The organism is Phenylobacterium sp. GW823-FHT02A09, from assembly GCF_058797775.1.
In genome coordinates this window covers 834357-926109 of sequence record NZ_JBXAJZ010000001.1, presented here as the reverse complement: position 1 = coordinate 926109, position 91753 = coordinate 834357, and the positions used below count along the sequence as shown (strand labels likewise).

General features: G+C 69.2%; 88 protein-coding genes (1 of these 88 running past the window's edge). 56 read left to right on the top strand and 32 right to left on the bottom strand.

All coding sequences use genetic code 11. The features are described from left to right. Positions 1-47: 47 nt before the first annotated feature. Positions 48-2351, bottom strand: a complete 2304-nt coding sequence (locus AC1Q87_RS04635; RefSeq protein WP_492607800.1) for a TonB-dependent receptor plug domain-containing protein — start codon at positions 2349-2351, stop codon at positions 48-50. A gap of 347 nt (positions 2352-2698) precedes the next feature. On the opposite strand from AC1Q87_RS04635, the gene AC1Q87_RS04630 reads away from it, so the two are divergent. The 6 genes from AC1Q87_RS04630 (at position 2699) to AC1Q87_RS04605 (ending at position 8644) form a co-directional block, all read left to right on the top strand. Next, on the top strand, positions 2699-3328 hold the full coding sequence (locus tag AC1Q87_RS04630; RefSeq protein WP_492607799.1) for a DUF4129 domain-containing protein: 630 nt from the start codon (positions 2699-2701) through the stop codon (positions 3326-3328). Further along, entirely contained in the window at positions 3325-4542 is a 1218-nt protein-coding gene (locus tag AC1Q87_RS04625; protein WP_492607798.1) for a DUF4350 domain-containing protein, read from the top strand. The genes AC1Q87_RS04630 and AC1Q87_RS04625 overlap by 4 nt, the downstream gene beginning before the upstream one ends. Then, positions 4529-5485 carry an AAA family ATPase gene (locus tag AC1Q87_RS04620; RefSeq protein ID WP_492607797.1) on the top strand — a complete coding sequence of 319 codons (957 nt, stop codon included), beginning with the start codon at positions 4529-4531 and terminating at the stop codon, positions 5483-5485. Before AC1Q87_RS04625 ends, AC1Q87_RS04620 begins: the two co-directional genes overlap by 14 nt. Before the next feature lie 68 nt (positions 5486-5553). Then, the gene (locus AC1Q87_RS04615) at positions 5554-6792 is read left to right on the top strand and encodes a DUF58 domain-containing protein (protein WP_492607796.1); all 1239 of its coding nucleotides are present in this window, start codon (positions 5554-5556) and stop codon (positions 6790-6792) included. Next, positions 6789-7784 carry a stage II sporulation protein M gene (locus AC1Q87_RS04610; RefSeq protein WP_492607795.1) on the top strand — a complete coding sequence of 332 codons (996 nt, stop codon included), beginning with the start codon at positions 6789-6791 and terminating at the stop codon, positions 7782-7784. Before AC1Q87_RS04615 ends, AC1Q87_RS04610 begins: the two co-directional genes overlap by 4 nt. Beyond that, the gene (locus AC1Q87_RS04605; protein ID WP_492607794.1) at positions 7781-8644 is read left to right on the top strand and encodes an RDD family protein; all 864 of its coding nucleotides are present in this window, start codon (positions 7781-7783) and stop codon (positions 8642-8644) included. The genes AC1Q87_RS04610 and AC1Q87_RS04605 overlap by 4 nt, the downstream gene beginning before the upstream one ends. Before the next feature lie 4 nt (positions 8645-8648). On the opposite strand, the gene AC1Q87_RS04600 is transcribed toward AC1Q87_RS04605, so the two are convergent. The 5 genes from AC1Q87_RS04600 to AC1Q87_RS04580 form a co-directional block, all read right to left on the bottom strand. After that, entirely contained in the window at positions 8649-9440 is a 792-nt protein-coding gene (locus tag AC1Q87_RS04600; RefSeq protein WP_492607793.1) for a DUF7847 domain-containing protein, read from the bottom strand. A 142-nt stretch (positions 9441-9582) separates the two neighbouring features. Further along, positions 9583-10167 (bottom strand): 50S ribosomal protein L9, encoded by a 585-nt coding sequence (gene rplI / locus AC1Q87_RS04595; RefSeq protein WP_492607792.1) that lies wholly within the window; start codon positions 10165-10167, stop codon positions 9583-9585. 13 nt (positions 10168-10180) lie between these two features. Beyond that, positions 10181-10453: a 30S ribosomal protein S18 gene (gene rpsR, locus AC1Q87_RS04590; protein WP_293402063.1), complete on the bottom strand. Its 273-nt coding sequence runs from the start codon at positions 10451-10453 to the stop codon at positions 10181-10183. A 17-nt stretch (positions 10454-10470) separates the two neighbouring features. Beyond that, on the bottom strand, positions 10471-10833 hold the full coding sequence (gene rpsF, locus AC1Q87_RS04585) for a 30S ribosomal protein S6 (protein WP_056019515.1): 363 nt from the start codon (positions 10831-10833) through the stop codon (positions 10471-10473). A 195-nt stretch (positions 10834-11028) separates the two neighbouring features. After that, positions 11029-11574 (bottom strand): peroxiredoxin, encoded by a 546-nt coding sequence (locus tag AC1Q87_RS04580; RefSeq protein ID WP_492607791.1) that lies wholly within the window; start codon positions 11572-11574, stop codon positions 11029-11031. A 201-nt stretch (positions 11575-11775) separates the two neighbouring features. Here AC1Q87_RS04580 and cpaB point away from each other — a divergent pair, with 201 nt between their 5' ends. From cpaB to AC1Q87_RS04545, 7 genes are read left to right on the top strand one after another with little or no spacing between them, the layout of a single operon-like run. Then, complete coding sequence (cpaB, locus tag AC1Q87_RS04575) at positions 11776-12645, top strand: Flp pilus assembly protein CpaB (protein WP_492607790.1); 870 nt, start codon at positions 11776-11778, stop codon at positions 12643-12645. A 23-nt stretch (positions 12646-12668) separates the two neighbouring features. Then, on the top strand, positions 12669-13982 hold the full coding sequence (locus tag AC1Q87_RS04570) for a type II and III secretion system protein family protein (RefSeq protein WP_492607789.1): 1314 nt from the start codon (positions 12669-12671) through the stop codon (positions 13980-13982). A 23-nt stretch (positions 13983-14005) separates the two neighbouring features. Next, complete coding sequence (locus AC1Q87_RS04565; protein WP_492607788.1) at positions 14006-15193, top strand: CpaE/TadZ family protein; 1188 nt, start codon at positions 14006-14008, stop codon at positions 15191-15193. Further along, a complete protein-coding gene (locus AC1Q87_RS04560) occupies positions 15193-16560 on the top strand; it encodes a TadA family conjugal transfer-associated ATPase (protein ID WP_492607787.1) in 1368 nt (455 codons plus the stop codon). Before AC1Q87_RS04565 ends, AC1Q87_RS04560 begins: the two co-directional genes overlap by 1 nt. Next, positions 16560-17522: a type II secretion system F family protein gene (locus tag AC1Q87_RS04555; RefSeq protein ID WP_492607786.1), complete on the top strand. Its 963-nt coding sequence runs from the start codon at positions 16560-16562 to the stop codon at positions 17520-17522. The genes AC1Q87_RS04560 and AC1Q87_RS04555 overlap by 1 nt, the downstream gene beginning before the upstream one ends. Positions 17523-17524: 2 nt before the next feature. Continuing rightward, the gene (locus AC1Q87_RS04550; protein ID WP_492607785.1) at positions 17525-18481 is read left to right on the top strand and encodes a type II secretion system F family protein; all 957 of its coding nucleotides are present in this window, start codon (positions 17525-17527) and stop codon (positions 18479-18481) included. Positions 18482-18540: 59 nt separating this feature from the next. Further along, the gene (locus AC1Q87_RS04545; protein ID WP_492607784.1) at positions 18541-19512 is read left to right on the top strand and encodes a phosphoribosylaminoimidazolesuccinocarboxamide synthase; all 972 of its coding nucleotides are present in this window, start codon (positions 18541-18543) and stop codon (positions 19510-19512) included. A 3-nt stretch (positions 19513-19515) separates the two neighbouring features. On the opposite strand, the gene AC1Q87_RS04540 is transcribed toward AC1Q87_RS04545, so the two are convergent. Genes AC1Q87_RS04540 through AC1Q87_RS04530 form a run of 3 tightly spaced genes read right to left on the bottom strand, consistent with a single transcriptional unit; the run spans position 19516 to position 22045 of the window. After that, positions 19516-20652 (bottom strand): DUF3667 domain-containing protein, encoded by a 1137-nt coding sequence (locus AC1Q87_RS04540; protein WP_492607783.1) that lies wholly within the window; start codon positions 20650-20652, stop codon positions 19516-19518. 54 nt (positions 20653-20706) lie between these two features. After that, entirely contained in the window at positions 20707-21309 is a 603-nt protein-coding gene (locus AC1Q87_RS04535; RefSeq protein ID WP_492607782.1) for a 2-hydroxychromene-2-carboxylate isomerase, read from the bottom strand. Between the two features lie 10 nt (positions 21310-21319). Continuing rightward, entirely contained in the window at positions 21320-22045 is a 726-nt protein-coding gene (locus tag AC1Q87_RS04530; RefSeq protein WP_492607781.1) for an SDR family NAD(P)-dependent oxidoreductase, read from the bottom strand. A gap of 80 nt (positions 22046-22125) precedes the next feature. Between AC1Q87_RS04530 and AC1Q87_RS04525 the strand changes: the two genes are divergently transcribed. Beyond that, a complete protein-coding gene (locus AC1Q87_RS04525) occupies positions 22126-22593 on the top strand; it encodes a winged helix-turn-helix transcriptional regulator (RefSeq protein ID WP_492607780.1) in 468 nt (155 codons plus the stop codon). Here the strand turns inward: AC1Q87_RS04525 and AC1Q87_RS04520 are convergent. Next, entirely contained in the window at positions 22571-24634 is a 2064-nt protein-coding gene (locus AC1Q87_RS04520; RefSeq protein ID WP_492607779.1) for a prolyl oligopeptidase family serine peptidase, read from the bottom strand. The two genes, AC1Q87_RS04525 and AC1Q87_RS04520, sit on opposite strands and share 23 nt — an antisense overlap. Before the next feature lie 347 nt (positions 24635-24981). Between AC1Q87_RS04520 and AC1Q87_RS04515 the strand changes: the two genes are divergently transcribed. Genes AC1Q87_RS04515 through AC1Q87_RS04500 form a run of 4 tightly spaced genes read left to right on the top strand, consistent with a single transcriptional unit; the run spans position 24982 to position 29990 of the window. Then, on the top strand, positions 24982-25656 hold the full coding sequence (locus AC1Q87_RS04515; RefSeq protein ID WP_492607778.1) for a thioesterase family protein: 675 nt from the start codon (positions 24982-24984) through the stop codon (positions 25654-25656). A gap of 35 nt (positions 25657-25691) precedes the next feature. Next, positions 25692-26372: an ABC transporter ATP-binding protein gene (locus tag AC1Q87_RS04510; RefSeq protein ID WP_492607777.1), complete on the top strand. Its 681-nt coding sequence runs from the start codon at positions 25692-25694 to the stop codon at positions 26370-26372. Next, entirely contained in the window at positions 26350-28917 is a 2568-nt protein-coding gene (locus tag AC1Q87_RS04505) for an FtsX-like permease family protein (protein ID WP_492607776.1), read from the top strand. The genes AC1Q87_RS04510 and AC1Q87_RS04505 overlap by 23 nt, the downstream gene beginning before the upstream one ends. Next, positions 28917-29990, top strand: a complete 1074-nt coding sequence (locus AC1Q87_RS04500; protein WP_492607775.1) for a lipocalin-like domain-containing protein — start codon at positions 28917-28919, stop codon at positions 29988-29990. Before AC1Q87_RS04505 ends, AC1Q87_RS04500 begins: the two co-directional genes overlap by 1 nt. On the opposite strand, the gene AC1Q87_RS04495 is transcribed toward AC1Q87_RS04500, so the two are convergent. Continuing rightward, on the bottom strand, positions 29987-31066 hold the full coding sequence (locus tag AC1Q87_RS04495) for a zinc-binding dehydrogenase (protein WP_492607774.1): 1080 nt from the start codon (positions 31064-31066) through the stop codon (positions 29987-29989). The genes AC1Q87_RS04500 and AC1Q87_RS04495 overlap by 4 nt on opposite strands. Positions 31067-31159: 93 nt before the next feature. On the opposite strand from AC1Q87_RS04495, the gene fabD reads away from it, so the two are divergent. The 6 genes from fabD (at position 31160) to AC1Q87_RS04465 (ending at position 36962) form a co-directional block, all read left to right on the top strand. Beyond that, a complete protein-coding gene (gene fabD / locus AC1Q87_RS04490) occupies positions 31160-32104 on the top strand; it encodes an ACP S-malonyltransferase (RefSeq protein ID WP_492607773.1) in 945 nt (314 codons plus the stop codon). A gap of 1 nt (position 32105) precedes the next feature. Beyond that, on the top strand, positions 32106-32846 hold the full coding sequence (gene fabG, locus AC1Q87_RS04485; protein WP_492607772.1) for a 3-oxoacyl-[acyl-carrier-protein] reductase: 741 nt from the start codon (positions 32106-32108) through the stop codon (positions 32844-32846). 141 nt (positions 32847-32987) lie between these two features. Beyond that, positions 32988-33227 (top strand): acyl carrier protein, encoded by a 240-nt coding sequence (locus tag AC1Q87_RS04480; RefSeq protein ID WP_056019455.1) that lies wholly within the window; start codon positions 32988-32990, stop codon positions 33225-33227. Between the two features lie 84 nt (positions 33228-33311). After that, on the top strand, positions 33312-34595 hold the full coding sequence (gene fabF, locus AC1Q87_RS04475) for a beta-ketoacyl-ACP synthase II (protein WP_492607771.1): 1284 nt from the start codon (positions 33312-33314) through the stop codon (positions 34593-34595). Then, entirely contained in the window at positions 34592-35704 is a 1113-nt protein-coding gene (mltG, locus tag AC1Q87_RS04470; RefSeq protein WP_492607770.1) for an endolytic transglycosylase MltG, read from the top strand. Before fabF ends, mltG begins: the two co-directional genes overlap by 4 nt. Positions 35705-35915: 211 nt before the next feature. Further along, a complete protein-coding gene (locus tag AC1Q87_RS04465; protein ID WP_492607769.1) occupies positions 35916-36962 on the top strand; it encodes a DUF2853 family protein in 1047 nt (348 codons plus the stop codon). Between the two features lie 26 nt (positions 36963-36988). Here AC1Q87_RS04465 and AC1Q87_RS04460 read toward each other — a convergent pair whose 3' ends face one another. Next, the gene (locus AC1Q87_RS04460) at positions 36989-37402 is read right to left on the bottom strand and encodes a hypothetical protein (RefSeq protein ID WP_492607768.1); all 414 of its coding nucleotides are present in this window, start codon (positions 37400-37402) and stop codon (positions 36989-36991) included. Positions 37403-37559: 157 nt separating this feature from the next. Between AC1Q87_RS04460 and AC1Q87_RS04455 the strand changes: the two genes are divergently transcribed. The 3 genes from AC1Q87_RS04455 to AC1Q87_RS04445 all read left to right on the top strand — a co-directional run bounded on the left by AC1Q87_RS04455 (position 37560) and on the right by AC1Q87_RS04445 (position 39678). Further along, a complete protein-coding gene (locus tag AC1Q87_RS04455) occupies positions 37560-38441 on the top strand; it encodes a YicC/YloC family endoribonuclease (protein WP_492607767.1) in 882 nt (293 codons plus the stop codon). A 102-nt stretch (positions 38442-38543) separates the two neighbouring features. Beyond that, on the top strand, positions 38544-39200 hold the full coding sequence (gene gmk, locus AC1Q87_RS04450; protein WP_492607766.1) for a guanylate kinase: 657 nt from the start codon (positions 38544-38546) through the stop codon (positions 39198-39200). A 202-nt stretch (positions 39201-39402) separates the two neighbouring features. After that, positions 39403-39678 (top strand): hypothetical protein, encoded by a 276-nt coding sequence (locus tag AC1Q87_RS04445; protein ID WP_492607765.1) that lies wholly within the window; start codon positions 39403-39405, stop codon positions 39676-39678. Here AC1Q87_RS04445 and AC1Q87_RS04440 read toward each other — a convergent pair. From AC1Q87_RS04440 to pncB, 4 genes are all read right to left on the bottom strand, one after another. Then, entirely contained in the window at positions 39663-39884 is a 222-nt protein-coding gene (locus AC1Q87_RS04440; RefSeq protein ID WP_492607764.1) for a helix-turn-helix transcriptional regulator, read from the bottom strand. The genes AC1Q87_RS04445 and AC1Q87_RS04440 overlap by 16 nt on opposite strands. Then, a complete protein-coding gene (locus AC1Q87_RS04435) occupies positions 39884-40267 on the bottom strand; it encodes a hypothetical protein (RefSeq protein ID WP_492607763.1) in 384 nt (127 codons plus the stop codon). The genes AC1Q87_RS04440 and AC1Q87_RS04435 overlap by 1 nt, the downstream gene beginning before the upstream one ends. Positions 40268-40385: 118 nt before the next feature. After that, the gene (locus AC1Q87_RS04430) at positions 40386-40721 is read right to left on the bottom strand and encodes a hypothetical protein (RefSeq protein ID WP_436061544.1); all 336 of its coding nucleotides are present in this window, start codon (positions 40719-40721) and stop codon (positions 40386-40388) included. A gap of 325 nt (positions 40722-41046) precedes the next feature. Next, complete coding sequence (pncB, locus tag AC1Q87_RS04425) at positions 41047-42351, bottom strand: nicotinate phosphoribosyltransferase (protein WP_492607762.1); 1305 nt, start codon at positions 42349-42351, stop codon at positions 41047-41049. A gap of 48 nt (positions 42352-42399) precedes the next feature. Here pncB and AC1Q87_RS04420 point away from each other — a divergent pair, with 48 nt between their 5' ends. From AC1Q87_RS04420 to AC1Q87_RS04390, 7 genes are all read left to right on the top strand, one after another. Then, positions 42400-42837: an SRPBCC family protein gene (locus tag AC1Q87_RS04420; RefSeq protein WP_492607761.1), complete on the top strand. Its 438-nt coding sequence runs from the start codon at positions 42400-42402 to the stop codon at positions 42835-42837. Between the two features lie 43 nt (positions 42838-42880). Further along, positions 42881-43255, top strand: coding sequence for a YbaN family protein (locus AC1Q87_RS04415; protein ID WP_492607760.1), 375 nt, complete (start codon positions 42881-42883; stop codon positions 43253-43255). A gap of 48 nt (positions 43256-43303) precedes the next feature. Then, the gene (locus AC1Q87_RS04410) at positions 43304-43486 is read left to right on the top strand and encodes a DUF3606 domain-containing protein (RefSeq protein ID WP_293402135.1); all 183 of its coding nucleotides are present in this window, start codon (positions 43304-43306) and stop codon (positions 43484-43486) included. Positions 43487-43492: 6 nt separating this feature from the next. Continuing rightward, positions 43493-44260: a sulfite exporter TauE/SafE family protein gene (locus AC1Q87_RS04405; protein ID WP_492608268.1), complete on the top strand. Its 768-nt coding sequence runs from the start codon at positions 43493-43495 to the stop codon at positions 44258-44260. Between the two features lie 60 nt (positions 44261-44320). After that, a complete protein-coding gene (locus AC1Q87_RS04400; protein ID WP_492607759.1) occupies positions 44321-44794 on the top strand; it encodes a hypothetical protein in 474 nt (157 codons plus the stop codon). Between the two features lie 310 nt (positions 44795-45104). Next, positions 45105-46025: a hypothetical protein gene (locus AC1Q87_RS04395; protein WP_492607758.1), complete on the top strand. Its 921-nt coding sequence runs from the start codon at positions 45105-45107 to the stop codon at positions 46023-46025. Positions 46026-46043: 18 nt separating this feature from the next. Further along, positions 46044-46832 (top strand): SDR family oxidoreductase, encoded by a 789-nt coding sequence (locus AC1Q87_RS04390; protein ID WP_492607757.1) that lies wholly within the window; start codon positions 46044-46046, stop codon positions 46830-46832. Here the strand turns inward: AC1Q87_RS04390 and rsmA are convergent. Continuing rightward, positions 46829-47656 carry a 16S rRNA (adenine(1518)-N(6)/adenine(1519)-N(6))-dimethyltransferase RsmA gene (gene rsmA / locus AC1Q87_RS04385; RefSeq protein ID WP_492608267.1) on the bottom strand — a complete coding sequence of 276 codons (828 nt, stop codon included), beginning with the start codon at positions 47654-47656 and terminating at the stop codon, positions 46829-46831. The two genes, AC1Q87_RS04390 and rsmA, sit on opposite strands and share 4 nt — an antisense overlap. Before the next feature lie 44 nt (positions 47657-47700). Then, complete coding sequence (locus AC1Q87_RS04380; protein ID WP_492607756.1) at positions 47701-48510, bottom strand: hypothetical protein; 810 nt, start codon at positions 48508-48510, stop codon at positions 47701-47703. Positions 48511-48616: 106 nt separating this feature from the next. Between AC1Q87_RS04380 and fliK the strand changes: the two genes are divergently transcribed. From fliK to mtnN, 3 genes are read left to right on the top strand one after another with little or no spacing between them, the layout of a single operon-like run. Then, complete coding sequence (gene fliK, locus AC1Q87_RS04375) at positions 48617-49654, top strand: flagellar hook-length control protein FliK (RefSeq protein ID WP_492607755.1); 1038 nt, start codon at positions 48617-48619, stop codon at positions 49652-49654. After that, on the top strand, positions 49651-49923 hold the full coding sequence (locus AC1Q87_RS04370; RefSeq protein ID WP_492607754.1) for an EscU/YscU/HrcU family type III secretion system export apparatus switch protein: 273 nt from the start codon (positions 49651-49653) through the stop codon (positions 49921-49923). Before fliK ends, AC1Q87_RS04370 begins: the two co-directional genes overlap by 4 nt. 20 nt (positions 49924-49943) lie before the next feature. Further along, positions 49944-50660: a 5'-methylthioadenosine/S-adenosylhomocysteine nucleosidase gene (gene mtnN / locus AC1Q87_RS04365; protein ID WP_492607753.1), complete on the top strand. Its 717-nt coding sequence runs from the start codon at positions 49944-49946 to the stop codon at positions 50658-50660. Here the strand turns inward: mtnN and greA are convergent. The 8 genes from greA to lptF all read right to left on the bottom strand — a co-directional run bounded on the left by greA (position 50657) and on the right by lptF (position 60800). Continuing rightward, complete coding sequence (greA, locus tag AC1Q87_RS04360) at positions 50657-51136, bottom strand: transcription elongation factor GreA (protein ID WP_492607752.1); 480 nt, start codon at positions 51134-51136, stop codon at positions 50657-50659. The two genes, mtnN and greA, sit on opposite strands and share 4 nt — an antisense overlap. Positions 51137-51148: 12 nt before the next feature. Beyond that, positions 51149-51763, bottom strand: coding sequence for a class I SAM-dependent methyltransferase (locus AC1Q87_RS04355; RefSeq protein ID WP_492607751.1), 615 nt, complete (start codon positions 51761-51763; stop codon positions 51149-51151). Further along, positions 51763-53583, bottom strand: a complete 1821-nt coding sequence (locus AC1Q87_RS04350; protein WP_492607750.1) for a DUF885 domain-containing protein — start codon at positions 53581-53583, stop codon at positions 51763-51765. Before AC1Q87_RS04350 ends, AC1Q87_RS04355 begins: the two co-directional genes overlap by 1 nt. A gap of 98 nt (positions 53584-53681) precedes the next feature. Further along, positions 53682-54698 (bottom strand): 4-hydroxythreonine-4-phosphate dehydrogenase PdxA, encoded by a 1017-nt coding sequence (gene pdxA / locus AC1Q87_RS04345; protein ID WP_492607749.1) that lies wholly within the window; start codon positions 54696-54698, stop codon positions 53682-53684. Then, a complete protein-coding gene (locus tag AC1Q87_RS04340) occupies positions 54695-56050 on the bottom strand; it encodes a peptidylprolyl isomerase (protein WP_492607748.1) in 1356 nt (451 codons plus the stop codon). The genes pdxA and AC1Q87_RS04340 overlap by 4 nt, the downstream gene beginning before the upstream one ends. 58 nt (positions 56051-56108) lie before the next feature. Then, positions 56109-58418: an LPS-assembly protein LptD gene (locus AC1Q87_RS04335; protein WP_492607747.1), complete on the bottom strand. Its 2310-nt coding sequence runs from the start codon at positions 58416-58418 to the stop codon at positions 56109-56111. 136 nt (positions 58419-58554) lie between these two features. Then, the gene (locus AC1Q87_RS04330; RefSeq protein WP_492607746.1) at positions 58555-59658 is read right to left on the bottom strand and encodes an LptF/LptG family permease; all 1104 of its coding nucleotides are present in this window, start codon (positions 59656-59658) and stop codon (positions 58555-58557) included. Continuing rightward, on the bottom strand, positions 59655-60800 hold the full coding sequence (lptF, locus tag AC1Q87_RS04325; protein ID WP_492607745.1) for an LPS export ABC transporter permease LptF: 1146 nt from the start codon (positions 60798-60800) through the stop codon (positions 59655-59657). Before lptF ends, AC1Q87_RS04330 begins: the two co-directional genes overlap by 4 nt. A 154-nt stretch (positions 60801-60954) precedes the next feature. Between lptF and AC1Q87_RS04320 the strand changes: the two genes are divergently transcribed. The 14 genes from AC1Q87_RS04320 to AC1Q87_RS04255 all read left to right on the top strand — a co-directional run bounded on the left by AC1Q87_RS04320 (position 60955) and on the right by AC1Q87_RS04255 (position 75667). Next, entirely contained in the window at positions 60955-62430 is a 1476-nt protein-coding gene (locus AC1Q87_RS04320; RefSeq protein ID WP_492607744.1) for a leucyl aminopeptidase, read from the top strand. Positions 62431-62566: 136 nt separating this feature from the next. Continuing rightward, entirely contained in the window at positions 62567-63271 is a 705-nt protein-coding gene (locus AC1Q87_RS04315; RefSeq protein WP_492607743.1) for a hypothetical protein, read from the top strand. Then, positions 63268-63726, top strand: coding sequence for a DNA polymerase III subunit chi (locus AC1Q87_RS04310; RefSeq protein ID WP_492607742.1), 459 nt, complete (start codon positions 63268-63270; stop codon positions 63724-63726). Before AC1Q87_RS04315 ends, AC1Q87_RS04310 begins: the two co-directional genes overlap by 4 nt. Further along, a complete protein-coding gene (locus AC1Q87_RS04305; protein ID WP_492607741.1) occupies positions 63723-64046 on the top strand; it encodes a peptidase inhibitor I78 in 324 nt (107 codons plus the stop codon). Before AC1Q87_RS04310 ends, AC1Q87_RS04305 begins: the two co-directional genes overlap by 4 nt. A gap of 12 nt (positions 64047-64058) precedes the next feature. Continuing rightward, positions 64059-64634: a molybdenum cofactor guanylyltransferase gene (gene mobA, locus AC1Q87_RS04300; protein WP_492607740.1), complete on the top strand. Its 576-nt coding sequence runs from the start codon at positions 64059-64061 to the stop codon at positions 64632-64634. An 88-nt stretch (positions 64635-64722) separates the two neighbouring features. Beyond that, a complete protein-coding gene (locus tag AC1Q87_RS04295; protein WP_492607739.1) occupies positions 64723-65301 on the top strand; it encodes an ANTAR domain-containing response regulator in 579 nt (192 codons plus the stop codon). Beyond that, on the top strand, positions 65298-66290 hold the full coding sequence (locus AC1Q87_RS04290) for a CmpA/NrtA family ABC transporter substrate-binding protein (RefSeq protein WP_492607738.1): 993 nt from the start codon (positions 65298-65300) through the stop codon (positions 66288-66290). Before AC1Q87_RS04295 ends, AC1Q87_RS04290 begins: the two co-directional genes overlap by 4 nt. Before the next feature lie 223 nt (positions 66291-66513). After that, the gene (locus AC1Q87_RS04285; protein WP_492607737.1) at positions 66514-67731 is read left to right on the top strand and encodes a nitrate/nitrite transporter; all 1218 of its coding nucleotides are present in this window, start codon (positions 66514-66516) and stop codon (positions 67729-67731) included. Positions 67732-67757: 26 nt separating this feature from the next. After that, a complete protein-coding gene (gene nirB / locus AC1Q87_RS04280) occupies positions 67758-70214 on the top strand; it encodes a nitrite reductase large subunit NirB (RefSeq protein WP_492607736.1) in 2457 nt (818 codons plus the stop codon). After that, positions 70211-70549: a nitrite reductase small subunit NirD gene (gene nirD / locus AC1Q87_RS04275; protein ID WP_492607735.1), complete on the top strand. Its 339-nt coding sequence runs from the start codon at positions 70211-70213 to the stop codon at positions 70547-70549. Before nirB ends, nirD begins: the two co-directional genes overlap by 4 nt. A gap of 4 nt (positions 70550-70553) precedes the next feature. After that, the gene (locus tag AC1Q87_RS04270) at positions 70554-73214 is read left to right on the top strand and encodes a nitrate reductase (protein ID WP_492607734.1); all 2661 of its coding nucleotides are present in this window, start codon (positions 70554-70556) and stop codon (positions 73212-73214) included. Beyond that, the gene (gene cobA, locus AC1Q87_RS04265) at positions 73204-73965 is read left to right on the top strand and encodes a uroporphyrinogen-III C-methyltransferase (RefSeq protein WP_492607733.1); all 762 of its coding nucleotides are present in this window, start codon (positions 73204-73206) and stop codon (positions 73963-73965) included. The genes AC1Q87_RS04270 and cobA overlap by 11 nt, the downstream gene beginning before the upstream one ends. Before the next feature lie 68 nt (positions 73966-74033). After that, entirely contained in the window at positions 74034-75002 is a 969-nt protein-coding gene (corA, locus tag AC1Q87_RS04260) for a magnesium/cobalt transporter CorA (RefSeq protein WP_492607732.1), read from the top strand. A gap of 2 nt (positions 75003-75004) precedes the next feature. Continuing rightward, positions 75005-75667, top strand: a complete 663-nt coding sequence (locus AC1Q87_RS04255) for an alpha/beta hydrolase family protein (RefSeq protein ID WP_492607731.1) — start codon at positions 75005-75007, stop codon at positions 75665-75667. Here the strand turns inward: AC1Q87_RS04255 and AC1Q87_RS04250 are convergent. From AC1Q87_RS04250 to AC1Q87_RS04230, 5 genes are all read right to left on the bottom strand, one after another. Continuing rightward, complete coding sequence (locus AC1Q87_RS04250) at positions 75664-77529, bottom strand: sulfatase family protein (protein WP_492607730.1); 1866 nt, start codon at positions 77527-77529, stop codon at positions 75664-75666. The two genes, AC1Q87_RS04255 and AC1Q87_RS04250, sit on opposite strands and share 4 nt — an antisense overlap. 30 nt (positions 77530-77559) lie before the next feature. Further along, complete coding sequence (locus AC1Q87_RS04245; protein ID WP_492607729.1) at positions 77560-80658, bottom strand: efflux RND transporter permease subunit; 3099 nt, start codon at positions 80656-80658, stop codon at positions 77560-77562. Then, entirely contained in the window at positions 80655-83723 is a 3069-nt protein-coding gene (locus AC1Q87_RS04240) for an efflux RND transporter permease subunit (protein ID WP_492607728.1), read from the bottom strand. Before AC1Q87_RS04240 ends, AC1Q87_RS04245 begins: the two co-directional genes overlap by 4 nt. After that, on the bottom strand, positions 83720-84883 hold the full coding sequence (locus tag AC1Q87_RS04235; RefSeq protein ID WP_492607727.1) for an efflux RND transporter periplasmic adaptor subunit: 1164 nt from the start codon (positions 84881-84883) through the stop codon (positions 83720-83722). Before AC1Q87_RS04235 ends, AC1Q87_RS04240 begins: the two co-directional genes overlap by 4 nt. Positions 84884-84948: 65 nt before the next feature. Beyond that, entirely contained in the window at positions 84949-85596 is a 648-nt protein-coding gene (locus tag AC1Q87_RS04230; RefSeq protein ID WP_492607726.1) for a hypothetical protein, read from the bottom strand. A 125-nt stretch (positions 85597-85721) separates the two neighbouring features. On the opposite strand from AC1Q87_RS04230, the gene AC1Q87_RS04225 reads away from it, so the two are divergent. After that, on the top strand, positions 85722-87815 hold the full coding sequence (locus AC1Q87_RS04225; protein WP_492607725.1) for a TonB-dependent siderophore receptor: 2094 nt from the start codon (positions 85722-85724) through the stop codon (positions 87813-87815). Between the two features lie 100 nt (positions 87816-87915). Further along, on the top strand, positions 87916-88233 hold the full coding sequence (locus AC1Q87_RS04220; RefSeq protein WP_492607724.1) for a GIY-YIG nuclease family protein: 318 nt from the start codon (positions 87916-87918) through the stop codon (positions 88231-88233). 4 nt (positions 88234-88237) lie between these two features. On the opposite strand, the gene AC1Q87_RS04215 is transcribed toward AC1Q87_RS04220, so the two are convergent. Beyond that, positions 88238-89518, bottom strand: coding sequence for an aminotransferase class III-fold pyridoxal phosphate-dependent enzyme (locus tag AC1Q87_RS04215; protein WP_492607723.1), 1281 nt, complete (start codon positions 89516-89518; stop codon positions 88238-88240). Positions 89519-89592: 74 nt separating this feature from the next. Here AC1Q87_RS04215 and AC1Q87_RS04210 point away from each other — a divergent pair, with 74 nt between their 5' ends. The 3 genes in view from AC1Q87_RS04210 to AC1Q87_RS04200 are tightly spaced (each overlapping or abutting the next) and all read left to right on the top strand, a layout consistent with a single transcriptional unit that may run on beyond the window. Beyond that, positions 89593-90537 (top strand): carbohydrate kinase family protein, encoded by a 945-nt coding sequence (locus AC1Q87_RS04210; protein ID WP_492607722.1) that lies wholly within the window; start codon positions 89593-89595, stop codon positions 90535-90537. Beyond that, the gene (locus tag AC1Q87_RS04205) at positions 90537-91190 is read left to right on the top strand and encodes a class II aldolase/adducin family protein (RefSeq protein ID WP_492607721.1); all 654 of its coding nucleotides are present in this window, start codon (positions 90537-90539) and stop codon (positions 91188-91190) included. Before AC1Q87_RS04210 ends, AC1Q87_RS04205 begins: the two co-directional genes overlap by 1 nt. Then, a protein-coding gene (locus tag AC1Q87_RS04200; protein ID WP_492607720.1) for an MFS transporter crosses the window boundary here: on the top strand, positions 91187-91753 show its start. The gene runs 612 nt beyond the window's last position; the window shows 567 of its 1179 coding nt (coding positions 1-567); the start codon lies at positions 91187-91189; the stop codon falls past the right edge of the window. The genes AC1Q87_RS04205 and AC1Q87_RS04200 overlap by 4 nt, the downstream gene beginning before the upstream one ends.

Here is a 91753-nt window from a genome sequence, read left to right as displayed (position 1 = left end):
GGGGCGGACCCCCCCCCCCCCGCGTCAGTTTCGGACGTAAGCCTAGCTTACCACTTGTAGGCCAGGCGGCCGTAGACGAAGCGGCCGTTGAACCCGAACGGCGAGAACGACGAGAACGGCGCGGCCGAGGTCGTGTTCTGGTTCGGCGTGATCTGACGCGGATAGACGTCGAACACGTTGTCCGCGCCGACCGAGGCGGTCAGGCCGATCGGGAAGGTGTAGCGCGCTTCCAGGTCGACCAGACCGCGCGAGCCGGTGTGGTTGTCGCCGCTGCCGTCCAGCGCCGCGCCGGGCGACAGGACGTCGCCGTAGATCGTGGTGCGCACGGTGGCGCCCCAGGCCTCACGGTTCCAGTCGCCCTGCAGCGCCAGCTTGTGCTTGGGCGTGCCGTCTTCGAAGCGCAGCGTCGCCTGGCGGGCGAACAGCGAGGTCGGGGTCGGCAGCACCGAGGTCTTGGTCACCGGGGTCTTGGTGACATCGACGTCGTTGTAGTTGGCGGCCGCCGTCAGGTCGAAGGTCCCGGCCTGTTCGTCGACGATGCGATAGCGCGCCACCACGTCCACCCCGACGGTTTCGGTGTCGACGCCGTTGATGAAGAAGCGGGCGGCGGTCGCGCCGAGCGGCGAGAGCAGGTCATAGATGACGCGGGCGTTGGTGCCCGGCGCGGCGGTCGGGCTGCCGGTCAGCGTCTCCGAGAGAACGATGCGGTCCTTCACGTCGATCTTGTAGCCGTCGACGGTCAGTTCGAACGCCCCGCGGCGGAAGACGAAGCCCAAAGCGTAGTTGTCGGAGCTTTCGGCCTTCAGCGGCTCGGCGCCCAGAGCCCGGGCGACCGGGCTGGTGGCCGGGTAGGTGCCGGTCTCGTAGGGGACGTTGTCGATGTAGAGGATCGACGTCGAGGTGAAGTACTGCTGCTGGAGCGCGGGAGCGCGGAAGCCCGTCGAGACGGCGCCGCGGATGGCGAACTCCGGCGTGAACTCGTAGCGGGCCGCGAGCTTGCCGGTCGTGGTGTCGCCGAAGTCGGAATAGTCCTCGTAGCGGACGGCCGCCGACAGGGTCAGCTGCTCGGTGACCTTGCCTTCCAGATCGACATAGACCCCGACGTTGTCGCGATCGACGTCCACTTCGTTCGACGGGGTGAAGCCGGTGAAGCCGCGCGAACCGAAGGTTACGCCGGTGACCGAGCCGCGGGCGTAGGAGGCGACTTCGCCCTGGTTGACCTTGTAGGTCTCCTTGCGGGCCTCGAGACCGAAGGCGACGTTCAGCGGGCCGGCGAGGCCGACGTCGAATTCGCGGCTGAAGTCAGCGCCGAAGACCAGCTGGTCATAGGTCAGGCCGCCGGCCTGGAACGAGGTCGGCGAGGTCGGGCCGTAAGACGGGTTGATGGTGTTCTGGATGCCGAAGTCGATGTCGTTCTTGCCGTAGACGATGTTGAAGTCGGCGTTGAAGCCGCCGATCTGGCCGCGGACGCCGAGGCCGGCGCTGTTATCCTCGGTGTCGGTCGTCAGATAGGGCAGGTAGCCGTTCGGATAGACCGACAGGATGTTCTGCTGGGTGTCGGTCGGCAGCCGGTAGGTCGCGGCGCTGGAGGCGTCGCGGTGCTGATAGCCGTACCAACCGTAGAGGTCCCAGACGTCGTTCAGCGACTTGCCGGCGTTGGCGTAGAACGAGATGTCATCGACATCGGCGTCGCCGAACCGCGAGGTGATGCGGTTGGGGGTGACACGCTTGTCGATGTCGCTGCGGTTGGTGTTCTCGCGCGAGCGGTATTCGGCCGAGAGCGTCAGGAAGCCGTCGCCGAGGAAGCTCAGGCCTTGCCAGCCGGACACCGTGGTGGTGGCGCCGTCGCTGATGTCGTCGCTGCGGCCGTAGTAGCCGTCGAACTTCGTCAGGTACGAGCCGTAGGTCACCGACAGGCCGCCGCCGCTGGCGGCTTCGCGCAGGCGCATGTTGATCACGCCGGCGATGGCGTCCGAGCCGTACTGGGCCGAGGCGCCGTCACGCAGCACTTCGATACGGTCGATGGCGGTGGACGGGATGGCGTTGAGGTCTACGGCGGCCGAGCCGCGGCCGACCGAGCCGTTGGTGTTGACGAGCGCGGTGGCGTGGCGGCGCGTGCCGTTGACCAGCACCAGAGTCTGGTCCGGGCCCTGGCCGCGCAGCGTCGCCGGGCGGATGGCGTCGGTGCCGTCGGTGTTGGACGGGCGCGGGAAGGTGATGGACGGGACCGCGGTCGCGAGCGCGGTCGCCAACTCGGTCGTGCCGCGCTGCTGCAGCGCATCGGCGCTGATCACATCCACGGGAGCGAGGGTCTCAAGCCGCGAGCGGCCTTCGGTTCGGGTGCCGGTCACAACCAGCTCTTCGACTTCGCCGGCGCCCGTTTGGGCGTATGCGACACCAGAAAACAGACTCGCGGCGGAGGTCGCCGCAAGCAGCAGTACGCGATACTTCATTGATATCCCCAGTTTATTTTTCCCGCCGTTTGGGCGGTCGGATTATGGCCCTAGCGAAATGGTAGGAATTGCGGGGGACTTCCGAAAGGACATAATTGCAACGCTTTCCGGAAAACTCTGGGTAGCAACAGGCGCTCGGCGCCTGGCGGGCCGCTTGATCCACGCCCAAGCTTGGAGTCGACGGCGTCCGATCCTGGCCCTACACATCAAGGATCGGTTGTTCCGGGGTGGCGATGCAACGAGGCGTGGATGCAAGCGCCCCTGTCGGCAAGGCGGGCGATCCGCTTGCGGCGGCGCATGCGGAACTGTCGCGCGATCGCGGCTTCCAGTTCGATCGCGCCGACTTCCAGCCGCCCAAGGTCCCAGAGTGGTTCAAATGGATCGCCGAGGCGTTCCAGGCGATCGCGCCGTTGCTGAAGTGGGTGTTCTGGATCGGCGTGGCGATCATCGCCGCCCTGGTGCTCTACGCGCTGGTGCGCGAGGTGCTGCGTCTGAGGATGCCGAGCGCCAAACCCAAGACCCAGGCGGCCGAGGCGGTTCCCGAATGGCGGCCGGACGCGGCGGCGGCCCGCGACCTGCTGGCGGCGGCCGACGCGCTGGCGGCCGAAGGACGTTATTCCGAAGCGGCGCACCTGATCCTGCTGCGCAGCGTCGCCGACATTGAGAGCCGCCGCCCCCGGTCCGTCCGGCCGGCCCTGACCACGCGCGAGATCGCCGGACTTTCGGCGCTGCCGCCGTCCGCGCGGCCGGCCTTCGCCCAGATCGGCCGGGTGGTCGAGCGCAGCCTGTTCGGCGGCGCGCCCGTGGAGGCGGCCGACTACGCCGCGTGCCGACGCGACTACGAGGCCTTCGCGCTGCCGGCGGGGTGGGCATGACCGGCGATCGCAGCCGGGCGTTCTCGCCCATGGTGATGCTGGTGCTCGTGCTGGTCGGCTGCGTGTCGCTGGCCGGGCTTGGCCTGTTGGCGGCCTACGAGCCGGAGCTGCGCTCGGGCGACAACGGGCAGGGACATGCGTTGTCGCGCTCGGCGGTCGGATTTGCAGCGGTCGCGCGGCTGCTGGAGGCGTCGGGAACTCCGGTCGTGATGCGGCGAGGGGCGCTGTCGGCGACGGCTGCGGAAGGGCTGCTGGTGCTGACCCCCAGCGCTGGGACGAGCGGCAGCCGGGTCAGCGACATCGAACACCTTGGCCCGACCTTGGTGGTGCTGCCCAAGTGGGTGACGATTCCGCATCCGGTCCGCAGGGCGTGGGTGCGGGTGGCCGCGCCGATTGGCGTCGACATGTCGCTGAAGGTGCTGCCGGCGGGTTGGCGCAGCGGGCTGACAGTGCAGCAACGGCCAGGAACCGCAGCCGTGCGTTTGAGCCGGCCGGACGGTCGAGCGGTCGGCGTGCAGCCGGCGATCGAGAACCTTAGGACGTTGTCCGGCCCCGGCTGGATTCCGGTCGTGGTGGATGAGGCCGGGCGCGGTGTGCTGGTGATGAACCAGAAGACCGGCGTCTACGTGCTCGCCGACCCCGATTTCCTGGACACCGCGGGCATGAAGAAGCTGGAGGGCGCGCGCGCGGCCATCGCCATGCTCTCGGTGATCCGCGCCGAGGGCACGCCGGTCGTGTTCGATCTGACGCTGCATGGCTTCGAGCGCTCGCTCAATCCGCTGCGCCTGATGCTGGAGCCGCCGCTGCTGGGGGCGACGCTCTGCCTGCTGGCGGCGCTGGTCCTGGTCGGCGTCCAGGCGGCCGTACGGTTCGGGCCGGCGCGAGGCCAGGCCCGCGCCGTGGCCCTGGGCAAGCGCGCCTTGGCGGACAACACCGCCGGCCTGATCCGGATGGCGCGCCGCGAGCATCGCATGGCCGCCCCCTATGGCGAGCTGGTGCGCGCCGAGGCGGCCCGCGCCGTCGGGGCGCCGCGAGGGCTGGAGGGCGACGAGCTCGACGGCGTGCTCGATCGGCTCGGGGCGGCGGGCGGCTCGACCTACCGGATTTCGACCCTGATCGAACGCGCCCGCGCGGCGCGCACCAAGGGAGACCTGATGGAGGTCGCCCGGGACCTATTTCGTTGGAGACAGGAGATGACGCGTGAACGTCGCTGAGGTGAGGGCGCTGGCCGACGGTATTCGCGGCGAGATCGCCAAGGCCGTCATCGGCCAGGATGCGGCGGTCGATCTGCTGCTGACCGCATTGTTCGCGGGCGGCCACGTGCTTCTGGAAGGTCCGCCCGGCACGGCCAAGACGTTGCTGGCGCAGACCTTCGCCGCCAGCCTGGGTCTCGACTACGGCCGCATCCAGTTCACGCCGGACCTGATGCCGGGCGACATCATCGGCGCCAACCTGTTCAACTTCCAGACCAGCACCTTCACCCTGACGCGCGGGCCGGTGTTCTGCGAGTTGCTGCTGGCGGACGAGATCAACCGGACCCCGCCGAAGACGCAAGCGGCGCTACTCGAGGCGATGCAGGAGCGGCGGATCACGATCGATGGCCAGTCGCACGAGTTGAGCCCGCGGTTCACGGTCGTTGCGACCCAGAACCCGATCGAGCAGCAGGGCACCTATCCGCTGCCGGAGGCCCAGCTCGACCGCTTCCTGTTCAAGCATGTGCTGGACTATCCCGAGCGCCATGACGAATTGGCGATCGTGCTGGGGCACGGCTCGCGGGCGGGGCTGCCGAGCCCCGACGAACTGGGCGTGCAGAGGGTGCTCGATCGCGCCGGCGTCGACGCCGCAGTCGATGCGGTGGCCCAGGTGCGGCTGACGGACGAGGTGGCGGCCTATATCGTCGACCTGATCCGGGCGACCCGCGAATCCGCCGACATCGAGACCGGCGCTTCGCCTCGGGCCGGCGCCATGCTGGCGCTGGCGTCGCGGGCGCGCGCGGCGCTGGACGGACGCGACTACGTCATTCCCGACGACGTGAAGACCTTGGCTCAGCCGGCGCTGCGCCACCGGGTGATCCTGTCGCCGGCCGCCGAGATCGAAGGGCGACGGGTGGATCAGGTGCTAGCCGCGCTGATCGATCAGGTGGCGGCCCCGCGGTGATCTATCCCACGCGACGCGCTGCGCTGGCCGTCGCGGCCGGAGCGCCCCTCGCGCTGATCGCGGGGAGCGTGGCCGAGCCACTGTGGGTCGTGGGCGCGGTTTGGGCGGCGGGCCTGCTGTTGCTAATGGCGCTCGACGCGATGCTGGGCGCGGCGCGCGACCGCCTGACGCTGGATCCAGTCCCGGGGTTGAGCCCGGCGGTGGCGCGGCCGGACGCGGCGCGGTTCGTCGCGCGGTTCGACGGCGCCGCCCCGCGAACCGTCGAGGCGGCGCTGGCGGCGGGCGAGCGGCTGGGCCTGGAAGCCCGTACCGCGCTCGCCGAAATCCGCGACGGCGTTGCGGAGATCGTCGTGGCCTTCACCCCGCAGCGGCGCGGACTGGTGAAGCTGGAGTCTCTGTGGCTTCGCTGGCGTGGGCCTTTGGGCCTGGTCTGGAAGCAGAAGACCTTCGAACTCGACCACAACCTGGCGGTCACGACCGACCTGCAGTGGGTGCGCGACGAGGCCGTGCGGCTGTTCGCGCGCAACGCGCTGTTCGGGGCCAAGGCGCAGATCGAGATCGGCGAGGGATCGGAGTTCCACGCCCTGCGCGACTTCCAGCCGGGCATGGACCGCCGCGCTGTTGATTGGAAGCAGTCGGCCCGGCACGCTGCGCTGCTGGCCAAGGAGTTCCGGACCGAACGCAACCACAATGTCGTCATGGCGATGGATTGCGGCCGGGCGATGAGCGAGCCGGTGGACGGCGCGCCGCGGATCGATCGGGCAATCAACGGGGCGCTGCTGCTGGCCCATGCCTGCCTGCGATCGGGCGACCGGGCGGGGCTGTTCGCCTTCGATTCAGCGCCGCGGCTATCGACCGGCGCCGTCGGCGGACCGAATGCGTTCATGGTCCTGCAGCAGATGGCCGGACGCATCGACTACTCCACCGAGGAGACCAACTATGCGCTGGGCCTCTCGGTGCTGGCGGGGGAACTGCAGCGGCGCTCGCTGGTCGTGGTGTTCACCGACTTCACCGACCAAACGGCCGCGCAGCTGATGATCGAGTCGGTCGGGCGGCTGGTCGGCCGACACCTGATCATGTTCGTGGTGCTGAGAGACGAGGAACTCGAAGGCATGGTCGCCGCCGAACCGAAGGCGCCGGAGGACGTGTCCCGCGCCGTCTTCGCCGCCAGCCTGCTGCGCGAGCGCGATCTGGTGATCTCGCGACTGCGGCGGCTGGGCGTGCATATCGTCGAGACGCCGGCCGACCGGATCGGGCCCGAGGTGATCAACGCCTACCTGGATCTCAAGCGGAGGGACCTGCTGTGAGCGCCGCCCTCAAGAGCCAGCGGTTCCGCGAGGAGCGGGAAGCCGACTGGAACCGGCTCGAGCGGCTGATGGACCGCGTCGAGAAGCGGTCGGCGGCGAGCCTGACCGACGATGAGCTGCTGGCGATCCCGGTGCTCTACCGCTCGACGCTCTCGGCACTCAGCGTGGCGCGCGAGACCTCGCTTGACCGCGGCCTGATCGACTATCTCGAAGTGCTTTCGGCGCGCGCCTACTTCTTCGTCTACGGCTCGCGCTCGACCCTGCTGGAGCGGCTGGGCGGGTTCTTCCGAAAGGACTGGCCGGCGGCCGTGCGCGGCGTGTGGCGCGAAACCCTTGTCGCTGCGCTGCTGACGGCGCTGGGCGCGGTCGCCGCCGCCCTGCTGATCGCGCACGACGCCCAGTGGTATCACGTGTTCGTCCCCGAAGGCCTGGCCGGCGGCCGGGACCCGGCCGCGTCCACCGAGGCCCTGCGCGAGATGCTCTATGACGGCGGAGGCTCAGGCGACGGCCTGTCGGTGTTCGCCACCTTCCTGTTCACCCACAACGCCCAGGTGGCGCTGCTGGCCTTCGCGCTCGGCTTCGCGTTCTGCGTCCCGAGCCTGACGCTGCTGATCTACAACGGCGCGACGCTGGGGGCCTTCCTGTCGCTCTATTTCAGCCGCGGGCTGGGCTTCGAGCTGGGCGGCTGGCTGTTGATCCACGGCGTCACCGAGCTGTTCGCCGTGATGCTGGCCGGCGCGGCCGGGATCCGGGTCGGTTGGAGCCTGGCGTTCCCCGGCGCGCTGTCGCGCCTGGACGCGCTGGCCGCAGCGGGGCGAACCGCCGGCGCGGTGATGGCCGGCGTCGTGGTCATGCTGTTCTTCGCCGGCCTGCTGGAGGGCTTCGGCCGGCAGCTGATCAATCACGACCTGATCCGCTACTCGGTGGCGCTCGGGACGGCGCTGCTGTGGGGCGCGTACTTCTATGGTCCGCGTCGGGAGAGCGTCTCGTGAGCGATGCGCCCGACAAGGTCACGCGAGCCTTCGTGACGCCGGAAGGCGTCGATCTGCGGCTGCAGATCGGCGACGGCGGGCAACGGGCGGCGGCCTTCTTCATCGATGTCCTGATCATCCTGGCCGCGCTGATCGGCCTGACCATCCTGGCCATCGCGACCGGCGTCACCAGCGGCGGGCAGGCCGGCATGGAAATCGCCGCCATCATCTGGCTGCTGATCGCTTTTCTGTTGCGCAATTTCTACTTCACCGCATTCGAGCTGAGCGCCGCGGCGGCGACGCCGGGCAAGCGATTACTGGGCCTGCGCGTCGCCGCGCGCGACGGCGGGCGGTTGCGGGCCGAGGCGGTGCTGGTCCGCAACGCCATGCGCGAGCTGGAAGTGTTCATGCCGCTGTCGGTGATCATGGTCCGCGCCCAGGAGGGCGGCGGGCAGGCATGGATGTACTTGCTGGGCGTTGTGTGGGTCGGGATTTTCGCCCTGTTTCCGCTGTTCAATCGCGACCGGTTACGGATCGGCGACCTGGTGGGCGGGACCTGGGTCGTGCGCACGCCGCGTCAGCGCCTGGCGCGCGACATGGCGGTCGAGGGTTCGGAACGGCTTGCGCGCTACCCGTTCACGCCGGCGCAGCTCGATGCCTACGGCGAGAAGGAACTGCATGTGCTGGAGGAGGTGATCCGCCGTCGGGACCGGCGCACCGTACGCGCGGTGGCGGAACGGATCACGACCAAGATCGGCTGGACCGCATCGCCCGATCAGGACGACTACGACTTCCTCAGCGCCTACTACGCCGCGCTGCGGGGACGGCTGGAGGGCCGGATGCTGATGGGACGGCGGCGGCGCGACAAGCACGCCGCCTGACAGATCAGTCGAACACGGCCGCCAGCTGAGCGGCGCCGACGCCTTCCTTGATCATCCGCAGCTCGTAGTAGATCGAGGAGATCCCCGCGGACGTGACGACGCCGGAGATCGCCCCGACCAGGGCGTTGCTGATGGTGGAGGAAATCGACATCGCACTGAGGTCGCCGCCGCCGATCATGCTCAAGGCGACCAGCACCCCGCCGATCACGGCCGAGATCACGAAATAGGCGACGAAGTAGACCACCAGCAGCCCGAAGATCGGCCACCGGTGGCCCCGGGTCAGGTCGCGGCTTCGGCCCAGCGCGCCGAACACGCCGGGACGCTCCATGACGTAGGCCGGCGTCGCTATGATCCAGATGACGCCCAGAATGATCGCCGGCACGACGAGCAGCAGGAACGCGATGCCGTACGCGAACATCATCACGATACAGAGGCCGATCAGCGGCAACAGGACGCCGTAGGTCTTGCCGAGTTCGCGAAAGGCCGACGGCTTGTCGCCGTTCAGCGTTCCCACCGCGACCCGGATCGTGGACGCCTGGAGAAGAACCGAACCGATCATCAGGGTGACCACGCCGATCGCCAGCAGCGCCGAGGCGAGGCCGATGTCGGCGCCTTCTCCGGTTCCGTCCATGCCAGTCATGAGGATCTGACCCCAGCCCATCAGCGCGGCGGGCAGGCCAGCCAGCAGCAGGGCGAGGATCGACAGCTCACGCAGGTTGGCGCTGACGACACGGAAAGTGTTCGAGACCACCCGTCCAAAGTCGAAATTTGCGCTGGTCGCTTGCGCTGCGGTCATGCTGAGCCCCCGTCGATCGTGGCCGAGCAGAACATCATGGCGCGTGCCGGGTTGGAACTACAATCTTGAGTGCAGTTCAAAAGAAAACGGCGCGGATCCGAAGATCCGCGCCGCTCCTGAAGTCTTGGGACTGCGTCCGGCGTTAATGGTCGCCGTAGTCGCCGTCCTGTTGGCCAGCGCCGCCTTCCAGCATGTCCTGGGCGGCTTGCTCATCGGCCGCGCGATCTTCCTCGAACTGCGAGGCGATCACGTTTTCACCGCGGGCTTGGCGCTCGGCCTCGTCCTGGCTGCGGGCGATGTTGATGTTGACGCTGACGGTCACTTCCGCGTGCAGGCGAACCTTCACGGGGTGGACGCCGAGGGTCTTGATCGGCTTGTCGAGAACGACCATCGAGCGGTCGATCTTGCCGCCTTCGGCGTTGACCATGTCGGCCACGTCGCGACCGGTGACCGAACCATAGAGCTGACCGGTTTCGCCAGCCTGACGGATCAGGATGTACGAGGTGCCGTCCAGGGCTTCGCCAGACTTGCCGGCGGCGTCCTTGGCCTTTTGGTTGCGGACTTCGATCTCGGCGCGCTGGGCGTCGAAGATCTTCAGGTTCGCGGCGGTCGCGCGCAGGGCCTTCTGACGGGGCAGAAGGTAGTTGCGGGCGTAACCGTCTTTGACGGTGACCACGTCGCCCAGGCCGCCACGGCCTTCGACGCGTTCGAGCAGAACAACTTTCATGTGTCGGTCCCCCTTACTTCACGACGTAGGGCAGGAGGGCGAGGAAGCGAGCGCGCTTGATGGCGCGAGCCAGTTCGCGTTGCTTCTTGGCCGACACCGCGGTGATGCGCGAAGGCACGATCTTGCCGCGCTCGGAGACGTAGCGCTGCAGCAGCTTCACGTCCTTGTAGTCGATCTTCGGCGCGTTGGCGCCCGAGAACGGGCACACCTTGCGGCGGCGGAAGAACGGACGGCGAGCGCCGCCAGCGGCGGGGGCAGCCGGAGCCGCGGAGGTTTCGTCAGTCATGGTGATCCCTCCCTTTCTTAGCTTTGGAATTCTTCACGGCGCGGTTCGCGTTCGCGATCGCGGCGAGCCAGAACCGGGGAGAGCTCGAGATCGAGTTCCTCGACGCGGACGGTCAGGGTGCGCAGAACGTCTTCGTTCAGGCCCAGCTGACGCTCCATCTCCTTCACCGCCGCCGGAGGGGCGTCGATGGCGAGCAGGGAGTAGTGCCCCTTGCGGTTCTTCTTGATGCGGTAGGTCAGGTTGCGCAGACCCCAGTACTCGATCTTCGCGACGGACCCGCCGCCTTCTTCGATCAGAGTCTTGATTTGGTCGTTGAGGGCTTCAGCCTGTTGCGGCGAGATATCCTGCCGCGAAATAACAACGTGCTCGTAGAGCGCCATGTTTTCCTTTTCCCATTTGGAAGGCGGCGCGCCCGACACCGGGTAAGTGTCGGAAACGATGGCTCTTGTGGCGCGGCGATCGGGAGTTTCCCGATCCTTTCGCGTTCCGGCCCAAGACCGCCTTCCGTGAAGAGGCGGGCTAGTACGGGAAAAGCGGTTGCAGGGCAAGGCTTTTCCCGTGCGTCGCGCGCGGGTCTACTTCGGATGCTTGGCCCGCCATTCCTTCACTGCGGTGAGGGTCTCGGTGACGTGGTCGTTGGCCTTCATGTCCGAGTAGGCGTGGATTACTTGGCCGGAGGGGGAGATCACGTACGACGTGCGGTTCGACCAGCCGGGCTTTACGGCCAGGGCCGCGTCGTAGGTGCCGGCGATCTTGGCGCCCGGGTCGGCGGCGACCGGGAACTTGCCCGAGCACTTTTCGGTGTCGGCCGAGAACGAGGCCAGCTTGTCGAGGTTGCCGCCGGTGACGCCGATCACCGTCGCGCCCTGGGCCTTGAACTGGTCGATCGATTCCGCGAACAGCCGCGCCTCGAGGTTGCAGCCTGCCGTCTCGGCGGCCGGGAAGAAATACAGCACCACCGGGCCGCTCTTGCGGGCCTGGGCCATCGAGAAGGTTATCGGCTTGCCGGCCTGATAGCCCTGGGCGGTGAAGTCCGGGGCTTTGGAGCCCTCCTTGAGCGCCGCGAAGGCGGGGGTGGCGGCGAGCGCCGCGATGGCGGCGGCGAGGGCGAGACGGCGCATGTGGGATCCTCCGGAATCCCTTGCACTATAGGCGCCCGGTGCTGGCTTGTCTGCGCGCGGAAATAAGGCCTGGACGTCATCGAGCGTCGGTCGATTCAAGCTTGGCCTTAGTTGATGCGGCGTTGACCTTCTTTGTTACGGTTATCGCAACAGCGGACGCCCTTAACTCATTGATGTTGCGTAGCATCCAGGGGTGGGGCGATGCGTGTTGGGACTATGGTGAGCTTGGGCGCCTCGGCTGCGCTTGGGCTGGGGGCGTTGTTCGTGGCCAAGGTGGCCCTGCCGGCGCATGGCAATGTCGCCGCCGCCGCTGCGCCTGCCCCCGTCGTCAGCGGCGTTCCGGTCGTGGTCGCGGCCAAGGATATCAAGTACGGCGAGCGCCTGGACGCCAGCCATCTCAAGCTCGTGCAGATCCCGCGTGACGCCGCGCCGGCGGGGGCCTTCGCCACCGTCGATCAGGTGCTGGCCCAGGACCACGGGGGCGCGCCGGTAGCGCTGTCGCCGATCCTGGCGCGCGAGCCGCTTCTGCCGACCAAGCTTAGCGGCCCGGGCGCGCGTCCCTCCGTCGCCGCCGAGATCGGGGCCGGCATGCGCGCCTACACAATCGGGGTTTCCGATGTTTCCGGCGTCGGCGGCCACGCGCTGCCGGGCGACCGCGTCGATGTGGTGCTGATGCGCAATCTGTCGGACGACGACAGCCAAAAGATGCTGCAGGCCGAGGTCGTGATCCAGAACGTGCGGGTGCTGGGCGTCGACCTGAACGCCGATCCGACCTCGAACAAGCCCGAGGCGCCAAGCACCGCGACCCTGGAGGTCAGCGTCCGCGACGCCCAGAAGCTGGCGGTCGCCGCCGACCTCGGCTCCCTCTCGCTGGCGCTGCGCGCGCTGGGTCAGGCCGAGGTCGAACCGGCCGCGCCGGTCGGCGCGCGGGAAGTCGTCGGCGGTGCCCCGCGCGCGACCCCGGCCGCCGCCGCGCGCCCCTGGCGGGCGCCGCAATCCGGCGCGGCCCCAAGCCGCTCTCTGATCACCGTTGTCGAGGGGGAGGGCGGGGCCAAGCACCCCGGCGAGTGACCCCCATGAAGAGCGTCAATCCGATGTCGCGTACGATCCTGGCTGTCCTGGCCTGTACCCTCGGCTTCGGCCAGGCGCCGGCCCAGGCCGAAACCTTCGTGAGCGAAGCCGTGCGCAGCCGCACGATCAACGTTCCGAAGAACAAGTCGCTGTCATTTCGGCTGGACGGTCCAGCCTCGAAGATCGTGGTCGCCCAACCCGACACTGCGCAGATCGTGGCCACCACGGACCGCAGCTTCTATGTGCGCGGCAAGGCGTTGGGCGCCACGAACCTGCTGATTTACGGCCAGGGCGGCGCGCTGCAGGAGGTCGTCGACGTGCGCGTCGGCTACGACGCCGAGGCGCTGCAGGCCGATCTGGCGGCCGCGATCCCCGGCGAGGTCATCAAGGTTCGGAACCTGGGCGAGGGGCTGCTGCTGACCGGCGAGGTCTCGACGACCGCCGTCGCCGCCAAGGCCAAGACCCTGGCCGACAAGTTCGCGCCGGAAAACGTCACCAGCGCCCTGACCGTCCGCGCCTCGCAGCAGGTGATCCTGGAGGTCCGGGTGCTGGAGGCCGGGCGCTCGGACCTGAAGGACGTCGGGTTCAACCTCACGGCCACCGACGGGATCAACTTCGCGCTGGCCAGCGGTTCGGGCCTGATCGGCCCGAGCACGCCCCAGGGCGCGCTGCAGGTCCGTGGCTCGATCGGCTCGGTCGACATCGACCTGATGCTGCAGGCCTTGGAGGAAAAGGGCGTGGTCCGCACGCTGGCCCGTCCGAACCTGGTCGCGCTGTCGGGCCAGAAGGCCAGCTTCCTGGCCGGGGGCGAATTCCCGTTCCCGGTGCCGAACGGCCGAGACACGGTGACGATCGAATTCCGCCAGTTCGGGGTGAAGCTCGACTTCGAGCCGGTCGTCCAGGACAACGGGCTGATCCGGCTGCTGGTGGCGCCGGAGGTCAGCGCCCTGGATAACAGCGCCAACCTGCGCCTGAACGGCATGGAAGTACCCTCGCTCACCGTGCGGCGCGCGGCCACGACGGTGGAGCTGAAGTCGGGCGAGAGCTTCGCGGTCGCGGGCCTGTTCCAGCAGGACTACAGCAACGCCGTCCGCCAACTGCCGGGCATCGGGCAGGTGCCGGTGATCGGCGCGCTGTTCCGCTCGGCGCGCTGGAAGCGCCACGAATCCGAGCTGGTCATCATCATCACGCCGCGCCTGGCCACCGCCGACGATCTGACCGGCGAGACCCGGATCATGGCCGGCCGCGAGAGTAATCCCATCGACCTGATCCTGTTGGGCATGTCGCTGGACAAGCCGCTGTCGGCGCCGGTCGGCACCGGCCCGGCCGGACAGTAACGCGTGAGTTCGAGGTCGCAGTCATGACCCACTGGAGCCTTCTGGGCCGACGTGTCCTGGCGGTGGGGCCGAGCCTCGCCCCGCTGGCCCGCGGCCCGCTGTTCGGCGCGGCGTTGGAGATGGCCGGGCTCGAGCGGCTGGCCGAGGCCCGCAGCACGTCGGTCGATCTTGCGTTGGTCGATGTCGACAGCCTGGAGCCGCAGGCCCTGACCGCCACGCTGGAGGCGCTGGCCGCCTCAGGCCAGGCCCCGCCGGTGCTGCTGGTCGGCGCGAGATTGCCGGCCGGCCTCGTGCGGGTGGCGATGCGGCTGCCGCAGTCGGACGTGCTGGAGCCGCCGTACAGCGACGACCAGGTGCGCGAGGCGGTGTTCGGGCTCCTGGACGCGGCCGGGGCGCAGGCGCCGGCGAGCGCGGACAGCGCCTCGCGCTGCTGGTCGGTCGTGGGCGCGGTCGGCGGGGCCGGGGCGACCACCCTGGCGATCGAGTTCGCCGCGCTGCTGGCGGCGCGCGCCAATCGTGACCACGCCGTGTGCCTGATCGACCTGCATCTCGCCGACGGGGCCGCGGCCGCGTATCTCGGCGCGACGGCGGCCATGGGGCTGGCCGAGTTCGGACCCGCGGCCGAGCGGATGGACGCGGCGCTGCTCGCGGCGTTCACGACCCCGATCGCCAAGGGCCTGGACCTGCTGGCCTGTCCGCGTGATCCGCTGGCCTTCGAGCAGATCTCCAAGGAAGCCGTGTTGCGGATCTTGGAGATCGCCTGCGAGGCCTATGAGTTCGTGATCATCGACATGCCGCGGCATCGGCGGCCCTGGACGCTGGAAGTGCTGGCCGGGTCCGACGAGGTGTTCGTGGTGTCGGAGCTGACGGTGCCGGCGCTGCTGGCGGCCCGCGCCCTGGCCGGCGAGATCGAGGCCGGCCTGCCGGTCGGGGTCCGTACCCGGGTCGTGCTCAACCGCCTGGCCAGTCGAATGTTCGGCCCCGCGCCCTCGGTCGCCGAGGCCGAGCGGGCGCTCGAGCGCAAGGCCGAAGCCGGCATCAGCTCGGATTGGGAGGCGGCCGCCGCCTCGGTCAACCTGGGCGGTCCGATCTCCCAGCACCGGCCGAAGTCGAAGATCGTGCGCGACGTCTCGGCCGTCGTCGACCGGCTGCTGGGCGTGCAGACACCGGCGGCCCGGCGCAGCGGCTGGCGTTCGCGGAGGGCCGCCTGATGGGACGTTTCACGCTTGCGCCTAGGCCCGCACAGCCCGCCCCCGAGGTTCGACCGGTGGAGCCGGGTCCGCCGCCGCCGGCCCCCGCGCCGACCGATCACCTTCTGGACATAAAGCTGAAGCTGCATGCGCGGCTGATCGAGGAGCTCGACCTCTCGAAGCTGGAGAGCCTGGCCGAAGGCGAGCTGCGGCGGCAGGTCATGGTGCTGGTGGCCGACTTCGCGCGCGCCGAGCGCCTGGTGCTGAACACGAGCGAGCTGGAGGAGCTGGGCGCCTCGGTCCACGACGAGATGGTGGGCCTTGGTCCGATCGAGCCGCTGCTCAAGGACGACAGCATCAACGACATCCTGATCAACGGCCCGTTCCAGGTCTATGTCGAGCGACGAGGGGAGCTGGAGCCGACCCCGGTCCGATTCCGCGACAACGACCACCTGCTGCGGATCGTCAATCGGATCGTGGCGGGGGTCGGACGGCGGATCGACGAGAGCCAGCCGATGGTCGACGCGCGCCTGCCAGACGGCAGCCGGGTCAACGCGGCCATCGCCCCGATCGCCATCGACGGCGCCTGCGTCTCGATCCGGAAGTTCTCGAAGAAGCCCTATACGCTGGAGAAGCTGGTCGAGGTCGGCGCGATGCCGGCCTGCGTCGCCGAGTTCCTGCACGGGGCGATCAAGGCGCGGGTCTCGACAGTGATCTCGGGCGGCACCGGCTCGGGCAAGACGACGCTGCTCAACGCGCTGTCCTCGGCGATCAGCCACAAGGAGCGTTTGATCACCATCGAGGACGCGGCCGAACTGCAGTTGCAGCAACCGCACGTCGTGCGCATGGAGACCCGGCCCCCGAACATCGAGGGCAAGGGCGAAATCCGCCAGCGCGAGCTGGTCAAGAACGCCCTGCGGATGCGCCCCGACCGGGTGATCCTGGGCGAGGTCCGGGGCGAGGAAGCCTTCGACATGCTTCAGGCCATGAACACCGGCCACGAAGGCTCGATGGCCACGATTCACGCCAACACCCCGCGCGATGCGATCACCCGTCTGGAGCAGATGGTGGCGATGTCGGGGATGAAGCTGTCGCCGGAGGCCGTCCGCGGCCAGATCGCCTCGGCGGTCGGGATGATCATCCAGATCATGCGGATGTCCGACGGCAAGCGGAAGATGATGAGCGTCAGCGAGATCGTCGGCATGGAGGGCCAGGTGGTCCAGATGCAGGAGATCTTCGCCTTCCACCGCAGCCACACGACCGCTGACGGCGTGGTGCACGGCGAGTTCCGCGCCTCGGGCCTGCGGCCGCGCTGCCTGGACGAGATGATGCGCCGGGGCATCGCCTACGACACCGCCTATTTCGATCCGAACCGGGTGCTTGGCTGATGTCGTTCGACGCGACCTCGGTCTACCTGGTCCTGGTGTTCGCGGCGGTGTTCGCAGCCGTGCAGGCCGCCGTCGGGCTGCTGCGCACCGCCAAGGTCAAGCAACAGGTCAACCGCCGACTGCTGGTCGCCGAGCGGACGGGCGGCTCCATCGCCGAACTGGTGGTCGAACTACGCAAGCAGCGGGGGCTGAACGCCGCCGGGGACGCGCGCGGCGGCTGGGCCTGGCTCAGCGAGCTGATCGTCCGCTCCGGCGTGCCCTATGACGGGCGGCGCTGGTTGGCGATCGTGGCGGGGCTGGCGCTGGCCGGCGCGGTTCTCGCCTTCGCGGTGACACGGCAACTGCTGGCGGTCCCGCTGGGCGCTGTGCTGTTCGGCGTCGTCGGTCCCATCGGCTTCCTGAAAATGAAGGCCGGTCGCCGGGCGGTGGCGCTGGGTCAGCAGTTGCCGCAGGCGTTGGAGATCATCGTCCGCAGCCTGGAGGCCGGCCACCCAGTGCCGACGGCCGTGGCCCTGGTCGGGCGCGAGATGCCGGATCCGATCGGCTCGGAGTTCGGCATGGCCGCCGACGAGATCGCCTATGGCGCGACGCTGGAACAGGCGGTCAACCGCATGTCGGTGCGATGCCAGCATCCGGACGTGGATCTGTTCGCCGCGACCGTCCGGTTGCAGGAAAAGGCCGGCGGAAACCTGACGGGACTGCTGAAGCTCAACGCCGCCACCGTTCGCGACCGGCTGCGCATGCGCCTGAAGATCAAGGCGGCGACCGCGGAGGGCCGCGCCTCGGCGCTGATCCTGACCGCCGCGCCGTTCCTGGCGGCCGGCGCGATCATCCTGCTGTCGCCGGACTTCTACGGCGACGTCATGCACGTGCCGATGGTGCGGATCGGGCTGGTCGTCATCGGCGTCTGGATGCTCATCGGCAATCTCGTCATGCGCAAGATGATCGACATGCGGATCTGACCATGGACCTCGCGCAGATCCAGAACCTGATGACCCTGGCGGCGTTCGCGCTGCTGGCTGTCGCGGCGCTCGGCGGGGCCGCGGTGATGGCCGGCGAGATGCGGCTTCGGGCGCAGCGCCGCGTTCGTTTCCAATCGCCAGGCGCGGCGACGTCCGCGGCGGGCGCCCACTCGCTGGGGCAGGCCCCGTTGGTCGGACGGCTGGCCGACGGCGTGCGGCGGCTCGGCCAGCAGGCGGCGATCCGCGATCCTTCGCAGATATCCGAGCTGCGCATGAGGCTGACCCGCGCCGGCTTTTTCAGCCGCGATGCGGCGATCTACTATCTCGGCGCACGGGCGGCGGCGCTCGCGGCGGCGACCCTGGCCGTGGTCACCGTGCTGCCGTTCGCGCTGAAGGGCGGCGGCGTCGCTGCGGTGGCGGTCGCCTGCCTGTTCGCCGGCGCAGCCCTGCTGGGCCCCGACCAGGTGCTGAAGGCGCGCCAAAAGAACCGCGAGCTGGAATACGCCGACGGCTTTCCCGATCTGCTGGACCTGCTGGTGGCCTCGGTCGAGGCCGGGCTCAGTCTGGATGCGGCGGTGTCGCGCGTCGCCGACGAGCTGGTGCGCCGCTATCCGCGCCTGACCATCCATCTGCGGATGCTGACCCTGGAGCTGCGAGCGGGCAAGGCGCGCAAGGACGCCTGGTCCTCCTTCGCCGACCGGCTCGGCATCGACGACGCCCGCGCCCTGGCCACCATGCTGCGGCAGGCCGAGGAGATGGGCACCAGTCTGGGTGAGACCTTGTCGGTGTTCTCGCTCGACATGCGCGCCAAGCGCATGCTGCGGGCCGAGGAGAAGGCGCTGGCGCTGCCGGTCAAGCTGACCGTGCCGCTGATCCTTTTCATCTTTCCGTGCCTGATCGGGGTGCTCATGCTGCCGGCGATCGCGCGGATCATCCAGACGATGGGCGGGGGCCAGTAGCGTTCCGGGCGCGCGATAGGCTAGAGAGCTGCTTCAAGTTTCCGGCGCGGATACCCCCCATGGACAAGACGGCCCTGGCTCGCAACGCTCACCGCGTTCTGCGCGACGCGATCATTCCCGAGCTGCCCAAGCCCTACTACGGCAAGGTGCGCGACAATTACGATCTGCCGGACGGCCGGCGGATCATCATCGCCAGCGACCGGATCAGCGCCTTCGACCGGATCCTGGCGACGATCCCGTTCAAGGGCCAGGTGCTGACCCAGACCGCGCGGTTCTGGTTCGAGAAGACCGCGGACATCTGCCCAAATCACGTGCTGGCCTATCCCGATCCGAACGTGGTCGTGGGCCGTCGGCTGGACATCCTGCCGGTCGAGATCGTCGTGCGCGACTACCTGGCGGGCACGACCGGCACCTCGATCCTGACGCTCTACAAGAAGGGCGAGCGCGAGATGTACGGCCACCGCCTGCCGGACGGCATGGCCGACAATCAGAAGCTGCCGCATCCGATCATCACCCCGACCTCGAAGGCGTTCGACGGCGGCCACGACGAGCCGCTGACCCCGGCGCAGATCGTCGAGCAGGGCCTGCTGACCGCCGAGCAGTGGGAGACGCTGTCGAATTACGCCCTGGCCCTTTTCGCCCGCGGGCAAGAGATCGCCGCCGAGCGCGGGCTGATCCTGGTCGACACCAAGTACGAGTTCGGCGTCGACGCCGACGGCCAGATCATTCTGGCCGACGAGATCCACACGCCGGATTCGAGCCGCTACTGGTTCGCCGAGAGCTATCCGCAGCGCTTCGCCGCCGGACAGCGGCCCGACAGCTTCGACAAGGACTTCGTCCGCGCCTGGGTGGCCGAGCGTTGCGACCCCTACAAGGATGAGATTCCGGAGATCCCGGCGCAGATGCTGGTGGATACGGCGGCCGTCTACATCCAGGCCTTCGAGACCATCACCGGCCAGACGTTCGTGATCGACGAGACCGACGAACCGGTTCTGGAACGGGTCCGTCGCAATCTCTCGCAGTTCTTCTAGCCGCTAGCCGGCGACCCCGAGCATCACGACGGCCGCCAGGAACAGCGCCAGGGCAAGGCTGCAGAACAGCAGCAGCATGCCGGTGCGCCAGAGCGCGGAGAAGGTCGACAGGCCATAGGCGCCCTTCACCTGGGCGAACATGTGCACAGGAGCGATCGCCGTGGCCGCGAGCGCGGCGATGACGGCGATCGCGCCGCCGAAGCGCATGAGCCCCGCCGTCAGCATGATCAGCATCGCCATGAAGGTCAGCGAATAGAGCACGAAGACCCCGTGGTCGTAGAGCGTAAAGCCGCGCTTCCAGAGGAACAGCAGGGCGACGAACGGGATCGATATGGGGATCAGCAGGAACGAGAATTTGTAGAAGGTCTGCTGCAGCTTGTAGAGCGTGAGCTCCGGGTTCTGCAGCTTTTTCAGAAGCTTCTTGTCCAGCGCCTTGTCGCCGGTGTTGACCTTGAGGTCGCCGTTGGCGACGGCGTCCCGCAGGTTGTCGGCCACGTTGGCGCCCATCACCGCGACGTTGGGGGCAGTGGGAGACTCCGCCATCGCCGCGTCGGCGGCCTTTTCGGCCTCGCGCGCGGCCGCCAATCGCGCTGTCAGTTCCGCACGCTTGGCGACCGAGGCCGGATCATCGCCCTTCGGCGCGTTCTCCAGCGCCACCTCGGCCTGCACGACCTCGTTGGTGGCCATCATGTAGGTCGTGCCGGTCGAGGCCGGGCCGCTGGCGGCGTCGCGCACGGCGGTCTCGGCCGCCTGGATCTGCGTGTTCACCGGCATGAAGCTCAGGATCATGAACATCACGAAGACGGTGAACAGGTACATGGCCAGCGGCGAGACATAGCGCGTCCGCTTGCCGAGCACCCATTCGCGGGTCAGCCGCCCGGGGTTGGCGACCAGCAACGGCAGGGTGCGCCAGATGCGGCTGTCGAAGTGCATGACCCCGTGCAGGATCTCTTCGCCCAGGTGCAGCAGCGTGCGGTGCGTATGGGCCGGCTGGCCGCAGTTGGCGCAGAAACGGCCGGTGACCTCGGCCCCGCAGTCGTCGCAGTGATGGCTGTGCTCGCCGGCCTTGCCCGTCGGCCTCTCGACCGCCGCGGCCATCATGGCGCCCGTGACGGCGCCGCCCGTCGAATCCACATCCATGGCCGGCTCCTGCTCCCCTGAAGGGGAGTGGTAGACCGGTTTGAGCCGACGGCGCTAGGCCGCCAGTTCTTCCTCGATCTGTCCAAGCCGCTCCTTGCCGAAGAACATCTCGTCGCCGACGAAGAAGCTGGGGATTCCGAAGGCGCCCCGGGCGGCCGCGCGCTCGGTATTGGCCAGGAGTTCGGCCTTCACCTCCGGGTCCTGCGTCGCTTCCAGGATCGCCTTGGCGTCGAGGCCCGCCTCGGTCAGCGTTGAGGCGACCACCTGCGGGTCGTCCATCTTCAGGCCGCGTTCCCACATCCCCGCCATGACGGCGTCGAGATAGACCTGTTCGACGCCCTGCCGGCGCGCCGCGACAAGGCCGCGCATGATCAGCAGCGTGTTGACCGGAAAGTGCGGATTGAACTGGTAGCGATCGAGCTTGTGCTTGGCGACGAAGCGCTTGGTCTCAAGCGCCTCGTAGGCCAGCTTGCCCTGGATCCCGCCGAAGGCGGTCATCGGCGCCTGGTTGCCGGTGATCTTGAAGAGGCCGCCCAGCAGGCAAGGCGTCAGCACGACCTGAGCGCCGGTCCGCGCGGCGATGTCCTGCAGCACCGTATAGGCCAGGTAGGCGTTGGGGCTGCCGAAGTCGAAGATGAACTCGACGGTCTTGCTCATGGGGCGTTCCTCACCAGGTCTCGGTCCAGGGGCGCAGATCCAGTTCGTGCGTCCAGGCCGAGCGTTGTTGTTTGTGCAGCCAGACATAGTTGCTGGCGATCTCGTCGGGCTTGAGGATGCTGTCGCCCTCCAGCCGCGCTTCCAGATCCGGGATGTTGGCGCGCGAGAAGACCCCGTCGATCGAGCCGTCGACGACCACGTGCGCGACGTGAATGCCCTGCGGGCCGAGTTCGCGGGCGGCCGACTGCGCCAGGGCTCGCAGACCGTGCTTGGCGGCGGCGAAGGCCGAGAAGCCCTGACGTCCGCGCAGCGAAGCCGACGCGCCGGTGAACAGGATCGTCCCGCGGCCGCGCGGGATCATCACACGGGCCGCCTCGCGTCCGGTCAGGAAGCCGGCGAAGCAGGCCATTTCCCAGACCTTGTGGAACACGCGGCTGGTTGTGTCGGTCAGACTGAAGCGGACGTTCGCGCCGATGTTGAACACGACCACTTCCAGCGGTCCGACCTCGGCCTCGATCTTGTCGACGAGGGCGACCATCTCTTCTTCGGAACGGGCGTCGACGCCGTAGGCGCGGGCCTTGCCGCCGCCGTCGCGGATCGACTGAGCCAGTTCCTCGAGCTGCTCGAGGTTGCGGGCCCGGCGGGTGATGCAGACCTCCATCCCCTCGGCCGCGAAGGCGCGTGCTATCGCTCCGCCGACGCCGTCGCCGGCGCCGACCACCAGACAGGCCGCCATGGCTCGTCTCCATCAAGTTTATTTTCTGGACGGACCATGGTATCGAATCTGGACTTGGTCAATGGCGGATGGAGCCGGCGATGAAATGGGATGATCTGAACCGGGAACCGTGCTCGCTGGCGCGGTCGGTGGCGGTGATCGGCGACCGCTGGACGCTGCTGATCCTGCGGGACTGTTTTCTCGGCGTGCGGCGGTTCGAGGCGCTTCAGGAGCGCCTGGGTATTTCACGCACGATCATCGCCGACCGGCTGAAAGTGCTGACCGACGAGGGCGTGCTGGAGAAGGTCGCCTACCAGGACCGTCCGGTCCGCCACGAGTACCGGCTGACCGACAAGGGCTTGGACCTCTATCCGGTCATCCTGGCCGTCGTCAGTTGGGGCGACCGGCACTACGACGACGGGCGCGGCCCGCCGATCCTGCGACGGCACAAGGCCTGCGGCTGCGACTTCCAGCCGGTGATGACCTGCTCGGCGTGCGGCGACGAGGTGAACGCCCGGGGGGTCGAGGCCCGACCGGGCGCTGGCTTCAGTCCATCAGCTGCTGGCTGAGATAGGTATACTCGAGCGCCTGACGCTTGGCGGTCTCGTTGAGGTTGGCGGCGGCGGCGTGACCGCCGTCGATGTTCTCGTAGTAGAGGTAGTCGTAGCCGAGCTCCTTGAGCCTGGCCGCGGCCTTGCGCGCGTGGGCCGGGTGGACGCGGTCGTCCTTGGTCGAGGTCTCCAGGAACACCCGCGGATAGGGTTGGCCCTTGGCCAGCTTCTGGTAGGGCGAATAGGTGTCGATCACCTTGCGCTCTTCCGGATTGGCCGGGTCGCCGTACTCGCCGACCCACGAGGCGCCCGCCCCGATGTGGGTGTAGCCGATCATGTCGAACAACGGCACCTGGATGACCACGGCCTTGTAGAGCTCAGGCCGCTGGGTCAGCGCCACGCCCATCAGCAGGCCGCCGTTCGAACCGCCCATGATGCCGAGCTTGGCCGGGCTGGTGACCTTGCGGGCGATCAGGTCCTCGGAGACGGCGAAGAAGTCGTCATAGACCCGTTGGCGGTTCAGCTTCAGGCCGGCCTCGTGCCAGCGCGGGCCGAACTCGCCGCCGCCGCGGATGTTGGCGATCGCATAGGCGCCGCCGCGTTCCAGCCACAGCTTGCCGACCGTCGCCGCGTAGCCGGGGGTCTGCGAGACCTGGAACCCGCCATAGGCGTAGAGCAGCGTCGGCGTCGAGCCATCGAACTTCATGCCCTTCGAGCGCACGAGGAAGTACGGCACCTTGGTCCCGTCCTTGGAGACGGCCCAGTGCTGCTCCACGACCTGCTGCGACGCGTCGAACCGCGCGGGCAGGGTGCGCAAGGTTTCGCGCGACCCGTTGGCGGCGTCGGCCAGCATCTGCGTCGACGGGGTCAGGAAGCCGGCGACCTGCAGAATCAGTTGATCGTCGTGATCCGACGCCGAGGCGACGCCCACCGAGATGTCGGCGGGGAGATCGAGCTTGGTCGACGTCCAGCCCTTGGCGTCGTGGCGGAAGCTGAGCACGCCGCCTTTGACGTTGTCGTACAGCGCCACGACCAGCCGATTGCGGGTGGTCGCCACCTGTTCGACGGACTGGCTGTCGGTCGGGCGCAGAACAATCACCGCCTTCGGGCTGTCCGCGCTGGACTTCAACTGGGCGAGGTCCAGGGCCATCAGGTCGCCCGACTTGCCGGACTGGGCCGCCCAGTCCTCTTCGAGGGTGAGCAGCACCTGGCCGTCGAGCAGTCCCTGGATCGATGAGCGGAGGGGCAGCGGCAGTTTCCTCGCGCCGGTCTCGGCGATCAGGTGATGCTCGGCGTTGAAGGTGTCGAGCGGCCGGTGCGCGATCAGCGCCTGCAGCTTGCCGTCGGCGTCGCGCAGGGCGATCGGGCTGACGCCATAGCCGCCGTCGTCGGCCTTGCCGCGGAACACCTCGCGGGCGTCGGCCAGCGCCTGGCCGCGCTTCAGCAGCTTGATCACATAGGGATAGCCGGAGGTCGTGACCTCGCCCTTGGTCCATTCGGTGGCGACGGCCAGGGTGTCGGCGTCGACCCAGGTCACGCGGTGCTTGCCCTCGGGCAGCAAGAAGCCGCCTTTCACGAACTGGCCGGTCTGGATGTCGAACTCGCGGACCTCGACCGCATCCTTGCCGCCGTCGGACAGCGACATCAGGCACAGGCGGTCGTCCGGCGGCAGGCAGTCGGCGCCCTTGTAGACCCAGTTTTTGCCCTCGGATTTGGCCAGGGCGTCGATGTCCAGAATCGTTCGCCACTCCGGCTTGCCGGTCCGGTAGCTCTCGAGCGTGGTCGAGCGCAGCAGGCCGCGGACGTGATCGGCGTCTTGCCAGAAGTTGCGCAGCGTCCCGTCGCCGGCGAAGCCGACGGGGGTGATCCGGTCCTTGGCCGTGGCGATGGCCAAGGCGTCGGCATAGAGCTTGGCGTAGCGCGGATCGTTCTGCAGTTGCGGCAGCGAGCGGTCGTTCTCGGCCTTGGCGAAGGCCATGGCGCGGGCGCCCTCGATCTCCTCCATGTAGACGTACGGATCGTTGGGGTCGGGCAGGGCGGCGGCGGGAACAGCGGTCATGCCGCTCAACATGGCGCCGACCGCCAATTTTCCAAGGAACTGGAAACGCATCTGGAAGCTGCCTCTCGGAGTGATCTTGCCAAGGTCGAGCTTAGGGCAGTCGGTTTGCGGCGCGCAAATGGGTGACGACGAAATGAAATGCGTCGCATCGCCACCGGGTGGGGAAAGGCCTTCCGATTTCGCCGAAAACTAGGCTGGGCCATGGGAATCCGTCATGGTCCCGCGCCATGACGAACGAACCCTTTTTCAAACGGGACGGTCAATATTTCGTCCCAACCCCCGCCGGCCGCGGTCCCTGGAATCCCAACTCTCTCCACGGACGGGTCATCATTGGTCTGCTCGGCTTCGTGCTCGAACAGAAGCACGGCGATGCGGATTTCATCCCCGCTCGCCTGACCGTCGACATGTACAAGCTGCCGGGCTTCGACCCGATCGAGGTCACCACCAAGGTGGTGCGCGAGAGCGGCCGGATCCGGGTCATCGACGCGGAGTTCATCTCCGGCGGCGTCAGCATGGCGCGCGCCACCTGCCAGTTCCTCAAGCGGACCGAGAACTCGGAAGGCAATGTCTGGAAGCCGGGCAACTGGAGCGTCCCGTCGCCGCTGGACATTCCCGAACCGGAGAACCGCGGCGGCATGGGCGGCATGTGGGCCTCGCGGCCGATCAGCGGCGGCTTCGCCACCGCCGAGCAGCGCCGCACCTGGATGAGCGAAGTGCGCGACATCGTCGAGGGCGAGCCGCTGACTCCATTCCAGCGCGTCGCGGTGGCCTGCGACTTCGTGAGCCCGCTGACCCATGTCGGCGACCAGGGCCTGGGCTACATCAATTCGGACGTGACGCTCTATCTGCACAAGCTGCCGGACACCGAATGGGTCGGCTTCGAGAGCGTCTATCATGGCGCCGACGACGGCGTGGCAGTGGGTGACGCCCGCGTCTACGACGAGAGCGGCCCGATCGGGGTGGCCTCCTGCACGGCCCTGGCCCAGCGTCGCCTCGCGCCGCCGCCGCCCAAACCGTCCTAGCTTCGAAGGGCGCGGTTCAGGCTAGGATGACGCCGATGACCGCGCCCGTTCTGCAGATCTCGAACCTCACCAAGTCGGTCCCCGGCGGGCGGGTCCTGTTCGCCGGACTGGACCTGCGGCTGGCGGCCGGCGAGTTCGTCGCGATCATGGGCGAATCCGGGGTCGGCAAGTCGACCCTGCTGAACCTGATCGCAGGTCTCGACCAAGCTGACGCCGGAACCATCGCCATCGACGGCGTCGATCTGGCCGGTCTCGACGACGATGCCCGCACGTTGCTGCGTCGGGACCGGGTGGGCTTTGTCTTCCAGGCCTTCCACATCCTGCCGCACCTCACGCTCGGCCAGAACGTCGCCCTGCCTCTGGCGCTGCAGGGCCGGCGCAGCGAGCCCGCCCTGGAACGCGCCGACCAGATGCTGTCGGCGGTCGGCCTGACGGGCCGCGGCGGCGACTACCCGCACCAGCTCTCCGGCGGCGAAATGCAGCGCGTGGCGATCGCCCGCGCCGTGATCCACGAGCCCGCATTGCTGCTGGCCGACGAGCCGACCGGCAATCTCGATCCGGAGACGGCCAACCGAGTCCTGCAGGTGTTCGCCGAAGAGGTCCGGCGTTCCGGCGCCGCCGTCGTGCTGGTCACGCACTCGGAGGTCGCGGCCGCCGCCGCAGATCGAACGCTCATCCTGGGACGAGACGGCCTTGTCGAACGCCCGCGCGCCTGATCAGCGCGGCCTGGCCGCGCGCTGGATGATCCTGGGCGAGTGGCGTGCCCATCCGATGCGGGTGATCACCGCCGCCGCGGCCATCGCCGTCGGGGTGGCGCTCGGCCTAGCCGTGCATCTGGTCAACGCTTCGGCCCTCAGCGAGTTTTCCAAGGCGGTGAGCGCCGTGAACGGCGAGGCCGAACTGCAGGTCCGCTCGACCACGACGCGCGGTTTTGCTGAGGGCCTCTATCCCAAGCTGGCGCGGATGGAGGGCGTCGCCGCCGTCAGCCCCGTCGTCGAACTGGAGGCCGCGACTGACCGGTCAGGGGAGACGCTTACGGTCTTGGGGCTCGACGTCCTGCGCGCCGCCTACGTGACCCCCAGCCTGATCGGCCGTCCCCTGGCCGCCGAGGGCGACGAGGCGAGGGGCCCGACGATGGAAGCAGCGTTCGACGAGACCGCCGTGTTCCTCTCTCCCGCCGCGCTGGAAGGCCGGGCAGTCGGCCAGGAGATCGAATTGAGCGCCGGCGGTCGGCGGGCCGCGTTCCGGATCGCCGGCGTGCTGCCCGGGGCCGGCGACGAGCGCCGACTGGCCGTGCTCGACATCGCCGCCGCGCAATGGCGGCTTGCAACGCTCGGCCGGCTGCAACGCCTGGACCTCAAGCTCTCGAAGGGGGCCGATGTGGCCCGCGTGGCCGACCGACTGCGCGCGGCGCTGCCGAGCGACGCTCAGCTTGTCAGCCAAGAAAGCGAGGCGCGCCGCAGCGACAGCCTCAGCCGGGCCTATCGGGTCAATCTCGACATGCTGGCGCTCATGGCGCTGCTGACCGGGGGCTTCCTGGTTTATTCGGCGCAGTCGCTCTCCGTCGCTCGGCGGCGGCCGCAGTTCGCGCTGCTGCGGGTGCTGGGCGTTCGCAGGCGGACGTTGCTGGCGCAGGTGATGGCCGAGGGCGTCGGGGTCGGGCTGGCCGGCGGCCTTGTCGGGATCGGGCTTGGCTTCGCCCTCGCCGACGGGGCGCTGACGCTCCTCGGCGGTGATCTGGGCGGCGGCTATTTCGGGGCAGCCAAGCCGCAGTTGGCGCTGACCCCAGGGCCTGCCCTGCTGTTCCTGGGGCTTGGCCTGGCGACGGCGGTCGTCGGGAGCTTGGCGCCGGCGCGCGAGGCCGCTCGCGCCCAGCCGGCCGTGGCGCTGAAGAACGCCGGCGACGCCGTCGACCCGCGGGCGACGCCGCCGATCTGGCCTGCGGCCTTGCTGCTGGCCCTGGGCGCGGCGGCGGCCTTCGGGCCCGCGATCGCAGGCGTGCCGTTGCTCGGCTATGCCGCAATGGCGCTGTTGCTGGCGGGCGGCGTGGCCGCGATGCCGCGGCTGGCGCGTGTGCTGCTGTCGGGGCTCCAGCGACGGTCATTCACCAGCATCGCCCCGGACCTGGCGGTGAAGCGGTTGTGGGGCGCGCCCTCTCAGGCCGCGGTGGCGCTCTGCGGTGTCGTCGCCAGCACCAGCCTGATGGTGGCGATGGCGGTGATGGTCTCCAGCTTCCGCGGCTCGGTCGAAGACTGGCTGGCCCAGGTGCTGCCGGCCGACCTCTACCTGCGGATCGAGGCGGCGGGGACCGGCGGCGGTTTCGATCCCGAGGAGCAGGCGAGGCTCGCCGCGACGCCCGGCGTGGCGCGGATCGCGTTCATGCGGACGACGACCCTGCGGATGAGCGCCGACGCTCCGCCGCTGGCCCTGGTCGCCCGGCCGGAGGGCGGGCTGGACGCCGGCGCGCCGCCGATGATCGGGCGGACCGCGGACGCCCCGGCCGGAGCGATCCCGGTCTTCGTCTCGGAGCCCGCCGCGTGGCTCTATGGCTGGAAGGTGGGCCAGCGCATCGATCTGCCGATCGGCGGCGCGCCGGCGAAGGGCTTCTTCGTCACCGGGATCTGGCGCGACTACGCCCGCCAGCATGGGGCCGTGACCTTGGAGAGCCACGACTACACGGCCCTGACCGGAGATCGCACGCGCAGCGAGGCGTCGGTGACTCTGGCGCCGGGCGCGGACCGCAAGGCGGTCGCCGCGGCTCTGGAGGCCAATGCGCCGGAGCGGCTGGCGGGCCGCGTCACCGTGGCTGAACCGCGGGCGCTCCGGGAGATGGCGCTGCGGCTGTTCGATCGCAGCTTCGCGGTGACCTACGGCCTGGAGGCGATCGCTATCGTCGTCGGGCTCGCGGGCGTAGCCGCGACGATCTCCGCCCAGACCCTGGCGCGGACCAAGGAGTTCGGAATGCTGCGGCATCTGGGCGTCACGCGGCGGCAGATCGTGGCGATGCTGGCGACCGAAGGCGCATTGCTGGGCGCCGTAGGCGGCCTGGCGGGGATCGGCCTGGGGCTGATCATGAGCCAGGTGCTGATCCATGTGGTGAACCCGCAGTCGTTCCACTGGACGATGGAGACAAAGCTCCCCTGGGCGCTGCTGGCCAGCGTCGGCGTGGCGCTGGTGGCCTCGGCGGCTGGCACGGCGTTGCTGGCCGGTCGACGGGCCGTGTCGGCGGACGCCGTCCGCGCCGTGCGGGAGGACTGGTGATGCGCCGTTTGATGCTGGCGCTGCTGGCGCTGCTGGCCGTCTGGGCGGCCCCGGCGATCGCTCAGGCGCCAGGCTATGCGGTCGTGCGGCCCGGGGCGGCGCTGCGCTTCCCGGCAGATCATGGTGCCCATCCCAGCTTCCGGACCGAGTGGTGGTACGTGACCGGCTGGTTGAAGACCGCGGACGGCAAGGACCTCGGCTTCCAGGTGACGTTCTTCCGCTCGCGCCCGCCGGTGATGGGCGACAACCCCAGCGCCTTTGCGCCGCGGCAGATCCTGTTCGCCCACGCCGCGATTTCGGATCCATCGCTGGGCAAGCTGATCCATGGACAGCGCATCGCCCGCGCCGGATTTGGGCTGGCGGAGGCGGCGGTCGGCGACGCCGACCTGGTCATCGACGACTGGCGTTTGCGACGCGAGGCCGATGGGCGTTTCACCACCAAGGCGGCGGGAGAAGGTTTCGACCTGGATCTGACCTTTACCCCGACCCAACCGGTGCTCCTGCAAGGCGAGGGCGGCTTCAGCCGCAAGGGACCGTTGGCGACCCAGGCCAGCTACTACTACAGCCTGCCGCAGCTGAAGGTCGTCGGAACGGTTCATCGGGGCGGCAAGGCCGTCCAGGTGACAGGAACGACGTGGCTGGACCGCGAGTGGTCCTCGACCCTGCTCGATCCGGCGGCGGTCGGCTGGGACTGGGTCGGTCTGAACCTGGACGATGGCGGGGCGCTGATGGCCTTCCAGGTGCGCGATGCGTCCGGCAAGGCGCTGTGGGCGGGCGGCTCGCTGCGCGACCCGGATGGACGCACGGTTCGGTTCTCGCCTTCGCAGGTGCGCTTCACAGCGCAGCGCAACTGGCGCTCGCCGCGCACCGGGGCAGTCTATCCCATCGAACGGACCGTGACGGTGCAGACGCCGCTCGGCGAGCGACGCTGGACGCTGAAACCGCTGTTCGACGATCAGGAACTCGACAGCCGCGCCTCGGGCGGCCCCGTCTACTGGGAAGGGGCCGTGCGTAGCGAGGGCGGGCGCGGCTATCTGGAGCTGACAGGTTACGCCAGGCCCATGAAGCTCTAGGGCTGGACGAGGATTTTCACGTGCGCCTCGGGGTCGCCGAGGTCCCTGAACGCCTGGGCGACGCCGTCCAGGCCGACGGTCCCGGTCACGACATTGCTGACGTCGATGCGGCCCTCGGCGATGTCGTGCAGGGTCGCGGCGAACTCCTCGGGCGTGTAGCCGAACACGAAGGTCAGCTCGATCTCCTTGGTGATGGCGATCGCCGGCTCGATGCGGTCGGTCTCCATGCAGACCCCGGCGACGACGATCTGCGATCCGGCCGGCGAGGCCTCGATCAGGCTCTGAACGACGCCGGGGGAGCCGACGCACTCGAACACCACGGGACGTCCGAAGCTGCCGCCCATCATGCGGACCATGTTCTGGGCGGCGCGCGCCGTCGGCACGCCGAAGCCTTCCCAGCGGGCGTGCGGGCTCTCGACCGCCGGGTCGATGACCACGTCGGCGCCCAGCATCTCGGCTGCGGCGCGGCGACGTGGCGAGAAGTCGGCGGCGATGACCGGTCCATGGCCGCGCGCCTTCAAGCCGGCGATGACCGCCAGGCCGACAGGGCCGCAGCCGACGACGAGGGCGACGCTGTTCGGATCGAGCCGCGCCTTGGCCACGGCGTGGGCCCCGACCGCGAACGGCTCGGTCAGCGCGGCCTTGTCGGTCGGCAGGCCGTTCGGAACGGGCAGCAACAGGGCCTCGGAGAGGATCATGCGCTCGGAAAAGCCGCCGGGCAGGTTGTTCGAGAAGCCGAGCATCTCGACGCCGCCGACCGGGGTGAGCGTGGCGGGAATCGACACCACCCGCGTGCCAGCCTTTAGCGCGCCGGTCGTGCCGGGGCCGTGGTCAAGAATCTCGGCGCAGAATTCGTGACCGAACACGGTGTCGGCGGTGGGATCGAAGCCGTTGGTCAAGCCGCCGTTGGCGCGGCTGGTCAGGTCGATCATGTGCTCCATGTGATGCAGGGCATGCAGATCCGAACCGCAGATTCCGCAGGCGAGGGTGCGCACCAGCACCTGGCCCTGATCGGGCTTCAGCTCGGCGATCTCATCACAGACCAGTTGCTTGTTCCGCCGGATCACCGCGCGCATGACATCCTCCCGTTCTCGATCGCCGCCTTGCCGGGGCTTGGCTTCTCCACTAACCCTCCCGGCTCGGAATCGTAAGTGCGTGGGAGACGCGCCATGAGCCTCGCCTTCATTTTTCCTGGCCAGGGCAGCCAAGCTGTCGGGATGGGCGCGGACCTCGCCGAGGCCTTCGCCTCCGCCCGCGAGGTCTTCCAGGAAGTCGACGACGCCCTGGGCCAGAAGCTGTTCGCGCTGATGCGTGAGGGCCCGGAAGGCGACCTGACTCTGACCGAGAACGCTCAGCCGGCTCTGATGGCCGTGTCGCTGGCCGTGACCCGGACCCTGGAGAAGGAATTCGGAGTCGGCATCGAAAAGGCCGCCTTCGTGGCGGGGCACTCGCTCGGTGAATACTCCGCGCTCGCCGCCGCCGGCGCGATCACTCTGGCTGACACCGCGCGTTTGCTGAAGCTGCGCGGCCAGGCGATGCAGCGGGCCGTCCCGGTCGGCGCCGGCGCGATGGCGTCGCTGATCGGACCGAAGACCGACGTGGCGCTGGCCGAAGCCGCCGCCGAAGCCGGTTCGAAGGTCGGCGTCTGCGTCGTCGCCAACGATAACAACAACGGCAACGTGGTGATCTCGGGCGACAAGGCCGCGGTCGACGTGGCGATCGAGAAGGCCAAGGAGCTGGGCGCGCGGGCGATTCCGCTGAACGTCTCGGCCCCCTTCCATTGCCCGCTGATGCAGCCGGCCGCCGACGAGATGGCCCAGGCCCTGGCCAGCGCCACGATCATCGCGCCGCGCGCCCCGGTCGTCGCCAACGTCACCGCGCGTCCGACGCTGGATCCCGAGGAGATCAGCCGCCTGCTGGTGGAGCAAGTCACCGGCCGCGTGCGTTGGCGCGAGAGCATGATCTGGCTGGCCGGCGAGGGTGGGGTGACCCGCTTCGCCGAGGCCGGCGCCGGCAAGGTGCTGTCGGGCATGGCCAAGCGCATCGCGCCGGACGCCGAGGCGACGCCGCTGAACACGCCCGCCGACCTCGAAGCTTTCGCGAAGGGACTCTGAGATGTTCGACCTGACGGGAAAGACCGCCCTGGTCACTGGTGCGACCGGCGGCATCGGCGGCGAGATCGCCAAGGCGCTCCACGCCGCGGGCGCGACCGTGGTGCTGTCCGGCACGCGTGAGGCGGTGCTGCAGGATCTGGCTCAACAGCTGGGCGGCCGCACCTTTGCGGTGCCGGCGAACCTGTCAGATGCGGAGTCGGTCGACAGCCTGCTGTCGCGCGCCGAAGAGGCCGCTGGCGCAGGGGTCGACATCCTGGTCGCCAACGCCGGAATCACCCGCGACGGCCTGCTGATGCGAATGAAGGACGAGGACTGGGAAGCGGTCCTCAAGGTCAACCTGGAGAGCTACTTCCGGCTCAGCCGTTCGGCCATGCGCGGCATGATGAAACGGCGCCATGGCCGAATCATCGGCATCACCTCGGTCGTGGGGGTGATGGGCAATCCGGGGCAGTCGAACTACGCCGCCTCCAAGGCCGGCATGATCGGGTTCTCCAAGGCGCTGGCCCAGGAGGTCGCGTCCCGTGGGATCACGGTGAATTGCGTGGCGCCCGGTTTCATCGAAAGCCCGATGACCGACGCCCTGAACGAGCAGCAGAAGGCCCAAATCATGGGCACGATCCCTGCCGGACGGCTAGGTTCGGGCTCCGAAGTGGCCGCCGCCTGCGTCTACCTCGCCAGCGAAGAAGCCGCCTACATGACCGGTCAAACCCTGCATGTGAACGGCGGCATGGCCATGATCTGAGCCCGCTGGCGTGGCCGTGGCGAACATGCTACGTCGCCGCGCGAACCGGCGAGGCGAAGGTCTCTACCCAGATATCCGCAACGGTTGACATCCCGTCGGCCGTCGCGGATGGATTTAGCGAAACACAAGGGACTTAAGCGAATGTCCGACATCCTCGAGCGCGTGCGTAAGATCGTCATCGAACATCTGGACGCCGACCCCGAGAAGGTCACCGAAAAGGCGAGCTTCATCGACGACCTGGGCGCTGACAGCCTCGACAACGTCGAGCTGGTCATGGCCTTCGAAGAAGAGTTCGACATCGAGATCCCGGATGACGCCGCCGAGCACATCCAGACCGTCGGCGATGCGGTGAAGTTCATCGGTGAGCGCCTGGGCGCCTAAGGCGAACCCCACGGAATTCATTGAATATTCGGCCGCCGCGAAGCTCTTCGGAGTTCGCGGCGGTCTGCGTTTGGAGGCCCGCTCATGCGTCGTGTCGTCGTCACCGGCATTGGTTTGCTGACCCCCCTCGGCCAAGGCGCCGAGCTCACCTGGAAAGCCATTCTTGAAGGCAAGTCCGGGGCGGGGCGCATCACCACCTTCGATCCCACCGACTATGCCTGTCAGGTCGCCTGCGAAGTGCCGCGGGTCGATGGACGCGGCGGCGGCGGCGAAGGCGTCCCCGGATCGTTCAACCCGGACGACACCTTGGCGCCGAAGGATCAGCGTCGAGTCGACGACTTCATTCTCTATGCGATCGCCGCGGCGGACGAGGCCGTGAAGGATTCGGGCTGGGCTCCGGAATCCGAGGAAGACAAGGAACGCACCGGCGTCATCATCGGCTCCGGCATCGGCGGTCTCGCCACCATCGAGAAGACCAGCGTCGAGCTGTTCGAGAAGGGCCCGCGTCGCGTCAGCCCGTTCTTCATCCCTTCGGCTTTGATCAACCTGGCGTCGGGCCAGGTCTCGATCCGTCACGGCTTCAAGGGCCCGAACCACTCGGTCGTCACCGCCTGCGCCACCGGCGCCCACGCGATCGGCGATGCAGCGCGTCTGATCAAGTACGGCGACGCCGACGTGATGATCGCGGGCGGGGCCGAAGCGGCCATCTGCCCGGTGGGCGTCGCGGGCTTCATCGCCTGCCGCGCCATGTCGACCGGCTTCAACGATGAACCGCAAAAGGCCAGCCGCCCCTACGACAAGGCCCGCGACGGCTTTGTGATGGGCGAGGGCGCCGGCGTGCTGGTGCTGGAAGAATACGAACACGCCAAGGCCCGCGGCGCGAAGATCTACGCCGAAGTGGCCGGCTACGGCCTGGCGGGCGACGCCTATCACATCACCGCCCCGGCCGAGGACGGCGATGGCGGCTTCCGCGCCATGCGCGCGGCGATCAAGGACGCCGGCATCGACGTCGCCGACATCGACTACGTGAACGCCCACGGCACCTCGACGCCGCTCGGCGACGAGATCGAGCTGGGCGCCGTCACCAGGTTGCTGGGCAACGCGGCGAAGAACCTGACCATGTCGTCGACCAAGTCGGCGACCGGTCACCTTCTCGGCGCGGCCGGCGCCATCGAGTCGGCGTTCACCGTGCTGGCGATCCGCGACCAGATCGCCCCGCCCACGATCAATCTCGACAATCCGTCGGTGGAGACCGAGATCGATCTGGTGCCGAACAAGGCCAAGCCGATGAAGATCGACGTGGCGCTGTCCAACAGCTTCGGGTTCGGCGGCACCAACGCTTCCGTGGTGTTCAAGAAGGTCTCGTGAGCCGCAAGCCGCGCAAGTCGGCCGCCCGCGGGCGGCGCAAGCCATCGGGGGCCTTGCCGCCTGCGCGCAAGTTCAGGATCATCCTGGGCAGCGCTGCGGCGACGCTGGGCGTCGTCGCCGCCCTGGTCCTGGCCTGGGTCCTCTGGTCCTACCAGGGGCCAGGACCGGCCACTGACGGCGGTGAGACCCGCGTGGTCATGTTGCGCAAGGGCGCCGGCCTGACCGAGATCGCCTCGACCCTGGAGCGGTCCGGGGCGATCCGTTCAAAGGCGGTGTTCGCCGCCGCAGCCCAGTTCACCGGCGCGGCCAAGGCGCTGAAAGCCGGCGAGTACGAGTTCAAGAGCCGCGCCTCGCTGGCCTCGATCCTGCGCGACATTCGCGACGGCAAGATCGTCATCCACCAGGTGACCATTCCCGAGGGCATGACCTCGGAAGCCGCGGTCGCCACCCTGATGGGACGCCCGGACCTGAGCGGCGTCGTCGCTGCTCCGCCGGAAGGCTCGATCCTGCCCGAGACCTACCAGTACGAACGCGGCGAGGATCGCTCGGCCGTGCTGAAGCGGATGATGGACGCCCGCGACGAGCTTCTGGCCCTGCTGTGGGAAAAGCGCCAACCGGGCCTGCCGATCAAGACGCCGGAGGAGGCGGTGACGCTCGCCTCCATCGTCGAGAAGGAGACCGGCATTGCGAGCGAGCGGCCCGAAGTTGCGGCGGTGTTCATCAACCGACTGCGCAAGGGCATGCGGCTGGAGAGCGACCCGACGATCATCTACGGCCTGAATGGCGGAAAGCCGTTGGGCCGCGGGCTGCGCGCCTCGGAGATGGCCCAGCCGAACCCCTTCAACACCTATCAGATCGACGGCCTGCCGCCGACGCCGATCGCCAATCCGGGCCGTGCGGCTCTGGCGGCGGTGCTCGACCCGTCGGCGAGCGATCACCTGTTCTTCGTCGCCGACGGCACCGGCGGCCACGTCTTCGCGACCACCTACGAAGAACATCTGAAGAATGTCGCCAAGTGGCGGGCGGTCGAAAAGCAGCGCGCTGCGGCCACGCTTCAGGAAAAGGCCGGCGCCCTTCAGGAGAAGGCTGCGGAGCAGGCCGGCCGCTAGCCGGGCCGGCAGAATCCCGCGGCTGCGGGCGCTGGCTTGGCCGCAAGACGCGCCAAGCGGCGCCGCAGTTTCCTAAGGTAAATCCCCCGGCCCACTCCGCAAACGGCCCTAGCGCCCGCATCGCGCCATGGTCCTATCGGTGAGGGGTCGATCCTGGACGCGATCCCTCGCGCCCCCGTTCGACGCCCGTCAAACGAACGGAGGACAGGCCATGGCGGAAGACTGGGCCATCGACGTCAGGAAGTACGTTCCTAACGCCGATTCCAAGGTGATCGACGCGATTGTCCGGTACTGCGGGATCGCCCTGCACAACCGCGACTCGTCGTTGGTTTCCTTCACAGAACCCGAGGAATTGCGCCGGGTTCGCGAGAATTACCTGAAGAAGAAGCTCGGCCTGACGCACAGCGACGCCGATCTGGACAGCGCAATCGCTGGCGTCGGCGACCGGATGAATGCGGACAGGACCAAGAACCGGGTGACGGTCTACTACCTGCTGGCCGAGCATTTTCGGAAGCTGTCGGTGTTCGGCGGCACGGATGTGGCGGGCGGTATAGGCAAGGCGGCGATGGCCGCCGGCGTCGTCGGAGCCGGCGCAGCGGCCGCATCGGTGGCGAGCGCGGCGACCGACGCCTCGGCGACTGTGGCCGACTTCGGCGATCGCGTTCACCGCGTCGAGGATCGGCCGCCGCCGGCCGCGCCGGTCTATGCGCGGAGCGCTGCGGCCGCGCCGGCGCGTCGCTCGGGCATGGGGGCGTTGCTGCCCTGGCTGCTGGGGCTGGCGGCCCTGGCCCTGCTGGCCTGGTTCTTCCTGGGACGCCAGGCGACGACGCCGACCGCGCCTGTCGCTGAGGTGAGGCCTGCGGCTCCGGCCGTGGCTCCGCCGGCCCAAGTCGTGGCGCCTGTTCCGGTCACGCCCGCGCCGGCCCCGGCCGCGATCGTCGGACTCCCGGCCAACGTGCACTTCGCCCTCGGTTCGGCGGCGATCGGGCCCGATGATGGGCGGCTGATCGAGGAAGCTGCTGCGGCGATCAAGCAGGACAATCTGCGGGTCGGCATCACCGGCTACACCGACCGCACCGGCAATCTGCCGCTGAACGAACGTCTGGCTCAGCAACGGGCCGAGGCGGTTCGCGACCGGCTGGTCGCCTCTGGCGTGCCGGCGTCGAGCATCGAGATGGTGGCCCCCGCCGCGGTTGAAAACGGGCCGGCCGCGACGCCTGACGTCGACGCCCGCCGCGTCGAGATCGTCCGCCGCTAAGGACGAGCGCGCATCTGCGGCCCGCGCTAATCGCGCGGGTCGCGGCGTGCGCGGAACACTGGAAGCACGGCGGCGTAGAGCAGCAGGATGAGGGTGGTCCAGGCCGCGATGCGATCGTTGGGCTGGGTCAGTTCCGCCGCGAAGAAGCGGCGGAAGAAGGTGAGCTCGATCACCGCCAGGACGAACAGCATCAGCACCGCGCCGACGCCGACGGCCAGCCGCTGGGAAAGAGCTGGGGGGATGGCGAAAGTCCGCACCGCGAAGCCGGCCCACGGCAACAGGGCGAAGGCGACGATCAAGGCTCCGGCGATGACCCCGAACACGGGCTCGACCCCCACGAGATCCACTAGGTCGCGCACCAGCCGCGCCACCCCCAGCGCGGTGAACAAGGCGCAGAAATAGATCGCTGCGGCGCCGGCGATGCGTCGGACCACGTCCATGGCGGCCTCCGTCCAGTCCCACCTGCAACTTGACGCTGAAGCGGCCGGTGAGTCGACCTTGGATGTCGAAAGGCCGGCGCAGCCTGTGGGTTTCGGTTGGCCTCGGCGTCCGCGCCCCGTGTAGACTGCCGGTGATTGTGCAGCTTCGAGGATCTCCATGCCGCTTTCTGGGATGACGGGCTTCGGCCGGGCCGAGGGCGCGGCGGGCGATTGGACTTGGGCGGTCGAGGCGCGCTCGGTGAACGGGCGCAATCTGGAGGTCCGGTTCCGCGGTCCGCCGGGGTTCGACCAGTTGGACAAGGCTGCGCGTGACGGAGCCCAGGCGCGGTTCGCGCGCGGCCAGCTGAACGTCGGCGTTCAGGCCAAGCGCTCGGACAGCGCGTTCGAGGTCCGGATCAACGACGAGGTGCTGGCCCGCTATCTGGCGATGGGCGAGGGGCTGATCGCCGCCGGCAAGGCCGGACCGCCGAGCCTCGATGGACTTCTGGCGCTGCGCGGGGTGATCGAGGCGGCTGAGGGCGACGATGATCCGGAGGCTCAGGCCGCGCTGCAGGCGGCGATCGCGCTGTCGATCGGCGCGGCGCTGGAGGCGCTGGCCGGGTCACGCCGCGAAGAAGGCCTGGCGCTGACCGCGGTGCTGATCGGGCTGGTCGACAAGATCGAGGCCTTGGTCGGCGAGGCCAAGGGCCTGGCGGAAGGACAGCCCGTGGCGATCAGGGACCGGTTCGCCCGGCGCATGGCCGAACTGGTGGGCGAGGCGGCTGGCGAGGACAAGATCGTCACCGAGGCCGCGGCCATGGCGGTGAAGGCCGACGTGCGCGAGGAACTGGACCGGCTGGGCGCGCACGTCGAGGCGGCCCGGGCCCATATCGCCGCCGAAGGGCCGCAGGGGCGACGGTTGGACTTCCTGACCCAGGAGTTCATGCGCGAAGCCAATACCTTGTGCTCGAAGTCGGCGCTGGGCGCGCTGACCACGGTCGGCTTGGAACTGAAGGCCACGATCGAACAGTTCCGAGAGCAGGTGCAGAACGTCGAGTAGGCCCTAATGGCCGCGCAACGCGCGCCATGCCGCGCATTGAGACCCTTCCGCTGAAAGGCCGCTATCTGTTAAGCGGCGCTCTGAACGTGCGAAGAGTGACGAATGACTGACGGACACGACCATCCCAGGCCCTGGGAAACCACCCGCCGCGGGATGCTGCTGCTGGTGTCCTCGCCGTCCGGCGCGGGCAAGACGTCGCTGTCGCGGCGGCTGGTGGCGGACCATAGCGACCTGATGCTGTCGATCTCGTGCACCACCCGCGCACCGCGACCGGGCGAGGAGGAGGGGCGTGAGTACTACTTCGTCGACCGCCCGACCTTCGATGCGATGATCGAGCGCGGCGAGTTCCTCGAGTGGGCCGACGTGCACGACAATCGCTACGGCACGCCCAAGGCCCCCGTGATGGCGGCCCTTGAGGCTGGCAAGGACGTGCTGTTCGACATCGACTGGCAAGGCGCCAAGCAGGTCGCCGACGCCGCGCCGGACGACAGCGTGCGGGTGTTCATCCTGCCGCCCTCCTGGGAGGACCTGTCGCGCCGGCTGCACGCGCGGGCGCAGGACAGCGAAGAGGTGATCCAGAAGCGCCTCGTGAAGGGCAAGGACGAGATCGAGCACTGGCGGCTCTACGACTACGTCATCGTCAACAAGAACTTCGATCGGGCCTATGCCGACCTGGGCCACATCTACCGCTCCGAACGGATGAAGCCGGGCCGCAATCCGTGGCTGCCGGACTTCGTCGAGGCGCTGCTGGAGGAGTAAGTCGGTCCACCGACGCCTGCCGCCAATGCGTGCACAGGAATTCGCACCCTGTGGATGCCTGCGAGGTTTTGAGAACCCGCGACTCTTCCGATGCTTGGAGCCTGTCGCTCTCGCCTGAGTTGGAGAGCGGTCGGGACGATCAACCTGGGCGGAGTAGCGCATGTCTTCGTGTTCTGTTTTTGTTCTGCCGCTGGAGGCGAACATGAAGCATGAGGACTGGAGCAACGCGCAGCGCGAGCCGCTGCTGGCGTGCGTGGGATTGGATCGGCACCTGGTGGCGCGATGCGCCTCGCCGGGGTGCGAGCGGGCCGCGCCGTGCGATCCGACCCATTGGGTCGCGCAGGGCCTCGGCGGCCTGCCGTTGCGGGCGTTCACCGATCGCATGCGCTGCGTCTGCGGCGGCCGACGGGCGCAGCTGACGATCGCGGCTGGCCCGCTGCCGGAGCGTGCCGGCGGGGACGTCTACGTTTTCCGCTGACTTCCGAAGGGGCGGTGTGGGTTCTCGAACACCGCCTCGACCGGCTGACCGAACAGCGCGGCGATGCGATAGGCCAGGTCCAGCGATGGATCGTGGCGCTCGCCTTCCAGCGCGATGACGGCTTGGCGCGAGACGCCGAGCCGGCGACCGAGTTCCTCCTGAGTCCAGCCATGTTCGGTGCGCAAGGCGCGAAGCTGGTTGCGCATCAGCGGGTGGATCGCACCAACGGCGCAACCATCCCGTAGACGGCCCAGAACAGCGGATAGATGAACCAGCCGGGCGCGTGCGGCGCCTGGGCGTAGCTTTCCAGATAGCCCCAGGCGCTAAACGCCGCCATCGCCACGCCCGAGGCGATGATGAAGCGCTTGGCGGTGAGGGTGCGGACGTACTCGTCGGACTGGCGCATCAGCGCGAGAGTGGCCCAGATCTGTCCGGCGACGGGGGCGGCGACCGCCAATCCCAGAATCCACGCGCCAAGGCCGCCCTGCAGACCGTCGAACGCCCCGAAGATCGCAGCAATGTTCACGGCGCCGTAGCCGCCCATGAAGGCGAGCGTGCGGATGAGGTATCGGCGACTGGCCGGGTCCATGACGGGCGCTCCTGATGTAAGGCCAGCCTGACATGGGCCGCATGTCAGGTCAACCTGACACGTCCGGGCAAAAGAAAAGCGCGCCCCGGCTGGAGGTCCGGGGCGCGCTCGAAGAACTCTACTTCTTCAGCATCGTCTTCAGTTCGTCGGCCGTGGCGTTGATGGTCGCCGAGCCGTCGGCGATCGCCAGCTTGCTGGTTTCGACCGCGAAGGTGTCCGAGCCCATCTTGATCGTCGCGACCTGCTGGCCGGCGGCGTCGGGCTTCACTTCGGTGACGGTGCCGATGCTGGCGCCGGTCTTGTCCTTCACGGTGGCGCCGACGGCCAGGGTGGCGGCGGTGGCGCTGGCGTCCTTCGCCGGCGGGGCGGTCGGCTCAGAAGCGTCTTGAGCAAAGGCCGGAGCGGCGATGGCGAGGGCGAGGGCCGCAGCCCCGTAGGTGAAGATGGAACGCATGAGGTCTCCCGTACATCTGTGAGGCCTCCCCCGAGGCATCTCCAAACTGACGGGGCAATTCGGCGATCAAAGGACCGTGATAAGGCATAATCGTGGCAATGGTATGCGCACCGCATCATGTGGGATAAGGCGTTGCGATAAATATTGTAGTATTGGGTATGATTCGCGAGCCGCGCTCCTCTGGGAGCCGGCCTGATCAACGCCTAGCTTGACCTTACAGCCTCCACGCGCAGTTTCGGCGCTCAGAACAACCCCGGAGACAGTTGGGGGAAGCGCCTCCGGCCGGATTTGGTTGCACGACCCGGTGTGACGGTCTGACGCAGACCTAGACGCTGACCGGATGCGCGTGGCGACCGGCCTCGCCGAAGACGCGCAGGTAGCGGACGATTTCGGCGGGATCGCCGGTGGCCTTTTCGGGATTGTCGGAGAGCTTCACGGCAGGGCGGCCGTTCGCCTCGGTGACCTTGCAGACCAGCGAGATGGGATCGAGCGCGTCGCCGCCGCCGGGCAGGCAGCCCTTGAAGTCATTGGTCAGGTTGGTGCCCCAGCCGAAACTCATCCGCACGCGGCCCGCGAAGTGGCGGTGGGCTTCCTCGATCGAGTCGATATCCATGCCGTCCGAGAAGACCAGCAGCTTGTCGCGCGGGTCGCGGCCCTTGGCCTTCCACCAGGCGATGATCTCCTCGCCACCCTCGATCGGCGGGGCGCTGTCGGGACGGAAGCCGGTCCAGTCGGCGACCCAGTCGGGCGCGTCGGCCAGGAAGGCGCGGGTGCCGAAGGCGTCGGGCAGGGCGACCAGCAGGTTGCCGCCGTAAGTGCGCCGCCATTCGTCGAGCACTTGATAGGGCGCGGCGCGCAGCTCGGCGTCGGAATCGGCCAGCGCGGCGGCGACCATCGGAAGTTCGTGGGCGTTGGTGCCGATCGCCTCGAGATCGCCGTCCATGGCCAGGAGGACGTTGGACGTGCCGAGCACCGCGTCGCCCAGCCCTTCCTTCAGCGCCTCCACGCACCAGCGCTGCCAGAGAAACGAGTGGCGACGTCGGGTGCCGAAGTCGGAGATCAGCAGGCCGTCGAGTTTGCGCAGCCGCTCGACCTTCTCCCAGAGCTTGGCCTTGGCGCGGGCGTAGGTGATGTCGAGGGCGAAGCGGCCCTGGCCGCGAAGCACCGTGCGCGTGCGCAGCTCGTTGATGATCGCCAGCGCCGGAATCTCCCACATCGTGGTGTGGGTCCACGGGCCGTGGAAGCTGAGCTCGTACTGGCCGTCGTGCTGGGTCAGTTCATACGGCGGCAGGCGGAAGTCGGCGAGCCAGGCGATGAAGCCCGGCTTGAACATCTGGGTCTCGCCGTAGAACGTGTTGCCGGCCAGCCAGATCAGCTCCTTCTTCGAGAACGACAGCGTGCGGGCGTGGTCGAGCTGGGCGCGCAGTTCGCCCTCGTCGACGACCTCGGCCAGGCGCACGTGACGGGTGCGGTTGATCAGCGAGAAGGTGGCGTCGACGCGCGGATGCAGACTCCAGATCAGCTGCAGCATCAGCAGCTTGTAGAAGTCGGTGTCCAACAAGCTGCGGATGATCGGGTCGAGCCGCCAGCCGTGATTGTAGGTCCGCGTCGCGAGGTCGGTGTTCGCCATGGCGCAGACAATGGCAGTCTGCGGCCGGTTTGCGAATATAGTCGCGCCATGCATCAGATCCGCACCGAAGCGATCATTCCCGCCACGCCCGACGCGGTCTGGGCCGTGCTCGCTGACTTCGAGCGCTATGGGGAATGGAACCCGCTGAACCTCGAGGTCTACGGACAGGCCAAGGTCGGGACGAAGGCGAAGATGGTGTTCCGCAATCTGGCCGGGCAGGGCGTGGTCCGGCAAACGGTGCGGATCGTCGCCGCCGAACCTGCGCGCGAGCTCGCCTGGTCGGGGCATGTGCCGCTGCTGTTCGCCGGCCGCCACGGGTTCCTGCTGACGCCGAACGCGCAGGGAACGCACGTCCTTCACACCGAGGTGCTGGGTGGGCTGCTGCCGGCGACCTGGAGCAAGGCCAAGATCGCGCGCGATTTCACCCCGGCCTACGAGGCGGTGAACGTGGCGCTGGCGCGCAGGGTCGCAGAATCGACGCGCTGACCCCTATCGCGGCGGCGGTTTTTGAGAGAAATTCTCAATTGGCATGACGCGCGCGCTTTATCTGGTTTTGGGGTTGGGGTTCACGGGCCTGGGGATCGCCGGGGCGTTCCTGCCGCTGCTGCCGACGACGGTGTTCCTGATCCTGGCGGCGGGCTGTTTCGCCAAGTCCTCACCCCGGCTGGAAGCCTGGATCCTCAACCACAAGCAGTTCGGGCCGCTGGTTCGCGACTGGCGCGCGCACGGCGCGATCCCGCGCAAGGCCAAGGTGCTGGCCTGCACCGGCATGGCGGTCGGGTTCGCGGTCTTCTTCCTGTCGGTGCATCCGCGTCTATGGCTGGCGCTCACGGTCGCCGCCGCGCTGGGCGCCTGCGCGGCGTTCGTGGTCAGCCGGCCGAGCGGCTCGCGCCCGGGCGGGTAGGCGCCGCCCCGCGGACTTGCTAGGCCAGGGCCGATCACGGAGGCGATCATGGCCGAACCCAAGGGCAAGCGGGATTTCCGCGATAACGTGCGGCTGGACATCCGCGAGCGTCACGAGGTGGCGTTCTGGGCCAAGCGCTGGGGCGTGAAGCCTGAGCAGGTGATCGCCGCGCACCGCAAGGTCGGTCACAACGTCAAGGACATCGCCGCCGAACTCGGCAAGCGGAAGTAGCCCCACCTGCTGACCGACCCGTTCTTCTACGCCGTCGCCATCCCGGCGGTGATCCTGCTGGGCCTGGCCAAGGGCGGGTTCTCCGGCATCGGGGTGATCGCCGTGCCGATGATGGCGCTGGCGGTGTCGCCGGTGCTGGCGGCCTCGATCACCCTGCCGATCCTGATCGTGCAGGACGTCGTCAGCGTCTGGTCGTTCCGCAAGACCTGGGACAAGGGCGTGCTGGCGGTGATGCTGCCGAGTGCGGCAGGCGGCATCGCCCTGGGCTACTCGCTCGCGGCGTTCGTCAAACCAGGCGCCGTGGAGCTGGCGGTCGGGGCGATCTCAATCGTCTTCGCGGTGATGCGGCTTTGGGCCGAACGCGGGTCCGCCGCGCCGAAGCCGGCCAAGCCCGAGAAGCTGCCGTGGCGTGGCGTGCTGGCCGGGATAATGGCCGGCTTCACGAGCCAGATCGCGCACGCCGGCGGGCCGCCGTTCCAGATCTACGTGATGCCCAAGAACCTGCCGCGCGACGTGTTCATCGGCACCAGCGCGATCTTCTTCGCCGTGGTGAACTGGATGAAGGTCCCGGCCTATTGGGCGCTGGGCCAATTCACGCGCGAGGCGATGATGACCGCCTTGGTGCTGCTGCCGCTGGCCATCGCCTCGACCTGGGCCGGCGTGTGGCTGGTCCGGCGGGTCCCGGCCGGGAATTTCTATCGGATCATCTACGTCCTGCTGATCGCAGTCGGCGGCAAGCTGGCCTGGGACGGGACGGCCGCGCTGCTTGGCTAGCGCCTTACGAGCGCCCATATCGGCTGCTTAAGCTACGGCGCGCTTGGAGGCGCCTTTGACATGCGTACGCGTACCATTCTGGCGGCCTCGGTCGCGCTGGTCCTGTCGTCGGGCGTCGCCCAGGCCCAGGAGGCGATGAGCACCGCCGGCGCCACCGGCGTCGCGCCCTCGGAAATCAACCTAGCCGCCGCCGAGCCCGCGGCTTCTGTGACGGCGGCCCCGAAGTCCGAGACGCTCGACACCGCCGAGCAGATCCGGCGCTGGCTCGCCAGCTCGCCGGCCGCGACGACGCCCGAGGAGGCATACGGCGAACGCGTGCGGCTGCCGCGTGATCGCCAGATCCACGGCGAGGTCGGCGTCGCGGTTGGGACCGGCGGCTATCGCAGCGGCTACATCACGAGCGTCATGCCGATCGGCGAGACCGGGACCCTGGCCCTGACCATCGGCCAGGAGAAGAACGGCTATCGCCAGTACTGGGGCGGCGTCGGCCGGCCGTACGGTGCGTTCGACTATGGGTACGGCCTGGGCCGCTGACACGCGGTTGTGACCCACTGTCCGCCAACATCACCGATCGAAGGTATCGGGGCGCCCCAAATGGGGGATGCGGCCCGAAGCAGGCGTCCGCCACTCTGACCTGACGTAAGTCGGGGCGCGGGCGGATGAAGACAGCATGGTAGCAGACCCTGGCCAAGACCGGCCCCCACCGGCAGGCCGAGTTGGTCGCGCTGTTGGCGCGGAGCATCTGAGGTTAGTTCAAACGCTTGTTTGAGGCGCTGTTGCGTGCGTCTATACCGGCCGCGCCCCGCCGGCGGCAGGGCGCGCGACAGACAGGAGGACGCCCCCTATGAGCTTTGACACGCCCCTCAGCCTTGCCGGCCCGCTGCGCAAGCCGGCGCAGATGCTGGCCGACCAGGAGTATGGCGGGCACACCTCCATCCACGACGACGCCATGGCCGAGAAGCTGGGTTTCCGAGCCGGGCCGATCGAGGGGCCGACCCACTTCAGCCAGTTCCAGCCGCTGCTGGCCAAGATCTGGGGACAGCGCTGGTACGAGAGCGGCTGCATCTCCTCGCACTTCCTGAACATGGTGGTCGAAGGCGAGGAGGTGCGCGCCTTCGCCGAGATCCCCGCCGAGGGCGCCACCCGGACCCGCGTCTGGGCCGAGAAGGCCGACGGCACCCCGGTGCTGGAGGCCAGCGCCAGCGTCGGACCGCAATCGGAGCCCAGCCTGCTGGAAGCGCGGATGGCCGCGCTGCGCCCGCCGGGCAAGCTGCTGATCCTGGAGGACCTGAAGGTCGGCATGACCGGGGCCAAGGACGAGCGGGTGAAGATGGACGCCGACCAGAACATGGGCGCGCTCTATCCGTTCAGCCTGAACCAGAAGCTGGCCAAGATCACCGAGACTTCGCCTTGGTACTCCGACGGCGCGGCCTCGCCCTGGGGCCGGGCGATCATCCCCTTCGAGATGCTGAGCGTGCTGTTCGAATACTCGAGCCGCGAGGCGGCGTTTCCGGTCAAGGGACCGGCCGTGGGGCTGTTCGCCGACCAGGAGATCAAGCTCATCGACGGGCCGTTGTTCGTCGGCGAGGAGTACGTGCTACGCCGCGAGATCGCCGCCCTAGCCGAGAGCAAGCGCACGGAATCCTATTGGGTGCGGACGCGGGTGTTCGACGCCAAGGGCGAGAGGCAGGTCGCGCAGATGCTGCTCAACCACGCCAGCATGAAGAACTCGTACGCCGGCTACGCCGACGCCGCTCAAGCCTGATCAAGGGGACGGAATTCCATGGAAGTCGAGGGCAAGGTCGTCGTCGTCACGGGCGGCGCCGAAGGAATCGGCGCGGGGCTGGCGCGGCGCTTCGCGCGCGAGGGCGCCAAGGCGGTGATCGTGGCCGACCGCAACGGCGAAGGCGCCGCGGCGGTGGCCAAGGAGATCGGCGGCGAGGCGGTGACGCTGGACGTCAGCGACGGCGCGGCGGTGGCGGCGATGGTAGCGGACGTCGAGGCGCGCCATGGCGGCATCGACCTGTTCTGCTCCAACGCCGGGGTCGGCGACGGCGATCCGGACAAGCAGAGCGCGGCCTCGTCGCCGGATGCGGTCTGGAACCGAGCCTGGAACGTCAACGTCATGGCCCATGTCCACGCGGCGCGGGCGGTGATCCCGGGCATGCAGGCGCGCGGAGGCGGCTATCTGCTCAACACCATCTCGGCGGCCGGGCTGCTGTCGCAGATCGGCGGGGCGGTCTATTCGACCACCAAGCACGCGGCGGTGGGCTTTGCCGAGTCGCTGGCCATCACCCATGGCGACCAGGGCATCAAGGTCTCGATCCTGTGCCCGCAGGGCGTCGACACCGCGATGCTGCGGCAGGGCGATTCCGCCTCGCAGCCGCAGAACCTGGACGGCGTGCTGACCCCGGACGACGTCGCCGAGAGCGTGGTCCAGGGGCTGGCGGCCGAGAGCTTCCTGATCCTGCCGCACCCGGTCGTGCTGACCTACATGCAGCGCAAGACCGCCGACTACGACCGCTGGATCGGCGGCATGCGCCGGCTGCGGGCCAAGATGTTCGGCGGCTAGGCGGCCGCGCGGAGGGCGTCGGCCAGCGCCAGGAAGCCCGGGATGTCGATGGTTTCGGCGCGGGCTTCCGGCGCGATGCCGGCGGCTTCGCAGAGGTCCGCGCCGCCCAGCACCTTGAGGCTTGAGCGGAGCATCTTGCGGCGTTGTCCGAAGGCTGCGGCCGTCACCCGCTGCAGGGCGTCGAGGCGCTCGGTCGCCGGGCGGTCGGCGCGCGGCGTCAGCCTGGCCACGGCCGAGGCGACCTTGGGTGGCGGGGTGAAGGCGCGGGCCGGCACGTCCATGACCACGGCGGTGTGGCTGGTCGCCTGGGCGATGACCGAGAGCCGGCCATAGGCGTCTGACCCCGGCTCGGCGGCGATGCGGTCGGCGACTTCCTTCTGGAACATCAAGGTCATGGAGGCGGGTGTGAAGGCGCCGGTCAGCCACTTGATCAGCAGCGGCGTGCCGACGTTGTAGGGCAGGTTGGAGACGATGTGGGCCGGCGCGCCGGCGGCGACTTCGGCCTCATTGGTCTTCAGCGCGTCTTCCAGACGCAGGGTGAGCGCGCCGTCGGAGGCGACGGAAAGCTCTTCGAGCAGCGGCGCAAAGCGCGGGTCGGCCTCCACGGCGGTGACCTTCGCGCCGGTTTCCAGCAGGGCGCGGGTGAGGCCGCCTGGGCCGGGGCCGACCTCGATGACATGATCGCCGGCGCCGACCTCGGCCAGCCGGGCGATCTTCCGCGTGATGTTGAGGTCGAGCAGGAAATGCTGGCCAAAGCTCTTCTTGGCCAGCAGGTCGTGCTCGGCGAGGGTTTCACGCAGGGGCGGGAGCTGGTCGAGGGTCATCATCTCGCCAATAGCAGGCGCGGCGGGCGAAGGGCAGGGGCCGCCTACGGACGTTTCGGCGTCAGGGCGTGAAGTCGCTGATAGAGGGCGTTCGCTTCCTCGTCCTTGGGCGCGATGGCCCAGGCCTGGGCGGCGCAGGCGAACGCCCGCTCCAGGTGCTCGGCGTTGCGGCGCTGGGCTTCGAAGAGGTCGGCATGGGCGGCGCCTTCCATGGTGGCGACGATGGCGCGCTGGCGATCGGTCATGGCCGGCCTGGCGAAGCGAAGATCGGCGAGCGTGGCCAGTGAGCCGCGGGCGTCCTTGGCCTCGCGTTGGAACCGCGCCAGATGAATGGCGACGTCCCCCTGAGGCCAGTCGCCGGCCGAGATCGCCGCCTCGCGCCAGCCGGCGGCGATGGCGACCCCGGCCGCCCATGCCCTGCTGCGCTTCAGCGCCTTGGCGCGTGCGTGGCGCACGTCGCGGTCCGGCGTCGTCCCCCGCCGGTGATCGCGGACGGCCGCAAGAATGACGAACAGGTCCTCGCGGGACGGCGGCCGCTGCGGGACCAGATCACGGATCTCCTCATAGGCGGCGTTCTCCTCGCGCACGTCGGCCGGGGTCGCGGCGAGCACGGCGGCTCGCAGGGCCTCGCTGGGAGAAATCACGCCGCCGGCGAACTTTGCGAACGGAACCGAGCGGGAGGCCCCGGCTGCGGCGCAGGTGATCCGGCGACCGCCGAGATCGACGGCGAGGATCGGCAGGAGGTCTTCGCAGTCGCCGTCGTCGAAGCCGCATCCGACCAGCAGGTTCAACTCGGCGCCCGGGCTGTCCAGCCAGCGGATGACCTCGGCGCCGGTGATGTCTGCGTCCGCCATGGGGACCTCCGTCGTGATCGAGCGGCTCGGCATAGATGGGCGATCTTAAGCCGAGCTTCACTCCCGGCCGGTAAGATGTCGGCAACTTTTGGCAGGTGAGTCGCCCGTGTCGATCACGCCTATCCAAGGCCCGCTGACGCCCCAGGTGGCGATACCGGTCACGCCGGTACGGCCGGTGATTCCGGTGACGCCGCCGGCTGCCCCTTCGATAGACATCGACCCCGGCCAGGTTCAATCCCAGATGCTGGCCCGCGCGGCGCAGCAGGCCGCGGCTCGCCAGGGCGGCCTGGCGCCGCTGGTGGCCGACCTCACTCAGGCGGCCGGAAATCCGGCCCTACCCAGTCCGGTCCGCTCGGCGGCGGCGCAGGTGCTGGCCCAGGCGACGCCGTTCGACGCGCGGGTCGGCGGCGCGGACGTCGCCAAGGCGCTGTCGCAGTCGGGGCTGTTCCTCGAGGCGAAGCTGGCCGCCGCGCCGCAGGTCTCGCCGATGGGCCAGGACATGAAGGCCGGGCTGCTGGTGCTGCGCCAGGCGCTGAGCGCCTGGCTGGCCGGCGCCCCGCGCACGCCGGACGCCAGAGCCCCGGCGCGCACGCCGCCGCCGCCCTATCGCGCCGGCGGGCCACGGGCCCAGCCTGCGGCCAGTCCCAGCCTGCCGGCCGACGCCGCACCCAGCCAGATCGGCCAGCGGCTGCTTGCCGAGACCGAGAGCGCAGTAGCGCGCCAGGAGCTGCTGCAGATCGCTTCGCTGCCGGCCGGCGAGGACCATCCGGTCGAGGCTCAGGTGACGCGCTGGATGTTTGAAATGCCGTTCACCACCCCCCAGGGCGCGGCGGTGGCGCAGTTCGAGATCAGCCGTGACGCGCGCGGCAAGGGCGGTGACGCCGAGCCGACCTGGCGGGCGGCGTTCTCGCTCGACATCGAGCCGTTGGGGCCGATCCACGCGCGCGTCTCGCTGGCCGGCGGACAGGCGATCGTCGGACTGTGGGCCGAGCGCGAGACCGGGTTGGCGCGGTTGGAGGACGGCCGCGACCTGCTGGGGGCGGCGCTCGCGCGCGCCGACTTCCGCGCCGAAATCGCGGTCCACGCCGGTGCGCCGCGCATCGCCGAGCCGGAAGCCGGCCGGCTGGTGGATCAGACCTCATGAGCCAGGACCCACGCAAAACCTTGGCGGTGGCGCTGACCTATGACGCCCCGCATGCGCCACGGGTGGTGGCGAGCGGCCGCGGAGCAGTCGGCGAGAAGATCATAGCGACGGCCCAGGCCCACGGCGTGCCGATCGAGCAGAACGCGGTGCTGGCGCAGGCGCTGTCGACCATCGAGCTTGAGACGGAGATCCCCGAGCGGCTGTACGTCGCGGTCGCCGAAATCCTGGCCTTCGTGCTCCGCGCCGCCGAAGACGGGCAGCGCCGCTGAGGTCGTGCTAAGCGGGGCCCATGCACGCAATCCTCTGCGCTACGCCTGAAGAGATGGACGCCCTGCGCGGGGTCCTGCACGCCGACCCGCAGCCGCAGATCCATGGGCCGACCAAGGTCTGGCGGGCGCTCTACGGCCAGGAGCCCGTGGTGCTGGCCCAGGCCGGTATCGGCAAGGTCAACGCGGCCGCAGCCGCAACGCTGCTGTTGTCGGCGTTCGGCGCGCGCAGCCTGATCTTCTCCGGCGTGGCGGGGGGCTTGAACCCAGCACTGGGCGTGGGCTCGGTGCTATTGGCCGAGCGCCTGGCCGTCCACGACTACGGGATCATCACGGCCGGCGCCTTCACGCCGACAGCCTACGGCGTGATCCCGGTCGGGGCGCCGGTGCTGGCTGCGCCCGAGCCGGTGGACGAGGCCGTGCGCGCGGTGCTGGCCAAGCTCGCTGGCGCGATGGCCGGCCGGCTCGACGCGCGCCTCGGGGGCGTGGTCACGGCCGACTACTTCCTGAACTGCCCGGCGACACGTGACGAGCTGCATGCGCGGCTGGGGGCCGACGCCATCGACATGGAATCCGGGGCGGTGGCGGTCGTGGCGCGGGCCTGGAACACGCCGCTCTATGTGATCCGTACGCTGTCAGATCTGGCCGGCGCGGACAGCCACCTGACCTATGACGAGATGGTCGAAGCGGCGGCGCGCAACTCGGCTGCCTGTGTCGAGACGCTGCTGGGCCTGCTCTAGGCGAGCGCCACGACCTCGACCTCGGCGCCGTTGATCTCGGCGAGGTCGCCGACCGACTTGCCGAGCAGGGCGCGGGCCAGGGGCGAAATGTAGGACACCGAGCCGCCGGCTGGGTCGGCCTCGTCTTCGCCGACGATGGCGTAAGTCTGGCGCCGGCCGTCCTCGCGCTCGAAGGTCACGCTGCGCCCGAACTGGACGGTGTCGAGCGACAGGTCAGGTTCGACCAGCTGGGCGCTGGCGCGGCGGGCGCCATAATACCGCAGGTCGCGGGTGGCCCTGGCCATGGCGGTTCGGTCGGCGTGCACGTCGCCGGCGGTCTGGGCGGCGCTGTAGGCCGCGCGCGCCTTGGCCAGCTCGTCGTCGATCTGGGCCAGGCCCTTGGCGGTGACCAGGTTCGGGTGCGGAGAGATCGGGCGATCAGGGAGGTCGGCGGCGACCGACTCGCTGTCTCCCTCTTTGGTGAAGGCGACGCTCATGGCGCCATTGTCTCAGGAAGCGGCGGTCATGAAAACGTCGTAGCGCAAGGTCTTGCCGACGATCTGATGCGACGGCGCACGCAGCCCCGGCATCGGCGGGCCCTTGCGCGGCCATTTCAGGACCACGCGCTTGCCGGCGGAGGCTAGCGCGGCCCGCATCAGTTCGAGTTGGTCGGGGTCGGTCCCCACCAGGTCGCGCAGAAGACGCATGTCCTTCTTCACCAGGGCGGTGGAGGTGCGCTCGGGGTGCATCGGATCGACGATGACGACGTCGGCGGCCAGGGTCGGGAGCAGCAGGCGCGCGTCCCCCTGCAGCAGGGTCATGCGCGCGACGACCTCGGCCGTGCGCGGATCGGCGGCCGCAGCCTCCAGTCCGGCCGCGAGGCGGGCGTGCACGTGCGGTGAGCGCTCGATCAGCGTCACCTGCGCCCCAAGCGAGGCGAGCAGGAAGGCGTCGCGGCCCAGGCCCGCCGTGGCGTCGATGACGCTGGGCGTGACGCCCTTCACGAAGCCGGCGGCCCGCGGCAGGTCCTGGCCGCGGCCGCCGCCGAACCGGTGGCGATGGCCGACCGCGCCGCCGACGAAGTCGATGGTCAGTTCGCGGGCGAGATCGGCCGGGTCGTTCATCAGCGCTGAGACACCGTCCACTGGTCGACGACGCGCTCAAGCACCGCCAGCGGCAGCGAGCCGCCGAGCAGGACGGCGTCGTGGAAGCCCTTGATGTCGAACTTGGGACCCAGGGCCGCCTTGGCCTTGGAGCGCAGGCGGTCGATCTCGGTGTGGCCGATCTTGTAGCCGCAGGCCTGGCCCGGCCAGACGACATAGCGGTCGATCTCGTTCTCGGCCGCGCCCAGGGGCAGGCCGACGGTCTCGCGCATGTAGGCGATGGCCTGCTCGCGGCTCCAGCCCTTGCCGTGGATGCCGGTGTCCAGGACGATCCGGGCCGCGCGGTAAAGGAACGACTGCAGCCAGCCGATGCGGCCGGCGGGATAGGCGTCGTACATGCCGAGCTCGTCGCCGAGCTGCTCGGCATAGAGGCCCCAGCCCTCGCCATAGGCGGTGAAGCCGATGTTCTTGAAGAGCATGGGCGAGGCTCCGGCCTCCTGCACCAGGGCGCCGTGGAACAGGTGGCCGGGAACCGCCTCGTGATAGGTGAGGGTGGGCAGCGCCCACTTGGCCCACTCGGTCGTGTCGCGAAGGTTGATATAGTAGGTGCCGGGCCGCGTGCCGTCGAGCGAGCCGCTTTCGGCATAGCCGCGCGGAGCGCCGATCTCGATGGCCGGCGGCACGCGCCGGATCTCCATGCCGCCCTTGGGAATGGTGTTGAACACCTTCGGCGCCGCCGCCTTCACCGCGGCCATCTGCCGGTTGAGTTCGGCCAATAGGTCCTGCCGACCCGCGTCGGTGTTCGGGTAGAACTGGGCCGGGTTCTTGGCGAAGGCGTCGAGGCGCGCGGCGACCGTGCCCTGGGTCAGGCCCTGGGCCTTCAGCAGCGGGTCGAGCCGGGCGGTGAGATCGGCGACCTGCTCCAGGCCGATCTTGTGGGCCGCGTCCGGCGTCAGGTTCGTCGTGGTGTGGAAGCGCAGCGCGTACTCGTAGAAGGCCGCGGTGATCGGCTGGCGAGAGACGGTGGCGTCATGCACGGCGGTCCGGCGCTGCTCGGTCAGCAGTGCGATCTGGCCGGCCAGCGCCGCCGCGACCGGCCCATCGACGATCGCCGCGGCCTTGGCGGCCCAGTCGCTCCCCAGTCCCTTCTCGGCCGCCCGGCGGCCCACCGAGGCGGCCAGGCCCGAGGTCTCGCCCTTCTGGGCGGCCAGAGCGTTCATCTGGGCCAGGGCTTTGTCGAGGATGAAGTCCGGCGGGACGAGGCCGAGGGCGGCGTTGTCCTTGGCCCGGGCGGTCTCGTCGTTCATCGCCTTGGCGAAGTCGGTGAGGCGGGCGAGGTAGGCCTCGGCGTCGGCCTTGGTCTCGATCACATGCTTGGTGTCGAGGCCGTCAGGGACCTTCTGGTAGCAGCCGGTCAGCTGGCTGAGCACATAGGGCACCGGATAGTCGTAGGAATCGACGCCGACGAAGGCGAAGCGCGCGCCCTCGGCGCATCGATCAGCGTACCAGGTGACGGTGTCGTACTCGGTGACGCTGCGGCCAGTGAGCGCCGAACGGTCGATGGCCTTCAAGGCGTCGCGGGAGTCGATCAGCGGCTGGAAGGAGCCCATCCGGCCCGCCTGCGAGCGATCGCCGACCCGCGACTTGAGCGGCGCGCGCGCGTCCTTGTCGAGGCCCAGGCCCGAGGCGTTCAGCGGATCGGCCGCCAGCATGCCCTCGAAGATGCGGTCATAGATCGCTTCGGCCTGAGCCTGGACGCCGCCTTGGGCGCGGGCCTGGCCGAGGGTTCCGAGACTGGCGACGCCAGCGGAGGCGGCGAGCAGACGGCGGCGATTGAGCATGACGTGGAATTCCCCCGGATCAGACGGGCGGCAAGAGGACATGTCCGGCCGGAGTCGGCAAGTCGCGCACGACGGAACCGATCGCCGGCGCGGCGAACTCAGGCGGCTCGATTGGCGGCGATCTCGGCGGCCATGCGGATGGCCGCGATCAGGCTGTCCGGGCGGGCCAGGCCGCGGCCGGCGATGTCGAACGCAGTGCCGTGATCGGGCGACGTGCGGACGATCGGCAGGCCGAGGGTGACGTTCACGCCGCCCCAGAAGTCGAGCATCTTTACCGGGATCAGCGCCTGGTCATGGTACATGCAGACCGCCGCGTCGAACCGGGCGCGGGCGGCTTCGTGGAACAGGCTGTCTGCGGGGGTCGGGCCGGCGGCGGCGACGCCCTGGGCGCGCAGCGCCGCGACCGCCGGGGCGATGATCTCGACGTCCTCGCGGCCGATGGTTCCGTCCTCGCCCGCGTGGGGATTGAGGCCGGCGACAGCGAGCCGTGGCTCGAGGATCCCGAAGTCGCGGCGCAGCGCCTGGGCGGTCACGAGGCCGGCGTTCACGATCGCGTCGACGCTGAGCAGCGCGCCGACCTTGGAGATCGGCTCGTGGACGGTGACCAACGTGGTGCGCAGCCCCGGCACCGCGAGCATCATGATCGGACCGCGTGCGCCCTCATAGGCCGCGCCGGCGGTCAGTTCGCCGAGGAACTCGGTATGCCCGGGGAAGCCGAAGCCGGCGGCGTAGAGCGGTGCCTTGGCGATCGGCGCGGTGACGACGCCGCTGACAGCTCCGGATAGGGCCAGGCCGACCGCGGTCTCGATCCACCGGATGATCGCCGACGCGGCGGTGGACGATGGCTGGCCGGCGATCACGGGGCTGCGCAGCGGAATGTCGAGCACGGGCAGCGCCTCGCCGAAGACGGCTACGGCTTCCTTGGGCGTCGTCACCCGGCGAACGGTGCGCATGCTGGCGCCGGAGGCCGAGGCCACCGATTGGACGTCGCCGACCACCATAAAGGCCGGGCCTTCGTGGCGCAGCTGGTTCCAGGCCTTGACCGTGATCTCCGGGCCTACCCCGGCGGGATCGCCGAGGGTGAGAGCGAGCGGCGGCTGGTCGGGCGGGGTCACCGGGTCTCGATCGTCGCCGACGTCCGGAGGTCACGCATGTACCGACGCGCGATCATGCTGAGCTGTTGGCCATACAGCCGGCTTTCGATCTGCTCGGCGGTCAGGCTTTCGGCTCCGCCGGCGCGCTTGCCGCAGACCGCCAGGATGTGAAGACCGGCGTTGGTCCGGATCGGGCCGGAAATCTGGCCGGGCTCCAGGGTCTCGACCGCCTGGCGGAACGCAGGCGCCAGATCCTTGATCTCGGTCTCGCCGAGATCGCCGGCGACGACGCCGTTGACCTTGGAGGCCTTGGCCTCGATGTCGTTGCAGCTGGTCACCTGGCTGCGGACCGTTTCGAGCGTGGCGGTGGCGGCCGCGACCTGGGCCTCGGTGGCGCTCTGCGGCAGCGCCACGGCGGCCTGCTTCAGATGGACCACGGACGCCGTCGAGCCCGAACGCTTGTCGCGCAGGAAAATGATGTAGACGCCGTCGCGGACTGAGATCGGCTGCGACAGCTGGCCCGGACGCATCTGCTCGAGCGCCGCGTCGATCTCCGGCGCCATTTCGCCAGCGCTCACCCAGCCGGCGTCGCCGCCGTTGGCGGCGGTGGCCGAGGCCGAGAACTGCCGGGCGACGGCCGGGAAGGGCGCGCCCTGCTGCATCTGGGAAATCAGCTGGGTGGCGCCGTTGACGGCGGTCTCCATGCCCCCGACGCGGTTGGCGTCGATGAACACTTCGCTGATCTGATACTGCGGCTTGGACGCTGCGGCGGCCATGCGCTGCTGCATCGCCTTGACCTGATCCTCGCCGACCCGCAGGCGCGAGCCGTAGCGGCCGCGAATCCAGCGCTGCCAGCTGATCTGAGCGCGGACCTGTTCACGCAGGGTGTCGACGCCGATGCCTTGGCCGGCGAGCGAGGTGGTGAACTGCTCGAGCGACATGTTGTTGTTGCGGGCCATGTCGGTCAGCTCTTCGTCGATCTCGGCGGAGTCGGCGATGAGCGAGATCTTCTGTTCCTTCTCCTGGCGACGGAGCTCCTGGATCTGGAGCCGCTCGTCGACCAGCGAGACCAGGGCCTCGCGCTGGAACTGGGCGATGTTCTGCTGAGTCGGCTGGATGCCGGACGTGGCGATCAGCAGCCGCATGCGCTGGGCCAGGTCGTAGGTCGAGATGATGTCGTCGTTGACGACGGCCGCGACCGACTCCGAAAGGCCGCGCGGCGCAGCGGGCGCAGCGGGCGTAGGCGCGGCCGCCGCCGGTGCGGCGGCGGGGGCCTGGGCGAACGCGTACTGCGGCGCAGCCGCGGCGGCGAAGGCTGCGGCCAAGGCGACGCCGCGCGCCGCAAGGCCCGTGACTTTACGCGCGCGGATCATGGATGAGGTCTTCCTTAGCGTAGCCGTAGCGGGCGGCGCCTCAGGGCGGCCGCGGTTGTCAGTTGCCATATATCGGTTCGCCCAATGTGGCGAGGGTTAGGCGGAACCCGATAGACTCTGTCGCGCCCAGGCGATTGCCGATGGCGTCTTCGCGCCGATAGTAGACGTCGAGCCGCAGGCACTCGTCGCGGTAGGCCACGCCGATATCGCGGACGACCCAGGCGTCGGCCTGCAGATCGCGGTTTCCGTAGGCCGTGAACGACCAGTTTTTGGTGACGTAGACTTCGCCGCCCAAGTCCAGATTCTCGACGCGGCCGTTCGTGTCCGTGGCGATCGGGCTGGAGCGGTCACGCAGATAGCGGACATAGCCGAAGCCCCACTTGGAGTTGACGTTCGCCCCAGCCTCGGCCCGAGCGAGGTCGAAGTCCTCGGAGTCCAACCGGGCCCGGGTGAACAGCGACAGGCCGCGCATCGGCTCCGCCGACGCCGCCACGATCCAGTCGGACGACTTGGTGCGCAGGCCGCTGGCCTGGGAGAAGACGTCGTTGTCCTCGGTGCGCAGCGAGCGGCCGATCAGCAGGCTAGCGCGGCGGCCATCGTCCCAGAGGATCGACGCCCGGCCGCCGACATTGGCGCGAATGCCGTCCTCGTAGAGGTCGTAGCCCGGGAATTTGTTGGGCCGGAAGAGATTGGTCTCGTCGAACTCGAAGGCGAGGCCGTCCTCGTTCAGGTAGATCGGCGCGCCTGTGGTGTCGTAGCCGAGTACGACCTGCTTGACGTCGGGCGACAACGCGACCTGAACAATCGGTTCAAGAACCGCTGTGAAGTTCTTGTAGCGCTTGAAGAAAGGATAGCTGACATCAGCCCCGGCGACGCCGAGGCCGCGCATCAGGCTGTCCGAGCGTGAGCCGTTGGACAGCACGCCCTGCAGATTGTCGTCGATCGAGTAGGCGTCAATGCGGGCCTGGACATACGGTGAGATCACCACGCCGGCCTTGGAGACGAAGGTCGTGCGCCAATCGACCTCGCCGGTGGCGCGCCGGCTGTCGAGGCCGTCGAGCCGCAGCGGCGGGGCGTCCATCGGCGACTGATCGCGGGTCAGGGCGACGGCGCTGGCGCGCACCCGCAGCCGGCCGCCCAGGACCGACGGTTCGGCTTCCCAGCGCGACTCGATCAGCGGCGCGACGAGCGGGAAGGTGCGGTCGTTGTCGTCCGGGCGGAGACCCTGAATGCTGAAGGCGGCGGCGGAGAAGTAGGACCGCTGGTCCTCGCGGATCGTATAGACCTGGCTGATCAGGCGGCGATCGTCGGCGACATACGGGCCGCGCGCCTCGTAGACGCCGCCGATGTCGTACTTGTCGAACAGCAGGTCGTCGGAGGTCCGCTCGGCGGTGAAGCCCCAGCGCCACTTGTCGTTGATGGCGAAGGCGCCCGACGCCAGAATGTAGCTGTGCGAGGTCTCGTCGCCGCTCTGGCCCTGGGGCGCGGCGATGTCGTCGTCATAGGTGTAGCCGAACCGCGCCTCGAGCCCGCCGGAATAGAACCGCTTTCGCAGTTTTCCGTTGAGCAGCGGGTTAACTTTCGTGTTGATTTGAGGGCTTAGCGTCAAATCTGCAGATGGCGAAAGCACGAACAGATAGGGCTGTTCATACGACACGCCGCGGCGGTCCGAGACCGAGATTTCGGGCGGCAACAGGCCCGATTTGCGTTCGGCCTGCGGGTCCGGGTGCCAGAAGATCGGCAGGTAGATCAGCGGCACGCCCTTCACCTGGATGACGGCGTTCCGGTAGTAGACGAGCTGGCGCTGCTTATCCTGGACGACCTTGTCGGCCTTGATCGACCAGGTCGGCGACTTGGCGGTCTTGGTCTCGGTCGCGCAGATGTCGCACGGCGTGTAGATCGCGCGGTTCAGCTCGTTGATGGCGTCGGAGCGGTGGACCGCGCTGGCCGCCGCCATTTTCACGTTCTGCTGCAGGCGCGAGGAGAAGCCCGTCGCCACGCCGGCCTTCATCTCGTCGTCGAGGACGATCTCGTCGGCGTACTGCACCGAGCCGTCGGCGTTGACGATCGAGGTGTCGCCGCGGGCGCGGATCAGTCCCTTGGCCTCGTCGTAGATCAGTTCCTGGGCGTGCAGGGTGCGGCCCTGGTAGCGGACCTCGACCTCGCCCTTGGCCGTGGTGATCTTGTTCTTGTCGTCGCGGATGACAAGGTCGGCTTCCATGTAGAGCTGACCGGGCGCGAGACCGTCGGGCGACACCGGGGCCGCGCGCGCGGCCTCCTGCGCCTGGGCCGCGCCGCAGAACACCATCAGCGCCACGCCCGCGAGCAGGCCGCGCTTGGCTGAGGCTGAACGCCTGCCGAGACTCATGAACTCCCCTCGCGCGGACCCTAGAGCGAAGCCCGATCCGATGAGATCGGGCTTTGCTCAAGGCTCCCTGGACCTGGAGCGTCCTTCGTCGGAAGAAAGCTCCAAGGCGTGATGCATAGCCGGTCAGTCCGGCGATTCAACCGTCTTCGGTGTAACAGAGCAGCGCGATGCCTGACAGCAGCGCCACCAAAGGCGGCGCCCAGGCGGCCGCGAACAGCGGGATGATGTCGGCGCCGGCCAGCGCGCCCGAGAACTCGTTGAAGAAAAACACGATGAAGCCCAGCCCGACGCCGGCCCCGGCCAGGCCCGCCAGCCCGCCAAGCCGCGCCAGGCGCAGCGAGAACGCCGCAGCCAGGATCGACATGGCCGCGAACAGCACCGGCGTGGCCAGAAGCTGCTGGAAGCGCAGCCGGTAGCCGTTGCCGGAGAACCCCGCGGCTTCCGTCAGGCGGATCGCGTCGGGCAGCCGCCAGAAGGCGACGGACTGCGGGGCAGCGTAGCGTTCCATCGCCGACTCAGCGTCGAGCGTCGAGCGGATCGACAGCGAGTCGGAGCGCACGGAGCTCTCTCCGGCGCTGGCCTCGCGCACGTCCCAGAGCTTCCAATAGCCGGGATAGAGCTGGGCCTCGGCCGCTTCCAGCCGGCGCTTGAACTCAGGACGGCCGGCGCGGTCCTTCTGATAGACGAAGACCGAGACCGATCGTAGGCGCACGCGGCCCTGCTCGGTGTCGCGCTGCTTGGCGTGGATGACCATCTGCGTCCGGTCGTCCCCCTGGCGCAGCCACACCTCCTTGGGCGCGTCGGTCAGGTAGTTCTCCATCAGGTTCGCGCGGTCGGATTCGTACTTGGCGCTGAAGGTCGCGGCGAGGGGGTTGAACACCAGCACCACGGCCACGCCGACCAGGAAGGCCACTGCAGCCGAGGGCAGGATGAAGCGCCAGGCCGAGACGCCAGCCGCGCGCATGGCGACCAGCTCCGAACGGCGGTTAAGGCCCACATAGGCCGCGATGCCGCCGAACAGGAACACGAACGGCAGCAGCAGCAACACGACCGAGGGGGCCTGCAGCAGGGTCAGGCCAAAGAGCTGGGCGACACCGACGTCGGCCCGCACCGCGACCTCACGCGAGAGGTTCACGAAGGAGACCAGGATGATCACCGCCGAGATCACCGCCAGCGCCGCGCCGACGCCGGCCAGCGTGCGGCCCATGACATAGCGTTCGAGCTTGCCGGCGCCGATCATGCGGCGGCCTCCCCGTGGCGGCTGATCCGATGAGGTTTCAGTCGCATGTCGATGAAACGCGAGACTTTTTCGCGGAAGATGCCACGCAGTCCGACATAGGTCGCCGCGACCGGCACCAAGTACTGCAGCACGTTCAGCCAGGCGGCTTCTTCCGACGCGGCCTGGACCACGAAGCCCAGGATCCGGAAGCCGACCGCCACCGCGCTGATGATCGCGATGCGCCGGCCGTAGCCCATGCGGCTGAAGCCGCCGCCGATGATTGCGGTGAAGGCCAGCGCCATCAGCGCGATGTTGTAGAGCGGGCTGGCGATCCGGTTATGGCCCTCGGCCAGCAGCTTCAGGTGGTTCCGCTTCTCCCAGTCTTGGGTCAGGTCGGGGAATAGCAGCTCGTGCAGATAGCGGTCCGACGGCTTGAAGTGGATCAGCTCGTCGCTGCGCATGAACGGCGCGAGTTCGTAGGGATAGTCGTCGAAGGTCAGGTAGTTGAGGACGTCGGCCTTGTCGAACTCCTGCATCGAGCCGCGATGCATGGCCAGAACCGGCTTGCCGTTGCGCTTTTCGATGCGGCCTTCCTCGGCCGTGTAGGTGGTGGCGCCGCCGCCGTCCTTCTCCTGGTGAATGAACAGGTTGTGGATCAGGCCGGTGGCGTCGACGGACTGGGCGTAGACGGTGAGCCCCGGGGCGGGGTTGGTGAACTCCCCCTCGCGGATCAGGGTTGAGGCCAGGTCCGTGCGCACCTCGAACAGCGTCTCGCGCATCTCGCGGGCCGCCAGGGGCTGGATCCAGAGGTTCATCACCAGCGCCAGCAAGGTGATCATCGAGGCCAGCCGCAGTCCGGGCGCGATCACCCGCCAGCGGCTCATGCCGCCGGCGAAGCAGACGACGATCTCCTGCTCGGTGTGCAGCCGGTTCAGCGAGACCAGGGCCGCCACGAAGACGGCGATCGGCAGCACCATGTTGACCAGCTGCGGCATGGCCAGCAGCGTCACCTTGGCGAAGACGATGGCGCTCTGCCGCTGGCCGACGATGAGGTCCAGCGCCGACAGGCTTTGCGAGAGCAAGGCGACAGCCGCCAGCGCGCCCGTGGCGAGCACGGTCGGTCCGAGGAGCTGGCGGAGCAGATAACGGTCGATCAGCAGCATGGGCAGAAAAGTGGGGTTCGCCGGGGATTTTGCGCGCCCTGGACGTGAACCTGCTCTAAATCATGCGTCGCCGCGTCACACAACCGCCGCAAGAACGGCCAAGCTTGCGAGCCAGATGGGCGCGGGCCCAAATTCTATTCGGAGTTCGAGACTGATGGAGATCGAGTTCATCGCGGCTGGCGCGGCGCTTCCTGAGAAAAGCGCCCTGGCCTTGGTGGTGTTCGAAGGCGCGGTGCTGGACGGCGCGGCCGGCCAGGCTGACGCCCAGGCCGGCGGCGCGCTGGCGCGCGCGGCCGCGGCCCAGCGCTTCACCGGCGCCAAAGGCCAGGTCCTGGACGTGCTGGGCGCGGCGGGGGCGGCGAGCCGCATCCTGCTGGTCGGCGCGGGCAAGAAGGACGGCTTCGACGAGGTCGGCGCCGAGCACGCGGCGGCCAGCGCCTACAACGCCGTGAAGACCTCGGGTCTGACGACGCTGCGCGTCGCGCTGCCGGCCGGCGGTTCAGCGGCGCACGCGGGCCTGGGCGTGCGCCTGGCCTCCTATCGTTTCGATCGCTACCGGACCAAGGAACCGGCGGACAAGAAACCGTCGATCGCCAAGGCCCAGATCGTGGCCGACGACGCCGATAAGGCGCTCGCCGCCTTCGCCCCGCTTGCGGCGCTGGCCGATGCGGTGGCGTTCTCGCGCGACCTGGTCTCCGAGCCGCCGAACGTTCTCTATCCCGCCGAATTCGCCCGCCGCGTGAAGGCGCTCGAGAGCCTCGGCCTCGAGGTCGAGATTCTCGGCGAGGCCGAGATGGAAACGCTCGGCATGGGCAGCCTGCTGGGCGTGGGGCAGGGCAGCGCCCGCGAGAGCCAGCTGGCGGTCATCAAGTGGTATGGCGCGGCCGACAAGTCGGCCCAGCCGATCGCGTTCGTCGGCAAGGGCGTCTGCTTCGACACCGGCGGCATCTCGATCAAGCCGGCCGACGGCATGGAAGACATGAAGTGGGACATGGGCGGCGCAGGCGCTGTGGCGGGTCTCATGCACGTGCTGGCCGGCCGCAAGGCCAAGGTCAACGCCATCGGCATCCTCGGCCTGGTCGAGAACATGCCTGACGGCAATGCTCAGCGTCCGGGCGACGTGGTCACCTCCATGTCGGGCCAGACCATCGAGATCATCAACACGGACGCCGAAGGCCGCCTCGTGCTGGCTGACGCCATCTGGTACTGCCAGGACCGCTTCAAGCCGAAGTTCATGGTCGACCTGGCCACCCTGACCGGCGCGATCATCATCAGCCTCGGCAACGACTACGCAGGCCTGTTCTCGAACAACGACGAGCTGTCGGCCAACCTGCTGGCGGCTTCGGGCGCCGAGGGCGAGCCGCTGTGGCGCATGCCGCTGCCTGCGCAGTACGACAAGAACATCGACTCGATGATCGCCGACATGAAGAACACCGGCGGTCGGCCGGGCGGTTCGATCACCGCGGCCCTGTTCATCCAGCGCTTCGTCAACAACGTGCCGTGGGCGCACCTGGATATCGCCTCGACCGCCTGGAAGAAGCCCTCGACCGTCCCGACGATCCCGGACGGCGCGACTGGCTTTGGCGTGCGGCTGCTGAACCGCATGGTTCAGGACAAGTACGAGGGCTGAGCGTGATTTTCCCTCCCCTTCATGGGGAGGGACAGGTCGCGCAGCGACCAGGGTGGGGACTTCGTCTGCGACCCCACCCGTCTCGCCGCGCTGCGGCGATCCACCCTCCCCATGAAGGGGAGGGAAGAAGGGGCCCATGCGATTCATCCTGCTTCACAGCCCGTTGACGGGCGCAGCGGCCTGGGGCCCGGTCGCGGCCGAACTCGCGGCGCGCGGGATCGAGTCGACGCGGCCGGTGATCCCGCCGATGGCGGCGCTGGCGGCGCCCTATTACGAGAGCGCGGCCCAGGCGGTGGCGGCCCAGGTGCTGAGCCAGGGCGGCCCGTTCATATTGGCCGTTCACTCGGCCGCCGGCGGACTGGCGCCTTCCGTCGTCGCGGCCGCCAAGGGGCAGGTCCGCGGCGTGCTCTATGTCGACGCCATCCCGCCGCATCCCGGCCGCTGCTGGTTCGAGACGGCGGGCGACGGCCTGGTGGCGAGCCTCAAGGCCAAGGCGCAGGACGGCATGATCCCGGCCTGGGACCAGTGGTTCCCGGCCGGCGCGCTGGAGAGCCTGCTGCCGGAAGGCCCGCTGCGCGAGCGCTTCATCGGTGAGCTGGCGGCCACGCCGCAGGCCTGGTTCGAAGAGGCCGCGCCGCAGACAGACTTGCCGAGCGCCGTCGGCTGGGGCTTCCTGCGGCTCTCGAAGGCCTATGAACGTGAGGCGGGCGAGGCGCGGCGGCTCGGATGGCCGACCCTGCGGCGCGACCTGCATCACCTGTCCATGGCCACGCACCCTGCGGAGGTCGCCAACGCCATGCTCGCCCTGACCCGGCTGTTGGGCCTGAAGGCGGGCGCGTGAGCGAGGCCCCCTGCGAGGTCTGGTTCTACCACCTGGAGCGCTCCGGGCTGGATCAGGTGTTGCCCGACCTGCTCGAGCGCACGCTCGGCCGCGGTTGGAAGGCGATCGTGCGCGCCCGCGCGCCCGATCGAATCGAGCACCTCGACGGCTGGCTGTGGGCCTACCGCGACGACAGCTTTCTGCCGCACGGGACCGACGACGAGCCGCAGAAGGCTCGTCAGCCGATCCTGCTGACCCTGGCGATGGACAATCCCAACGAGGCCGACGTGCTGTTCGTCGTCGACGGGGCCGAGCCGGGAGACCTTGCCGGATACGCCCGATGCATGATCGTGTTCGATGGCGGCGACGACGCACAACTGGCGATCGCGCGCAGTCAGTGGAAAGTGGTGAAGGCCAAGGGGCATCCGGCGGTCTATTGGAAGCAACAAGAGCGGGGATGGGAGAAACAGGCATGAACAAGTTCATCGTCCTTGGCGCGACCCTGATGGCCCTGGCGGCCTGCGCCGACAGCCCGCCGGTTCCGCCGCCCGCGCCGCCGAAGCCGGCCCCGCCGCCTGCGCCGCCTCCGCCGCCCAAGGAGCCGGATAAGTGCGGAGCGGCCGAAGCGCAGAAGTACGTCGGCCGCCCGCGGACCGAAATTCCGGTGCCGGTGCTGCCCAACCTGCAGCGCGTCGTCTGCACCACCTGCCCGATGACCATGGACTTCAACGAGCGCCGGCTGAACTTCGTGTACGACGCGGCCACCGGCGTGGTGAAAGAGGTCAAGTGCGGTTAGGCCGCTGACCAGATGAGCTCGGCTCTCGGCGCGATGATCCTGACCGGCGGGGCCTCCAGACGGATGGGCGCCGACAAGGCGACTCAGCTCTGGGACGGGATCGCCGCCGTGGAGCGCGTCGCCGCCTTGGCCGCGGCGGTCGGGGCGGATCCGGTGATCACCGTCGGCGGCGCGTCGCACGGTTTGCCGCATGTGCGCGACGAGCCGCCCCTGGGCGGGCCGGTCGGCGGAGTGCTGGCCGGGGCGCAGGCGCTGCGTTTGGCAGGCTGCACGCGGGTGCTGATCCTTGCGGTCGATGCGCCGACCTTGTTGGCGTCGGACTTGGCGCCGCTGATCGAGGCCGAGGCGCCGGGGGCCGCTTTCGCCGGACTGCATCTGCCCATGGTCTTGAGCCTCTCGGCCTTGCCGGCGGACGCCGAGCCAAGCTGGCCGGTGGCGCGGTTGGCCGAGCGATCTGGAGTGGCGCGGCCGACTTGCCCGCCGCCGGCGGCTGGGCGAATCCGCGGCGCGAACACGTTAGACGAGCGCGATGCGCTGCTGGCGTGCACGCCGCGCGCCAAATCTGCCGAGAAACCAGGCGCCGGCTGACCGATCGTCAGGCGTTTCAAGGTTGCAAACAACCAGGGAGGGCCTCGCCCCCTGCTCAAGCGCCGCGCCTCGCTCTTAGTCGAGCGGCATGCGCGTGCTCGTCATCGATCCTGATCCCGCCCGGGCCGCCCTCGTCGCCGAGGGCTTGGCCGGCGTCGAACCGTTGGAGGTCCGGCGGGCCGCGGTGTTCGTCGAGGCGGAGGTCGCGCGCTTTGAACCGGACGTCGTGGTGGTCGCCGCCGACAGCCCCGACCGCGACACCCTCGAGAGCCTGCGGGAGACCAGCCTGGCCAATCCGCGCCCCGTGGTGATGTTCGTCGACCGCTCCGAGCCTGGGCTTGCCGAGGAGGCGGTGCGCGCTGGGGTGGCGGCCTACATCGTCGACGGCCTCGCGGTCGGCCGGGTTCGTGCGATCCTCGAGGTCGCGATGACCCGCTTCCAGCTGATGAGCCAGCTGCGCCAGGATCTGGAGCGGGCCAAGGCGGACCTGGCCTCCCGCAAGACCGTCGAGCGGGCCAAGGCGCTGCTGATGAAGGAGCGAGGGCTGGAGGAGGACGCGGCCTATCGGCTGCTCCGCAAGCTTTCCATGGACACCGGCCGGCCGCTGGGGGCGGTGGCGGCGGACCTGCTCGCCTTTGCGGGCGTGCTGAAGGGAGACGGCGCATGAGCCGCAGCGAGGTCCTGAGACTGGGCTTCGTGCCCTTGACCGACTGCGCGCCTCTGGTGGTCGCGAAAGAGCGAGGCTTCTTCGAGGCGCAAGGGCTGAAGGTCGAGCTGAGTCGTGAAGTCTCGTGGGCGACGATCCGCGACAAGGTCGCGGTCGGGGCGCTCGACGGCGCCCATATGCTGGCGCCGCTGGCGTTAGCCGCGACGATGGGGGCGGGCAGCGAGCCCACGCCGATGATCGCGCCGCTGGCGCTGAACCTGAACGGAGCCGCGGTGACGCTGTCGACCCGGCTGACCGCGACGCCGGGCGAGAACGGCGAGGCGATGGCGTTGGCCAAGCTCATCGCGCGCCGGCGCAAGGAAGGCGCGAGCCCGCTGACGTTCGCGGTCGTCTATCCGTACTCGGTGCACAACTACCTGCTGCGCGACTGGCTGGCGGCGGCCGGCATCGACCCCGACAACGACATCCGGCTGACCGTCGCGGCGCCCTCGCGGATGGCCGAACTGCTGGCCGACGGGGTGATCGAGGGCTTCAGCGCCGGCGAACCCTGGAGCAGCGTCGCTGTGGCTTCAGGCGCCGGGCGCGTTGCGGTCCGCGCCTCGCAGCTCTGGGGTCGGGCCCCGGACAAGGTGCTAGGCGTGACCCAGGAGTGGGCCGAGGAGAACGGCGAGATCCTGGCCAGGCTGCTTCGGGCGCTGATCGCTGCGGCGGCCTGGTGCGACGTCCCCGACCATCGCGGCGAGCTCTCGGGCCTGCTGGCCGGGGCGCCCTATGTCGATGCGCCCCGCGCGGTCATCGCCGCCAGTCTGGACGACGTGATCTTCCACCGTGACGGAGCCAACGCCCCGCGCCCGGCGCAGGCCGCCTGGCTGCTGGGTCAGATGGCGCGCTGGGGGCAGGTAGCCGCTGACGCCGAGACCTCGTCCGTCGCAGGCCAGGTTTACCGCCTCGACCTCTATGAGGCCGCTCGCGCGGGCCAGAACGCCTAAAATCCGATCACGCCCCATAGTCGGCGCCGAGATTTTGCGCTGCAGCAAAGACCTCTCCGCCCGCGTCTGATTTGCGCGTGACGCCCCCACTGCGCCGGGTTCTGCTGGTCTCGGCCTCAGGACAACGGCGTTCGCGGCCCCTGGAAACCGCCCGATGACGGGCGGACCTCCGCCTTCGGCGACGCCGCCGCTTCCGTTCATTCCTGCACGGGGCCATCCAGCCATGCTGAGTCGTTCATTCCTCAAGTCGGGCCACACGCCGACCCTGCTCTCGGCGTTCCTCTATTTCGATCTCAGCTTCATGGTCTGGGTGATCCTGGGTCCGCTGGGCGTCGCCATCTCCAAGACCCTGCACCTCGATCCTGGCCAGAAGGGCTTGATGGTCGCCATTCCCGTGCTGTCCGGCGCGATCCTGCGCCTGGTCGCCGGCGTGATGGTCGATCACATCGGCCCGAAGAAGACCGGCCTGATCGGCCAGGTCATCGTCATGGCCGGACTTGGCCTGGCCTGGTTCCTGGGCATCAAGAGCTACGACCAGGTGCTGATGCTCGGCGTGGTGCTGGGCGTGGCGGGGGCCTCGTTCGCCGTCGCCCTGCCGCTGGCCTCGCGCTGGTATCCGCCGGAGCACCAAGGCCTGGCGCTCGGCATCGCCGGCGCCGGCAACTCGGGGACCGCCCTGGCCGCGTTGTTCGCGCCGGGCCTGGCCCAGACCTTCGGCTGGACCAACGTCATCGGCCTAGCGGTGCTGCCGTTGGCCATCGCCTTCGTGGTCTATCTGATCTTCGCCAAGGACGCCCCCAATCGCCCGCCACCCAAGCAGCTGTCAGAATACCTGGGCGTGCTGCGCACCGCCGACGCCTGGTGGCTGATGCTGCTCTACGGCGTGACCTTCGGCGGCTTCGTCGGCCTGTCGTCGTCGCTGACCATCTACTTCAACTCCGAGTACGGTCTGTCCGCAGTCACCGCCGGCTTCTTCACCGCCGCTTGCGTGTTCGCCGGCTCGTTTATCCGGCCGGTGGGCGGGGCGCTGGCCGACCGCTTCGGAGGAGTCCGCACCCTCACGGTCGTCTACATGCTGGCCGCGGTCGGCCTGACCCTGGCCAGCTTCGAGGCGGCGAACCCCTACATCGCACTGGGCGTGCTGATGTTCAGCATGATGGCGCTGGGGGCCGGCAACGGCGCGGTGTTCCAGCTGGCGCCGCAGCGGTTCGGCAAGGAGATCGGCGTCGTCACCGGTTTGGTCGGCATGACCGGCGGCATCGGCGGCTTCTACCTGGCCGCCAGCCTCGGCTGGGCCAAGCAGGCGACCGGCAGCTACCAGCCCGGCCTGCTGGCCTTTGCGGGGCTCGCCCTGCTGGCCCTGGCCTGCCTGACCGGAGTGAAGGCGCGCTGGCGCCAGACCTGGGGCGCGCAGGCCGCCGGCGCCGAGATTCGCCTGTGACTTCCTCTGTGACCGGGAGCGTTGCGATGCCCAAGGAAAAGCTCGTCGTCATCGGCAACGGCATGGCCGGCTGCCGGGCGGTCCAGGAAGTGCTCAAGCGCGACCCCGATCGCTACGAAATCACCATCTTCGGCGCCGAGCCGCGGGTGAACTACGACCGGATCATGCTCTCGCCGGTGCTGGCCGGGGAGAAGGCTTTCGAGGACATCGTCCTCAACGACGAGGCCTGGTACCGCGACAACGGCATCGCGCTGCACGCCGGACACGCGGTGACGCAGATCGACCGCGAGGCCAAGGTCGTGCGCACCACCGCGGGCCTGGCCGAGGCCTATGATCGGCTGCTGCTGGCCATGGGATCGGACCCGGTGCGCCTGCCGCTGCCGGGCGCCGACCTAGAAGGCGTGGTGACCTTCCGCGACCTGGACGACGTCGAGGCGATGGTCGCGGCGGCGGCCAAGCCGGGCGCGAAGGCCGTGGTCATCGGCGGCGGGCTGCTAGGCATCGAGGCCGCCTACGGCCTGGTCCGCCGCGGCATGGCCGCCACGGTCATCCACCTGATGGACGTGCTGATGGAGCGCCAATTGGACGCCTCCGCCGGCTTCCTGCTGGTCGAGGCGATGGTCCAGCGCGGGGTCGATACGGTGCTGGGGGCCCAGTCCGAGGAGATCGTCGGCGAGGGCGGCAAGGTCGTTGGCCTGAGGCTTAAGGACGGGCGGGTGCTGCCGTGCGACATCCTGGTGATGGCGGTCGGGATCCGTCCGAACGTGGCGCTGGCGCGCGACAGCGGGCTGGAGATCGGCCGCGGCGTGATCGTCGACGACGCCATGCGCACCTCCGATCCGGCGATCCTCGCGGTCGGCGAGTGCGCCGAGCACCGGGGCCAGTGCTACGGCCTGGTCGCGCCAATCTGGGAGATGTGCAAGGCGCTGGGCCAGACCCTGACCCAGGGCGAGGGCGCTTACGAGGGCTCGGTGCTCTCGACCCGGCTCAAGGTCTCGGGCGTCGACGTGTTCTCGGCCGGCAAGTTCGGCGGCGGGGCGGAGTGCGAGGACATCGTGTTCCGCGACGCCGGGCGCGGGGTCTACAAGCGCGTCGTGCTGGAGGACGGCAAGGTGGCCGGCGCGGTGCTGTTCGGCGACGCCGCCGACGGGCCCTGGTACTTCGACCTGATGAAGTCGGGGGCGCAGGTCGCCGACATCCGCGAGACCCTAATCTTCGGCCAGAGCGTGACGGAGGGCCTTCGGGGCCTGGACCCTAGCGCCGCCGTTGCCGCCATGGCCGATGAGGCCGAGGTCTGCGGCTGCAACGGCGTCTGCAAGGGCGAAATCACCGGGGCGATCACCGGGCAGGGGCTCTCGACCCTGGACTCGGTACGCGCCGTCACAAAGGCGTCGGCATCGTGCGGTTCCTGCACGCCGCTGGTCGAAAAGCTGCTGAAACTGACCCTCGGCGACGGCTTCCAGGCGCAGACCGGTCCCAAGCCGGTCTGCGGTTGCACGGCCATGGGCCATGACGAGGCGCGCCGGCGGATCGTCGCCGAGGGCCTGAAGTCGATCCCGGCGGCGATGCAGGGGCTGGAGTGGACGACGCCTGACGGCTGCGCCTCGTGCCGGCCGGCGCTGAACTATTACCTGCTGTGTGCCTGGCCGGGCGAGTACCGGGACGACAAGCAGTCGCGGTTCATCAACGAGCGCGCCCACGCCAACATCCAGAAAGACGGCACCTATTCGGTCGTGCCGCGGATGTGGGGCGGGATGACCAGCGCCGCCGAACTGCGCGCCATCGCCGACGTGGTCGAGAAGTTCGACGTGCCGGCGGTGAAGGTCACCGGCGGCCAGCGCATCGACCTGCTGGGGGTCAGGAAGGACGACCTGCCGGCGGTTTGGGCCGACCTCAACGCGGCCGGCATGGTCAGCGGCCACGCCTACGCCAAGGGGCTGCGGACGGTGAAAACCTGCGTCGGCTCGGACTGGTGCCGGTTCGGGACCCAGGACTCCACCGGGCTGGGCGTGCGGCTGGAGAAGTTCATGTGGGGCTCGTGGGCGCCGGCCAAGGTGAAGCTGGCGGTGTCCGGCTGTCCACGCAATTGCGCAGAGGCGACCTGCAAGGACATCGGCGTGATCTGCGTCGACAGCGGCTACGAGATCCATGTCGGCGGCGCCGCCGGCCTGCACATCCAGGGCACCGAAATCCTGACCAAGGTGGCGAGCGAGGACGAGGCGGTCTGGACCATTTGCGCCGTCACCCAGCTCTACCGCGAGAACGGCTGGTACCTGGAGCGGATCTACAAGTGGATGGCGCGCGTCGGCCTCGAGAGCATCAAGGCCCAGGTCGAGGATCCCGAGACCCGCAAGGCGCTCTACGACCGGTTCGCCTACTCGCAGCGCTTCTCGCGCATCGACCCCTGGGCCGAGCGCGTCGCCGGCCGCCACGCCGAAGAGTTCAACCCGCTTAGCCGCCGTATGGAGTTTGCGCCGTCATGAACGTGCTGGTGAAAGATCCGATCGCCTGGACCGACGTCGGCGCGGTCACCGACATCCCGCTGCGCGGCGCCCGCCGGGTGCCGACCCCGGACGGCGACATCGCCATCTTCCGGACCGGCGACGGCAAGGTGTTCGCACTCAAGGACGCCTGTCCGCACAAGGGCGGGCCGCTGAGCCAGGGCATCGTCCATGGCCATGCGGTGGCCTGTCCGCTGCACAACTGGTCGATCGACCTGACCAGCGGCGAGCCGATGGGCGCCGACCGAGGCAAGGGCTGCACGCCGGTCGTGCCGCTGGAGGTCCGCGACGGCCGCCTGTTGCTGGGACGGAGCTGAGGCCATGAGAGGGGGCGCGGTGCGCACGGCTTGCCCCTATTGCGGCGTCGGCTGCGGCGTCACGGGCCAGGCCGAGGGGCGGATGCTGGAGGTCGCCGGCGATGCGGCGCACCCGTCGAACTTCGGCCGGCTGTGCTCGAAGGGCTCGGCGCTGGGGGCGACGGTCGGGCTCGACGGGCGGCTGCTCGCGCCGATGATCGGCCGGCGAACGGCGAGTTGGGATGAGGCCACGGTCCTGGTCGCCAAGCGCTTTCGCGAGACCATCGCCCGGCACGGGCCGGACTCGGTGGCGTTCTACGTCTCCGGGCAGCTGCTGACCGAGGACTACTACGCCGCCAACAAGCTCATGAAGGGCTTCATCGGCTCGGGCAACATCGACACCAACTCCCGCCTCTGCATGGCCTCGGCGGTCGTGGCCCACAAGCAGGCGTTCGGCGCCGACCTGGTGCCCGGCTGCTACGAGGACCTCGATCTCGCCGACCTGGTGGTGTTCTCGGGCCACAACGCGGCCTGGACCCATCCCGTGTTGTTCCGGCGTATGGAGCAGGCCCGCACGCGGGGGCAGCGCCACGTCGTCATCGACCCGCGCCGCACCGACACCGCCGAGGTCGCCGACCTGCACCTGGCGCTGGCCCCGCAGAGCGACGTGCGGCTGTGGAACGGGCTGCTGGCCGAGCTCGACAGGCGGGGGGCGCTGGACGCGGGCTACATCGCCGCCCACGTTTCGGGTTTCGATGCGGTGAAGGCGGCGCTGGCGCAGGATGATCAGTCGACGTCGGCGGTGGCGGCCGATTGCGGCGTGGCGCTGGCCGACCTGCAGACATTCTACGACTGGTTCGCGCAGACGCCGCGGACGGTCAGCCTGTTCTCGATGGGGGCCAACCAGTCGGCGCAGGGCGTCGCCAAGGGGCTCGCGATCCTCAACGTCCACCTGGCCACTGGCCGGATCGGCAAGCCGGGCGCGTGTCCGTTCTCGATCACCGGTCAACCGAACGCCATGGGCGGCCGCGAGACCGGCGGCATGGCCACGACCCTGGCCGGGCACATGGACTTCGACGACGCCTCGCGCGCCCGCGTGGCGCGGTTCTGGGGGGCGCAGGACGTCGCGCCGGCGCCGGGCCTGAAGGCCATCGACATGTTCGACGCCATCGCAGAGGGCAAGATCAAGGCGCTGTGGGTGATGGCGACCAATCCGGCCGTCAGCCTGCCCAACGCCGGCAAGGTCCGCGCCGCGCTGGCGGCGTGCCCGTTCGTGGTGGTCTCCGACTGTATGGCGCAGACCGACACCATGGACTTTGCGCACGTGAAGCTGCCAGCCCTCGCCTGGGGCGAAAAGGACGGCACGATCACCAATTCCGAACGGCGGATCTCGCGCCAGCGGCGGCTGTTCGATCCGCCGGGCGAGGCGCGGGCCGACTGGTGGATCATCGCCGACGTGGCGAGCGCCATGGGCCATCGCGAAGCCTTCGACTGGCGCTCGCCCGCGCAGGTGTTCCGCGAGTGGGCGCGGCTGACCAACTACGAAAACCAGGGCCGCATGCTGTCGCTAGGGCCGCTGGCGGCGCTGACGCCGGAGGCCTACGAGGCGCTGGAGCCCGTGCAATGGCCGGTGACCGCGACGGGCGGCACGGCGCGGCTGTTCGAGGACGGGGTCTTCCAGACGCCGGACGGTCGGGCCCGGATGGTCGTCACCCAGGCCAAGGGGCCGGCGCAAGCGACTGATCCCTCGTTTCCGCTGGCGCTCAACACCGGCCGGGTGCGCGACCATTGGCACACGCTGACACGGACGGGGCTGGCTCCTGATCTCTGCCGTCACACCCCTGAGCCCTATGTCGAGATGCACCCGACCGACGCCGAACATCTGGGTGTCGTCGATGGTGCGCTGGCGCGGGTGCAGACCGGGCAGGGCGAGGCCGTGGCGCTGGCCAAGGTGACCGACCGGCAGCGGCCGGGATCGATCTTCATGCCCATGCACTGGACGCAGGCCTTCGCGCCGAGCGGCCGGGCCAATCCGCTGGTCGCCCCGTCGGTCGATCCGCAGTCGGGCCAGCCGGAATTCAAGCACACGCCGGCGCGGGTGCGGCCTTATCGCGAGACCTGGCGCGGGTTCTTCATCGCCCGCGAAGCCTGGGCGCCGCCGGCCGGTCTCGATCTCGTCTGGCGGCGGATCCCGCAGCACGGCTGCCAGCTGCACGAATTCGCCGGACGCGGCGACGAGACCGAGCGCGAGGCGCTGCACCGAGCGCTCACCAAACGGGCGTCGGGCGAACCGCTGCGGTACGAGGACGCCGCCGCCGGCAGTCTGCGCGAGGCCCATTTGTCCGGCGAGGCGCTGGAACGGGTGCTGTTTACGGCCACAAACGGCGCGCTGCCGCCCCGGGACTGGCTGGCCGAGCTGTTCGCCAAGGACGCGCTCAGCGCGCTCGACCGGACGGCGTTGCTGATCGGCCGCGCTCCAGGCCGCGTGGTCGAGAGCGCGCCGCTGGTCTGCGCCTGCCGCGGCGTGCGGGCCGACAAGATCGGCGCGGCGATCGAGGCTGGCGCCGGCAGCGTCGACGCCGTCAGCGAGGCCACGGGCGCCGGTTCGTCCTGCGGGTCCTGCCGGCCCGAGATCGCGCGGATCATCGCTCAGACCCATAGCAAGGAGGTGCGCCATGCCGCATGACCCTGGACGCGTTCTCCTCGTTGGAGCTGGGCCGGGTTCGGCCGACTTGCTGACAGTTCGCGCGGCGCGGGCGATCGGGCAGGCCCAGGCGCTGCTCTACGACGCCCTGGTTCCGCAGGAGATCCTCGACCTGGCGCCGGCGGGCTGCCTGAAGATCCAGACAGGCAAGCGGGCGGGGCGGACCAGCATGGCTCAGACGACGATCAACCGGCTGATGGTGCGGCTAGCGCGGCGCGGCCTCAACGTCGTGCGGCTGAAGGGCGGCGATCCATCGGTGTTCGGCCGGGTGGGCGAGGAGATGGCGGCGCTGCAGGCCGCCGGAATCGAGGCGGACGTCGTTCCCGGCGTCACCGCGGCGGCGGCGGCGGCCGCGCAGTTCGGCTTTCCGCTGACCCATCGCGGCCAGGCCCGGCGCGTGGTGATGACCACGGCCCGCCTGGACCGGGGCGGCCTGGCCGAGGATTGGCGCGCGGCGGCCGATCCGGAGGCGACGCTGGCGATCTATATGGGCGGCGCGGCGGCGGGCGCGATCCGCGAGCGGCTGCTGGCGGCCGGCCGATCGGCGGCGACGCCAGTCCTGGCGGTCGAAAACGCCGGCCGGCCCGAGGCGCGGCTCTTCACCGGCGTCCTCGGCGGCCTGGCCGAGATGATCCCCGAGCAGCTCGACGGGCCGGTGTTGATCGTCGTCGGCGAGGTCGCCGCGCAGGCCGCCGCGCAGCGACCGGGACTGCTGGCGGCGCTCGCCAGCTAGCCGGGTTGGCCCAGGCGGCGGGGGAGGCGCACACTGCCGCCGATTCCCGTTGTTCGTGGTGAGCCCCGATGAGCGTCATTGCCGCCTATGTCTATGGCGAGGGCCAGCGACTGCGGGGGATCGACCTGCACGATCCGGCGAGCCTGGAGTTGGCGCCCGGCCAGTTCGCCTGGATCGGCCTGTTTGAGCCGACTGCGGCTGAACTCGACATTCTGCGGCGGCGCTTCAACCTGCATCCGCTGGCGGTGGAAGACGCCCTGAAGTCCGATCAGCTGCCGAAGGTCGACGTCTATGGCGAGCAGCTGTTCGTGGTCGCCCGGACGGCCCACCTGGAGGGCGAGACGATCGGCTACGGCGAGACCGACATCTTCGTCGGCCCCAGCCACATCATCACCGTCCGCCACGGGTCGCCCCGCGCGCATCTGGAGCTGCGCGAGCATCTCGAGGCGGCGCCGGCCCAGCTCAAGCATGGCGTCGACTACATCCTGCACGCGGTGCTCGACTTCATCGTCGACGGCTACTTCCCGATCGTCGATGCGATCGAGGAGAAGGTGCTGGAAATGGAGCGCTACGCTCTCGACGCGTTCCTGAGCCGCACCGAGGTGCTGCGCATCTTCGCCCTGCGCCGCGAACTGATGCGCTTCAAGCGGGTGCTCGGGCCGATGGAGGAGGTGGCCAGCCGCCTCGAGCATCATGAAATGCCCTGCATCGACTTCGATGTGCGGCCCTACTTCCGTGACGTCTACGACCATGTCCGGCGGGTCGCCTCGTTGGTCGAAACCCTGCGTGAAGTGCTGTCGTCGGTGTTCGAGGCCAGCAGCCTTATGGAACAGCAGCGCCAGGGCGCGATCACCCGGCGGCTGGCGGCCTGGGCCGCGATCCTCGCGGTGCCGACGGCGATCGCCGGCATCTATGGGATGAACTTCGAGGTCATGCCGGAATTGAAGTGGCGCTACGGCTACTTGATCGTGGTCCTCGCCATCGTGGCGATCTGCCTCGTGCTCTATGCCCGCTTCAAACGGTCGAAATGGTTATAGCCATGGAAGACGTGATCATACCGTTGGACGCCGAGCGTCAGGTCTCGGGGCTCTGGTTGAGGCCCAATGGAGCGAGGGCCGCGCTGGTGCTGGCTCACGGCGCGGGCGCTGGCATGACCCACAAGGCGATGACCGCCACCGCCGAAGGCCTGGCGGACCGCGGGATCGCGACCCTCCGCTACAATTTTCTCTACATGGAGCGCGGCTCGAAACGGCCGGATTCTCCGGCGCTGGCTCATCAAGCCGTCCGGGCCGCGGTCGCCAAGGCGGGTAAATTGGCGGCAGACCTGCCGCTGTTCGCGGGCGGTCGCTCGTTCGGAGGCAGGATGACGTCACAGGCCCAGGCCGAGCAGCCGCTGCCTGCGGTGCGGGGGCTGGTGTTCTATGCATTCCCGCTGCACCCCCCGGGCAAGCCAGGTGTCGAGCGAGCGACGCATCTCACCGAGATCAAGGTCCCGATGCTGTTCCTGCAGGGGACGAACGACGAGTTCGCCCGGCTGGATCTGCTGAAGGAGACCGTCGCGGGCCTGCACCCGCGGGCGAGCCTGACGCTCGCCGAGTTCGCGGACCACTCGTTCCACGCACCAGCCAAGAGCGGCCGCAAGGACACTGAGGTGCTCGCCGAAGTGGTCGACGCCTGCGTAGACTGGATGGCCGGGAGCTAGGCGCGTCCAGGCATCAGGAAGACCGGATAGGCCGGGGTGTACTCGCCCTTGAGCACCGCGCTCATGTACCGGCCGGCGTTGCGCAGATACTCCTGCGGACTGGCGGCGGCGCGCTCGAAGGTCGCCGCCGCTGGCCGAGCCGCCTCGCCGAGCGCCGTCAGGGCGTTGAGCGCCTGGAGCTTCACCTGCCACCGCTGGTCGCCGTCAGCCAGCGCGGCCAGCACGTCGAGGGCCTCATCGAGATCGCCGAGCCCGGCTGCCGCCTCGGCGGCGACGACGCGGACCTGAGGTGAGGCGTTGCGCGTCATCGCCTCGCGCAGGGCCGTCCTGGCCGGCGCGGCGCGAGCGCCAAGGATCAGCAGGCCGGTCGCCCCCCAGTAGCGCGCGACCTCGTCCGGACTGGCGAGGGCGGCTCCCAACGTCGCGAGATTGGCGGGGTCGCCCCTCGCGGCGGCCTGCGCCAGGGCCATGATCTTCGGCAGGGCGTAGGCGCCGGCGCGACTGGCGTCGTAGCCTTCCCGCGGCGAGCCTTCATGGATGAAGCCATTGTCGACGATCGCCAGCATGTGGCGATCGAGTGCGGCGCTCAGCGTGCTCAGCGTTCGCTTCGCCGTGGGCTCGCCCGCCAGGTTCCGGACCTGATCAGGATCGGCCGTGAGATCGTAGAGCTCCTCGTAGGGCTTGGTCTCGAAGAACCGGCGCTGGTCGGCGTTGAGCGTCCCGGCGCGCCAGGCGCCTTCCCAGTCCTGATAGCCCCTGGCCAGCCACTCGAAGGCGCCATGCATCCCCCAGGGCCGATGGGGCATGTAGTTGCGGATGTAGCGCCAGCGGCCGTCGGTAACCGTCCGGACGAAATCGTAGCGCTCGTCCATCCGCCCGCGCATCCCAAAGGCGTAGGTCTTCGCCGGCTTGGCCTTCGATCCAAGAAACGCCGCGCCCTGCATCTGCGGCGTAGGCGCCAGGTCCGCTAGGGAGAGCAGGGTGGGAGCGAGGTCGATGAAGCTGACCGGGGCCTCGACCTTGGCGCCTGGCTTGTGAGGGCTGAGATGCGCCCATTTCGGCGGCACGTAAACCACCAGCGCGCACCGCAGGCCGGCGTCATAGCAGTAGCGCTTGGTGCGCGGCAGCGAGCCGCCGTTGTCGGAGTAGTAGAAGACGATGGTGTCGTCGGCGAGGCCGTCGGCCTCGAGTTCGGCCAGCCGCTCGGCGAGCTGGCCGTCCATCTTCTCGATGAGATTGTAGTAGTTGGCGAAATCCCCGCGGACGCCGCGCGTGTCGGGCAGGTAGGCCGGGACCCGGATCTGGTCGGGCGTCACCCTGCCGGGCGGCGGATTCAGGAACAGCCGCGATTCATGGGTGGTCTCGTAGTTGAAGACGGCCATGAACGGCTTGCCGGCGGGGCGGCTGCGCCAATGCGCCTTGGCGTTGGACTCGTCCCAGAGCACCGCAGGATCGACGTCCGAATTGTAGTCGGTCTTGGCGTTGTTGGTGCAGTGATAGCCGGCGGCGCGCAGCAGTTCCGGATAGGTCTTCAATTCGCTGGGAAGCGCGGCGCGGGCGCGCATGTGCTCGGCTGGCGCACAGGATTCCGGATAGACACCGGTCAGGATTCCGAACCTCGAGGGCGCGCAGACCGGGGCGTTGGAATAGGCGTTGCGATAGAGCACGCCCTTGGCCGCCAGAGCGTCGATGGTCGGCGTATGGGCGAGCGGGTCGCCGTAGGCCCCGATCAGCGGATTGTTGTCCTCGCTGACCAGCCACAGGATGTTCGGGCGCTGCGCCGCGGGTTGGGCCTGTACCTCGCCCGCCACGGCGACGGCCGCCGCCGCCGCGACGGCGCCGCGCCTGGTGATGCCCGCCATCTAATCCTCCCGACTCGCCGGTAACGTTGTCTAGGCCGGAGGAGGGCTGGCGGGAAGCGGCTGAGTTTGGGCGGACCGCCGTCGCAACGCCCTTCCGTCGAGACAGACATAGACGGCGGGTACGATGTAGAGCGTCAGCAGTTGGCTGATCAGCAGGCCGCCGATGATGGTGACCCCGAGCGGGGTGCGCATCTCCGAGCCCTCGCCGGCCCCGAGCGCGAGCGGCAAGGCGCCGAGAATGGCGGCGCAGTTCGTCATCAGGATCGGCCGCAGCCGCGTGCGGGCCGCCGCGGAGATCGCGCTGGCCGCGTCCAGGCCCTTGCGACGCTGTTCGCGCAGGGCGAAGTCGACCATCAGGATGGCGTTCTTCATCGCCATGCCGACCAGCAGGAAGAGCCCGAGCAGGGCCAGCAGGGTCAGCGGCTTGCCGGTGGCGGTCAGCGCCAACAACGCGCCCAGGCCCGCAGGCGGCAGTGTCGACAGAATGGTCAACGGGTGGCGCAGGCTCTCGTAGAGCACGCCGAGAACGATGTAGACGGCGACGATCACGCCCCCGATCAGCAGCGGCTGGCTGGAGAGGGTCTTGTTGGTCAGGTCCATGCCGCCGCCGATCCGCACCTGTATGGCGTTGGGGACGAAGGCCGCGGCCATGGCGTCGCGGATCGCCTGCTCGGCCTGTTGTGCGCTCACGCCCGGCGCGAGCGAGAAGCCCAGCGAGCGGGCCGCGAACAGCTGCTCGCGCCAGACCCAGTCGGAATTGACGCTGTAGCTCCAAGTCGTGAAGGCCGAGAGAGGGATCTTGCGGCCGTCGGCGGCGATCACGTGAACCATCTCCAGCGCCTCGGGGCCGCGGGTCTGGTCGGGCTCCAGCTCCAGGATCACCCGGTACTGGTTGAGGGCGTCATAGAGCGTGGCGACCTGGCGTTGGCTGAAGGCGTTGTTGAGCACCGAGGTGACGGTCTCGACATCGACGCCCAGGCGGGCGGCGGCGTCGCGGTCGATGTCGAGATTGACCTGCAGGTTGCCGGTCTCGCTGATCTCCTCGACGTCGGTCAGCTCTGGCCGGGCGGCCATGGCGCGCGAGATCTTCGGAGCCCAATGGTTCAGGAGATGCAGGTCATCGGCCCGCAGGACGACTTCCAGTTCGCCGGTCTGGCTGGGCGCCTCCAGTTCGATGTCCTGGTCGAGCCGCAGCCACAGGGCGCCGCCGGGGATTTTCGGGGTCGCCGCGCGCAGGCGGTCGATCACCTGCTGCGAGGTCTCGCTGCGTTCCGAGACCGGCTTCAGGCGGATCATCAGCGAGGCGTTGTTGATGCCATTGTCTCCGCCGGCCGAGCCGACGACGTCGGCCACCGACGGTTCGGCCAGCAGCAGGCGGCGATAGGCCTCGATCTTGGGCTGCATGACCGCGAACGAGATGCCATCGTCGCCGCGGGCGAAGCCGCTGACCTGGCCGGTGTCCTGTTCGGGCAGCATGCCCTTCGGAATCCAGACGTAAAGGGCGACCGTCAGCGCCGTCGCCACCGCCAGCACGCCGACCGCCGCCAGCGGATGGCGCAGCGTCCTGTCGAGAGAACGGCCATAGGCCTCGCGCAGGGTGTCGAGCGCGCGTTGCGGACTGGCGGGCGCTCGGTCCTTCGCCCTTGGCGCCAGCCGCGCGCAGAGCGTCGGGGTCAGGGTCAACGACACGACCAACGACAGGAGGACCGTGACCGCCAGGGTCAGCGAGAACTCGCGGAACAGCTTCTCGACCAGGCCGCCCATGAACAGGATGGCGACGAACACGACCACCAGGGCGATGTTCATGGCCGCCAGGGTGAAGCCGACCTCGGCCACGCCCCGGCGGGCGGCGCGCAGCGGCGAGAGGCCCTGGTCCATGTGGCGGGTGATGTTCTCGAGCACGACGATGGCGTCGTCGACGACCAGACCGGCGGCGATGATCAGGGCGGTGACCGAAAGGTTGTTCAGCGAAAAGCCCATCAGCGCCATGCCCGCGAACGCGGCGATCAGGGTCACGGGCGCCGCCAGGCTCGGCACCAAGGCCGCGCGCAGTCGGCCGAGGAACAACGCCGTCACCGCGACGACCAGGACGATGGAGATCAGCAGCGTCTTCTGGGCTTCGGCGAGGGTGGCGCGCACGCCCGGGCTTCGGTCGAGCACGACGGTCAGGCTGGAGTCGGCCGGCATCAGCTCGCGCAGGCCGGGCAGGGAGGCGTGGATCGCCTGCGTCGTCGCCAGGATGTTGGCGCCTGGCTGGCGACGGATGGTGACCAGCACCGCCGGCTTGTCGTTGTGGAAGCCGAGGCTGTAGCGGTTCTCGGTGGCGTCGACGATCTGGGCCACGTCGCCCAGCCGGATCGGCGCGTCGTTGCGCCAGGCGACGACCAGGCCGGCATAGTCGGCCGGCGTGCGCAGCTGGCCGCTGGAAACGATGGTCCAGAACCGGTCGCCGCCCTCGACGCCGCCGACCGGCCCGGACGGGTTGGCCGCGTCGATCGCCTTGCGCACCTCGTCGAGGGCCAGGCCGTAGCCGTTGAGGGCGTGTGGATTGATCTGCACGCGCACGGCGGGCAGGGCGGCGCCGCCGACGCTGACCTCGCCGACGCCCGGCGCTTGCGACAGCTTCTGAGCCAGGATGGTGGCGGCCGCGTCGTAGAGTTCGCCCGGCGGCAAGTTCGGCGAGGCCAGGGCCAGCACCATGATCGGCGCCTGCGAAGGGTTCACCTTGCGATAGGTCGGCTCGGACGGCATGCCGGCCGGCAGCATGGCGCGCGAGGCGTTGATCGCGGCCTGGACGTCCCGGGCCGCGTCGTTGATGTCGCGGTCGAGTTCGAAGGTCAGCTCGATCGAGGTCGAGCCTTGGCCGCTGGTCGAGCTGAGCGCGGTGATCCCGGCGATCGAGCCCATCGCCCGCTCCATCGGGGTGGCGACGGCGGCGGCCATGGTGCGCGGATTGGCGCCCGGCAGGCTGGCCTCGACGACGATCACCGGCACGTCCACCTCCGGCAGCGGCGCGGTCGGCAGCACTTGATAGGCGCCGGCTCCGGCCAGAACCAGGGCGACCGCCAGCAGCAGGGCGGCCACCGGACGCCGCAGGAACGTCTCGGCCGGGTTGAACGGACGCTTCACGGCGCCTCGGCGGCCAGCGACGGCGCACGGCGACGGCGACGGGCGAGGGCGTCGAAGGCGAGATAGATCACCGGAGTGGTGAACAGGGTCAGCACCTGGCTGACCGCCAGGCCGCCGACCATGACCAGGCCCAGCGGCTGACGCAGCTCGGCGCCAGGACCAGTCGCGAACATCAGCGGCAGGGCCCCGACCAGGGCCGCCAACGTGGTCATCAGGATCGGCCGGAACCGTTGCAGGGCGGCGCGGTGGATCGCTTCACGCGGGCTCAGGCCCTCTTCGCGCTCGGCGGCGAGCGCGAAGTCGACCATCATGATGCCGTTCTTCTTCACCAGCCCGATCAGCAGGATGATCCCGATCACAGCGATCAGGTCGAGCGGCCGGCCCGCCACCAGCAGGGCCAGCAGCGCGCCGATGGCCGCCGAAGGCAGGGTCGAGAGGATCGTGACCGGGTGGATCAGGCTCTCATAGAGCACGCCCAGGACGATATACATCACCACGACGGCGGCGATGATCAGCCACAGGGTCCCGGAGAGCGAGGCGTCGAAGGCCCGCGCGGCCCCCTGGAACTTCAGCTCCACCGAGGCCGGAAGGCCGATGTCGCGGGCGGCGTCCTGGATGGCGGCCGTGGCCTTTCCGAGCGCAGCGCCCGGCGCCACGTCGAAGGCGACCGTCGTGGCCGGAAACTGGCCCAACCGGGCGTGCGACAGCGGCGTGGGTTCAAGCTCGACGCTGGCGAAACTGGACAGCGGCACGAGGCCGCCGCCGGCCGCCTTGAGGTGGACGTGTTCCAGAGTTTCCGGGCCGAACTGCTGTTCGGGCGCGACCTCCAGGACGACGCGGTACTGGTTGGCCTGGGTGAACAGGGTGGCGATCTGGCGCTGACCGAAGGCGCTATAGAGCGCGGAGTCGACGTCGGCGGCGGTGACGCCGAGGCGGGCGGCGGCCTGGCGATCAATGACGACACGGGCGCCGAGGCCGCCGGGCTCCAGGTCGCTGGAGACGTTGCGTAGCTGCGGCGCTGCGGACAGTTGCTCGACCAGGCGGGCGGTCCAGTCGGCGAGGCGCGCGCCGTCCGGGCTGGAGAGGCTGAAGCGGTACTGGCTGCGTGAAACCTGGTCGTCGACGTTCAATTCCTGGGTCGGCTGCATGTAGAGCCGCAGGCCGGGCAGATCGGCAGTCCGCTTCTCCAGGCCCGCGACGACCTGGGCGACCGGCGGGCGCTCGCCATGCGGATACAGGTTGATCTGCATGCGGCCGGCGTTGGGCGTCGCGTTCTGGCCGTCGACGCCGATGAAGGACGAGACGCTCTCGACTGCGGGGTCTGCGAGGATCGCCTGCACGGCGGCCTGCTGCTGCACGGCCATCCTCTGGAACGAGACGTCCGGCGCAGCGCGCGTGACCACTTGGATCGCGCCGCCGTCCTGGACCGGGAAGAAGCCCTTGGGCGCGACGACGTAGAGCGCCGCGGTCAGTGCGATCGTGGCGAGCGTAACACCAAGGAACAGCGGACGGCGTCCCAGCACCCAGTCGAGGGCGCGGCCATAGCCGGCGATGACGCCGTCGAGGAAGCCGGGCGCCTGGGCTCCGTGCGGGCGCAGCATCCTGGCGCACATGGCCGGCGTCAGGGTCAGGGACACGACGAGCGAGATCAGGATCGCCACCGCCAGGGTGACGGCGAACTCGCGGAACAGCCGGCCGACCACCTCGCCCATGAACAGCAGCGGGATCAGCACGGCGATCAGGGAGATGGTCAGCGAGACCAGGGTGAAGCCGATCTCCTTGGCGCCCTTCAGCGCGGCGGCCAGCGGCGCCTCGCCTTTCTCCAGGTAGCGGGCGATGTTCTCCAGCATGACGATGGCGTCGTCGACGACGAACCCGGCGGCGATGGTCAGCGCCATCAGGGTCAGGTTGTTCACGCTGTAGCCGAGCAGGTGCATGGCCCCGAACGTGCCGATCAGCGACAGCGGCACGACGACCGCGGGGATGATGGTGGCGCGGGCGCTGCGCAGGAACAGGAAGGTGACGGCGACGACCAGGCCGACGGCGAACAGCAGCTCGATCTGCACGTGGGTGATCGACGAGCGAATGGCGCGGGTGCGGTCGCTGAGCACTTCGACCTTGACGTCGGCGGGCAGGGTGGCGGTCAGCTCGGGCAGCAGGTCGCTGACCCGATCGACCACGCCGATGACGTTCGCGCCCGGTTGGCGCTGGATGTTGACGAGCACGGCGGGCGAGGGGCCGGACCAGGCGGCGAGGCGGCGGTCCTCGACGCCGTCCACCACCTCGGCGACCTGATCGAGGCGGATGGGCGCGCCTTCACGCCAGGCCAGGATCAGGGCGCGGTAGTCCTCGATCGAACGGAGCTGGTCGTTGGCGTCCATCATCACCGAGCGCTGCGGACCGTCGAACCCGCCCTTGGGCTGGTTGACGCTGCCGGCGGCGACGGCGGTGCGGATGTCGTCGAAGGTAAGACCGTGCGCCGCGAGCGCCCTGGGATTGGCCTGGATGCGCACGGCGGGGCGCTGGCCGCCGGCCAGCGTGATGTTGCCGACCCCGGACACCTGCGACAGTTTCTGGGCGATCCGGGTGTCCACCATGTCGTGGACCTGGTGCAGGGGCGTGGCCTGCGAGGTCACCGCCAGCGTCAGGATCGGCGCGTCGGCCGGATTGACCTTGCGATAGATCGGCGGCGTCGGAAGGCCGTCGGGCAGCAGCCCCGAGGCCGAGGCGATCGCGGCCTGGACCTCCTGCTCGGCGATGCTCATCGGCAGGTCCAGCGAGAACTGCAGGGTGATCATCGAGGCCCCGCCAGAGCTGGACGAGGAGATCTGCTCCAGGCCGGGGATCTGGCCCAGGCGCCGCTCCAGCGGCGAGGTGATGGTGTCGGCCGTGACCTTGGCGCTCGCCCCCGGCTGGAAGGTGAACACCTGGATGACCGGATAGTCGGCCTGGGGCAGGGCGGCGACCGGCAGCAGCCGGTAGGCGATCAATCCGGCCAGCAACAACGCAGCCATCAGCAGCCCGGTGGCGACCGGGCGCAGGATGAAGATCCGCGACGGGTTCATGACTTGGCCGGAACGGCCTGGGAGTCCGGCGTGGCGATGATCTCGACCTTGCGGCCTTCACTCAGGCGATCGAGGCCCTCGACGACGACGCGGTCTCCGACGGCCAGCCCCGAGTGGACCGCCGTGACGCCGTCGCTGGATGGTCCGGTCGTCAGCTTGCGGAGGCGCGCAGAGCCCCCCTTATCGACAACCCAGGCATAGGGGCCGGACGATCCCTGCTGGATGGCGGCGTCCGGCGCGGTGACTGCGCTGTCGACCCGGCCGACCGTCAGCCGGACGTTCACGAACTGGTTCGGGAACAGGCTCTCGTCGTCATTGGCGAAGGTGGCGCGCAGGCGCACCGCCCCGGTCTGCGGGTCGATCTGGTTGTCGAGCGTGGAGAGCTTGCCGCGCGCGAGTTCGGTCTTCTCGGCGCGGTCCCACAGGCTGACCTCCAGGCCGCCGCCCTGCGCCAGCGCCTTGCGGATTTCGGGCAGCCGGGCCTCAGGCGCCGAGAACAGCACTGAGATCGGCCGGGTCTGGGTGATCACGGCGATGATCTCGCCGGTTCCGCCCGACAAGATGTTGCCCGGATCGGCGCGGCGCAGGCCGATGCGCCCGGAGATCGGGGCGGTGATCCGGGTGCGGTCGAGCTGGATGCGGGCGTTGGCGAGCCGGCCGCGGTCGGCGGCGACGGCGCCGCCATGCTGCTCGACCAGGGCCGCCTGCTGGTCCAGGCGGGTCTGGGCGACGATCTGCTTGTCCGCCAGGCCGCGGTAGATCTGCAGCTGCTGCTGGGCGTAGCGCAGCTGGGCCTCGTTCTGGCGGCTCTGACCGTGAGCCTCGGCGACCTGCGCCTCGAACGGGCGCGGATCGATGCGGGCCAGCAACTCGCCGCGCTGGACCATCTGGCCCTCGGCGAAGTTCACGTGGGTCAGCTCGCCGGCGACCTGACTGCGGACGTTGACGGTGTTCAGCGGCGAAACCGAGCCCAGCGCCTTGACGTGGATGGCGAGCGGACGCACCGCAGCCTCGGCGACACGGACGGGCACCGGCTTGGGGCCGGAATCGTCTTCAGCCGCCGGGCTGAGAGCCTTCCAGGCGAAGTATCCACCGCCGGTTACGACGCATGCCGCGGCCGCCACCGCGATGATCAGGCCACGCCCCCGTAATCCAGGCACTCGGTACTCCATTTACTGGTCTAGAGATCCGTCCCCGGCGCCCTGCGGACGCCGGGGACGGCAGGTCACTTCACGAAGGTCAGGGTCGAGGTGTGGTAGACCTTGGTGACCGGCTTGCCGGCCACGGTCGCCTCGCCCTCGACGGGATGGCTGACCGCCAGCAGGTAGCGGCCCTTCAGGCTCGTCGGCACGGCGACCTTGCCGCTGGCGTCGGTCTTGAACGACTTCTGCCAACGGTCCGGATTGACGATGTTCACCGAGGCGTCGGCCAGCGGCTGGCCTTTCCACACGACGACGAAGGTGTCGCTGTTCGCGGCCACCGGCGCGATTTCCAGATCCAGCTTGGTCGCAGTCTCGGCGCGGCCGGCGCGGGCGTAGTAGGCGGCGCCCTCCATCTTGTCGCCCTGGCCCTTCCAGGGTTCGAACACGTTGTCGTCCTTGGCGCGGACGTCGCCGGCGGTCTTCACCGCCGCTTCGATGTGATCGGCCTTGCGGGTGAGGGCGGCAGGCGCGGCCGGATCGGACGTGAAGACCACGGGGGCCTTCAGGTTCGGAAACTCGGGGTCGCCGTTCGGCGGCACGGGATCGGCGGGCTCGCCGAGATAGACGCGGGCCGGGCCGGCGCCGTCGCGCTCGAGCCAGACTTCATGCGCTTGGGCCGCGCCCGCCAGCATCAGCGCGCTGCTCAGCGCCAGGGTCGTGATCTTCAGCATATCGGTCTTTCCTCTCGGCGATGCGTGACGGTCAACTAGGCCGTAATTGCGAGTCAATTGCAAAGTATCCCGGCGCGACCTATAGCGACTGCGAATTAATCGCAAGAGCGCATGGGGAAAGCGTGATGAAGCAGTTCTGGCTTATGGGGGCGGCGGGGGCCGCGTTGATTGCATCGGCCGGTTCGGCCTGGGCCGCGGACGAGGCTCCGGCCGACGTCGACGGCGTGGTTGTCACTGGCGCGCGGATCGGCGAGCCGCTCGCCACCAAATCCGACACGCCGCTTCTGGAAGTGCCGCAGGCGGTCTCGGTCATCACTGCCGAACGCCTCCAGGAACAAGGCGTGACCCGCCTGGCCGACGCCCTGCGCAACGTCGCCGGCGTCAGCCGCTCCAGCACCTACGGCTATTACGACTCCTATCAAATCCGTGGCTATGACGCCGCCTACGGCAGCATCTTCCTCGACGGCCTGACGACCGCCAGCGTCGCTGGCGCGGTCAACGAGATGGCCGGCCTCAACCAGGTCGAGGTCATCAAGGGACCAGCCTCGGCGCTGTTCGGGGCCTCGCCGCTCGGCGGAGTGATCAACCTGGTCAGCAAGCGGCCGCTGGACGACCGCTTCCTGGAGGTCGGCGTCGCCGCCGGGTCTTACGGTCTGCTGGAAACCACCATCGACGCCAATGCGCCCTTGCTCGACGACGTACTGCTGGGCCGACTGAACTTCGTCTATCGCGACAGCGACGACTTCGTGGACTACGCCCACGCTCAGCGGATCTACATCGCCCCGGCCGTGACCTGGCGGATCGGCGAGGAGACGCGCCTGACCGTGCTCGGCCGCTACCAACGTGACTACGACAATCCGTGGTCGCCGGTGAGCGCGTGGGGAACGATCCTGCCGGCCGCCTGGGGCGAGCTGCCGCTGTCGTTCTCGATCAACAATCGCGGCGACGAAGAGGTGGTCAACAACACCAACGCCAAGCAGATCGGCTACGTCTTCGAACACCGCTTCAGCGACAGCCTGCGCTTCGACCAGACCGTCCGTTACGAGGACCGCGAGACCTATTGGGACCGCTGGATGTTCGTGGCCGGCTTCCTGGACGACAACATCGTCAACGGCGTGCAGCAGGGCCACGTCCTGGGGCGCTATCTCTACGGTGATTTCTCGCAGCACGACAAGGACTTCGGGGCCGACAGCCGTGTGACCTGGACCTTCGCGACCGGCTCGATCGGGCACAAGGTGCTGGCGGGCGTCGACTATCGTAAGACGCGCGAGACCCACACCGGCGGCCTCAGCAACTTCAATCCGGCCGACAACCCGCTCGACATCCTCAACCCGGACTACGACGCGCCGTTCGTCAGCGACCCGACCAGCCCCTACGAGGGATCAGGCAAGACCAGCCAGCTCGGCTTCTACCTGCACGACCACGTCACGCTGGGCGGCGGCCTGGCCCTGACCTTCGGCGGCCGCTGGGACACGGCCAAGTCCGGCGACCAGGAGGACAGCAAGTTCAGTCCCCATGCCGGCCTGACCTGGGAGTTCACGCCGGGGGCGGCGGCCTATTTCGCCTACTCGAAATCGTTCACGCCGACGCCCAGCTGGCAGACGGCGGTCGATGGCTCGCTGCTGCCGCCCGAGACGGGCGAGAACATCGAGGTCGGCGTGAAGGTGCAGTCCGAAGGTGGAACCTTGGCGGGCATGGCCTCGATCTATCAGCTGACCCGCCAGAACGTCGCCACCGAGGACCCGGCCAATCCGTTTTTCTACGTGGTCACCGGCGAGCAGCGCAGCCGTGGGCTGGAGGTCGAGGGCTCATGGCGTCCCAACGCGGCGCTCGAGGTGACCGCCGCCTACGCCTACACCAAGGCCGAGGTGACCAAGGACAACAACCTGCCGGTCGGCTTGCCGCTGGCGAACTTCCCCGAGAACGCGCTGAACCTCTGGGGGAAGTACACGGTCCAGGGCGGGGTGTTCGACCAACTGGGGATCAGCCTGGGGCTGCTCTACAACAGCGACAAGCACTTCTACGAAAGCGTGCTCTACACGCTGCCGGCCTACACGGTGCTCGACTTCGGCCTGTCCTATCCGTTCGGCGAGTGGAAGGCGCAGTTGAACATCAACAACATCACCGACGAGCGCTACTTCCCCGACGCCTGCTGCCTGGACCGCATCACGCCCGGCGAACCGCGCAGCTGGCGCCTGAGCGTTCGCCGCCGCTTCTAGGGTTCGCAGCGCAGGCTCGCTCCATCCGGGGTGAGCCGGTAGGCTGGCGGCCATGATCCAAGGGGCGCCGGATTGGTTGGGAAGAGCGCGGCGCGCCGCCTTGAGTCTGCGCGCCAGCACGCGGGGCGCGTCCGGCGCCAAGCAGTCGGTCTATGTGATCCTGCTGCATGACGACCGGCGGGCGGACCCATGGGGCCTCTATGTCGGCCAGACCTCGCGCGACCCGGACATGCGCTTCGACCAGCACAAGTCCGGATACAAGGCCAGCGGTCCGGCCCGGCGCTTCGGCGTGAGGCTGCTGCCGGACCTGGTGGCCCACCTCAACCCCATGCGCCCTTGGGAGGCGCTGGAGTTGGAGGCGGCCCTGGCCGAAGTCTTCCAGGCGGCGGGCGTGCCCTGGGTCGAAGGCGGGCATTAGCCGCCTAGTGGCCGTCCACCATCTGGTGGAGGAAGGCCAGCTTGGCGACCGGCTCCAGCGGGCCGGCCTCCTTGACCACCTTGAAGGCGTCGTCGGCGGCGTTCAGCGTCTCGTCGATGTCGGCCTCCGTCATCGCCGCGCAGATGAACATGTTATGCCAGGGGTGGAAGTAGACGCCGCGCTTCAAGAGGGCGTTGTTCCACAGGTAGCCCTTGGCCGAGGTCGGGTCGTCGTCGAACATGATGAGCGGCAGCTGGGCCGGTCCGGTCTGGCGCAGGGCGAAGCCGTGGCGGGCGGCCGATTCGTCGAGGCCCGAACGCAGGCGCTCACCCAGCGCGATGGTGCGCTCGAGGTAGTCGGTCTCGGCGATCAGCTTCAGGGTCGCCAGGCCCGCCGCCATCGGCGCGGCCGAGAACCAGTACGAGCCGGTGGCGTAGATCGTCGCTGCGGCGAAGCGGCAGACGTCCGAGCCCAGCAGGGCCGAGATCGGATGGCCGTTGGCGATCGCCTTGCCCCACGTCGACAGGTCGGGCTTCACGTCGACCAGCGCCCAGCTGCAGTCGCGGGCCAGGCGGAAGCCGGCGCGGACGTCGTCGACGATCAGCAGCGCGCCATGCTCGTCGCACAGCTCACGCGCCCGGCGGGCGTATTCCGGGTTCGGCAGTTCCTGGTCGATGAAGGTGTCGTGCTTGATCGGCGAGGCGAAGATCGCCGCCAGGTCGGAACCGGCCGCCTTCACTGCGGCCTCGAGGCTCTCGACGTCGTTGTACTCATAGAACACCTGGTTGGCGCGGTCCGAGGGGGCGACGCCGTTCTTCACCGGCGTGCACCACGGCGCGGCGCCGTGATAGGCGCCCTTGGCCAGGACGATGGTGTTCTTCTTGGTGTGGTTGCGGGCGATCATCATCGCCATGGTGGTGGCGTCAGTGCCGTTCTTGCAGAACATCGCCCAGTCTGCGTGACTGACCTGCGCGGTCATCGCCTCGGCCAGCAGGACCATGGCTTCGCCTGGGCCGGTCATGGTGTCGCCGAGCTTGGCGCGGTCGAAGTAGGCTTGGTCGATGCCCGCGTGCGCGTAGCCGAACAGGTTGGGCCCATAGCCGCAAAGGAAGTCGACGTAGCGGTTGCCGTCCATGTCCCAGAGGTAGGCGCCCTGGGCCCGGTCGAAGAACTGCGGGTAGTCGTCCGGCAACAGCATGACCGACTGGTGGCCATACATGCCGTTGGGGATGACCGCCTGCGCCCGTTCACGCAGCGCGCTGTCCTTGCTGTTCGTCCAAACCATGTCGGCCCCTCTAAGATAGTTTTGACTATCCTAGCGAGCCGGGCTTACTAATCAAGGCGTAGGGGAGAGAACCGATGAAGTCCGGACTGCTGACCATTGGACTGACGACGCTGGACGTTGTCGCGCGGCCGATCGACGGCCTGCCGAGCGGCGAGGGCACGACCCTCATCGAAGGCATAGCCTGCGCCCCGGCCGGGACCGCCGCAGGCGCGGCCATGGTCGCCGCGACGCTGGGCGTCCCGGTGAAACTGGCCTCGGCGGTCGGCGGCGATCTGATCGGGCGCTTCGTGCGCATGGCGCTGCAGGAGGCCGGCGTCGACACCTCGCTGCTGACGACCATGGATGGCGCTCCGACCTCGACGACCGTGCTGGCGGTGGATTCGCAGGGCCGGCGGCCGAACTTCCACGCCCTGGGCGCGGGCATGTTCGCCACCGTCACGGACGACATCGCGGCCGCCGCACGCGAGACGCGTTTCCTCCACTATGCGGGCGTTGGCGGGCCGAAGCTGGACCGCGGACCGGGCGCGGAGCTGCTGCGCGCGGCCCGCGAGGCCGGCGCGATCATCACCTGCGACCTGATCTCGCCGCAGCCCTCGGCGCTGCAGGAGCTCGAGCGGCTGCTGCCCTACGTCGACTACTTCATGCCTAGCGCGGCCGAGGCCCTGGCGCTGACCGGCACCGAGGATCTGGACGCCGCGGCCGACGCCTTCCTGGCGCTAGGCGCCAAGGCCTGCATCATCAAGAACGGCGGGCAGGGGTCTTACATCGTGCTGCCGAGCGGCCGGTTTACGCTGCCGGCTCACAGGATCACGCCGATCGACACGACCAGTTGCGGCGATTCCTACTGCGCCGGCTTCATCGCCGCGCTGAACCGTGGCTGGGAGCCGCTGGAGGCCTGCCGGTTCGCGACCGCGACGGCGGCGCAGGTGGCGCAGGGCCTGGCGACGCTGGGCAAGCTGGAAAGTTTCGAAGCGACCGAGGCGGCGATGAATGCGGCGCGCACGGCGGAGAGCGCCTGATGGCTCAGAAGATGGACGAGGGTCAGCTGCGCGAGCGCATGGCCTATGTGATGCGGGCGATGGACGCCCGCGGCCTCAACCGCGGCACCTCCGGCAACGTCTCGGCGCGCTTCGGCGAAGGCATGCTGGTGACCCCGAGCGGCGTGGTCCCCGCGCTGCTCAGCGCCGAGCAGATGGTCTATGTCGCTCCCGACGGTTCGACGCCGGAGGGCAGCCTGAAGCCGTCCAGCGAATGGCGGATGCATTGGGGGCTGCTGGAGCGACGCAACGACGCCAACGCCGTCGTCCATTGCCACTCGCGGCACGCGACGATCCTGGCCTGCGCCGGGCTGGAAATCCCGCCGATGCACTACATGGTCGCAGTCGGTGGCGGTTCGAGCGTGCCGGTCGCGCCCTACGCCACCTTCGGTTCGGCCGAACTGGCCCAATCCGTGGTCGAGGCGCTGGACGGCCGCGCCGCGGCGCTGATGGCCAATCACGGCCAGATCGTCGTGGCGCGCAACCTGGACGCGGCTCTCGCGATCGCCGAGGAGGTCGAGGAACAGTCGGCGGTCTACTGGGGCACGCTGGCCATCGGCGGCCCCAAGCTGCTCGACAAGCAGGAGATGGACACCATCCTCCAGCGCTTCAAATCCTACGGCCAGAAGTCGTGACCGCGACCCTCAGCGTGGCGGGCGCTCCCGCCGCCAGCCGTCGGGACGTCACGATCGCGCTGACCATCGGCGTCGTCGCCCTGCTGATCGCCGGACTTCAGCCCGTCGTCCTGGGCGGACTTGAGTCCGAGGGACGGCTCACCGCCTCGCAGATCGGGCTGGCCGCCACCGTCGAACTGCTGGCGCTGGGCCTGACCTGTGGTCTGGCCGCCGCGTTCCTCAAGCCTGACCGGGTCCGCCTGAAGCTGGCCCTGGCGTGCGTGGCCCATGCCGGCGCCATGTTCGGGACCTGCCTCGCCAGCGGCGTCGCGGTCATCGCCATGCGCGGCGCGGCCGGGGTGTTTGCGGGCCTGATGCTGTGGGCGGCGATCAGCACCATCACCCGCGCCCAGCGTCCCGAGCACCTGTCGGGCGTGTTCGTCACGGTCCAGACGCTGGCGCAGCTGGTGCTGGCCGCGTTGCTGCCGGCGACCGTCGTGCCCTGGTTCGGCATCAACGGCGCGCTGGAGGCGCTTGGGGTCATCTCCCTGCTGACCGCCATCGCCGCCGTGGCCGGCGCCAAC

Excerpts from the sequence above, each read along its gene's own strand:
- corA (WP_492607732.1), top strand. The coding sequence starts at position 74,034 with ATGAGCGTCATTGCCGCCTATGTCTATGGCGAGGGCCAGCGACTGCGG.
- AC1Q87_RS04350 (WP_492607750.1), bottom strand. The coding sequence starts at position 53,583 with ATGCTCAATCGCCGCCGTCTGCTCGCCGCCTCCGCTGGCGTCGCCAGT.
- AC1Q87_RS04480 (WP_056019455.1), top strand. The coding sequence starts at position 32,988 with ATGTCCGACATCCTCGAGCGCGTGCGTAAGATCGTCATCGAACATCTG.
- pncB (WP_492607762.1), bottom strand. The coding sequence starts at position 42,351 with ATGGCGAACACCGACCTCGCGACGCGGACCTACAATCACGGCTGGCGG.
- mobA (WP_492607740.1), top strand. The coding sequence starts at position 64,059 with ATGAGCTCGGCTCTCGGCGCGATGATCCTGACCGGCGGGGCCTCCAGA.
- rpsR (WP_293402063.1), bottom strand. The coding sequence starts at position 10,453 with ATGACTGACGAAACCTCCGCGGCTCCGGCTGCCCCCGCCGCTGGCGGC.
- AC1Q87_RS04545 (WP_492607784.1), top strand. The coding sequence starts at position 18,541 with ATGGACAAGACGGCCCTGGCTCGCAACGCTCACCGCGTTCTGCGCGAC.
- fabD (WP_492607773.1), top strand. The coding sequence starts at position 31,160 with ATGAGCCTCGCCTTCATTTTTCCTGGCCAGGGCAGCCAAGCTGTCGGG.
- rpsF (WP_056019515.1), bottom strand. The coding sequence starts at position 10,833 with ATGGCGCTCTACGAGCACGTTGTTATTTCGCGGCAGGATATCTCGCCG.
- AC1Q87_RS04215 (WP_492607723.1), bottom strand. The coding sequence starts at position 89,518 with ATGGTTTGGACGAACAGCAAGGACAGCGCGCTGCGTGAACGGGCGCAG.
- AC1Q87_RS04340 (WP_492607748.1), bottom strand. The coding sequence starts at position 56,050 with ATGATCCGCGCGCGTAAAGTCACGGGCCTTGCGGCGCGCGGCGTCGCC.
- cobA (WP_492607733.1), top strand. The coding sequence starts at position 73,204 with ATGCCGCATGACCCTGGACGCGTTCTCCTCGTTGGAGCTGGGCCGGGT.
- AC1Q87_RS04230 (WP_492607726.1), bottom strand. The coding sequence starts at position 85,596 with ATGCTGAAGATCACGACCCTGGCGCTGAGCAGCGCGCTGATGCTGGCG.
- AC1Q87_RS04445 (WP_492607765.1), top strand. The coding sequence starts at position 39,403 with ATGAAGCATGAGGACTGGAGCAACGCGCAGCGCGAGCCGCTGCTGGCG.
- greA (WP_492607752.1), bottom strand. The coding sequence starts at position 51,136 with ATGAGCGTCGCCTTCACCAAAGAGGGAGACAGCGAGTCGGTCGCCGCC.
- AC1Q87_RS04435 (WP_492607763.1), bottom strand. The coding sequence starts at position 40,267 with ATGGACCCGGCCAGTCGCCGATACCTCATCCGCACGCTCGCCTTCATG.
- AC1Q87_RS04330 (WP_492607746.1), bottom strand. The coding sequence starts at position 59,658 with ATGATCGGCGCCGGCAAGCTCGAACGCTATGTCATGGGCCGCACGCTG.
- AC1Q87_RS04305 (WP_492607741.1), top strand. The coding sequence starts at position 63,723 with ATGAACAAGTTCATCGTCCTTGGCGCGACCCTGATGGCCCTGGCGGCC.
- AC1Q87_RS04320 (WP_492607744.1), top strand. The coding sequence starts at position 60,955 with ATGGAGATCGAGTTCATCGCGGCTGGCGCGGCGCTTCCTGAGAAAAGC.
- AC1Q87_RS04525 (WP_492607780.1), top strand. The coding sequence starts at position 22,126 with ATGAAATGGGATGATCTGAACCGGGAACCGTGCTCGCTGGCGCGGTCG.
- AC1Q87_RS04415 (WP_492607760.1), top strand. The coding sequence starts at position 42,881 with ATGACGCGCGCGCTTTATCTGGTTTTGGGGTTGGGGTTCACGGGCCTG.
- AC1Q87_RS04400 (WP_492607759.1), top strand. The coding sequence starts at position 44,321 with ATGCGTACGCGTACCATTCTGGCGGCCTCGGTCGCGCTGGTCCTGTCG.
- AC1Q87_RS04570 (WP_492607789.1), top strand. The coding sequence starts at position 12,669 with ATGTCGCGTACGATCCTGGCTGTCCTGGCCTGTACCCTCGGCTTCGGC.
- AC1Q87_RS04465 (WP_492607769.1), top strand. The coding sequence starts at position 35,916 with ATGGCGGAAGACTGGGCCATCGACGTCAGGAAGTACGTTCCTAACGCC.
- AC1Q87_RS04295 (WP_492607739.1), top strand. The coding sequence starts at position 64,723 with ATGCGCGTGCTCGTCATCGATCCTGATCCCGCCCGGGCCGCCCTCGTC.
- AC1Q87_RS04530 (WP_492607781.1), bottom strand. The coding sequence starts at position 22,045 with ATGGCGGCCTGTCTGGTGGTCGGCGCCGGCGACGGCGTCGGCGGAGCG.
- rsmA (WP_492608267.1), bottom strand. The coding sequence starts at position 47,656 with ATGACCCTCGACCAGCTCCCGCCCCTGCGTGAAACCCTCGCCGAGCAC.
- AC1Q87_RS04390 (WP_492607757.1), top strand. The coding sequence starts at position 46,044 with ATGGAAGTCGAGGGCAAGGTCGTCGTCGTCACGGGCGGCGCCGAAGGA.
- gmk (WP_492607766.1), top strand. The coding sequence starts at position 38,544 with ATGACTGACGGACACGACCATCCCAGGCCCTGGGAAACCACCCGCCGC.
- AC1Q87_RS04290 (WP_492607738.1), top strand. The coding sequence starts at position 65,298 with ATGAGCCGCAGCGAGGTCCTGAGACTGGGCTTCGTGCCCTTGACCGAC.
- AC1Q87_RS04270 (WP_492607734.1), top strand. The coding sequence starts at position 70,554 with ATGAGAGGGGGCGCGGTGCGCACGGCTTGCCCCTATTGCGGCGTCGGC.
- AC1Q87_RS04240 (WP_492607728.1), bottom strand. The coding sequence starts at position 83,723 with ATGAACCCGTCGCGGATCTTCATCCTGCGCCCGGTCGCCACCGGGCTG.
- mtnN (WP_492607753.1), top strand. The coding sequence starts at position 49,944 with ATGCACGCAATCCTCTGCGCTACGCCTGAAGAGATGGACGCCCTGCGC.
- nirB (WP_492607736.1), top strand. The coding sequence starts at position 67,758 with ATGCCCAAGGAAAAGCTCGTCGTCATCGGCAACGGCATGGCCGGCTGC.
- nirD (WP_492607735.1), top strand. The coding sequence starts at position 70,211 with ATGAACGTGCTGGTGAAAGATCCGATCGCCTGGACCGACGTCGGCGCG.
- rplI (WP_492607792.1), bottom strand. The coding sequence starts at position 10,167 with ATGAAAGTTGTTCTGCTCGAACGCGTCGAAGGCCGTGGCGGCCTGGGC.
- AC1Q87_RS04420 (WP_492607761.1), top strand. The coding sequence starts at position 42,400 with ATGCATCAGATCCGCACCGAAGCGATCATTCCCGCCACGCCCGACGCG.
- AC1Q87_RS04395 (WP_492607758.1), top strand. The coding sequence starts at position 45,105 with ATGAGCTTTGACACGCCCCTCAGCCTTGCCGGCCCGCTGCGCAAGCCG.
- AC1Q87_RS04565 (WP_492607788.1), top strand. The coding sequence starts at position 14,006 with ATGACCCACTGGAGCCTTCTGGGCCGACGTGTCCTGGCGGTGGGGCCG.
- AC1Q87_RS04510 (WP_492607777.1), top strand. The coding sequence starts at position 25,692 with ATGACCGCGCCCGTTCTGCAGATCTCGAACCTCACCAAGTCGGTCCCC.
- AC1Q87_RS04370 (WP_492607754.1), top strand. The coding sequence starts at position 49,651 with ATGAGCCAGGACCCACGCAAAACCTTGGCGGTGGCGCTGACCTATGAC.
- AC1Q87_RS04555 (WP_492607786.1), top strand. The coding sequence starts at position 16,560 with ATGTCGTTCGACGCGACCTCGGTCTACCTGGTCCTGGTGTTCGCGGCG.
- AC1Q87_RS04600 (WP_492607793.1), bottom strand. The coding sequence starts at position 9,440 with ATGACCGCAGCGCAAGCGACCAGCGCAAATTTCGACTTTGGACGGGTG.
- fabG (WP_492607772.1), top strand. The coding sequence starts at position 32,106 with ATGTTCGACCTGACGGGAAAGACCGCCCTGGTCACTGGTGCGACCGGC.
- AC1Q87_RS04520 (WP_492607779.1), bottom strand. The coding sequence starts at position 24,634 with ATGACCGCTGTTCCCGCCGCCGCCCTGCCCGACCCCAACGATCCGTAC.
- AC1Q87_RS04410 (WP_293402135.1), top strand. The coding sequence starts at position 43,304 with ATGGCCGAACCCAAGGGCAAGCGGGATTTCCGCGATAACGTGCGGCTG.
- AC1Q87_RS04495 (WP_492607774.1), bottom strand. The coding sequence starts at position 31,066 with ATGCGCGCGGTGATCCGGCGGAACAAGCAACTGGTCTGTGATGAGATC.
- AC1Q87_RS04580 (WP_492607791.1), bottom strand. The coding sequence starts at position 11,574 with ATGCGCCGTCTCGCCCTCGCCGCCGCCATCGCGGCGCTCGCCGCCACC.
- AC1Q87_RS04550 (WP_492607785.1), top strand. The coding sequence starts at position 17,525 with ATGGACCTCGCGCAGATCCAGAACCTGATGACCCTGGCGGCGTTCGCG.
- AC1Q87_RS04205 (WP_492607721.1), top strand. The coding sequence starts at position 90,537 with ATGGCTCAGAAGATGGACGAGGGTCAGCTGCGCGAGCGCATGGCCTAT.
- lptF (WP_492607745.1), bottom strand. The coding sequence starts at position 60,800 with ATGCTGCTGATCGACCGTTATCTGCTCCGCCAGCTCCTCGGACCGACC.
- AC1Q87_RS04380 (WP_492607756.1), bottom strand. The coding sequence starts at position 48,510 with ATGGCGGACGCAGACATCACCGGCGCCGAGGTCATCCGCTGGCTGGAC.
- AC1Q87_RS04560 (WP_492607787.1), top strand. The coding sequence starts at position 15,193 with ATGGGACGTTTCACGCTTGCGCCTAGGCCCGCACAGCCCGCCCCCGAG.
- AC1Q87_RS04225 (WP_492607725.1), top strand. The coding sequence starts at position 85,722 with ATGAAGCAGTTCTGGCTTATGGGGGCGGCGGGGGCCGCGTTGATTGCA.
- AC1Q87_RS04255 (WP_492607731.1), top strand. The coding sequence starts at position 75,005 with ATGGAAGACGTGATCATACCGTTGGACGCCGAGCGTCAGGTCTCGGGG.
- AC1Q87_RS04250 (WP_492607730.1), bottom strand. The coding sequence starts at position 77,529 with ATGGCGGGCATCACCAGGCGCGGCGCCGTCGCGGCGGCGGCGGCCGTC.
- AC1Q87_RS04355 (WP_492607751.1), bottom strand. The coding sequence starts at position 51,763 with ATGAACGACCCGGCCGATCTCGCCCGCGAACTGACCATCGACTTCGTC.
- AC1Q87_RS04500 (WP_492607775.1), top strand. The coding sequence starts at position 28,917 with ATGCGCCGTTTGATGCTGGCGCTGCTGGCGCTGCTGGCCGTCTGGGCG.
- AC1Q87_RS04460 (WP_492607768.1), bottom strand. The coding sequence starts at position 37,402 with ATGGACGTGGTCCGACGCATCGCCGGCGCCGCAGCGATCTATTTCTGC.
- AC1Q87_RS04430 (WP_436061544.1), bottom strand. The coding sequence starts at position 40,721 with ATGCGTTCCATCTTCACCTACGGGGCTGCGGCCCTCGCCCTCGCCATC.
- AC1Q87_RS04335 (WP_492607747.1), bottom strand. The coding sequence starts at position 58,418 with ATGAGTCTCGGCAGGCGTTCAGCCTCAGCCAAGCGCGGCCTGCTCGCG.
- cpaB (WP_492607790.1), top strand. The coding sequence starts at position 11,776 with ATGCGTGTTGGGACTATGGTGAGCTTGGGCGCCTCGGCTGCGCTTGGG.
- AC1Q87_RS04455 (WP_492607767.1), top strand. The coding sequence starts at position 37,560 with ATGCCGCTTTCTGGGATGACGGGCTTCGGCCGGGCCGAGGGCGCGGCG.
- AC1Q87_RS04210 (WP_492607722.1), top strand. The coding sequence starts at position 89,593 with ATGAAGTCCGGACTGCTGACCATTGGACTGACGACGCTGGACGTTGTC.
- AC1Q87_RS04285 (WP_492607737.1), top strand. The coding sequence starts at position 66,514 with ATGCTGAGTCGTTCATTCCTCAAGTCGGGCCACACGCCGACCCTGCTC.
- AC1Q87_RS04535 (WP_492607782.1), bottom strand. The coding sequence starts at position 21,309 with ATGAGCAAGACCGTCGAGTTCATCTTCGACTTCGGCAGCCCCAACGCC.
- AC1Q87_RS04440 (WP_492607764.1), bottom strand. The coding sequence starts at position 39,884 with ATGCGCAACCAGCTTCGCGCCTTGCGCACCGAACATGGCTGGACTCAG.
- AC1Q87_RS04540 (WP_492607783.1), bottom strand. The coding sequence starts at position 20,652 with ATGGATGTGGATTCGACGGGCGGCGCCGTCACGGGCGCCATGATGGCC.
- AC1Q87_RS04315 (WP_492607743.1), top strand. The coding sequence starts at position 62,567 with ATGCGATTCATCCTGCTTCACAGCCCGTTGACGGGCGCAGCGGCCTGG.
- AC1Q87_RS04625 (WP_492607798.1), top strand. The coding sequence starts at position 3,325 with ATGACCGGCGATCGCAGCCGGGCGTTCTCGCCCATGGTGATGCTGGTG.
- fabF (WP_492607771.1), top strand. The coding sequence starts at position 33,312 with ATGCGTCGTGTCGTCGTCACCGGCATTGGTTTGCTGACCCCCCTCGGC.